The sequence below is a fragment of the Frankia sp. Allo2 genome (genome assembly GCF_000733325.1).
GTDB classification, from domain to species: Bacteria; Actinomycetota; Actinomycetes; order Frankiales; family Frankiaceae; genus Frankia; species Frankia casuarinae.
Genome location: NZ_JPHT01000001.1, coordinates 212,888 through 328,230 on the forward strand (window position 1 = coordinate 212,888; position 115,343 = coordinate 328,230).

Annotated in this window: 100 protein-coding genes, 1 tRNA gene and 3 pseudogenes (1 of these 104 cut by a window edge); 53 read left to right on the forward strand and 51 right to left on the reverse strand. The window is 70.5% G+C overall.

The genetic code is table 11. The features are described 5' to 3' along the window. The 5 genes and pseudogenes from fxsT to ALLO2_RS00895 form a co-directional block, all read right to left on the reverse strand. A pseudogene (fxsT, locus tag ALLO2_RS27910) lies at nucleotides 1-1,959 on the reverse strand (FxSxx-COOH system tetratricopeptide repeat protein); the annotation flags it as partial. A 586-nt stretch (nucleotides 1,960-2,545) separates the two neighbouring features. Further along, nucleotides 2,546-2,908, reverse strand: a pseudogene (locus ALLO2_RS23800) (zinc ribbon domain-containing protein); the annotation flags it as partial. Nucleotides 2,909-2,958: 50 nt separating this feature from the next. Beyond that, the gene (locus tag ALLO2_RS00885; RefSeq protein WP_023839993.1) at nucleotides 2,959-3,261 is read right to left on the reverse strand and encodes a DUF6342 family protein; all 303 of its coding nucleotides are present in this window, start codon (nucleotides 3,259-3,261) and stop codon (nucleotides 2,959-2,961) included. A 465-nt stretch (nucleotides 3,262-3,726) separates the two neighbouring features. Next, nucleotides 3,727-6,156 carry a UvrD-helicase domain-containing protein gene (locus ALLO2_RS00890; protein ID WP_035729049.1) on the reverse strand — a complete coding sequence of 810 codons (2,430 nt, stop codon included), beginning with the start codon at nucleotides 6,154-6,156 and terminating at the stop codon, nucleotides 3,727-3,729. Nucleotides 6,157-6,375: 219 nt separating this feature from the next. Then, nucleotides 6,376-6,969: a DoxX family protein gene (locus ALLO2_RS00895; protein ID WP_035729052.1), complete on the reverse strand. Its 594-nt coding sequence runs from the start codon at nucleotides 6,967-6,969 to the stop codon at nucleotides 6,376-6,378. A 632-nt stretch (nucleotides 6,970-7,601) separates the two neighbouring features. On the opposite strand from ALLO2_RS00895, the gene ALLO2_RS00900 reads away from it, so the two are divergent. After that, the gene (locus tag ALLO2_RS00900) at nucleotides 7,602-8,312 is read left to right on the forward strand and encodes a DUF1918 domain-containing protein (RefSeq protein ID WP_011438856.1); all 711 of its coding nucleotides are present in this window, start codon (nucleotides 7,602-7,604) and stop codon (nucleotides 8,310-8,312) included. Between the two features lie 54 nt (nucleotides 8,313-8,366). On the opposite strand, the gene ALLO2_RS00905 is transcribed toward ALLO2_RS00900, so the two are convergent. Beyond that, nucleotides 8,367-9,299, reverse strand: coding sequence for an NUDIX hydrolase (locus ALLO2_RS00905; protein ID WP_023839996.1), 933 nt, complete (start codon nucleotides 9,297-9,299; stop codon nucleotides 8,367-8,369). A 243-nt stretch (nucleotides 9,300-9,542) separates the two neighbouring features. Between ALLO2_RS00905 and ALLO2_RS00910 the strand changes: the two genes are divergently transcribed. Genes ALLO2_RS00910 through ALLO2_RS00935 form a run of 6 tightly spaced genes read left to right on the forward strand, consistent with a single transcriptional unit; the run spans nucleotide 9,543 to nucleotide 14,721 of the window. After that, a complete protein-coding gene (locus ALLO2_RS00910; RefSeq protein ID WP_035729325.1) occupies nucleotides 9,543-10,730 on the forward strand; it encodes a 4Fe-4S dicluster domain-containing protein in 1,188 nt (395 codons plus the stop codon). Continuing rightward, complete coding sequence (locus ALLO2_RS00915) at nucleotides 10,717-11,184, forward strand: cyclic nucleotide-binding domain-containing protein (RefSeq protein WP_011438853.1); 468 nt, start codon at nucleotides 10,717-10,719, stop codon at nucleotides 11,182-11,184. Before ALLO2_RS00910 ends, ALLO2_RS00915 begins: the two co-directional genes overlap by 14 nt. Then, nucleotides 11,156-12,115: an FAD/NAD(P)-binding protein gene (locus ALLO2_RS00920; RefSeq protein WP_023839998.1), complete on the forward strand. Its 960-nt coding sequence runs from the start codon at nucleotides 11,156-11,158 to the stop codon at nucleotides 12,113-12,115. The genes ALLO2_RS00915 and ALLO2_RS00920 overlap by 29 nt, the downstream gene beginning before the upstream one ends. 11 nt (nucleotides 12,116-12,126) lie before the next feature. Beyond that, nucleotides 12,127-12,951: an oxidoreductase gene (locus tag ALLO2_RS00925; protein ID WP_049761148.1), complete on the forward strand. Its 825-nt coding sequence runs from the start codon at nucleotides 12,127-12,129 to the stop codon at nucleotides 12,949-12,951. Continuing rightward, on the forward strand, nucleotides 12,938-14,230 hold the full coding sequence (locus tag ALLO2_RS00930) for a Ni/Fe hydrogenase subunit alpha (protein WP_023839999.1): 1,293 nt from the start codon (nucleotides 12,938-12,940) through the stop codon (nucleotides 14,228-14,230). Before ALLO2_RS00925 ends, ALLO2_RS00930 begins: the two co-directional genes overlap by 14 nt. Next, nucleotides 14,188-14,721, forward strand: coding sequence for a hydrogenase maturation protease (locus ALLO2_RS00935; protein ID WP_011438849.1), 534 nt, complete (start codon nucleotides 14,188-14,190; stop codon nucleotides 14,719-14,721). Before ALLO2_RS00930 ends, ALLO2_RS00935 begins: the two co-directional genes overlap by 43 nt. 49 nt (nucleotides 14,722-14,770) lie before the next feature. Here ALLO2_RS00935 and ALLO2_RS00940 read toward each other — a convergent pair whose 3' ends face one another. Together ALLO2_RS00940 and ALLO2_RS00945 are read right to left on the reverse strand one after the other, a co-directional pair. Continuing rightward, a complete protein-coding gene (locus ALLO2_RS00940) occupies nucleotides 14,771-15,916 on the reverse strand; it encodes a site-2 protease family protein (RefSeq protein WP_023840000.1) in 1,146 nt (381 codons plus the stop codon). A 78-nt stretch (nucleotides 15,917-15,994) separates the two neighbouring features. Next, nucleotides 15,995-16,417: a molybdopterin-binding protein gene (locus ALLO2_RS00945; protein ID WP_011438847.1), complete on the reverse strand. Its 423-nt coding sequence runs from the start codon at nucleotides 16,415-16,417 to the stop codon at nucleotides 15,995-15,997. A gap of 2,345 nt (nucleotides 16,418-18,762) precedes the next feature. Between ALLO2_RS00945 and ALLO2_RS25265 the strand changes: the two genes are divergently transcribed. After that, nucleotides 18,763-18,990, forward strand: a complete 228-nt coding sequence (locus tag ALLO2_RS25265) for a hypothetical protein (protein WP_041258067.1) — start codon at nucleotides 18,763-18,765, stop codon at nucleotides 18,988-18,990. Nucleotides 18,991-19,118: 128 nt separating this feature from the next. On the opposite strand, the gene ALLO2_RS00950 is transcribed toward ALLO2_RS25265, so the two are convergent. After that, on the reverse strand, nucleotides 19,119-19,556 hold the full coding sequence (locus ALLO2_RS00950; RefSeq protein ID WP_011438844.1) for a hypothetical protein: 438 nt from the start codon (nucleotides 19,554-19,556) through the stop codon (nucleotides 19,119-19,121). A 742-nt stretch (nucleotides 19,557-20,298) separates the two neighbouring features. Here ALLO2_RS00950 and nifV point away from each other — a divergent pair. From nifV to ALLO2_RS01035, 17 genes are all read left to right on the forward strand, one after another. After that, nucleotides 20,299-21,504, forward strand: coding sequence for a homocitrate synthase (nifV, locus tag ALLO2_RS00955; protein WP_035729057.1), 1,206 nt, complete (start codon nucleotides 20,299-20,301; stop codon nucleotides 21,502-21,504). A gap of 201 nt (nucleotides 21,505-21,705) precedes the next feature. After that, nucleotides 21,706-22,569: a nitrogenase iron protein gene (gene nifH / locus ALLO2_RS00960; protein WP_011438842.1), complete on the forward strand. Its 864-nt coding sequence runs from the start codon at nucleotides 21,706-21,708 to the stop codon at nucleotides 22,567-22,569. Between the two features lie 43 nt (nucleotides 22,570-22,612). Continuing rightward, nucleotides 22,613-24,073: a nitrogenase molybdenum-iron protein alpha chain gene (gene nifD / locus ALLO2_RS00965; RefSeq protein WP_011438841.1), complete on the forward strand. Its 1,461-nt coding sequence runs from the start codon at nucleotides 22,613-22,615 to the stop codon at nucleotides 24,071-24,073. 67 nt (nucleotides 24,074-24,140) lie between these two features. Beyond that, on the forward strand, nucleotides 24,141-25,697 hold the full coding sequence (gene nifK, locus ALLO2_RS00970; protein WP_035729059.1) for a nitrogenase molybdenum-iron protein subunit beta: 1,557 nt from the start codon (nucleotides 24,141-24,143) through the stop codon (nucleotides 25,695-25,697). 208 nt (nucleotides 25,698-25,905) lie between these two features. After that, nucleotides 25,906-27,276 (forward strand): nitrogenase iron-molybdenum cofactor biosynthesis protein NifE, encoded by a 1,371-nt coding sequence (gene nifE, locus ALLO2_RS00975; protein ID WP_035729060.1) that lies wholly within the window; start codon nucleotides 25,906-25,908, stop codon nucleotides 27,274-27,276. After that, nucleotides 27,276-29,003: a nitrogenase component 1 gene (locus tag ALLO2_RS00980; RefSeq protein ID WP_023840003.1), complete on the forward strand. Its 1,728-nt coding sequence runs from the start codon at nucleotides 27,276-27,278 to the stop codon at nucleotides 29,001-29,003. The genes nifE and ALLO2_RS00980 overlap by 1 nt, the downstream gene beginning before the upstream one ends. Continuing rightward, complete coding sequence (gene nifX, locus ALLO2_RS00985) at nucleotides 28,997-29,431, forward strand: nitrogen fixation protein NifX (protein ID WP_011438837.1); 435 nt, start codon at nucleotides 28,997-28,999, stop codon at nucleotides 29,429-29,431. Before ALLO2_RS00980 ends, nifX begins: the two co-directional genes overlap by 7 nt. Next, nucleotides 29,428-29,871: a NifX-associated nitrogen fixation protein gene (locus tag ALLO2_RS00990; RefSeq protein ID WP_035729061.1), complete on the forward strand. Its 444-nt coding sequence runs from the start codon at nucleotides 29,428-29,430 to the stop codon at nucleotides 29,869-29,871. The genes nifX and ALLO2_RS00990 overlap by 4 nt, the downstream gene beginning before the upstream one ends. After that, nucleotides 29,861-30,097: a CCE_0567 family metalloprotein gene (locus ALLO2_RS00995; protein ID WP_035729062.1), complete on the forward strand. Its 237-nt coding sequence runs from the start codon at nucleotides 29,861-29,863 to the stop codon at nucleotides 30,095-30,097. Before ALLO2_RS00990 ends, ALLO2_RS00995 begins: the two co-directional genes overlap by 11 nt. Continuing rightward, nucleotides 30,094-30,549, forward strand: a complete 456-nt coding sequence (nifW, locus tag ALLO2_RS01000) for a nitrogenase-stabilizing/protective protein NifW (RefSeq protein ID WP_011438834.1) — start codon at nucleotides 30,094-30,096, stop codon at nucleotides 30,547-30,549. The genes ALLO2_RS00995 and nifW overlap by 4 nt, the downstream gene beginning before the upstream one ends. Next, nucleotides 30,546-30,905, forward strand: a complete 360-nt coding sequence (locus ALLO2_RS01005) for a nitrogen fixation protein NifZ (RefSeq protein ID WP_035729063.1) — start codon at nucleotides 30,546-30,548, stop codon at nucleotides 30,903-30,905. The genes nifW and ALLO2_RS01005 overlap by 4 nt, the downstream gene beginning before the upstream one ends. Nucleotides 30,906-30,955: 50 nt before the next feature. Beyond that, a complete protein-coding gene (gene nifB, locus ALLO2_RS01010; RefSeq protein WP_369808114.1) occupies nucleotides 30,956-32,485 on the forward strand; it encodes a nitrogenase cofactor biosynthesis protein NifB in 1,530 nt (509 codons plus the stop codon). Further along, the gene (locus ALLO2_RS01015) at nucleotides 32,482-33,102 is read left to right on the forward strand and encodes an iron-sulfur cluster assembly accessory protein (protein WP_035729064.1); all 621 of its coding nucleotides are present in this window, start codon (nucleotides 32,482-32,484) and stop codon (nucleotides 33,100-33,102) included. The genes nifB and ALLO2_RS01015 overlap by 4 nt, the downstream gene beginning before the upstream one ends. Before the next feature lie 47 nt (nucleotides 33,103-33,149). Next, entirely contained in the window at nucleotides 33,150-33,986 is an 837-nt protein-coding gene (locus ALLO2_RS01020) for a HesA/MoeB/ThiF family protein (RefSeq protein WP_011438830.1), read from the forward strand. Continuing rightward, nucleotides 33,983-35,335: a cysteine desulfurase family protein gene (locus tag ALLO2_RS01025; RefSeq protein ID WP_011438829.1), complete on the forward strand. Its 1,353-nt coding sequence runs from the start codon at nucleotides 33,983-33,985 to the stop codon at nucleotides 35,333-35,335. Before ALLO2_RS01020 ends, ALLO2_RS01025 begins: the two co-directional genes overlap by 4 nt. A gap of 114 nt (nucleotides 35,336-35,449) precedes the next feature. Next, on the forward strand, nucleotides 35,450-37,453 hold the full coding sequence (locus ALLO2_RS01030) for a 2-oxoacid:acceptor oxidoreductase subunit alpha (RefSeq protein WP_035729065.1): 2,004 nt from the start codon (nucleotides 35,450-35,452) through the stop codon (nucleotides 37,451-37,453). Beyond that, on the forward strand, nucleotides 37,450-38,529 hold the full coding sequence (locus ALLO2_RS01035) for a 2-oxoacid:ferredoxin oxidoreductase subunit beta (protein WP_011438827.1): 1,080 nt from the start codon (nucleotides 37,450-37,452) through the stop codon (nucleotides 38,527-38,529). The genes ALLO2_RS01030 and ALLO2_RS01035 overlap by 4 nt, the downstream gene beginning before the upstream one ends. Before the next feature lie 487 nt (nucleotides 38,530-39,016). Here the strand turns inward: ALLO2_RS01035 and fdxA are convergent, their stop codons facing one another. Continuing rightward, a complete protein-coding gene (gene fdxA, locus ALLO2_RS01040) occupies nucleotides 39,017-39,352 on the reverse strand; it encodes a ferredoxin (protein WP_011438826.1) in 336 nt (111 codons plus the stop codon). Between the two features lie 320 nt (nucleotides 39,353-39,672). Next, the gene (locus ALLO2_RS01045; RefSeq protein ID WP_011438825.1) at nucleotides 39,673-40,122 is read right to left on the reverse strand and encodes a carboxymuconolactone decarboxylase family protein; all 450 of its coding nucleotides are present in this window, start codon (nucleotides 40,120-40,122) and stop codon (nucleotides 39,673-39,675) included. A 456-nt stretch (nucleotides 40,123-40,578) separates the two neighbouring features. Here ALLO2_RS01045 and ALLO2_RS01050 point away from each other — a divergent pair, with 456 nt between their 5' ends. Then, nucleotides 40,579-41,025: a response regulator gene (locus ALLO2_RS01050; protein WP_035729066.1), complete on the forward strand. Its 447-nt coding sequence runs from the start codon at nucleotides 40,579-40,581 to the stop codon at nucleotides 41,023-41,025. A 175-nt stretch (nucleotides 41,026-41,200) separates the two neighbouring features. Here ALLO2_RS01050 and ALLO2_RS01055 read toward each other — a convergent pair whose 3' ends face one another. The 3 genes from ALLO2_RS01055 to ALLO2_RS01065 form a co-directional block, all read right to left on the reverse strand. Beyond that, nucleotides 41,201-41,404, reverse strand: a complete 204-nt coding sequence (locus ALLO2_RS01055; protein WP_011438823.1) for a cold-shock protein — start codon at nucleotides 41,402-41,404, stop codon at nucleotides 41,201-41,203. 480 nt (nucleotides 41,405-41,884) lie between these two features. Then, nucleotides 41,885-43,087 (reverse strand): methyltransferase, FxLD system, encoded by a 1,203-nt coding sequence (gene fxlM, locus ALLO2_RS01060; protein ID WP_035729338.1) that lies wholly within the window; start codon nucleotides 43,085-43,087, stop codon nucleotides 41,885-41,887. A gap of 5 nt (nucleotides 43,088-43,092) precedes the next feature. After that, nucleotides 43,093-43,875, reverse strand: a complete 783-nt coding sequence (locus tag ALLO2_RS01065) for a thiopeptide-type bacteriocin biosynthesis protein (protein ID WP_011438820.1) — start codon at nucleotides 43,873-43,875, stop codon at nucleotides 43,093-43,095. A 314-nt stretch (nucleotides 43,876-44,189) separates the two neighbouring features. On the opposite strand from ALLO2_RS01065, the gene ALLO2_RS01070 reads away from it, so the two are divergent. Further along, nucleotides 44,190-44,906 carry an OsmC family protein gene (locus tag ALLO2_RS01070; protein WP_232234833.1) on the forward strand — a complete coding sequence of 239 codons (717 nt, stop codon included), beginning with the start codon at nucleotides 44,190-44,192 and terminating at the stop codon, nucleotides 44,904-44,906. Nucleotides 44,907-44,915: 9 nt separating this feature from the next. Here ALLO2_RS01070 and ALLO2_RS01075 read toward each other — a convergent pair whose 3' ends face one another. The 5 genes and pseudogenes from ALLO2_RS01075 to ALLO2_RS28005 form a co-directional block, all read right to left on the reverse strand. Next, nucleotides 44,916-46,400, reverse strand: a complete 1,485-nt coding sequence (locus tag ALLO2_RS01075) for a cytochrome P450 (protein WP_023840007.1) — start codon at nucleotides 46,398-46,400, stop codon at nucleotides 44,916-44,918. A 93-nt stretch (nucleotides 46,401-46,493) separates the two neighbouring features. Further along, nucleotides 46,494-47,042, reverse strand: a complete 549-nt coding sequence (locus tag ALLO2_RS01080; protein ID WP_023840008.1) for a hypothetical protein — start codon at nucleotides 47,040-47,042, stop codon at nucleotides 46,494-46,496. Nucleotides 47,043-47,078: 36 nt separating this feature from the next. After that, nucleotides 47,079-47,651: a hypothetical protein gene (locus ALLO2_RS01085; RefSeq protein ID WP_035729068.1), complete on the reverse strand. Its 573-nt coding sequence runs from the start codon at nucleotides 47,649-47,651 to the stop codon at nucleotides 47,079-47,081. 266 nt (nucleotides 47,652-47,917) lie between these two features. Beyond that, nucleotides 47,918-48,064, reverse strand: a complete 147-nt coding sequence (locus ALLO2_RS25270) for an ATP-binding protein (protein WP_023840010.1) — start codon at nucleotides 48,062-48,064, stop codon at nucleotides 47,918-47,920. A gap of 41 nt (nucleotides 48,065-48,105) precedes the next feature. Further along, nucleotides 48,106-48,339 (reverse strand): annotated as a pseudogene (locus ALLO2_RS28005) (HAMP domain-containing protein); the annotation flags it as partial. Nucleotides 48,340-48,732: 393 nt separating this feature from the next. Here ALLO2_RS28005 and ALLO2_RS01090 point away from each other — a divergent pair. From ALLO2_RS01090 to ALLO2_RS01105, 4 genes are all read left to right on the forward strand, one after another. Continuing rightward, the gene (locus ALLO2_RS01090; protein WP_035729069.1) at nucleotides 48,733-49,701 is read left to right on the forward strand and encodes a PHB depolymerase family esterase; all 969 of its coding nucleotides are present in this window, start codon (nucleotides 48,733-48,735) and stop codon (nucleotides 49,699-49,701) included. 255 nt (nucleotides 49,702-49,956) lie between these two features. After that, nucleotides 49,957-50,793: an undecaprenyl-diphosphate phosphatase gene (locus ALLO2_RS01095; RefSeq protein ID WP_035729072.1), complete on the forward strand. Its 837-nt coding sequence runs from the start codon at nucleotides 49,957-49,959 to the stop codon at nucleotides 50,791-50,793. A gap of 148 nt (nucleotides 50,794-50,941) precedes the next feature. Continuing rightward, nucleotides 50,942-51,943, forward strand: coding sequence for an adenosine deaminase (gene add, locus ALLO2_RS01100; protein ID WP_011438812.1), 1,002 nt, complete (start codon nucleotides 50,942-50,944; stop codon nucleotides 51,941-51,943). Between the two features lie 43 nt (nucleotides 51,944-51,986). Beyond that, nucleotides 51,987-53,114, forward strand: a complete 1,128-nt coding sequence (locus tag ALLO2_RS01105) for a glycerate kinase (RefSeq protein WP_011438811.1) — start codon at nucleotides 51,987-51,989, stop codon at nucleotides 53,112-53,114. A gap of 45 nt (nucleotides 53,115-53,159) precedes the next feature. Here ALLO2_RS01105 and ALLO2_RS01110 read toward each other — a convergent pair whose 3' ends face one another. After that, a complete protein-coding gene (locus ALLO2_RS01110) occupies nucleotides 53,160-53,960 on the reverse strand; it encodes an N-acetylmuramoyl-L-alanine amidase (protein WP_035729075.1) in 801 nt (266 codons plus the stop codon). Nucleotides 53,961-54,645: 685 nt separating this feature from the next. Here ALLO2_RS01110 and ALLO2_RS01115 point away from each other — a divergent pair. Beyond that, nucleotides 54,646-55,083, forward strand: a complete 438-nt coding sequence (locus ALLO2_RS01115; protein WP_232234815.1) for a hypothetical protein — start codon at nucleotides 54,646-54,648, stop codon at nucleotides 55,081-55,083. A gap of 100 nt (nucleotides 55,084-55,183) precedes the next feature. Here ALLO2_RS01115 and ahcY read toward each other — a convergent pair whose 3' ends face one another. The 4 genes from ahcY to ALLO2_RS01135 form a co-directional block, all read right to left on the reverse strand. Continuing rightward, nucleotides 55,184-56,620, reverse strand: coding sequence for an adenosylhomocysteinase (ahcY, locus tag ALLO2_RS01120; protein WP_023840013.1), 1,437 nt, complete (start codon nucleotides 56,618-56,620; stop codon nucleotides 55,184-55,186). A gap of 34 nt (nucleotides 56,621-56,654) precedes the next feature. Beyond that, complete coding sequence (locus ALLO2_RS01125) at nucleotides 56,655-59,180, reverse strand: RND family transporter (protein ID WP_108913675.1); 2,526 nt, start codon at nucleotides 59,178-59,180, stop codon at nucleotides 56,655-56,657. A gap of 367 nt (nucleotides 59,181-59,547) precedes the next feature. Continuing rightward, on the reverse strand, nucleotides 59,548-59,754 hold the full coding sequence (locus tag ALLO2_RS01130; protein ID WP_035729341.1) for a DUF1918 domain-containing protein: 207 nt from the start codon (nucleotides 59,752-59,754) through the stop codon (nucleotides 59,548-59,550). Nucleotides 59,755-59,898: 144 nt separating this feature from the next. Then, a complete protein-coding gene (locus ALLO2_RS01135) occupies nucleotides 59,899-61,119 on the reverse strand; it encodes an acetyl-CoA C-acetyltransferase (protein ID WP_011438805.1) in 1,221 nt (406 codons plus the stop codon). A 214-nt stretch (nucleotides 61,120-61,333) separates the two neighbouring features. On the opposite strand from ALLO2_RS01135, the gene ALLO2_RS01145 reads away from it, so the two are divergent. Then, nucleotides 61,334-63,283 (forward strand): C2 family cysteine protease, encoded by a 1,950-nt coding sequence (locus ALLO2_RS01145; RefSeq protein ID WP_023840015.1) that lies wholly within the window; start codon nucleotides 61,334-61,336, stop codon nucleotides 63,281-63,283. 21 nt (nucleotides 63,284-63,304) lie between these two features. On the opposite strand, the gene ALLO2_RS01150 is transcribed toward ALLO2_RS01145, so the two are convergent. Further along, on the reverse strand, nucleotides 63,305-64,222 hold the full coding sequence (locus ALLO2_RS01150) for a universal stress protein (RefSeq protein WP_023840016.1): 918 nt from the start codon (nucleotides 64,220-64,222) through the stop codon (nucleotides 63,305-63,307). A 1,120-nt stretch (nucleotides 64,223-65,342) separates the two neighbouring features. Between ALLO2_RS01150 and ALLO2_RS25280 the strand changes: the two genes are divergently transcribed. Together ALLO2_RS25280 and ALLO2_RS01160 are read left to right on the forward strand one after the other, a co-directional pair. Further along, complete coding sequence (locus ALLO2_RS25280; RefSeq protein WP_035729079.1) at nucleotides 65,343-66,833, forward strand: hypothetical protein; 1,491 nt, start codon at nucleotides 65,343-65,345, stop codon at nucleotides 66,831-66,833. A 142-nt stretch (nucleotides 66,834-66,975) separates the two neighbouring features. Further along, nucleotides 66,976-68,727 (forward strand): FAD-dependent oxidoreductase, encoded by a 1,752-nt coding sequence (locus tag ALLO2_RS01160; protein ID WP_035729084.1) that lies wholly within the window; start codon nucleotides 66,976-66,978, stop codon nucleotides 68,725-68,727. Between the two features lie 106 nt (nucleotides 68,728-68,833). Here ALLO2_RS01160 and ALLO2_RS26145 read toward each other — a convergent pair whose 3' ends face one another. After that, nucleotides 68,834-69,691: a hypothetical protein gene (locus ALLO2_RS26145; protein WP_035729085.1), complete on the reverse strand. Its 858-nt coding sequence runs from the start codon at nucleotides 69,689-69,691 to the stop codon at nucleotides 68,834-68,836. Nucleotides 69,692-70,000: 309 nt separating this feature from the next. Between ALLO2_RS26145 and ALLO2_RS01170 the strand changes: the two genes are divergently transcribed. The 4 genes from ALLO2_RS01170 (at nucleotide 70,001) to ALLO2_RS01185 (ending at nucleotide 74,268) form a co-directional block, all read left to right on the forward strand. Next, nucleotides 70,001-70,528, forward strand: coding sequence for a peptidylprolyl isomerase (locus tag ALLO2_RS01170; RefSeq protein WP_011438798.1), 528 nt, complete (start codon nucleotides 70,001-70,003; stop codon nucleotides 70,526-70,528). A 156-nt stretch (nucleotides 70,529-70,684) separates the two neighbouring features. After that, complete coding sequence (locus tag ALLO2_RS01175; protein ID WP_232234816.1) at nucleotides 70,685-71,749, forward strand: rhomboid family intramembrane serine protease; 1,065 nt, start codon at nucleotides 70,685-70,687, stop codon at nucleotides 71,747-71,749. Nucleotides 71,750-71,922: 173 nt separating this feature from the next. Continuing rightward, on the forward strand, nucleotides 71,923-73,830 hold the full coding sequence (locus tag ALLO2_RS01180) for a glycoside hydrolase family 15 protein (RefSeq protein WP_035729344.1): 1,908 nt from the start codon (nucleotides 71,923-71,925) through the stop codon (nucleotides 73,828-73,830). Between the two features lie 78 nt (nucleotides 73,831-73,908). Further along, entirely contained in the window at nucleotides 73,909-74,268 is a 360-nt protein-coding gene (locus tag ALLO2_RS01185) for a hypothetical protein (protein ID WP_023840019.1), read from the forward strand. Between the two features lie 36 nt (nucleotides 74,269-74,304). Here ALLO2_RS01185 and ALLO2_RS01190 read toward each other — a convergent pair whose 3' ends face one another. Continuing rightward, on the reverse strand, nucleotides 74,305-74,721 hold the full coding sequence (locus ALLO2_RS01190; protein ID WP_023840020.1) for a RidA family protein: 417 nt from the start codon (nucleotides 74,719-74,721) through the stop codon (nucleotides 74,305-74,307). A gap of 135 nt (nucleotides 74,722-74,856) precedes the next feature. Further along, the gene (locus tag ALLO2_RS01195) at nucleotides 74,857-75,120 is read right to left on the reverse strand and encodes a cell division protein CrgA (protein WP_011438793.1); all 264 of its coding nucleotides are present in this window, start codon (nucleotides 75,118-75,120) and stop codon (nucleotides 74,857-74,859) included. A 368-nt stretch (nucleotides 75,121-75,488) separates the two neighbouring features. Between ALLO2_RS01195 and ALLO2_RS01200 the strand changes: the two genes are divergently transcribed. Then, a complete protein-coding gene (locus ALLO2_RS01200) occupies nucleotides 75,489-76,313 on the forward strand; it encodes a DUF881 domain-containing protein (protein WP_369808111.1) in 825 nt (274 codons plus the stop codon). Here the strand turns inward: ALLO2_RS01200 and ALLO2_RS01205 are convergent. The 8 genes from ALLO2_RS01205 to ALLO2_RS01240 form a co-directional block, all read right to left on the reverse strand. Further along, complete coding sequence (locus ALLO2_RS01205; RefSeq protein WP_035729089.1) at nucleotides 76,310-76,960, reverse strand: aminodeoxychorismate/anthranilate synthase component II; 651 nt, start codon at nucleotides 76,958-76,960, stop codon at nucleotides 76,310-76,312. The two genes, ALLO2_RS01200 and ALLO2_RS01205, sit on opposite strands and share 4 nt — an antisense overlap. Nucleotides 76,961-77,058: 98 nt before the next feature. Next, nucleotides 77,059-79,104: a Stk1 family PASTA domain-containing Ser/Thr kinase gene (gene pknB / locus ALLO2_RS01210; RefSeq protein WP_035729092.1), complete on the reverse strand. Its 2,046-nt coding sequence runs from the start codon at nucleotides 79,102-79,104 to the stop codon at nucleotides 77,059-77,061. Beyond that, nucleotides 79,101-80,729 (reverse strand): serine/threonine-protein kinase, encoded by a 1,629-nt coding sequence (locus tag ALLO2_RS01215; protein ID WP_035729094.1) that lies wholly within the window; start codon nucleotides 80,727-80,729, stop codon nucleotides 79,101-79,103. The genes pknB and ALLO2_RS01215 overlap by 4 nt, the downstream gene beginning before the upstream one ends. Continuing rightward, on the reverse strand, nucleotides 80,726-82,168 hold the full coding sequence (locus ALLO2_RS01220) for a penicillin-binding protein 2 (RefSeq protein ID WP_023840023.1): 1,443 nt from the start codon (nucleotides 82,166-82,168) through the stop codon (nucleotides 80,726-80,728). Before ALLO2_RS01220 ends, ALLO2_RS01215 begins: the two co-directional genes overlap by 4 nt. Then, entirely contained in the window at nucleotides 82,165-83,661 is a 1,497-nt protein-coding gene (locus ALLO2_RS01225) for an FtsW/RodA/SpoVE family cell cycle protein (protein WP_035729096.1), read from the reverse strand. The genes ALLO2_RS01220 and ALLO2_RS01225 overlap by 4 nt, the downstream gene beginning before the upstream one ends. Before the next feature lie 13 nt (nucleotides 83,662-83,674). Further along, nucleotides 83,675-85,096, reverse strand: coding sequence for a PP2C family serine/threonine-protein phosphatase (locus ALLO2_RS01230; protein WP_035729101.1), 1,422 nt, complete (start codon nucleotides 85,094-85,096; stop codon nucleotides 83,675-83,677). Then, nucleotides 85,093-85,590, reverse strand: coding sequence for an FHA domain-containing protein (locus ALLO2_RS01235; RefSeq protein WP_011438785.1), 498 nt, complete (start codon nucleotides 85,588-85,590; stop codon nucleotides 85,093-85,095). The genes ALLO2_RS01230 and ALLO2_RS01235 overlap by 4 nt, the downstream gene beginning before the upstream one ends. A 6-nt stretch (nucleotides 85,591-85,596) precedes the next feature. Further along, nucleotides 85,597-86,919 carry a DUF3662 and FHA domain-containing protein gene (locus ALLO2_RS01240; protein WP_035729102.1) on the reverse strand — a complete coding sequence of 441 codons (1,323 nt, stop codon included), beginning with the start codon at nucleotides 86,917-86,919 and terminating at the stop codon, nucleotides 85,597-85,599. A gap of 159 nt (nucleotides 86,920-87,078) precedes the next feature. Between ALLO2_RS01240 and ALLO2_RS01245 the strand changes: the two genes are divergently transcribed. Further along, nucleotides 87,079-87,161: transfer RNA gene (locus ALLO2_RS01245), tRNA-Leu, on the forward strand. Nucleotides 87,162-87,291: 130 nt separating this feature from the next. On the opposite strand, the gene purS is transcribed toward ALLO2_RS01245, so the two are convergent. Further along, the gene (gene purS / locus ALLO2_RS01250; protein WP_011438783.1) at nucleotides 87,292-87,576 is read right to left on the reverse strand and encodes a phosphoribosylformylglycinamidine synthase subunit PurS; all 285 of its coding nucleotides are present in this window, start codon (nucleotides 87,574-87,576) and stop codon (nucleotides 87,292-87,294) included. A gap of 134 nt (nucleotides 87,577-87,710) precedes the next feature. Between purS and ALLO2_RS01255 the strand changes: the two genes are divergently transcribed. Continuing rightward, entirely contained in the window at nucleotides 87,711-88,352 is a 642-nt protein-coding gene (locus ALLO2_RS01255) for an HAD family hydrolase (protein ID WP_011438782.1), read from the forward strand. A gap of 57 nt (nucleotides 88,353-88,409) precedes the next feature. Here the strand turns inward: ALLO2_RS01255 and ALLO2_RS01260 are convergent, their stop codons facing one another. Next, the gene (locus ALLO2_RS01260) at nucleotides 88,410-88,847 is read right to left on the reverse strand and encodes a hypothetical protein (protein WP_023840636.1); all 438 of its coding nucleotides are present in this window, start codon (nucleotides 88,845-88,847) and stop codon (nucleotides 88,410-88,412) included. 180 nt (nucleotides 88,848-89,027) lie between these two features. Between ALLO2_RS01260 and ALLO2_RS01265 the strand changes: the two genes are divergently transcribed. Continuing rightward, complete coding sequence (locus ALLO2_RS01265; RefSeq protein WP_011438780.1) at nucleotides 89,028-89,423, forward strand: cold-shock protein; 396 nt, start codon at nucleotides 89,028-89,030, stop codon at nucleotides 89,421-89,423. A 172-nt stretch (nucleotides 89,424-89,595) separates the two neighbouring features. On the opposite strand, the gene ALLO2_RS25290 is transcribed toward ALLO2_RS01265, so the two are convergent. Next, the gene (locus tag ALLO2_RS25290; protein ID WP_023840638.1) at nucleotides 89,596-89,763 is read right to left on the reverse strand and encodes a hypothetical protein; all 168 of its coding nucleotides are present in this window, start codon (nucleotides 89,761-89,763) and stop codon (nucleotides 89,596-89,598) included. Nucleotides 89,764-90,118: 355 nt separating this feature from the next. Here ALLO2_RS25290 and ALLO2_RS01275 point away from each other — a divergent pair, with 355 nt between their 5' ends. Beyond that, complete coding sequence (locus ALLO2_RS01275; RefSeq protein WP_051874795.1) at nucleotides 90,119-91,900, forward strand: DUF4352 domain-containing protein; 1,782 nt, start codon at nucleotides 90,119-90,121, stop codon at nucleotides 91,898-91,900. Nucleotides 91,901-92,016: 116 nt separating this feature from the next. Continuing rightward, a complete protein-coding gene (locus ALLO2_RS01280) occupies nucleotides 92,017-92,775 on the forward strand; it encodes an HNH endonuclease family protein (RefSeq protein ID WP_084588320.1) in 759 nt (252 codons plus the stop codon). An 86-nt stretch (nucleotides 92,776-92,861) separates the two neighbouring features. On the opposite strand, the gene ALLO2_RS01285 is transcribed toward ALLO2_RS01280, so the two are convergent. The 5 genes from ALLO2_RS01285 to ALLO2_RS01305 form a co-directional block, all read right to left on the reverse strand. Further along, nucleotides 92,862-93,212: a rhodanese-like domain-containing protein gene (locus ALLO2_RS01285; RefSeq protein WP_011438777.1), complete on the reverse strand. Its 351-nt coding sequence runs from the start codon at nucleotides 93,210-93,212 to the stop codon at nucleotides 92,862-92,864. Between the two features lie 42 nt (nucleotides 93,213-93,254). Further along, nucleotides 93,255-94,100: a 1,4-dihydroxy-6-naphthoate synthase gene (locus ALLO2_RS01290; protein ID WP_011438776.1), complete on the reverse strand. Its 846-nt coding sequence runs from the start codon at nucleotides 94,098-94,100 to the stop codon at nucleotides 93,255-93,257. A 1-nt stretch (nucleotide 94,101) separates the two neighbouring features. Continuing rightward, on the reverse strand, nucleotides 94,102-95,115 hold the full coding sequence (gene mqnB, locus ALLO2_RS01295) for a futalosine hydrolase (protein ID WP_023840640.1): 1,014 nt from the start codon (nucleotides 95,113-95,115) through the stop codon (nucleotides 94,102-94,104). 291 nt (nucleotides 95,116-95,406) lie between these two features. After that, nucleotides 95,407-95,856, reverse strand: coding sequence for a hypothetical protein (locus ALLO2_RS01300; protein ID WP_011438774.1), 450 nt, complete (start codon nucleotides 95,854-95,856; stop codon nucleotides 95,407-95,409). 105 nt (nucleotides 95,857-95,961) lie between these two features. After that, complete coding sequence (locus ALLO2_RS01305) at nucleotides 95,962-97,527, reverse strand: MFS transporter (RefSeq protein WP_035729109.1); 1,566 nt, start codon at nucleotides 97,525-97,527, stop codon at nucleotides 95,962-95,964. A gap of 8 nt (nucleotides 97,528-97,535) precedes the next feature. Between ALLO2_RS01305 and ALLO2_RS01310 the strand changes: the two genes are divergently transcribed. After that, nucleotides 97,536-98,525 (forward strand): DUF3027 domain-containing protein, encoded by a 990-nt coding sequence (locus ALLO2_RS01310; protein ID WP_023840643.1) that lies wholly within the window; start codon nucleotides 97,536-97,538, stop codon nucleotides 98,523-98,525. A 50-nt stretch (nucleotides 98,526-98,575) separates the two neighbouring features. Here the strand turns inward: ALLO2_RS01310 and purL are convergent, their stop codons facing one another. From purL to ALLO2_RS01330, 4 genes are all read right to left on the reverse strand, one after another. After that, nucleotides 98,576-100,861 (reverse strand): phosphoribosylformylglycinamidine synthase subunit PurL, encoded by a 2,286-nt coding sequence (gene purL / locus ALLO2_RS01315; RefSeq protein ID WP_035729110.1) that lies wholly within the window; start codon nucleotides 100,859-100,861, stop codon nucleotides 98,576-98,578. Nucleotides 100,862-100,939: 78 nt separating this feature from the next. Beyond that, the gene (purQ, locus tag ALLO2_RS01320) at nucleotides 100,940-101,653 is read right to left on the reverse strand and encodes a phosphoribosylformylglycinamidine synthase subunit PurQ (protein ID WP_011438770.1); all 714 of its coding nucleotides are present in this window, start codon (nucleotides 101,651-101,653) and stop codon (nucleotides 100,940-100,942) included. Between the two features lie 139 nt (nucleotides 101,654-101,792). Then, complete coding sequence (locus ALLO2_RS01325) at nucleotides 101,793-102,320, reverse strand: ATP-binding protein (protein ID WP_011438769.1); 528 nt, start codon at nucleotides 102,318-102,320, stop codon at nucleotides 101,793-101,795. A gap of 120 nt (nucleotides 102,321-102,440) precedes the next feature. Next, complete coding sequence (locus tag ALLO2_RS01330; protein WP_035729111.1) at nucleotides 102,441-103,400, reverse strand: NAD(P)/FAD-dependent oxidoreductase; 960 nt, start codon at nucleotides 103,398-103,400, stop codon at nucleotides 102,441-102,443. Nucleotides 103,401-103,909: 509 nt separating this feature from the next. Here ALLO2_RS01330 and ALLO2_RS01335 point away from each other — a divergent pair. Then, on the forward strand, nucleotides 103,910-105,082 hold the full coding sequence (locus ALLO2_RS01335) for a DUF5926 family protein (protein WP_035729112.1): 1,173 nt from the start codon (nucleotides 103,910-103,912) through the stop codon (nucleotides 105,080-105,082). A 113-nt stretch (nucleotides 105,083-105,195) separates the two neighbouring features. Beyond that, the gene (locus ALLO2_RS01340; protein ID WP_035729114.1) at nucleotides 105,196-106,476 is read left to right on the forward strand and encodes a geranylgeranyl reductase family protein; all 1,281 of its coding nucleotides are present in this window, start codon (nucleotides 105,196-105,198) and stop codon (nucleotides 106,474-106,476) included. A gap of 71 nt (nucleotides 106,477-106,547) precedes the next feature. Here ALLO2_RS01340 and ALLO2_RS23830 read toward each other — a convergent pair whose 3' ends face one another. The 3 genes from ALLO2_RS23830 to ALLO2_RS01355 form a co-directional block, all read right to left on the reverse strand. Beyond that, nucleotides 106,548-108,812 carry a MinD/ParA family protein gene (locus tag ALLO2_RS23830; protein WP_035729116.1) on the reverse strand — a complete coding sequence of 755 codons (2,265 nt, stop codon included), beginning with the start codon at nucleotides 108,810-108,812 and terminating at the stop codon, nucleotides 106,548-106,550. 357 nt (nucleotides 108,813-109,169) lie between these two features. Continuing rightward, a complete protein-coding gene (locus tag ALLO2_RS01350) occupies nucleotides 109,170-110,114 on the reverse strand; it encodes an aminoglycoside phosphotransferase family protein (protein ID WP_035729347.1) in 945 nt (314 codons plus the stop codon). Between the two features lie 35 nt (nucleotides 110,115-110,149). Continuing rightward, on the reverse strand, nucleotides 110,150-111,571 hold the full coding sequence (locus tag ALLO2_RS01355) for a hypothetical protein (protein ID WP_035729349.1): 1,422 nt from the start codon (nucleotides 111,569-111,571) through the stop codon (nucleotides 110,150-110,152). A gap of 845 nt (nucleotides 111,572-112,416) precedes the next feature. Here ALLO2_RS01355 and ALLO2_RS01360 point away from each other — a divergent pair. The 5 genes from ALLO2_RS01360 to ALLO2_RS01380 all read left to right on the forward strand — a co-directional run. Beyond that, nucleotides 112,417-113,283, forward strand: a complete 867-nt coding sequence (locus ALLO2_RS01360; protein WP_035729351.1) for a GNAT family N-acetyltransferase — start codon at nucleotides 112,417-112,419, stop codon at nucleotides 113,281-113,283. Then, nucleotides 113,280-114,215 carry a dihydropteroate synthase gene (gene folP / locus ALLO2_RS01365; RefSeq protein ID WP_011438761.1) on the forward strand — a complete coding sequence of 312 codons (936 nt, stop codon included), beginning with the start codon at nucleotides 113,280-113,282 and terminating at the stop codon, nucleotides 114,213-114,215. Before ALLO2_RS01360 ends, folP begins: the two co-directional genes overlap by 4 nt. Then, complete coding sequence (gene folB, locus ALLO2_RS01370; protein WP_023840653.1) at nucleotides 114,200-114,694, forward strand: dihydroneopterin aldolase; 495 nt, start codon at nucleotides 114,200-114,202, stop codon at nucleotides 114,692-114,694. Before folP ends, folB begins: the two co-directional genes overlap by 16 nt. Nucleotides 114,695-114,698: 4 nt before the next feature. Continuing rightward, on the forward strand, nucleotides 114,699-115,289 hold the full coding sequence (folK, locus tag ALLO2_RS01375) for a 2-amino-4-hydroxy-6-hydroxymethyldihydropteridine diphosphokinase (protein WP_369808112.1): 591 nt from the start codon (nucleotides 114,699-114,701) through the stop codon (nucleotides 115,287-115,289). Beyond that, a protein-coding gene (locus ALLO2_RS01380; protein WP_011438758.1) for a DUF3180 domain-containing protein crosses the window boundary here: on the forward strand, nucleotides 115,286-115,343 show its beginning. It continues 380 nt past the right edge of the window; the window shows 58 of its 438 coding nt (coding positions 1-58); its start codon is at nucleotides 115,286-115,288; its stop codon lies beyond the right edge, outside the window. The genes folK and ALLO2_RS01380 overlap by 4 nt, the downstream gene beginning before the upstream one ends.

Consider the following 115,343-nt stretch of genomic DNA (forward strand, 5'->3'; position numbering starts at 1 on the left):
CCGTTGGAACATCGGCAGTGCTTCCCCGGCCTGGCCGTGTTCCTGAAGGTAGGTCGCGGCCCGGTCACACAACCACACTAGATCAACGATCTCCATAGGCGCCGCGCTCTCAGGGCCGCGCGACGTTTCGCCCGGATCGGGCACCCGACTGACGACCGTGCGGACGTGCAGGAGTAGTTCCCGCCACCGGGGCCAGTTCTGCGGAGAACGCACGATGTCACCGGGCAGGTCGGCGCGCAGCAGCCGCAGCAACGTCGCGAGGACCACCGGTCGTCGATCGTCCGAGGTGCGCCGACGGGTTGTGGCCTGCACCAGCCGGTGCACCGACACCGCGTCCACGTCCCGGCTGGCCAGCCCATAGCCGACCAGCGCACCCACTACCCGGGTCCACGCCAAACGGTCCGCCACCGCCACCGCCAGCGAACCGTCACCCAGCAACTCCGACCGGCCCGCGAACAGATCCAGCGGAAGCACTTCGGGACCGCAGAACCCCAGCAGTTCCAACAGCTCCACCGCGGCCGGCATCTCCACGGCGAGCCGGGTGACCGACACCTCCCACAAGGTCGCCACCGTCACCCTGGCCCGTTCCGCCACCTCTCCCAGCTCAACAACCTCCTCCAACCGCTCCTCCAACAGCTCGGCGAACTCCCCGGCCGGGGTACCGGTCTGCTCACAGAACGCCGCCGCCTGCTCCACCGCCAACGCCAGATCTCCCAACAGCTCGGCGATCCGATCCGCCGTCACCGCATCCACCCGCGGAACACGACCCGACAGCAGCGTCACCGACTCCGACCGGGACAGCGTCGGGACCTCCACCACCGCACCCACCGCGCGCCAGCCCGCGCGCCGCGACGTCACCACCACCCGACCTCGCCCATCCGACGGACGAAACGGCGCCACCGCGCCGATCTGTTCGGCGTTGTCGAACNCCAGCANCCNCCNCCNCCCCCGCCGTCGCAACTCACCGAACACCCCCGCCGGCTCCACCCCCACCGGCAACCCCAACGCCTCCCCAAACGCCCCGATCTGCTCCGCCACCGTGTCCGACTGCTCCGCCTCCACCCACCACACCGCATCGAAATCCGACGCATGCCGATGCACGTATTCCACCGCCAACGACGTCTTTCCCACCCCGCCCATACCGGCCAGCGCCACCACCGACGAGCCCCGCAGCGCCTCCGCCAGTTCCTCCAACTGCCCCGACCGGCCGACGAATTGCCCCAGCCGTGCCGGCACGTTCCACACCCCCGGCACCCCACCCGGGAACGTCGCCCGCCCTGGCACCGCCCGCAGATCCGGCGGGAACGGCGGAGCTACCTCCGGCTTGTTCCGCCCCCCCGACACCGCCAACCGTGCCGCGCTCACCAACTCCGCCCGCGCCGCCTGCTCCGCACAGCCGAACAGATCGACGCCCACCACCTGCCCCAACAACCCCGGACGATCACAATCCGCGACCCGGAACACCAGCAGCTTGCGCTTCTCGCCCTTCGGATCCGCGGCCCACGCCGCCTGCCACTCCGCAGCCCCAAACACCGACCGGGTATACGCCTCTGACAGGATCGCCACCGTCCGCTGAGCCCGCCGCACCCCCTCATCCATCCCCGCCACCCAGTTCGTGCCCGGCACCAGGTCCCACGCCTGCACCAGAACCCGGAACCCCACCTCCTCCAACGCCCACGCCACCCACACCGCCCACGGCCGGTCCACAACCGTGTACGACACGAAGAAATCCCACCCGCCGTCGTCATCCACGACGCCCCCGCCCGTCACGCCGACAGTGTCCACCCCCACCCGGGCACACAGACCATCGCGGTACGACATCAGACAATCGCTCTCACGCACACCGGCGAGCCGGCCAGCGACGACAGCCCGTCCACCGGGCAGCGACTCGTGTAGCCAACCGTGTAGCCCAGCCGGCAGACCGGGGCGGACCACGGTGGACGCCAGTGGAACCGACACCGGCTCTGGGCCGCACCAGCGGACATCCATGGACGCCCGTGGACGAACCGGACCGACTTTGCAAGGCAGGGGTTAGGGGTTCGAGTCCCCTCGTCTCCACGCGCCGGCTTCGGCTGCTTGCCGATCTTTGATCGGCTGCGCCATCGGCCGTTATGCCTGCCCGGGGGGCGACCCCCGGACCCCCGAGTGTCGGGCTTCGCCCGACCTGGCGGGGGCTGGGTTGTTCGTTATGTAGCCACAGACGGACGGAGCATAATGATCTTGCCGGTTATGCTTCTGGATGAGCACCGCCACCTGGCTGGCCGATGGGCGGCGGGGCCGCGTCAGACGCGGAAGGGCCTCCTATCCGCCAGTCCCGGTGCTGGCGGGGCCGCCTCCTCGGTGCCCGGGGGCAGTCCTACCAGGTGTTCGGCCGTGTGTGGAGGCCGGACAACGCGGCCGACTCGACGAGCACGCGCCCTCACAGCATCGCGTCGGACCGGGACATCGCGGCGTGGACACAGGGGAGGGGACACAGGGGAGGGGACATAGGGGAGTGACGTGGGGATCGGAGTAACCGTTGCATAAGAGCGCCCGATAGCGGCGCTCATGCCGCCTCACCTTGCGGTGAGGCACTCCCGGTCTGACCGGCCGGAGCCGTNCCGGGTTCCCGTTTCCCAGCCGCCCGCCCCGCGGACGGGGTCTTACGGTCGGCTCCACGGGCGTTTACNGTCTCCGANGTACTGGCGGCGACGAGGTTGGACAGGTTGACCGCGGCGTTCAGGTCGCGGTCGCCTACCAGCCCGCAGGACTGGCAGGTGAACGTGCGTTCGGACAGTGTCAGGCTTGCGTGCGGCCGGGCGCACAGCGACGTCAGGATCTCGGTGACGTCGCGCACCAGGTCGTCGTCGACCTCGGCCGGGTCGACGACCAGCAGCCGCCGGCCCAGCGGGGCGAGCATGGCAGCGACGTCCGTGCCGGGGTGGGCGCGGCGGTGCCGGCCCACCCCGAGCTGTCGGGCTACTCGTAGGACAGGTTCGACTGCCCTTCGATCACGCGGCCAGCGATGTAGAGGTCTCCGTTGGAGTCCAGTACTGCGATGATCTTTTTCTGGTTGCCGTGGTGGGTCGTGAAGAAGATCTTGTCGGCTTCCTGGGAGGTGGAGTAGTTTGTGTTGACCGAGAGTTCGATGCTCACCGGTGAGCTGATGAGCACATCCTTCTTGGGCGAGTTCGGGTACTTCTGGTTCTGCCTCAACCTGATTCGGCCGTGGGTGTCGCCCTCATCCCAGTCCGTGGCCAATCCGAGATCAATTTCCGCCATGGTCTGCTCCATTCTGGCTTGCGCGGGAAACCTCTCCTGGCTGGAGTAGGTTCGTATGGTTTCGAGAAAAACCCGGCCATCGGCAAACAGGAGTTAGCAGGAGGCATCTCTGCGTGCGCCGGCGTGGAGAGAACACCGCACGTTCCGGCCGGAATTTTCTCGACTGCCGGCTGCGCTCCTGGNCAATTTTTCTACCCGATCGGACCAGTAAACGGGTGCGTGGAAGTCTCAATAGACAGGAACGATCGCTTCCTTGATCTCCGTATTCCCTGTTCCGGATGGGGCCGTTCAACCATCCGAGTCACAGGCATGAGGGCCACAACACCTCTCCCCCCAGAGCTAGTGATGGAAGCGTATCTCGCGTACGTAGCGTCACATGTCGGAGACGGTGGCGCACGGATATTACCTAAATATATCAAACCAGTTAACCACTGTCCGCTTTTGGGGGGAATCGAACCAGAGTTCCTACCTGGAGCTGTGTCCGATCTCGGCGGGGATCGAGTGGTCCGAGTCGGGTACCTCGCGGATACCGGCCCACACGCTGTCTCGTGCCCTCGTGATGGCCACGTACATCTGTCGGCGTTCCAACTGGGTTCGCTCGCGAAACGCGTCGGCCGATTCGGACGGCCGCCGCGGCTTTGGGAAGAGGTTGCGGTCGGGAATACAGACATGGGCGAAGTCGAGGCTCTTGACCCGGTGGTACGTCCCGACCTTGACCGCCTCACAGCTGGTTCCGTCATACTCCTTGAGGGAAACCGCTGGAATGCCCCGCTCGGTGAGGACGCGCAGCCACCGCGCAGCCGCGGCGTTCGTCGGCACGAGCACCGCCATATCGCCGTAACGGACGTTCCGATTGTCATGGAATTCCACGAGGTGCTCGCAGAGCGCCGCATCCTGCGCCACGGTGCCCGACACCGTGACCTCGCGGATCTCGCCTCCCGGCCGGTCGACGTCGACCTCGCGCCGCCCGCGTTCCTGGACGCCGTCGAGGTCGTCGAAGCTGTCGTCGGCGACTACCGCCTGAGCGTAGCGCAGGATCTTCTCGCGATTACGGTAGTTTCTCCCGAGCACGGTGGAGCGTCCGACGACGGCGACGCCGGCCTCGGCGAGGGTGAAACCGCCGGGATAGATGGACTGCTGGCCATCGCCGACCACGAGCAGGCCGTCCGGCTTGTCGCCGACGAAGGCATGCAGCAGTTGCAGACCGACGCACGTCAGGTCCTGTACCTCGTCAACGATCACCGCGTCGTACCGGGTGTCGGAACTCTCGCGCACCAGGTCGCGAGCCAGGAGCAGCACGTCGTCGCGATCGAGGACGCCGCGCTCTGTCCGGAGCTGCTCGTACCGTTCGTACAGCTCCCACACCGCACGTCGGTGGGTCGGTTGCAAGGGAGTGCTGCGCCCGACGCGTGCCAGCTTGGCGTACTGCTCGAAGTCGGTCAGGCCTCGGCCCTTGACGACTGTCGCGATCTCGTCCTTCCAATATCCGGGAGCCAGGCCGAGCCCGGGCAGAACCGAGAACTGCCCGACCTGCCCCCAGGCGCGCCAGAAACAGGTGTCGGCGGCCTCCTGCTGGTGCCGGTCTGCCAAGCCGTGTTCGCGAAGACAANGTGTGGCGACGGCGTGGACGGTGGCGAACTCGATCCGGTCGACGTGCTCGGGGGCCATCCGGGTCAGCAGTGCGCGGTAGACCGGCCCCAGCGTACGCACCAGCGAGGTGAACAACACCCGTTCCCCGCGGGCGGCCAGATACTTGGCGCGGTGCAACGCGACAACCGTCTTGCCGGTACCGGCTGCGCCGCGGACGCGGGCCGGACCCGACCACTGCCGGCCGGCCAGGCGGGCCTGCGTCGGGTGCAGCCAGGTCATCCACGTCTCGATCGGCTCTCGGGCGGCGGCGTCGAGAAGTTCTTGCCACAGCTCCTCGCGGCTCAGCAGCGCATCCTGATCTGGTGGAACCGATTGCTCGGGCGGCGACAGCGGCTCGGAAGAAGTCGGACGCCCGGCCGGAGCCGGACAGTAGGCCTGAGTGGGACGCTCGATAGCGGCTGGGCTTTCGGTCGCGGCCGTACCGTTCGAAGAGGGACCTGCCCGGCGCGCGACCGGACGGCGGACAGACCGTGAGGTCGGCGCCTCGGCGACCGTGACGGTGGTGACGGCGGCGGCGCGGGGCATCGGCGGGCAACCGCGTGCCAGACGGTCCAGTAGTTGTTCAACGAGGTCCGGTGCCAGGCGTGCGCCACGACGCGCCAGGTCGCGGGTCAGGTCCTGCTCGCCGAGCACCGTCACCCGGTCGAGTTGTGCCCGGACGTTTTTCCGCCTGGCCAGAACCAGCAGCGGAACCNCCTCGGTCGGTGGCAGACCTGCCTCTACCAGCACCTCCTCCACCGCTACGGTCTGATCCAGAAGTTTGCGGACGTCGTCGTCCGCGTCGGCGTCGCCACGCCATAACCGGCCGCGTTCGACGGTGATCTCTCGCCAGTTCTTCACGTCTACCACGAAGACTCCGCCAGGCCCCACCACGATCACGTCGATGTTGGCCCGGCGGGTGCCTGGCCACCGTCGGTCCGGCAGCACGTGCCACCCTGCGTCGTCCATACCGACCAGCACTCGGACCACACTCTGCTCGGCCCGGCCACCGGCTTCCCAGTGCTGGCGGTGGCGGCGTAACTGCTTCAGCACGTCGGTCAGGTGCTGGATCTGTCGCTGGACTCCGTCGATCTCCATCCCGAGCAGGACGGCTTGACCGAGGGCCGACGGTTCTGGCAGCGGGTCGGCGTCTCGCGTCGACGAGGCGGTCGTCGACGAGGCGGTCGTCGGCGGATGGGCGGTCGACGTGCCGGCGGTCGACGCAGCGGTGGCGGGGATGCGCGCTGCCGGTCCATCCAAAAGCACGTCACTACTCCCTCACCTTATGTCACAGGTAAGAGTACGGTAATGAGCCATCGTTTGGCTACGTTTACGGGCAACGGTGGTCTGCAGGCCCTAGGGAAGAGCGGTTGTTCTTGTAAAGGTAAGTCCACTTTCGAACGCTGGTTCGAGCGTGCCGACTCGAACTCTTCGAACACTCTGGCCACGGCCGCTTTCGGCAGAGAAAGATCACGTAAGTTCGGTCTAGACCGCCAGCACGATGGCGGCGCTGATGCCGCCGAGGCCGAGGGCGAAGGCCGCCTCGGGCAGCCCGCCGTCGCGCCGCCGGAAGAGGCGGTCGAGCGCCAGCCGCCCGGCACCGACCGCAGCCACCGTGATCGCGACCACCGCGACGCACAGCGGGTACTCCATGCCGCCGTCGGTTTCCCACAGTCCGTTTGGTGCGGTCACGATCATTGCGTTGATCATCACACCGATCACGGCCGCGGCCGCCAACGGAGTCAGCAGGCCCACCGCCAGGCCGAGGCCGCCGAGGAACTCGGACGCGCCGGCCAGCCCGGCGAAGAAGGTGCCGGGATGGTAACCCAGCTGGGCGAATCCCTTGCCGGTCGCGGTGAGGCCGTGGCCGCCGAACATGCCGAAGAGCTTCTGCGCACCGTGCCCGGCGAGCAGCAGACCGAAGGTCATCCGAAGCAGCAGCAGCCCGAGGTCGGCTGCGGACACGGCCGTGCGGGACGGGCCCGTGCGGGACGGGCCCGGGTGGGAGGCGTCGGGCGGTGCGGGGGTGGCGGGTGCCAGGTGGAGGGATGCCCGGTGCCGCGTAGCGAGCAGTTTCATGTCGAAACCCTGATCCAGGCGAAAGCATACGGTGAAGCTTTGGTCACTACTGTGCCTGCCCGCTCTGCCGGGCAGATACCACCTCGGTCCTCCCCACGCCCGTGGGGGTGATCCGACCGGGGGCAGCGCGCACCTGAGCGGATAGATGGCGATCATCGGCGTCCTGCCGAGATGGAGCGGCCGGGGCGAGCTAGCCCGTCGTGGGCCTGGATCTGGCCGGTCTGTGGTTCGGGCGAGCCAGGCGTGGGTAGAGACTGAAAGTGGTCAGAATGGACACGCTGGGTGATGATCTGCATTCTTCTAGGGAGAAGAGAAGATTGTGACCTTACCCGCGCGACTCGGCGACCGTCTGGCGACGCTCATCCGGTGGCATCTGGACCCGTCTACAACGGGCCGGCGGCGTCCGGCAGGCGGGCGTGTGTGGCGCCGGCTGGGCCGGGCAGCTGCCTGCCGCCAGGACGGAACAACCAGATGGCGAGCATGGAACGCCAGCGCCCTCGGCGGAACTGGTCCGATCTGTTGGGTCTGCCCAGGTCGCAGGCGCGGACGTCCGCGGCGGGGCTGCTCGGCCGGCGCGGGGCTGGGGCCAGGGGTCACTGCCCGGGGGCGAGCACCTTCCTGGAGGGGNAAGCATGGCCGACATTCGTAGCACGATCGTCCGGCTGCCGGTCACCGTGGAGCGGTCCACCACGGTTCGGGACGCGGCGGCGCAGATGGAACGGCAGGGCGTGGGCGCGCTCCTCGTCATGGAGAACGACCGCCTGGTCGGGATCGTCACCGACCGCGACATCGTGCTACGCGGCGTTGCCCGCGGTATCCCGACGGACAGCCGGATCGACGCCCTCATGACCACCGAGGTCATCACCGTACCGTCCGGCGTTGACCTCGAACGGGCCTACGAAATCTTCCGTGACCACGCGATCCGCCGGCTCCCGGTCGTCGACGGCCGCCGGCTCGTCGGCCTGCTGTCCGTCGACGATCTGCTCATCCGCACCGAGCACGAGATGGCCGAGCTGGTACACCCGCTCGCCGATGAGGTCTTTGCCCCCCACCGCGAGGCCCCACCGCTGGCTACCACCGGCGAGGAGCCCGTCGAGCTGGCGCTCGAACTGCCGCCCCGGCGTAGGGCGATGCGCGCCCATCCCGGCGACACCCTGGTTGTCCACCGTCCCACCGTCACGCAACCGGACCGCCTTGGGGAGATCCTTGAGGTGCGCTCGCCTGCCGGCGACCCACCGTTCACCGTCCGCTGGTCCGACACCGGGCACGTCAGCTTCGTCTACCCGGGACCGGACGCCGAGGTCCGCCACCCTCCCGAGGAGGCCCGCAGCGGCACCGGCTGAAAAGGACGACGGGTTCAACCCTGCATGCGTGACAAACACGCACCGTCAGGCTAATCATGCTACGGGATCGTGACGTTCCGCTGCGACCAGCCTGCCGGGAGGGCAGTGCAGCAGCCAGAAGCCGCCCTCCCGTACCCCGAGCTGGTCCGGGACCGGCCAGCACCAGCCGTCCAGGAGCCGTCGGATCAGGTCGGCAACGATGGTGCGCTGGCTACAGATCGCCGTCGGAGTCCCGGACGCCGCGAGCCCCATCAAGGTAGCGACCACCCTCGCCTCCGATCCGGGATAGCCGGTGTCCGCCAGCGCCGGCTCCGGTTCGACGGCGAGCCCGGCCGCGCGCGCGTACGGGGCGAGCGTGGCGGTGCAGCAGGGCAGGTCGGCGCTGATCAACAGGCGAATCCCCAGGCTGGTCAGCAGCGGCACCAGTGCGTTCGCCTGGGCCCGGCCGCGCTCATCGAGCGGGCGTAGCCGGTCAGGCCCGTCCCAGCGCCGATGGTGGGCGGCCCGAGCGTGGCGGATGACGACGAGTGCGGCCGTCGGCGCCGGCAGCCGACCCGCCGGCAGCCGACCAAACTCGGCGAGGACGTGGCGGTCGGTGTCGTAGCTGACCCGGCGCGCCGCATCCCCCTTCGCCAGCCAGGCAAGCCTGTCCACCTCCCGGGTGGGGACGAACGTGCCGGAACGGGCCTGCATCGCCCAGTACCGGACCGTCTTCACCGTCCTGCCGCCGTCCGTCAGGTAGCGGTACTCGCCGAGCGGGGGCCCGAGCCAGGCCCGGTAACCAGTCTCCTCCTCGACCTCCCGCAACGCACCGAGCAACGGATGTTCCCGCCGACGCAGCTTGCCCTTGGGCAGGGACCAGTCGTCGTACCGCGGCCGGTGCACGACCGCGATCTGCCGCCCGTCCCGCGTGGGCCGCCACAGCACCCCACCGGCGGCACCTACGACCCGTACCGGCCTATCCCAGGGATCAGCCGACGACTTCATGCCGTCCAGTCTTCGGCTCCAGCCGCCGCGGCGCCAGGACGACGGGCACATCCCCGCAAGACCCGGTCCCGCAAGCCTCGGTCGACAACCCGCCGCCGGCGGCGCGGATCGCGGTCGGGCCGTCCGCGGCGTCCATCGCTACCAGGGCGGGGATCCCCACCTGAAGCGCATGTTCCCCGACGGCACCCAGGGGTATGGAACTCGCCACAGAAGGTTACCGCTGTCCGGGGAGTGGAGGGTGAGGTGACGGACGCAGGTGTGGCCGAGCTCGTCGTCGAGCCGGCGGTGCTCGGGACGCTCGTTGACGTGCTGCGTGCACGCGGGTATCAGGTCGTCGGCCCGACGGTGCGGGATGGCGCGATCGTGTACGACAAGATCAGTAGCGCGGCGCAGCTCCCGGTGGGGTGGACCGATGTCCAGGAGGCGGGTCGTTACCGGCTCGAGCGTCGTCGCGACGCGGCGCTGTTCGGTTACGCGGTGGGGCCGCATTCGTGGAAGCAGAACCTGCTGCCGCCCCGGCTGCGCCTGCTGACGACCCGCCGCGACGGCGATGGCGGCTTCGGCGATGGCGGCTTCGGGGACGGCGGCTTCGGGGACGGCGGCTTCGAGGTGGCGGAGGAACCGCTACCGCGGGCAGCGGTGGCATTCCTCGGCGTCCGTTCCTGTGAGCTGCAGGCCATCGCGACCCAGGACCGGATCCTGCTCGGGGGGCGCCACGCCGACCGCGACTACGCTGCTCGCCGCAGCGATGTGTTCATCGTCGCGGTGAACTGCCACGAGCCGGGTGGGACCTGCTTCTGCGTGTCGATGAACACGGGCCCGGCGGTGCGGGAGGGCTACGACCTGGTCCTCAGCGAAGTCCTGGCCGGTGACCACCGGCTGCTCGTCGAGGCGGGCACCCCCCGGGGNGTCGAGATACTGGGCGAGCTGGCGGGGCGCCCGGGCGAAGCCGCCGACCGGAGCGCGGCCCAGGCGGCCGTGGATGGGGCGGCCGACCGGATGGGACGCACCGTCGACGCGGCCGACCTGCGTGACCTGCTCGCGGACAACCTCGAACATCCACGGTGGGACGAGGTGGCGCAGCGGTGCCTGAGCTGCGGCAACTGCACGATGGTGTGCCCAACCTGCTTCTGCACCTCGGTGGAGGACGTCAGCGACCTCACCGGAAGTGAGGCGGAGCGCTGGCGCAGCTGGGAGTCCTGCTTCTCGCTGGACCACTCCTACCNCCACGGCGGCAACGTCCGTGCCTCCGGACGCTCCCGCTACCGCCAGTGGTTGACCCACAAGTTCGGCACCTGGCACGACCAGTTCGGAACGTCCGGATGCGTCGGCTGCGGACGGTGCATCACCTGGTGTCCCGTCGGCATCGACGTCACCGAGGAACTGACCGCCATTCGAGCGAACTCCGCGGCCGGCGATGACGTTGGTTGAGGCACCGCTCGGCGAGGTCGGCGTCTTCGCCGGTATGCACCCGGACCACCTCGCCCTCCTCGCCGGGTGTGCCCGGCACGCCATCTTCCGCCCGGGCGACGTACTCCTGCGGGAAGGCGACCCGGCCGACACCCTCTACGTCATCCGGCACGGCACGGTCGCGATCGAAACCTTCGTCCCGACCCGGGGTCTGGTCCCCATCGAGACCGTCGGAGCCGGCAATGTGGTGGGCTGGTCCTGGCTGTTCCCGCCGTACCGGCTCCATTTCGACGCCCGTGCCCTCTCGCTGGTCCGCGCCACCGCCATCGACGGTGCCTGCCTACGCGGGAAGTTCTCCCAGGACCCGGCGCTGGGCTACGACGTGCTGTCCCACCTTGCGCAGGTGCTCATCGAGCGCTTGCAGGCCACCCGGTTGCGGCTGCTCGATGTCTACGCAAACCCGGGCCAGGGCTGACGGCGCGGCCGGGGAGATGACCCCTCGGCCGTTCCGGGTGACCCGCCGCCACCAGGAGACGGGTGACACGTGGACCCTGGAACTCGCGCCGCTCTCCGACGTTCCGATCATCGCCGCACCCGGCCAGTTCACCATGGTCTACGCTTTCGGCGTCGGCGAGGTCCCCCTGTCCGTGACGGGCTGCGACCCGGCGATGGGCGACGACTCCGTGGCGGGCGACGACTCCGTGGCGGGCGACGACTCCGTGGCGGGCGACGAATCCGTGGCGGGCGACGACTCCGTGGCGGCTGGTACCGACAGCCCGCTTGTGCACACCGTCCGAGCGGTCGGCGCGGTGACGGAAGCGATCTGCGCGTCCCGCCCGGGCGACGTCCTCGGGGTGCGTGGCCCGTTCGGGCGAGGCTGGCCGGTAGGCGCCGCAGCCGGGCTGGACGTCGTCGTGGTCGCGGGCGGGCTCGGGCTGGCGCCGCTGCGGCCGGTCGTCCGGCAGATCCTGCGACGGCGCGCCGACTACGGCAACGTGGTCGTGCTCGTCGGCACCCGTACACCCGCGGACATCCTCTACCGCCGGGAGCTGGCCGGTTGGCAGGACCGCACCGACCTCCAAGCCCTGGTGACCGTCGACGGTGCGCGGCCCGGATGGGACGGCCGGGTCGGCGTCGTCACCACCCTCCTCCCGCACGTGCGTTTCGATCCGGCCAGAACCGTCGCGTTCACCTGCGGACCCGAGATCATGATGCGGCTGACCGCACGGGCCCTGGTCGACGCCGGCGTACTCGCCGACCGCATCCACCTGTCCATGGAACGCAACATGCACTGCGGCCTCGGTCACTGCGGCCGCTGCCAGCTCGGCCCGCTGATGCTCTGTCTGGACGGACCGGTCTGCGGCTACGACCGCCTGGAACCGTTGCTCGCCGTCCGGGAGCTGTGATGCCGATGCCGATGTCTACGCCGACGCCGACGCCGACCAGCCCAGCCAGGCCCCGGCTCGCCGTCTGGAAGTTCGCCTCCTGCGACGGCTGCCAGCTCACCCTGCTCGACTGCGAAGATGAGCTGCTCTCGCTCGCCGGCGAGATCGACGTCTCCTACTTCCTGGAGGCATCCAGCGCGACCGTCGACGGTCCCTACGACCTCTCCCTCGTCGAGGGCTCGGTCACCACCGAACAGGACGTGGAACGCATCCACCAGGTCCGGGCCGCGTCCCGGCGTCTGGTCACAATCGGCGCCTGCGCGACCGCCGGCGGCATCCAGGCGCTCCGCAACTTCGCCGACGTCGGTGACTTCCTCGCGGCCGTCTACGCCACCCCGGCGTACGTCTCGACGTTGGCGACCTCCACCCCGATCTCCACGCACGTCCGGGTGGACTTCGAACTCCAGGGCTGCCCGATCAACCCTCGCCAGCTCCTCGAAGTCATCAGCGCGTTCCTCGCTCGCCGACGCCCGAACATCTCCTCGTCCGCCGTCTGCACCGAATGCAAACGGCGGGGGACGGTGTGCGTGATGGTCGCGCACGGCACGCCGTGCCTCGGCCCCGTCACGCATGCCGGATGCGGTGCGATCTGCCCGGCCTATCACCGCGGCTGTTACGGCTGTTTCGGCCCGATGGAGAGCCCCAACACCCCCGCGTTGATCCGCCAGCTACGGGTCCTCGGGATGAACGAGGACAACGTCGACCGAGTGTTCCGGACGTTCAACACCGCCGCGCCGGCATTCCGCGACGCCCCCGGCGAGGGTTCGGGAAGCGGTGAGACCGATGCGCGCGACTAGGACCATCGCACCTCCCCCACTCACCAGGGTCGAGGGCGAAGGAAGGCTGCTAATCAAGATCACCGACGGGCGGGTGGACGAGGCCCACCTGAAGATCTTCGAACCGCCGCGCTTCTTTGAGGCGTTCCTCCGCGGCCGGGCCTACACCGAGCCACCCGACATCACCGCCCGGATCTGCGGCATCTGCCCGGTCGCCTACCAGATGAGCGCGCTGGCGGCCATCGAACAAATCTGCGACGTCACGGTCACCGGCCCACCCGCCGCCCTACGGCGGCTCATCTACTGCGGTGAATGGATCGAGAGTCACGCACTACACGTCTTCCTGCTGCACCTACCGGACTTCCTCGGCTACGACAGCGCACTGCATCTTGCCCAGGACCAGCCCGCCCTGGTCAAGCTGGGACTCACGCTGAAGAAGGCCGGCAACACGCTCATGACGGTCATCGGCGGCCGCGCGATCCACCCCGTCAACGCGCGGGTCGGCGGCTGGTACCGGGCACCACGCCGGCGTGACCTGACCGAGCTTGTCGGGCAACTGGAACAGGCGCGAGACATCGCCCGGGACACGGCCCGATTCACCGCCGCCCTGGACTTCCCCGAAGACGAACTCCACCAGACCTTCGTCGCGCTCCACCAACCTGGCGAATACCCCGTTGAGCGCGGCCGGATCGCCTCCACCGCTGGCCTCGACATCGCCCCGGCCGACTACGACCGGCACTTCACCGAAGAACAGGTGCCCTGGTCGAACGCCCTGCACTCGACCCTGGCCGCGGGCGGCTCCTACCTCACCGGACCGCTGGCTCGCTTCGCGCTGGGCGCGGAGCGGCTGGCGCCCGCCGCCCGCGAGACCGCCGCCGAGATCGGCCTGCGCCCACCGGAGCGCAACCCCTACCGCAGCATCATCGTGCGCTGCATCGAGATGGTCCACGCCGCCGACGAGGCGCTGCGGATCATCGCGGACTACACCGAGCCCGACCCCTCCGCGCTGGAGGCCCCGCCCCGGGCGGGAACCGGATACGGGGTCACGGAGGCACCCCGCGGCCTGCTTTACCACCGCTACACGATCGACCACAACGGCACCATCCTCGACGCAAAGATCGTGCCACCAACCGCCCAGAACCAACGTCCGATCGAAGAAGACCTGCGCGGTGTGGTGGAACGCTTCATGAACCTGCCGGAGCCCGAACTCGCCCTGCGCTGCGAACGGGCCATCCGCAACTACGACCCCTGCATCTCATGTGCGACCCACTTCCTGACTCTCCACATCGAACACGGCTGACCGTCATCGGGATCGGCAATCCCTACCGACACGACGACGCCGTCGGCCTGGCAGTCGCGCGGCAGCTACGCTGCACGCTCCCAGCCGGCGTCGACGTACTCGAAGGCGCCGGCGAGCCGACAGGGCTGTTCGCCGCCTGGGAAGGGGCCGACGCCGTCTGGATCATCGACGCCGCCCATTCCGCGGCCCCGCCCGGAACTGTGCACCGCATACCGGCCAACGAGCGCACACTACCGGCGGATCTCGTCGGGCCATCGACCCACGCACTCGGCCTCGCGGACACCATCGAGATCAGCCGAACACTCGGCTGGCTTCCCCGGCATCTCGTCATCTACGCAATCTGCGGCCATACCTTCTCCGCAGGCCTCGGACTTGACCCCGAGGTCGCGGCGGCGGCCCGAAACGTGGCCGCCGCCATCCGCGCCGAAACAGCGATCTATGCCGCCAGGGAACCTGACGATGCCGCCAGGGAACCCCACGATCTCCGCTGACCGCCGCCAACCGCGGTAGCCGAAGGCCCGCGTTGGCGGTGGGGTTCGGTCACGGGACTTCGCGCGGCCCGGGGGCGGCGTTCATCAGCCACGTCACCGTGCGGCTGATGTCCGACAGGGACAGGATCCCGACGAGTCTGCCTTGATCCATCACCAGGACGCGGTGCTCGGCGCCGGGCTCCATGCGCGGCAGCAGATCCGCCAGCGGGTCGTCGGGACCCGCGATGGTGGTCCGCGACAGTGGCACCATCACCTCGCTTACCGTTACCGTGCCGCTCTTCTCCGGCGGCACCTGCTTGGCGCCGTCCAGGGTCACCAGCCCGACCGGGACTCCGTTCTCGCCGGTCACCGGGAACGCCGAGTGCCGGTACCGGTACAGCGGGCCGGCCAGCAGGTCCGCGACGGTCAGGGCCGCGGGCACCGTGAGCGGTTTCGTCGTCATGGCGTCATGTACCGGGACGCCGGCGAGCACACCGCGCAACTGCGCCTGCCGTCCCTCGGCGGTGGCGGCCGCGATGAGGAACGAGCCGATCAGGGCCAGCCAGAGCCAGCCGAATCCGCCGCCTCTCATGAACACGAGGAGTCCCAGAACGACGAGCAGCCAGCCGAGGACGCGTCCGGCCGCGGTGGCCCCGGCGGTCGCCCGCAGCCGATCTCCCGTACGCCACCACAGGAAGGCGCGCAGCAGCCGCCCACCGTCGAGCGGAGCGGCCGGAAAGGCGTTGAAGACGGCGAGCAGCAGGTTGATGCCCGCCAGCCAGGCCACCACCTCGACCAGGAGTTCGGGCGCGGACGCCAGGGCGAGCAGCCAGGCGCCCAGCACGAGGAGCCCGCCCAGCAAGAGGCTGACGAGTGGGCCGACACCCGCGATCCGCAGCTCCGCTGCCGGGCTCGACGCCTCCGACTTCAGCCGGGCCACCCCGCCCAGCAGCCACAACACGATGTCGTCCACGGCCACCCCGTTGCGCCGGGCCACCACGGCGTGCGCCACCTCGTGGGCGAGCAGCGAGGCGAAGAAAACCACTGCGGCGGCAAGAGCCGCCACCCAGTACACCACCAGGGCATGGCCCGGGTAGGCCTGTGGGAGGCGGCCCTGCGCGAGGCCGAACGCGATGATGCCGAAGATGAGCAGCACGCTCCAGTGGACCCCGATCCGGACTCCAGCGATCCGTCCCACCACGAAGGTCGCCCGCACAGCGTCTCTCCCCTGTTCGAACGTGCCCCGGGACCAAGACCCGGCTCGACTCCGCGGTTAAGCGCGCAGCCGGCCCCGTCAGGCTGTCGCGAGGGCCACCTCCGTCGACTTGACCAGGGCAGTCACCGAGGAACCCGCGGCCAGAGCGAGGTCGGTCGCGGCGGCCAGGGTGATCGCCGCGGTGAGCACGCCGCCNCCGTCGAGGGCGATGTGCACGACGGCCATGGCACCGCCGGTCTCCAGGCTGGATACCGTGCCGCGCAGCCGGTTACGGATGCTCAGACCGTCCACGCCGCCCGTGGCCAGCGCCACCTCGGTGGACTTGATCAGAATCTCGACGGTGGCCCCCACCGAGAGGCCGAGATCCTTGATCGCATCAAGGGTCACCGCGGCGGTGACGGTCTGCCCGCCGGAAAGATCGACGGTCACGGTGCTCATCACCGCACCTTCGGTGATGTCGGTGACGGTTCCGGTCAGTCGGTTGCGGATGCTCAGGCTCATCGGTCCACCTTGTCCTCTCGGGTGCCNCCAGGTGCCGTCAGTCAACTCCTACCCGTCCGTCCGTGCCGCGTACATGCCTCACCTGCAGAAGAGTCGTGCGGAACAGTCGTGCGGAAGGGTCCTGCGGACGAGTGATGTCCGACAGGCGGTCGCGCCTGATCGGTCCGTGCGGGTCGCACCGCCCGCGTCGGGGGGAGCGGGCAGTGCGGTGCCACCGGTTCGCCTACCCCGAACAGGTCGATGTCGACCACCGACCCCGAGAGTCCGGCCTCCCGCACGCAGGCGCCCCGCACCGACAGAACACTGCCTTGACACAACGGATAGGCAGGAAATGTCGCCAGAAGCTCTACTGTTACCCACTGTCATGTCAGACAACACACCTACCTCGCCGCCAGCATGGGCGCCAGGTCACCCGCGCCTGATCCACCCACGTCTGCGACCCAAAGAAANCCCGGCCNCCCTCGGCGGCAGCCCCGCCGATCATCCGACTGGCGTCCACCCCCGCAACAACAGATCATCGTCGTATGACATCGGGCAATCGTGCTGAAGCAACGAAAGCGCACAACATTAAACAACGGCAACTCTCGGCGGACCGTCCGAGCGGCTGCCCCGGGTAGCCGACCGGGTAGCCGAGCCGCGGAGAATCACGATGGCCGATGGCCGATGGCCGGCGGCCGATGGCAACGGCTGCCGACGGTGGAACCGGCGCCTAGGCCGGACTACCCCCAGACTAACCCCCGAGCCAACCTCCGGACTAACCCCGTAGGGGGCTTGCGGAGGGCCTCGTAGGGCTGTTTTCGCTGTACCCGGCTGTCCCCGTCATCCGTATTCCCGACACGCCTGCGGGGAACGGTGTTCNGGGAAGCCGAGAATGTTCCGGGCCATGGCCTACCTCCCGATGAGGGGGCCAGAAGGGGTNCCCCCGCTTCNGGTGTCGGACTNCCTCGTNGGGGTGCGCANCCCTCGCGCTGGAACCGCCGCTGGAGTGCTCCGGAACGGGCGTCGGTCAACGACGTTGAGGGGACCGTTCCTCCTCGGCACCGCGTTCATGGTCGGCCGGATGTCTGGATGTGCGGCTGGCTGTGCATTGTGATCGGTGCGGCGCGGTCGCCCGATCCGCTCGTCGCGCGGCGGTGGTATCACTGGACCGGTCCGACGAGACGGACTGACCTTCGATAAGCCGGACGAGAAGTGGTCGAGCGGTGATTGCCGTGCTAGCTGATACGCTTTCAACAGTTAGCGCCCGCCTGCTAGCTCGGCTGCCGGCTGGAGTTAGCGCAAGTGCGCGCTCACTCATCACTTGCTATAGCGGCACGCCTGCGCCGGTCGCGGCGCTTGGTCGGTTGGGGGCATGGTTGCGGTATGGAAAAAGGCTTCTCGGTTTCCTGCGGAGCCTTTCACGTACGCGTGGTGTTGGCGGCGTTGCGTCGCGCGACCATCGATCCGGGGTTCGGAGCGTTCCTGTGGGTGGTGCCGCGGACCCCCGTCAGCAGTCGTCGGCTCTCGGCCGGCGATCCGCGGCGGCCGACATCTCTCGGCTGATCGGGGTCAGCCAATCGGGACCTGCGTCGAAGCCCGTGACGGGGCCCGTGACGGGACCTGCGTCGAAGCCCGTGACGGGGCCCGTGACGGGACCTGCGTCGAAGCCCGTGACGGGGCCCGTGACGGGGCCTACGTCGAAGCCCGTGACGGGGCCCGTGACGGGGCCTACGTCGAAGCCCGTGACGAGGCCCGTGACGCGGCCTACGTCGAAGCCTGTGACGCGGTCTGGGCCGAATCCTGCGGCTCCCAGCGGGTGCTCGGATACGCCCGACGCAGTTCGGGGGGCGACGCAGTTCGGGGGGCGACGTCGGCGGCGAACCACTCAAGCTGCTCGCGCTGCCAGTCCACCGGCAGTGAGTCGACGCCGATACCGGTGAGCTGCTGGCCGTACAGTTCCCGGTAGTGGTCATCGATAACAGTCGAACCACCGGATTGCCGGCGTCGAATCCCGCCCGCCTGCCTCCGTCGACGGGGCCGGCCGGAACAACCGGCACCGCGGCCTGACTCCACCCCTGACGCCACGGATACGGGACGCCGGACCGGGCGGCCACCGAAGGCATCCACGTCTGTTCCGGGCGCTCAATGCAAGTGCAGCGGCGTCCGGCGAATGCGAGTGCAGCGGCGTCCGGCGAATGCGAGTGCAGCGGCGTCCGGCGAATGCGAGTGCTCAACAACAATGCGGGGCGCCGGGTAAATACGGGGGCAGGCCGACAGCGCAGGTGCGTTCCGGCAAATGCAAGTGCGCTCCGCGAATGCGGGGGCCGTCCCGGCGATGCGGGATTCGATCGACGGTGCATTGTCTCATGGCGTTCAACGCCAAGCTCAACGGCGAGTTCAATGCCGAAGACGGCGGGTGGCGTTGGAAAACGCCGCCCGCCGTCCCGGTCCGTGCCGCCAACCATGACGGTCAGCCACGATATGGCCACTTCCACTGGGCGATGGCGTGGGCGGAGCGGGACAGCGCCGTCGCCACGATGACGCTTTGTCGCCGTCGTTCCCACGCCGTGGTTCGCGGCCATGATCAAACATAGGCGTGACGAACACGAAGCTGCCGGATTTCCCCCGGTTGACCTGGCGGTCCACCGCCTCCGGCAGCCACGACCAGACACCTCCGTCGCCGACCGTCAGGCCGGCGACGGAGGTGACGGCCACCGGTCGCTTAATGCAGCGGGCGCATGCAGTCCCGGCAGCGGTCGTTCAGAATCGAGAGGAGCTCGACAGCCTTGAGTGAGGCGTCGCGCACCTTCGCGATGTCCTGCGAGGAGTTCAGCCTGACCAGCGCGGATTCAGCTCCGTCGGAGGCGCCCTCCCGGACCGCCTCGACGATCTCTGCCGCCGGTGTGCCGAACTGGAAGAGCAGAACCTCTTTGTCCTGGTAGGACGGTAGTTCCGTGGGCAGGTGCCCGAGACCGATGCCGGCGAGGTTCCGGCTCAGGATCTGCCGCACGTTGGTACCCAATCGGCCATAGCCGCCGATCTCCCGCAGTGTCCCCATGTTGATCCGGAAGACACCGTTGTTGCCTACTACGGTCGCACGCAGGTCCTCCCACGTTCCCGGCGGGTCGGACGGCACGCCGACCATCTGCGTGTCCGTCATCTCTACCATCCCGACTGGCAACCCAAGTACTCCACGTATGCGCGAACCGACACGCCCAGCTCCTTCCGCTCTCCATAGGAAAGCACTGCGTGCTGCCAGGTCGGCGTCGCCCGGCGTCGCCCGGCGGAAAATAACTGTTATCCATAAGATAACCGACTCCTCGGGCGAGGTCCACTCACGACGGACCTTGTCGGTTTCGGAAAAGTTAATCCTGGTGATCGGGATCGCGCGGCGGTCGGGAAGCTGCCAACATGAATGTGAGTCATCTTGTTCATCCGCCGTGACCAGCATCGATAGCGCCGACATCTCTACGTAACATGGCAGGTACCTCGCTGAAACTCTTGTTCGAATGTTCCGATAACATCTCATCTGCACGGGGCGTTTGCTACTGTCATCTACATCGCGCCGACGGAGCTGGGGGATCCCCGTAATCGGGCGATCTTCCTGGCGTACCGTGTGCTCCGGACCACTTCGGCGGCGCGCCCGGGGCTATGTGGGCGGCGCCACGGGGGAAAGTTTCCAGGAAAATTTTAATTAAAGATTTTTCCTTGAGAATATCCTTCGAGGTATCTTTCGGGAGAAGCTTCCAGTCATCCCGACGGAATACCTGTTAACGCCGAAGTTACCGGGGCTTGCAGGGCTGAAATAAACGGCTCCTAGTGTTCTTCGTGTCGCCACCGGACAAACGAAGAACCACTGTTCGGGGGCGATCCCATGGCCTTCTGTTCTCGATCGACGGCTGGTGATGACAGTGCCCGGTCCCCGTTTTCCCAGCTCATCCGCGCCTACGGTCGAGCCGGCCGCGCCGGTCAGGTTTTGCGACACCACCCTGCGCGACGGCGAGCAGGCGCCTGGAGTGGCATTCACCGCAGCCGAGAAACTTGCCATCGCCGCTGCTCTGGACGCCATCGGCGTACACCAGATCGAGGCCGGAATACCTGCCATGGGACCCGCCGAACGGGATGTCCTGCGGGAGATCCTCGCGACGCAACCCCAGGCCGGCGTGGTGGCGTGGTGCCGGGCCGACCGCCGCGACATCGATGCCGCGGTGTCCTGCGGAATTGTCACCGCGCACCTCACCATTCCCGTCTCCGACCTGCATCTGAAGAGCAAGCTGGGCCGGGACCGGGGATGGGCGCGGCGCCGCATCCGCGACTGCGTCTTCGACGCGGCCGACCGCGGGCTGCGATTCAGCGTCGGCCTGGAGGACGCCTCCCGCGCGGACGACAACTTCGTCATCGAGCTGGCCGGCGAGCTGCGCGAGTGGGGCGCCACCCGGATCCGCTGGGCCGACACGGTCGGTCTGCTGGACCCGGTCAGCGCCTACACCCGGCTCGGCCGGCTGGTCCAGGCGGTCCCGGGGGAGTGGGAGATCCACGCCCACGACGACTTCGGTCTGGCGACCGCAAACACCCTCGCCGCGGTTCAGGCCGGATTCACCTGGGTTAGCACCACGGTGCTGGGTCTGGGGGAACGGGCCGGCAACGCCCCGCTCGAGGAGGTGGCGATGGCCCTGCGGCACCTGTTGAAGGTGCCGGTGGACTTGGACACCACCTCGTTCCGCAGGCTCGCGCGGATGGTGGCCCGGGCCGCCTGCCGCCCGCTGCCGGTAGGCAAGGCGGTGGTCGGTGAGTCGGTGTTCGCGCACGAGTCGGGGATCCACGTCCACGGCGTGCTGCGACACCCGTCGACCTACGAGCCGTTCGACCCCGCCGAAGTCGGCGGGCAACGGCGGCTCGCGTTCGGGAAGCATAGTGGCCGGGCCTCGGTGCGTTACGCGCTGGCCCAGTACGGCATCACCGCCGACGACAGCGAGATCGAGCCGCTGCTTGAGCGGGTCCGGACCACGGCGACCCAGACGAAGCGCGGCCTGCACGGCCGTGACTTCCAGGAGCTTCTCGGGCGGGCCGAAGTGCCGGCCCCCCGAGTGGAGGCCCCGCCGTCCTAGGCCGGGTCCGGCAGGACCCGGACCCGGCTGACAGACGCAACGGGGTAGATCAACAACTAACGGTTGTGCCGATGTCCCGGCCAAACCCGGCCGGCGGCACGACTCCAGCCCAGGGGCTCTCGCGGCCCGACCTGCCCGATCGGCGTGGTCGTGGCACCGGTGCCCCCTGCGCTGGGCAACCGTTCCGAGGAGGAACACCGCATGCGCCAGATCGCATTCTATGGCAAGGGTGGTATCGGCAAGTCCACCACCCAGCAGAACACCATGGCGGCGATGGCCGAGATGGGCAAGAAGGTCATGATCGTCGGCTGCGACCCCAAGGCCGACTCGACCCGGCTCATCCTGCATTCCAAGGCCCAGACCTCCGTCATCCAGCTGGCTGCCGAGAAGGGCTCGGTCGAGGACCTGGAGCTCGACGAGGTCCTGGTAGAGGGCCAGTGGGGCATCAAGTGCGTCGAGTCCGGTGGCCCGGAGCCCGGTGTGGGCTGTGCCGGCCGCGGTGTCATCACTTCCATCAGCTACCTGGAGGAGGCCGGCGCCTACGAGGACCTCGACTTCGTCACCTACGACGTCCTCGGTGACGTCGTCTGCGGCGGGTTCGCGATGCCGATCCGCCAGGGCAAGGCGCAGGAGATCTACATCGTCACCTCCGGCGAGATGATGGCGATGTACGCGGCGAACAACATCGCCCGAGGCATCCTCAAGTACGCGCACTCCGGTGGTGTCCGGCTCGGCGGGCTCATCTGCAACAGCCGCAACACCGACCGCGAGGACGAGCTGATCATTGAGCTCGCCCGCCGGCTCAACACCCAGATGATCCACTTCATCCCGCGCAACAACGTCGTGCAGCACGCCGAGCTGCGCCGGATGACGGTCATCGAGTACGACCCGAAGAACGAGCAGGCCGACCAGTACCGGCAGCTCGCCAAGAAGATCGTCGACAACGACATGAAGACCATCCCGACGCCGATCACCATGGACGAGCTCGAGGAGCTCCTCATCGAGTTCGGGATCATGGAGCAGGAGGACGAGAGCATCATCGGCAAGGCCGCCGCTGTCGCCTGACCCTGTCACCTGCTCCGACTCCGTCGAGGATGAGGTCCCGACCATGACGACGACGCCGGCACCTATCAAGGCCGAGACCGAGGCGATGATCGCCGAGGTGCTGTCTAACTACCCTGCGAAGACGGCCAAGTTCCGGGCCAAGCACCTCAAGGCCAACGACCCCGATGGGTCGAAGGAGTGCGAGGTCAAGTCCAACATCAAATCCCGCCCGGGGGTCATGACGATCCGCGGCTGCGCCTACGCCGGTTCCAAGGGTGTGGTGTGGGGCCCNGTCAAGGACATCGTCAACATCAGCCACGGCCCGGTCGGCTGTGGCCAGTACTCCTGGGCCACCCGGCGCAACTACGCCCGCGGCCCCTGGGGCGTGAATAACTTCGCCGCGATGCAGTTCACGACCGACTTCCAGGAGAAGGACATCGTCTTCGGCGGTGACCCGAAGCTGGAGACGGTCTGCGACGAGATCGTCGAGCTGTTCCCGCTGGCCAAGGGGATCTCGGTCCAGTCCGAGTGCCCGATCGGTCTGATCGGCGATGACATCGAGGCGGTTTCCCGCAAGGCCTCGAAGAAGCTCGAGCTGCCGGTCGTCCCGGTGCGCTGCGAGGGGTTCCGCGGGGTCAGCCAGTCCCTCGGCCACCACATCGCCAACGACGCGGTCCGCGACCACGTGCTGGGTACCGGCGGGAACACCTTCAAGCAGACGCCGTATGACGTCGCGCTCATCGGCGACTACAACATCGGCGGCGACGCCTGGGCCTCCCGGAAGATCCTGGAGGAGATGGGCCTGCGGGTCATCGCCCAGTGGTCCGGTGACGGCACGATCAACGAGATGGCCTCGACGCACCTGTCGAAGCTGAACTTGATCCACTGCTACCGGTCGATGAACTACATCTGCACGACCATGGAGGAGCGCTACGGCACTCCGTGGACCGAGTTCAACTTCTTCGGTCCTACCAAGATCGTCGATTCGATGCGGAAGATCGCGGCTTTCTTCGACGACGAGATCAAGCAGAAGACCGAGGCTGCGATCGCCCGCTACCAGGTCCGGTTCGACGAGATCACGAACGCCTTCCGGCCGCGCCTGGAAGGCAAGCGGGTCATGCTCGCGGTCGGCGGACTGCGGCCCCGGCACACCATCGGTGCCTACGAGGACCTCGGCATGGAGGTCGTCGGCACCGGCTACGAGTTCGCGCACAAGGACGACTACACCCGTACTTACCCCGCTCTCGCGGAGGGCGTGGTCCTCTACGACGACCCGACGGCCTTCGAGCTGGAGGAGTTCGCCAAGCGGCTCAAGCCGGACCTGATGGGCGCGGGCGTCAAGGAGAAGTACGTCTTCCACAAGATGGGCGTCCCCTTCCGCCAGATGCACTCCTGGGACTACTCCGGGCCATACCACGGCGTGGACGGCTTCGCGGTCTTCGCCCGTGACATGGACATCGCGATCAACAGCCCGACCTGGGACCTCATGGAGACCCCCTGGTCGAAGGCCGGAGAGGTGTTCTGACCGGCCGGTCCGGCCCCCGCCGGCGGTAGCCGGCAGTCATCAGCCACGGTAGAAGGGAGGATGTCCGGTGACGACGACTCCGGAAACAAACAGTTCCGTCCCGCTGCGGGTCCTCGACCACAGCGAGCTGTTCAAGGACGAGGTCTACCAGAAGCAGTTCGAGGGCAAGCGCGAGTTCGAGAACGGCAGCGACGCCGCCGAGGTCGCCCGGGTCCTGGAGTGGACCCGCGGCTGGGAGTACCGGGAGAAGAACTTCGCCCGGGAGGCGCTGACCGTCAACCCGGCCAAGGCGTGCCAGCCGCTCGGCGCGGTCCTGGCGGGCCTCGGCTTCGAGGGCACCATGCCCCTGGTGCACGGCTCGCAGGGCTGCGTCGCCTACTTCCGCAGCCACTTCGCCCGGCACTTCAAGGAGCCCGTCCCGGCGGCATCCTCGTCGATGACCGAAGACGCCGCCGTCTTCGGCGGGCTGAACAACCTGGTCGAGGCGCTCGAGAACGCGACCACCCTGTACAAGCCCAAGATGGTCGCGGTCAGCACCACCTGCATGGCCGAGGTGATCGGGGAGGACCTGTTCGCCTACATCGGCGCGGCGCGGGACAAGGGCGCGATCTCCGCCGACTACCCGGTGCCGTACGCGCACACGCCGAGCTTCGTGGGCTCGCACCTCACCGGCTACGACAGCATGCTCAAGGGCATCCTGGAGCTCCTGAGCAGGACAGCGGACGCCGACAAGGTCGAGTCCCCCGGGAAGCCCCGGCTGAACATCGTGCCCGGCTTCGAGACCTACGTCGGCAACCNCCGCGAGTACCGCCGCATCCTCGAGCTGATGGGTGTCGACCCCCTGATCCTGGGCGACCACAGCAGCTCCCTGGACTCGCCGGCGACGGGTGAGTACGAGCTCTACCCAGGTGGTACCCCGCTCGCCGAGGCCGCCACGGCTCGGTTCAGCCGCGCTACCGTGATGCTTCAGGAGACCACCACCCGCAAGACGACGGAGTTCGTCCGGGACGGGTGGAAGCAGGAGACGGTGGTGCTCGAGACCCCTATCGGGGTGAAGAACACCGACCGCTTCCTGACTGAGGTGGCCCGCCTGGCGGAGGTCGAGATCCCGGCCGAGCTCACCGCCGAGCGTGGCCGCCTGGTGGACGCGCTCACCGACTCGCATGCCTATCTGCACGGCAAGCGGGTCGCCATCGCGGGTGACCCTGACCTCGTCATCGCGATGACCGGCTTCGCCCTCGAACTCGGGATGATCCCGGTCCACCTGCTGAGCACGAACGCCGACAACTCCTTCGCGCCCAGGCTGGAGAAGGTCCTCTCGACTAGCAAGTTCGGCGAGGCGGCGACCGTCTGGCCGGGCAAGGACCTCTGGCACCTGCGGTCGCTGGTCTTCACCGAGCCGGTCGACCTGCTCATTGGGAGCTCGTACCTGAAGTACATCTCCCGGGAGGCGAACGTGCCGCTGGTCCGGGTCGGTTTCCCGATCTTCGACCGGCACCACCTGCACCGCTTCCCGATCGTCGGCTACACCGGCGGTCTGCACCTGCTCACCCAGCTCGTCAACACGGTGCTCGACGAGTTGGACCGCACCAGCCCCGACCACAGCTTCGACGTCGTCCGCTGAGCGTCCGACCGGGCACAGCTGTGGCCGGTCCGGCTCCCGGCCGGATCTGAACGTGGTCGGCCGGCCGCNCCCNCCGCGCTCCCTGCGNCCGNCCGNCCNCCCCGCCGTGGGGTCGATCGATCACCTCCCGGATCGATCGACCCCTCGCCCCCGTCTCACCTCTTTCAAGAACCGTGCCCGTAGAACCGCGTCCTTCCGAGGATGGCCCATGGCAGCCACAGAACGCGTCGCGCTGTTCACCGAACCGGCCTGTAACCACAACAACGCCAAGAGCACCAAGGCCCGCAAGGCGGGTTGTCCCAAACCCAAGCCCGGGGGCACTTCCGGAGGCTGCGCCTTCGACGGAGCCATGATCACCCTCGTCCCGATCGCCGACTGCGCTCATGTGGTCCACGGCCCGATCGGCTGCGCGGGCAACTCGTGGGACGGCCGAGGCAGCCTGTCGTCCGGGCCGGTGCTCTACCGGCACGGCTTCACCACCGACATGGCCGAGAACGACGTGGTGCTCGGGGGGGAACAGCGCCTGTTCGACACCATCCTGGAGGTCGTCGAGCGGCACTCGCCGCCAGCGGTCTTCGTCTATTCGACCTGCGTCACCGCGATGATCGGAGACGATCTCGACGCGGTGTGCGCGGCTGCCGCCGCCGAGTCCGGGGTGCCGGTGATCCCGATCCACTCGCCCGGGTTCGTCGGCAGCAAGAACCTCGGCAACCGGCTCGCCGGCCAGGCCCTGCTCGACCACGTGATCGGCACCGTTGAGCCGGAGCTCACCACCGACCGGGACGTCAACCTGATCGGTGAGTACAACATCGCCGGGGAGTTGTGGGACGTCCTGCCGCTGCTGTCCCGGCTGGGCCTTCGGGTGCAGGCGTGCATCAGCGGTGATGCCCGCTACCGTGACGTCGCCGCGGCCCATCGGGCCAGGGCGACGATGGTGGTCTGCTCGCGCGCGCTGCTCGGACTCGCCCGTGGCCTGCAGGAACGCTACGGGATCCCGTGGTTCGAGGGCAGCTTCTACGGCACCCGGGCGATGGGCGACNCCCTGCGCGGNTTCGCCCGCCTGCTCGAGGACGACGAGCTCTCCCGCCGCACGGAGGAGCTCATCGCTGTCGAGGAGGCGGCCGTCGCCGTCGCACTTGAGCCGTACCGGCGCAGGCTCGCCGGGCGTAAGGCGGTGCTATACACCGGCGGGGTCAAGAGCTGGTCGATCGTGTCCGCGCTGCAGGACCTCGGCATCGAGGTGGTCGGCAGCGGCATTACCAAGAGCTCCGACGGCGACGTGGACAAGATCCGCGAGCTGCTCGGCGACGCAAAAATGATCAAAGAGGGCAGTCCGCGCGAGCTGCTGCGGGTCGCCGAACAGACCGGGGCGGACATCCTCGTCGCCGGCGGCCGCAACCAGTACACCGCGCTGAAGGGCCGGCTGCCGTTCCTCGATATCAACCAGGAGCGGCACATCCCTTACGCCGGCTACACCGGGATGGTCGAGCTCGCCCGGCGCCTCGACCTGGCGATCGCGAGCCCGGTCTGGGAGCAGGTCAGCCGGCCCGCTCCCTGGGACCTGGTCGGAGCCCGCTGATGGCCGAGATCGTGACCGGAGAGCGGCAGGCGACGATCGACCCGCTCAAGCACAGCCAGCCGCTCGGGGGTGCGCTGGTCTTCCTGGGCCTCGCCGGCTCGCTGCCGATCATGCATGGTGCGCAGGGGTGCGCGTCATTCGCCAAGGCCCTGCTCACCCGGCATTTCAACGAGCCGATCCCGCTGCAGACCACCGCGATCACCGAGGTGACCGCGGTCCTCGGCAGTGGTGAGGCGATGGTGGAGACGCTCGATGCCATCCGGAAGAAGCAGCGGCCGGAGATCATCGGCCTGCTCACCACGGGGGTCACCGAGGTCAGCGGCGAGGACGTCGGCGGCCAGCTGCGCAAGTACCTCTCGGCCTGGAACGAGACCGACTCGAGCGGGCCGGAGGCGGGCGCGAACGGCTCCGCCCCCGGCAGGGCCCCGCTGATCGTCGGGGTCTCCACCCCGGACTTCATCGGGGGGCTGTCCGACGGCTGGTCGGCCGCGTTGGAGGCGCTGGTCCGAGCGGTGGTGCCGGCAGAGCATTCCGAAACGGAGCCTTCCGAAGCGAGATATTTTACCGGGCGCACCGCCTTCATCGCGGCCAGCGCTCCCGTAACGCATCTCACTACCCCCGGGTCCGCCGAGGCTGCCAGGTCCACCAGGTCCACCAGGTCCACCAGGTCCACCAGGTCCGCCAGGTCCCTGGGGTCCGCCGAGGCTGCCAGGTCCACCAGGTCCGCCAGGTCCCTGGGGTCCGCCGCCCGACGGGTGGCGGCGGCGGACGGTGGTGCTCTGGACCCGCGCCAGCTCGCCGTCCTGGTCGGCCCGTCCCTGACGGCGGCCGACCTCGACGAGCTCGGTGAGTTGATTCGCGCGTTCGGGCTCGACCCGGTACTCGTCCCCGACCTGTCCGGATCGGTGGACGGGCACCTGGCCCCCGCCTGGCAGCCCACGACGACCGGCGGCACCGGGCTCGCGCGGCTGCGGGCGCTCGGTCGGTCGCGGGCCGTGCTCGTCGCGGGTGCGACCGCGGCGGCGGCCGGTGACCTGCTCGCAGCCCGGACCGGCGCCCGGATCCTCCGCCACCGTCATCTCAGCGGGCTGACGGAGATGGACACCTTGGTCACCGAGCTGATCGAACTCACCGGAGCGTCCGCGCCGGCCCGGGTCCGGCAGGCCCGGGCCCGGCTCGCCGACGGTCTGCTCGACACGCACTTCGTCCTCGGTGGCGCCCGGGTCGCGCTGGCAATGGAGCCGGAGACCCTGGTCGCCGTCGGTTCCCTGCTGCACGACGTCGGGGCCGAGGTCGTGGCGGCGGTGTCCCCGACCGCCGCGCCGGTCCTCGCGGACGCGCCCTGGGACGAGGTCGTCGTCGGTGATCTGACCGACCTCGCCGAACGGGCTCGGGCGGGTGGTGCGCACCTCGTCCTCGGTTCCAGCCACGCCCGCGAGGTCGCCGACCGGATTGGCGCCGCGCACCTGCCCGTCGGCTTCCCGATCTTCGATCGGCTCGGCGCGGCGCTGGCCGGTACCGCCGGGTACGCCGGAAGCCTGCGCCTGCTCATCGACGCCGCGAATCGTCTGCTCGATCACGAGCACGTGCACCGCCGTTCCGGGCGGAGGTTCTCCGTGTCCGGCGCGGATGGACAGCCCGCCCACCGGACCGAGATCCCCACCCAACCCGGCTCCGCGGGTGAATCCGATCAACTCGACAACCTGTTCCAGGAGTCTCCGTGTTGAAGATCGCCTTCGCGACCAGCGACGGCACCGCTGTGGATCAGCATTTCGGGTGGTGCCAACGGTTCGACGTGTACGAGGTCGGCCCCGAGGGGGCCAGGTTCCTGGAGACCCGCGCGCTCGACGCGGCGCCGACGGACGAACAGGACAAGATCGAATCCAGGCTCGCCGCGGTCTCGGACTGCGCGATTCTCAACATCAGTGATATCGGCGGGACGGCCGCGGCGAAGGTGGTGAAGGCCCGGGTTCACCCGGTGAAGGTGGTCAAGGGCACCGCCATCCCCGAGCTGCTCCGCCGCTACACCTCGACGCTGGCCGGCAATCCTCCGCCCTGGCTGCGCAAGGTGCTGCGGTCCCACGAGCCGCAGCCGGCGGCGACCTGGACCCGCGGCGGTGCTACGGCTCTGAAGCCCAAGGGGGACGCGGCATGACCGCGAAGACCGGTTTCCTCGGCGACCTGGTCGACCAGCTGCGCGCCGGGGACACCTACGGCCAACTGGAACGGTTCTCCGACGAGGACCTGCTCCGCCCGTTCATCGTCACGCGGGAGCAGCGCCGCGAGATCGCGGTGAACTGCGACATCGACGCCGCCGTAGAGGGCCGGGTGCGCTCCTTTTACNAGGCGGNCGCGGCGGCCACCGAGAAGGCGACCGGGGCGTTCACCACCACCGTGCTCGACCTCAGCCACGAGGGGTTCGGGCGCGTGATCATTTGTGCCGGGCGGCTCGTCGTCCTCTCCGACGCGCTGCGGGACGTGCAGCGGTTCGGCTTCGGCTCCATGGACGAGCTCTCCGCCCGGGGCGAGTCGCTGGTGACCGGCGCGACCAAGCAGATCGAACGATGGAACGAGGTGGCCCGCGATGACTCCTGACGCCCAAGCCGCCGACACCCCGGCAGGGGGCGCCCCGGCCGACACCGAGCTGCGGCTGCGCAAGCTTCGCAGCCGGGCCTCCCAGCTCAAGCTCGACCTGCACGNCCTCGCCGAGGNCCNCCCGATCGGCNGGGAGGGCCTGCTCGACGCCGCCCGCCGCACCTACGACGCCTATGCGGAGATCGCCCTCCTCGAGGGCCTGCTCAAGAAGGAGACATCGCGATGAGCGTGAGCATGGCCGCCGGCCAGCTGGCGGACTTCCGCCGCTGTTCCACCGCCGAGGAGTACTTCATCCTGCTGGACGTCGACTACGACCCGCGAGTCCTGGCCGTCAACCGGCTGCACATCCTCCGGTACTTCGCCAACCAGCTGGTCGAGCTGCACGACACTCGGACCGAGGCCGGGAACCCGGTGGAGCTGCTGCGGGAGTATCGCGACGCGCTCATCCGCTCCTATGAGGCCTTCACCACCGCCTCCGCCCTGGACCACCGCCTGTTCAAGGTGCTGCAGGACCGCGCTCCGCAGTCGTCGTTCGTGCCCGCGTCGTCGATCACCGTCGAGCGGCTGACCCCGACGGTGCCCCAGCCGTCGGCGCCGTCCGACCCGGTGGAGCCGTCCCAGTCCGCCTGGCCGCACCACGCCGCCGCGTCCGCCGACTACCTGGGTGGAACCCGATGAACAGCACCTACGACGTCGGCGANATCGTGGTCGCCGTCAAGGCATTGCGTAACGACGGCACGTATCCGGACCCGGCGATCGCCGTCGGTGAGGTTCTCGTCGAGGCCGGCACCCGTGGCCAGGTCATCAACGTCGGCCTCTACCTGCAGGAACACATCGTGTACGCGGTGGCTTTCGACCACGGCCGCATCGTCGGCGCGCTGGAACGTGAGCTCGTCTCCCCCGAGCAGTGGCAGCAGGCCGCGGCTGTCGCCGCCGGTACCGCCGCACCCGCCGCGACGACCACCGCGACCTCCTCGGCGACCGCTCCGGCCACCGGCACGGCGACCGCCGGGGGGAAGGAAGGGCGGTCGTGAAGGCAACCCCCGTCAGCCTGCCGATGCTGCCCACCGACCCGGCAGGCGAGATGCCCCGGCAGGCCACCGGGCCGGCGCCCGACACCGCCGCCGGCTGCGCGAGCAAGTCCAGCTGTGGCACCAGCGCTCCGGTGCGGGACCCGGAGATCGCGGAGAAGATCGCCAATCATCCCTGTTACAGCGCCGAGGCCCACCAGTACTACGCCCGGATGCACGTGGCGGTCGCCCCAGGTTGCAACATCCAGTGCAACTACTGCAACCGCAAGTTCGACTGCGCCAACGAGAGCCGTCCCGGCGTCACCAGCACCCTGCTGTCCCCCGAGGACGCCCTCGCCAAGGTCAAGCTGGTGGCCAGCGAGATCAAGCAGATGAGCGTGCTGGGGATCGCCGGCCCCGGCGACCCGCTGGCGAACCCGAAGCCGACCTTCCGGACGATGGAACTGGTGGCCCGGGACTGCCCGGACATCAAGCTCTGCCTGTCTACCAACGGGCTGACCCTGCCGGACCACGTCGACCGCATCGCCGAACTGAACGTCGACCACGTCACCATCACGATCAACATGATCGACCCCGAGGTCGGGGAGCGGATCTACCCGTGGATCGCCTTCCGCGGTAAGCGGTACACCGGCCGGGAGGCGTCCCGGATCCTCTCCGAGCGTCAGCTCGAGGGCCTGGCGATGCTCACCGAGCGGAAGATTCTCTGCAAGGTCAACTCGGTGATGATCCCCGGGATCAACGATGACCACCTCGTCGAGGTCTCCCGGAAGGTCAAGGAGCTCGGCGCCTTCCTGCACAACGTGATGCCGCTGGTGTCGGCGCCCGAGCACGGCACCCACTTCGGCCTGACCGGGCAGCGCGGCCCCACCCCACAGGAGCTNAAGGCGCTGCAGGACCGCTGCGAGCAGGACGACGGCGCCGAGATGAACATGATGCGGCACTGCCGGCAGTGCCGCGCCGACGCCGTCGGCCTGCTCGGTGAGGACCGGGGTGAGGAGTTCACTCCCGAGGCGTTCCGTGGCCGTGAGATCGAATACGACCTCGAAGGCCGCCGGCAGACGCATAGCGAGATCGAACGGTGGCGCTCCGAGGTGGCTGCCACCCGGGGAGCGCTGAACATCTCGACCGGCGCGGTCATTCCCTCTGGCCCGGGCGCATCCCCCGATGAGGGCACCCCGGCCGGGGCCCGCCCGGGGAACGCCCGCCCGGAGAACGTCGTGCTCGTCGCTGTAGCGACCAAGGGCAGCGGCGTGGTGAACCAGCACTTCGGTCACGCGACCGAGTTCTGGATCTACGAGGGGGGTCCGGGCTGGGCCCGGCTCGTGCAGACCCGCGACGTGGACCGCTACTGCAACGGCCCGTCGGACTGCGACGAGGACGCCTCCAAGCTCGACAAGACGGTCGCGATGCTGTCCGACTGCGCGGCGGTGTTGTGCAGCAAGATCGGCCTCGGGCCGCGCGAGGCGCTCGAGAATGCCGGGATCGAACCGGTGGAGCTCTACGACCTGATCGAGAAGGCGGTGGCCGAGGTCGGCTCCCGCCTTGTCGCACATCGTGCCGAAGCGGAGGTTGCCGTCCGATGAGCGCCACCACCCCCACCGTCGAACTGACCGACCGGGCCGTGAAGCAGGTCCGTCACCTGCTCGCCTCGACCCCCGGCACGGGCGGGTTCAGCCTGCGGATCGGCGTCGACCCCGGTGGCTGCGCCGGCTTCACCTACAACCTGGCGCTCGTCCCCGGTGCCGAGGCCGAGGACGTCGTCATCGGCCAGGACGGCTTTGACGTCGTCGTCCACTCGTCGATGGTTCACCTGCTGCGCGGGCTGCGCGTGGACTACACCGAGACGCTGACCTCCTCCGGGTTCACCTTCCAGAACCCGAACGCGACCAGCTCCTGCGGCTGCGGGACGTCCTTCGGTGCCTCGGACTCCACCGAGCGCACCGCCGCGGACGCCCGCCTGCGCGAGCAGGTCGAGGAGATCATGGAGGAGATCCGGCCCTTCCTGCGGGGAGACGGCGGGGACGCCGAGGTCGTCGCGACTCTCGCCGGCAACGGCGAGCCCGGGACGGCGGAGGTGCACCTGCGCCTTACCGGAGCCTGCGGCGGGNGNTCCNGCGCCNCCNCGACCCTGACCGGCGTCATTGAGAGCCGGTTGAAGGAGGCCCTGCCCGAGATCGGCCGGGTCGCGCTGGTGTCCTGACAACGCACTACTTGATCACCTGTTCGGCCTAACCCGGGGAGCGCCCGATGGTCACCGCCCGATTCCGTTCCCACCCGCGTCTGCTGGGGTCCATCTGTGCCGGGCCGCCGGCACCGTACCCATCCCGTCGGCAGGCGCCGTCCGTCTTCGACCCGAATCGACGGTACGAGCGGCAGTTGGGTATTCCGGGCTTCGGAGTGTCCGCTCAGCGGCGGCTCAGCGGCGCGACCGTCCTGGTGGCGGGGGTGGGCGGGGTCGGCGGAGCGGCGGCGACCTACCTGGCCGCCGCCGGCATCGGCCGGCTGATCCTGGTCCATCCGGGCGTTCTGGAGGAGCCGGACCTCAACCGGCAGACCCTGATGCGGCCCGACCGGGTGGGCGACGCCCGGGTGGAGTGCGCGGCCGACACCCTGCGCGCACACCACCCGGACGTCGAGATCGTCGCCCTGGACCGGGATCTGACCGATCCCAGCCTGCCCCGTCTGATCGCCGAGGCGGACGTGGTGGTCGACGCTCGGCACAACTTCCCCGAGCGGTATCTGCTCAACCGGCTGTGCCTGGCGACGCAGATCCCCCTGGTCGTCGCCGCGATGAACGCCACCGAGGCGTATCTGCTGGTGGTCCGGTCGGGTTCGCCCTGCCTGCGGTGTGTGTTCCCGGAGGGGGACCCGTCCTGGGAGCCCCTCGGTTTCCCGGTGCTCGGCGCGGTCGCCGGAACGGTGGGCTGCCTGGCGGCGACCGAGGCGCTGAAGATCGCCGGTGGATTCGCCGAGCCGGCGGTCGGCCGGCTGATCCACCTCGACCTGTGGGACACGGACCTGCGTACGCCGCGGACGCGGCGCGATCCCGCCTGCGTGGACTGCGGCTCTGGAGGCGCACCGTGATCTATCTTGACCACAACGCGACGACCCCGGTCGACCCGGAGGTTGTCCGGGCGATGCTGCCGCTGCTGCGGGACCACTTCGCGAATCCGGCCAGCTCGCACCCGGCGGGGCAGGCCGTCGCCCGGCTCGTCGAAGGAGCCCGGCGGGACGTGGCGAACCTCGCCGGCGCCCAGCCGCGTGACGTCATCTTCACCAGCGGGGCGACCGAGGCGGCCAACCTGGCGATCGCCGGGGTCCTGGCCACCGCCCCGCCGTCCTGCCGCCGCGTACTCGTCGGAGCGACCGAGCATCGGGCGGTCCTCGCCGCGGCGGAGGCCGCGGCGCGGGTGCACGGGGCGATCGTGCAGACCATCCGGGTTCATCCCGACGGCACGATCGACCTCAATCATCTGCGCGCGCTGCTGCAACCGGTATGGGACGGTTCCGCCGTCGCGGGGAACGGGGGGGTTCTCGGGGCCTCCGTCTCGAAGGTCGCCCTGGTGGCGGTGATGACGGCGAACAACGAGACCGGGACGCTGAACGACCCGCGGCCCATCGCCGAGCTCGCCCACGGGGCGGGGGCGTTCTACCTCGCCGACATCACCCAGACACTGGGCCGGATGCCGGTCTCGGTCGCGGACGCCGGCATCGACCTCGCCCTCGCGTCCGCGCACAAGCTCTACGGGCCCAAGGGCACCGGCGCGCTGATCGCCGGCCGACACGCCCGGTCGCAGCTGGCACCGCTGATCCACGGCGGTGGGCAGGAACGGGGCCTGCGCGCCGGCACGGTCAACACCGCCGGGGTGGTCGGCTTCGGCGCCGCGGCGCGGATCGCCGCCGCGGTGATGGACGACGAGGCCCCGCGGCAGCGGGCCCAGACCGAGCTGCTGCACGATCTGCTCGTCGAGTGGCTCGGCGTCGATGCCGTCGAGCTCAACGGGCCGAGTGAGCGCGGCGGGAGCCGCGAATGCCGGCTGCCGAACACCATCAACCTGCGGTTCGTCGGTGCCGACGCCGACGCCGTCCAGGCCTGTCTGCCGGACGTGGCGGTGTCCGCGGGCTCCGCCTGTCACGGGGGCGGCGCCGAGCCGTCCCATGTGCTCACCGCGATGGGCCGGTCGACCACGGCGGCCATGGAGAGCCTGCGGTTCAGCGTGGGCCGGTTCACCAGCGTCGACCAGATCCACGCCGCCGCCGCCGCGGTGGCTCGCGCGGTGCTGCGCGTGCGTGCCCTGGAGCAGAACCGGTCGAACGATCTTTTCGACGGCCCCACCACCGAGTTCCGGGCGCAGGAGATCCCCACCGACCGGGTGTTCTCGCGGGCCCTGCGCATGCCCGAGGTGCCCGCCCCCCGATCCGCCTATCCCTGACCCGTTCCCCCCACGCTTCCCTGACCCCGCTTCCGTGCTGTCAGCGTTGCCACGCGCGGTTCCGCTCGCCCGGCGCGGGCGTGCGTAGCTGAGAAGTTGAGATGAGGTTTCGCCATGCCAACCGAACAGTTGTCCGAACGACCAGATCCGGGGGTCACGCAACTGGAACACGTGGTGATCCGTTTTGCCGGTGACTCCGGCGACGGGATGCAGCTCACCGGTGACCGGTTCGGCGCCCAGGCCGCCGCGGGCGGCAACGACGTGGCAACGTTGCCGAACTACCCGGCGGAGATCCGGGCGCCAGCCGGAACCGTGGCCGGGGTGTCGAGCTACCAACTCCACATCGCTGACCACGACATCAGGACCCCGGGCGACCGGCCCGACGTTCTGGTCGCCATGAACCCCGCGGCGCTCAGGGCGAACATCGCCGAGCTGCGTCCCGGCGGGGTCCTGATCGTGGACACCGACGCGTTCACGGTGATGGGCCTGGAAAAGGCCGGTTACGAGGCCGATCCCCTGACCAACGGGTCGCTGGACGCCTACCACGTGCACGCGATCAACCTCACCGGTCTCGCCGCCACGGCCGTCGCCGAGTTCAACCTGAAGCGCAAGGACGCCGCCCGGACGAAGAACATGTTCGCGCTCGGCCTGGTGTCCTGGATGTTCAGTCAGCCCATCGAGGACACGATCGCCTACCTGCAGAAGCGGTTCGCCGCGAAGCCGGACGTGCAGGCCGCGAACATCGCCGCGCTGCGGGCCGGGTGGATCTACGGCGACACCACCGAGGCCTTCGCGCTCTCCTACGAGGTGAAGCCGGCCAAGCTGCCCGCCGGCACCTACCGGCACATGAAGGGCAACAAGGCGATCGCCTACGGCCTGGTCGCCGCCGCGCAGCAGGCCGGGATGCCGCTGTTCCTCGGCGCCTACCCGATCACTCCCGCCTCCGACATTCTGCACGAGCTGAGCGCGCTCGCCTCCTTCGACGTGCGCTCCTTCCAGGCCGAGGACGAGATCGCCGCCATCGGTTCCGCGATCGGCGCGTCCTTCGCCGGGATGCTCGGCGTGACCGTCACCTCCGGTCCCGGGATGGCCCTGAAGACCGAGGCTCTCGGCCTTGCGGTGATCATGGAGCTGCCGCTCGTTGTCGTCAACGTGCAGCGCGGCGGGCCGTCGACCGGTCTGCCGACCAAGACCGAGCAGTCCGACCTGCTCCAGGCCCTGTACGGCCGGCACGGCGAGGCGCCGCTGCCGGTGATCGCGGCGCGTTCGCCCGCGGACGGCTTCGACGCCGCGCTGGAGGCAGCCCGGATCGCGCTGGCCTACCGCACCCCGGTCATCCTGCTGTCCGACGCCTACGTCGCCAACGGCAGCGAGCCGTGGCGGGTGCCCGAGACGGCGGAGCTGCCCACCATCGGGATCGATCTCGCCACCGGCCCGAACGGGGNGGACGAGGCCGGTAACCCGATCTTCCTGCCGTACGTGCGGGACCCGATCACGTTGGCCCGCCCGCTGGCGATCCCGGGTACCCCGGGGCTCACGCACCGCATCGGCGGTCTGGAGAAGGCCGACTTGACCGGTGCGGTCTCCTACGACCCCGACAACCATGACCTGCTGGTCCGCACCCGACAGTCCAAGATCGATAACATCGACGTGCCGCTCCTGGAGGTCGATGATCCCAGCGGGCCCCCCGGATCCGGCGCCGATGTGCTGGTGATCGGATGGGGCTCGACGTGGGGGCCGATCGGTGAAGCCTGCCGCCAGGTGCGGCGCGACGGCATGAAGGTCGCCCAGGCGCACCTGCGCCATCTCGCCCCGCTGCCGGCGAACCTGGCCTCGGTGCTGTCGGAGTACCACACCGTGCTCGTCCCCGAGANGAACCTCGGGCAGCTCGCCGGACTCCTGCGCCGGGAATGCCTGATCGACACCGTCGGCTACAACCAGACCCGCGGCATGCCGTTCCGGGTCGCCGAGCTTACCTCCGTCATCAGCCGGATCATCCAGGGCATCGACGAGGAGCCGTCGGCGGATGCGGCCTCGAAGCCGGTCGGGGACGTGAGCGCCCGGTTGAACGTACACCTTGGTTCGAAGCTCGGCACGGCCGGGGAGGCAGGACGATGATCTCGCTGAATGGTGGATCCGGAGAACCGTCGGGTGACTTGGCGGGACGGCCGGCGCTGACCGCGCAGGACTACATGACCGGCAACGAGGTCCGCTGGTGCCCCGGCTGCGGGGACCACGCCATCCTCTCGACGATGCGGGGTCTGCTGCCGGCCCTCGGCGTCCCGCCCGAGAACATCGTGATCGTGTCCGGCATCGGGTGCTCCTCGCGGTTCCCCTACTACCTCGACACCTACGGCATCCACTCGATCCACGGCCGGGCGCCGTCCTTCGCGACCGGTGTCTCGATCAACCGGCCGGACCTGGCGGTGTGGGTCGTAACCGGTGACGGCGACGCGCTGTCGATCGGCGGTAACCACCTTATTCACGCGCTGCGTCGCAACGTGAATCTCAAGATCATGTTGTTCAACAACCAGATCTACGGTTTGACGAAGGGTCAGCATTCGCCGACCTCCAGGATCGGCACGATCAGCCCGTCGAGCCCCCACGGGTCGCTCGACAACCCGTTCGACCCGGTTGCGCTCGCGCTCGGCGCCGGCGCGACGTTCGTCGCCCGCACGATCGACTCGGACCGTCGCCACCTCACCGCCACCCTCACCGCCGCCGCGGCGCATCAGGGAGCGGCGCTGGTGGAGATCCGGCAGGGCTGCCCCACGTTCAACGCGATCCCCCGTCAGCCGAAGCGGTCCGATGCCGATGCCGATGCCGGCGCCGCCGGGGCGAAGGGCGAGCAGGGGCCGATCCGGCTCTCGCCCGGTATGCCGGTGGTTTTCGGCGTGGACGAGCAGTACGCCGTGATCCGCGACCCGGCCACCGGGGAGCTGGCGGTCGGGCACAGCGGTGACCCCCGCGTCGTGGTGCACGATCCGACGGTGGAGAACTCGACCTATGCCTACGCCCTGGCCCAGTTGGCGCAGGCGGAGTTTCCGGAGCCGCCGATCGGCGTCTACCGGTCGGTCTCGCATCCCGTGTTCGACCAGCTGTTCCAGGAGCGGCTGGCGACCGCCCGGCCCGGCGGCCTGGGCGATCTGCGGACGTTGCTCCAGGGCGCCGACTCCTGGACGGTGGCCGGGTAGGTCGCAGCCGGGTGACCTACGGCCGGGATGAGACCTACGGCTGAGGCGAACCGGACCGATGGACGGTCGTCGGATGGATGCTCGGGGGGCGGGGGATCAGGCCTGTCGGGGCTGGCCTGATCCCCTCAGGGGGTCCGTTACGGTGCCCGCCCCGGCCTCGGCCCGGAGTGATTTCGGTTCCGGCCCCACGTGGTTTCCGTCATGTTCTCCGGTCGCCTGGCGATGACGTCTGCATGCCGTTTTCCGGGATTTTTGTCACGCCGCCTTCTCGTCAATCGACATTCCGCGGCGCGTCATCTGGTCGACGGCACGACCGGTCGACATCACCCGTTGGGAAACCCGCAACTCTGCTTCGGTCTCGGCCCCTGTTTCGCCCCCGAAATGTAGAGGGCCGGTGCCCGGACGGGGTGGGTCCTGAGCACCGGCCGTGGGCCGGCGGTCTCGCTGACGCCGTGGCCGCGTCAGCCTTCGCCGGCGGCTTGTCTCGTCAGCGTCTGTAGGACGCGACGAAAGCGGTGTCCGCTCCGATCGGGCCGATCTTGCCGGCGCCGCCCGGATTACCGATCGGAGCATCCCGACCAGGCAGGATGTCGGTGAAGAACCGGGCCTCGTCCGCGATGAACTCGGCCTCGCTCGCCGGCACGATCCGGGTACTCTTGATCGCGTCGACCGGACAGACCGACGCGCAGGCTCCGCAGTCGATGCACTCGTCCGGGTTGATGTACAGCTTGCGGCTGCCCTCGTAGATGCAGTCGACCGGGCACTCCTCCACGCAGGCGGTGTCCTTGACATCAATGCAGGGCGACAGGACGACAAACGTCATCGGAGCCTTCTTCCCCGTTCGCCTGCGGTCACGGGAAAATCGTAACAGGATGCCGCCGGCCGGGGTGGGTGGAACTGTAAAGGACAGGTAAACAACTCGTCCGTAGGGCAACGAATTTCGATGGCCCGAAACGGGGGACGAGGAAATCTCCAGGGATATTTTTAACCATGAGATTTTCCTTGCCTGTAGCCGGGCCGTCCGGGCCCGTCCGCCGGAGGGCGGTGGCACCCGCGCCGGCGTGTCCTCAGCCGGTCTTGACGACGGTCTGCGGGCACCACCGTCCGTTGGGCCGCCGGCGCGGCGGGTCCTCTGTCGCCGGTTCAGACGTCGGTGTTGCCGGGGGGCTGAACCTGGGCGGTTGATGGAGCGTGTCCCGGCGAGGCCGGGGTTACGTGCCCGAGCGGCGCCGTACCGTCCCCCGCCTCGTGCCGCTCGGCGCGGAAACGCCTGAAGGCGGCGAACGCGCGCGGGCCGTAGACCGACGCCGGTCCGCCGTTCATCAGCAGTGCCACCCCGATGGCCTCGGCCGCCTCCTGGCAGGTCGCACCCTGCCGGACGGCGCCGTGAGCGTGTGCCTCGATGCAACCGTCGCACTGGGTGCTCACGGCGAGCGCCAGTGCGATCAGCTCCTTCGTGCGGCTGTCCAGGGCGCCGTCACGGAGAGCCGCGTCGCCCAGGGTGCCGAGCCCCCGGTATACGTCCGGGATCAGCCGACGCAGTTCGCGGGCATGCGGGCGGATCTCGTCTTGGACCGGGCTGCCGGAGCTCATGNCCCCTTNCCTNCCCGCCGGGGACGACCGGGAACCGCCACGCCGGGAACGGCCGAAGCCCGGCCTCGTGCCCGGGCGGTCGGGGTAGCCGGGCGGTCGGGGTAGCCGGGCGGTCGTGGGGTCGTGGGTGCCCGGGCGGTCGCGGCGAGGCCGAAAACGGTGAGCCTCGGCTCGTCCTCGGACTTGTCCCTGTTAGGGGGGCGACAGACCACTTCCATTGGCGTACCGTCAGACATCGCCAAAGTCCGTGCATCGATTCCGGGGTGTCCGGTTACCGTTCCGGGCCGGACGGACTCCGCCCGCGCCTGCTCGCGGCCCCGCTCACGCTCTCGAGGAGCGGCCGTCCCGCGCCGTAGGCGCTGATTGTCCTGTCCGCCCTGGCCCCGCTTTACATCCCCTACCCCCGCTTCTCGTCCGGCTGCCATGCCATGGCGGCCTCTACTTCGAGGTATCCAGATGACGGCGAGTGTCCNTACGGACCCGTTCGACGTACTGCTGGTTGAGGACGACCCGGGGGATGTCCTCATGACCCGCGAAGCGTTCGCGGATGATCGGATCAACGGCAGGCTGCATGTCGTGAACGACGGCATCCAAGCCATGGCGTTCCTTCGCCGGGAGGAGCCCTTCACACAGGCCCCGGCGGCCGACCTGATCCTGCTGGACCTCAACCTGCCGCGCCGGGGCGGCATCGAGGTGCTGGCCGAGGTCAAGGCCGACACCGACCTGCGACGCATCCCCGTCGTGGTGCTCTCCACCTCGGGCGCTGCCGAGGACATCCTGCGCAGCTACAACCTGCACGCCAACGCCTACGTGACGAAGGCGGTCGATTTCGACCGGTTCGTCGACGACGTGCGGTTCATCGACGACTTCTTCATCACCGTGGTTCGGTTGCCCGGGCGCTGATCTGGTCGCTCGTCAGGTGCACATGGCCCATGATCGAGCGGTGCCCGCCGACGGCGTCGGTCAACTACTGCGGTGAGACTACCGGCCTGCCAACACAACATCGGCCAACGCAACATCGGCGCGCGGCTCCCACGGGAGCCGCGCGCCGACGCGTAAGGCTGGGGGTGGTACGGCCTCAGACGGGCTGGACGTTGTCCGCCTGCGGTCCCTTCTGGCCCTGCACGATCTCGAACTGGACGCTCTGGCCCTCATCCAGGGACTTGTAGCCGTCCGCCACGATCGAGGAGTAGTGGACGAACACGTCCGGGCCGCCACCGTCGACGGAGATGAATCCGAAGCCCTTCTCCGCGTTGAACCACTTGACGGTACCCTGCGCCACGATTATTTCTCCTTGCCGCGCTCCCGGTAAGCGTCCTTCGCGTACCGGCCTCGCCCCAGACCCCGGCCGGTGCCGTGGTCCAGTCGTGCCGTTCTCTGCGTAGGTCACGCACGGAAGAACAAGCAACACCTACAGCCTACCCCTCCACCGACGTGGTGTGCCCGCTTGGCTCTTGTCCCGTCGGACTCGATGCGAAGCAGCTGGCGAAACGTCGGTTATCGGCACCCAGCGAGTGTAGTAGCCGGGGGCCGGCGCTCGCGTGCCGCTGCATCTCGGCGTCGGCGATGATGACCCGGGACCTGCCATCCGGGTGGCGCCGCGGGTGGCGCCGCGGGTGATCCACCCCGGTAGATCCGGGCGTCGAGGGCTGGGCAGGATGGCCGGTCACGGGGGACGAGGGGAAACCGTGGTGCGACGAGAGCGAACGTCGTGGGTGCCGCATCTGTCGATGTGGTGAAGGCCATCGGGTCCCGCCTCTTCTCAGGGCTGCCAGCGGACGGTGAGTCGGCTGTTCGGCCGATCGACGCGGTGTCCGGCGACGGTCTGGTCCTCCAGGGTGTCCGCGGCATGGGCCGTTACGACAGGTTCGGCGGGGCCTTCTTTGCGCCACTGGTGCAGCAGATCGGNGAGGNGCGCGGNGAGGGTGGCCGCGTGGGGTCCGTGGGCGGTGACGCCGAGTTCGTCGGTGTCGGATGCGAGGGGACGCAGGGTGACGTAGGCGATGGTGGTGCCGTCGTGGATGGTGGCCCCGGCCCAGCGCCGTGTCGGAGTGAGCTGGCTGTCAGGGCGGACGGTGGTGTCGACGGCGAGGCGGCCGAAGCGGGCGCCCATGGTGACGAGCCACAGGTCGAGGTGCGCGGTCGGTTCGTCGTCGTGGATCGTCAGCCCCGTCCACAGGTTGTGGGGTGGGCTGGCCGCCGCGGCGCGCAGCGCCGGCTCGTCGGCGGGGTCGTGGTCGTCGACGTGCAGGGCGACACCGTCTGCGAGGGCGAGGGTACGGCCGGTGTGGGCGTCGGCGCCACGTAGGGGGACGAATCCGCAGACGAGCGCCGAGCGGCTGACGAGCCGGCCCGGCTCAACGGCGTCGAGCGGGAGGGAGCGGGTCAGGCCGCTTCCGTGGAGACGGAGAGGCACGACGATACGACCGGCGGGGGCGAGCTGGTTCCACCAGCCCTTGGCCAGGTCCCAGGCCCCGGCCGTGATGACGATCCGATCGTAGGGCGCTCCGCCCGGGTGGCCCGCCGCACCATCGGCGTGGACAACGTCCACGCGTTCGTAACCGGCCTTGACCAGTGCGGTGCGCGCGCCTGCGGCGAGCTCCTCGTCGATCTCGATGGTGGTGACCTGGCCGGTCGGGCCGGTGAGTTCGGCGAGGAGTGCTGCGTTGATGCCGGTGGCGGTGCCGATCTCCAGGACGCGGTGGCCGGGGTGGACGCCGGCCTGTTCGAGCATGGCGGCGACGAGGCTGGGTTGGGATGCTGAGGACAGCGCGGTGCCGTCGGGGGCGCGGCGGGTGACGACGACCTGGGGGGCGTAGGCGGNTTNCAGGNCGACGTCGGGCAGGAACAGGTGTCGCGGGACCGTGCGGAACGCGGCTTCGACCTGGGCGGTTCGGAATGTGCCCCAGCGGTGGATGTCGGCGACCAGGTTGTCGCGGAGCTGTTCGGGGGTGCGGGTGGTCATCGTGGTCACCGTTCGTCAGGGATCGGGCCGGGGTCATCGAAGATGATGGCGGCGGTGGTGTGGGCGAGCTGCGCCTGGTCGGCGGCGGGGAAGCCGAGCCGGTTCCAGGCGAACAGGATGTGATGGGCAAGAACGGCGCGGAGGCCGCGGGTGAGCTGGCCCTGGTTGGCGAGGTTCGCGAGTGACCGACCCGCGTGCCGGAACGCTGCCGGCCACGCCGGTAGCGCTTTGAGGGGCTGCACGGTGCGGGCGGCGAGAAGTTGCCGGACGGCGTTTCGGGTAGCCGCCGTGGCGGCGGGCTGCCGCGCACTGGCCTGGCGGGTGCGGCGGTGACTGGCGACGCGGGTCCAGACGTCACCCTGTTCGTAGTAGTCCTGGCCAGCTGACCTCAGCAGCGCCGCGGCCAGCACGAGTCCGACCTCGGCCCGATGCTCGGGGCGGGCTCGGTCGAGGTGGGCGAGGACGTTGCGGCTGTCGTGGTGGAAGAGCTGATGCGCGACGTCCATGCCGGCGGGGCCACCGAAGGCGTGGATCTCAGGCTCGTAGACGGCGGGTGCCCAGCGGTGGACCGCGTCGCCGTTGAGCACGGCGCGGAGCCTGCCGTCGCCGGACTCCGCGGGGTTGCGCCCGTCCCGATTTGGGCCTGGGCGCCAGCGGATCCGCCAGGAGGCTGCCTTCCTGGTGAACCACCACAGGCTGATCCCGTCCGTCTGCTCAGCTGAGGTCAGCAGTGGTGCCAGCTGGGTAACCCCCAGATGTTCGGCGGCACGCCAGTCTTGGCACCACACCGTAGCGCTCTGTGGCGGTCTATGATGGTCACGCGAGCCTTAAGGAGTGGGCCGAGTCGCAGGCCGTGGCGTACGTGACCGCGCGCCGTTGGTACGCGGCCGGTGTGCTCCCGGTTCCGGCGCGCAAGGTCGGTGGGCTGATCCTCGTCGGCGGACATGCGGCAGGGCCGGTCCGCGCCACGCCGTTCAAAGGACCTCATCCCCAGCGCGGTGGGCGTCCATCTGGCCCCGCTGGCCGGGACCGATGGCCCCTGATCAATACCGTTCATCGTCCTAACCTCGGCATGGCAGGTACAAGACGTCAGGGGGGCGTGATGAACGGACCGAGAACGAAGTCAGCCGATGCGCTCGCGCGCGACGTGATCCGGACCGCCCATGGGCAGGACATGATCATCGGACGGCTTCCCCTGGATGGGGAGGGCCAGGGCGCCAGCCAGATCATTCTGAACGTCGGCTGCCAACGGCACGACCGCGGCGAGGAGTGGGCGCACCTGACCGTGCCCGAGGCGCGGCAGCTGGCCGGACGGCTGCTGGCGCAGGCCGCGGCAGCCGAACGCGACCGCGAGGATGCCGTCGGGACAGCAGACTCGGCGCTTGACCGCGGGCGGGACACGGCTGGGTCCGGAGACGGTCACCCGGGCCGGATCGATGTGGCCTACCTTGCGGGTGAGTCGTACGCGATCGGGGTCCGTGGACACGAGATGCTGGTTGACCAGCCGCTGCGGCACGGTGGTGACGACATCGCGGCGACGCCGACAGAGTTGTTCGTCGCCTCACTCGCATCCTGCGTCGCCTTCTACGCCGGCCGGTACCTCACCCGCCATGGCGTGTGCCGGGACGGTCTGCGGGTTGCTGCCGAGTTCGACATGGCGACTGACCGNCCCGCCNGGGNGGCGGNGGTGCGGCTGCNAATCGCCGTTCCCGCCAGTCTGCCGGAACGGCGCCGGCCCGGCCTCGTAGCGGTGGCCTCGCACTGCACCGTCCACAACTCGCTGCACCAGCCGCCCGACGTCGGCATAGAGATCGCCTGATAAAGGCCGCTACCGGTTCGGGTACCTACCGTGGGCGATCATGGGTAGGCCGTCCTTCGGTCGCAGGGTGACCAGGGGTTGCGGTGTGACGGGCAGGCCGGGTACGGGGGTGAAGGACCAGCGGCGGGCGATAGCGGCCAGGGCGAGCACGCCTTCGGTGATGGCGAAGGTGTTGCCGATGCACTGGCGGGGGCCGGCGCCGAACGGGAAGTAGGCGAAGCGAGGCCGCATCTTCGGCCCGGCGTCGGCCGGCTCATCGGCGGTGTCGGGCCCGGTCCAGCGGATGGGGTCGAAGAGTTCCGGTCGCGGCCACCAGCGCTCGTCGCGGTGCACCACCCATTGGCTGAAGACCAGGGTGGAGCCGGCGGGCAGGCGGTAGCCGGCGACGTCGCGGTCTTCGACGAGGTGGCGGCCCATGGCCCAGACGGGCGGGTACAGCCGCATCGCCTCGCTGATGACCGCGTTGGTGTAGGGCAACTGGGGCAGGTCGTCGATCGTCGGCCGCCGCTCGCCGAGCACCCGGTCGAGTTCGGCCTGCAGAGTCGCCAGTACTTCCGGATCCCGGCCGAGTAGGTGGAACGTCCAGGTCAGTGCGTTAGCGGTGGTCTCGTGGCCGGCGAGCAGGAGGGTGAGCGCCTCGTCGCGGACCTGGGAGTCGTCCATCGACGCGCCGGTGTCGGCGTCGCGGGCGGTCAGCAGCAGGGACAGCAGGTCGTTACCGGTGGCGCCGGTGGCGCGGCGGTCGGCGATCAGATCGTGGACGACGCGGTCGAGCGCGTTCCGGGCGTCTCGTCGGCGCCGGGGCGCCGGGAGCGGTAGCCGTTCGAGGGTAGTGAAGCCGGGAAGTTGGGCTCGGCGGGCTGCGGGCATGTTCTGGTCGAGAGCGGCCCGAATGACGTCGACGACGTGGCTGTCCAGGTCGACGTCGAACAGGGTCCGGGCGACGATCGCCAGGGTCATCTCGGTCATCTCGGTGTGCACGTCGAGGCGCTGCCCGTCCCGCCAGCCGTCGGCGGTCTTGTCCGCGATGGCCGCGAAGGCGTCGGCGTAGCCGGCGATCCGCTGCTTGTGGAACAGCGGCTGCAGCAGCCGGCGCTGCTGGCGGTGGGTGTCCCCGGCGCTGGTCAGCAGGCCCTGGCCCAGCAGCAGTGCCAGCGGCTGCACCACCGTTCGCCGGGAACCGGCGCCGCGGCGTACGGCACCTTTGGCGTAGGCCCGGTGTCCGCTGACCAGGGCGTCAGCGATCGCGTCCGGGTCGGTGACGAGGAAGGCCGACACCGGCCAGCTCGCCAGGCGCACCACCGGCCCATGGGCGCGGGCCAGCTCGTTGAGCCGGGTGAGCGGGTCGGCACGCAGCCGCCGGATCGCCTCGACCGGCCCCTCTCCCGAGCCGGGCACCCTGTCGGAGGTCTTGATGTCGGAGGTCTTGATGTCGGAGGTCTTGGCTGTGGATGGTGGCGCGGCGACGGAGCGGACGTGGGGAGCGCGGCTCATCACGACTTCCTTTCGGGCGGAGATGGGAGCGAGTGGGGTGGACGCAGGGGAAGCGGGCGCGCGGTGCTGAGGGCGCGCGGTGCTAATAGCCGATTAGCTGACGAGCACCACCGCGACGAGAAGGCCGATCTTCACGGCGAGGGCGACGTCGGCGGTCCGGCCGGTGGCGTGCGGCAGGCCGACCGCCGTCAGCAGGGTTACGGCGGCGCGCCGGACCGCCGGCCACAGCAGGACGGCCAGGCTCGCGCCGCACCCCGCGACGGCCAGTCGAAGGCCCACCGGGCCGGCAGCGACGACGCCGGCGATGGTCGACGCCGCGATAAGGGCGAATGCCTTGACAGCCGCGAAGGCCGTGACCGTCCGGCGAGCGCGGAGCAGAAGGGCGGACACGGCCGCGGACACGGCGACCATGACCAGAGCGGTCAGCGGGGTCAGCGGCTCGGGCCCAGTCTCGGCCAGGCGGGTGACATGCAGGTGCGGCAGCGGCTGTTCGAGCCGCAGTGCCGCTGCCGTCAGCACGGTGAGCGCAGCGACGCCGGCTTGCACACCGCGCAGGACCGCCACGGCCGCGACCACCAGGAGCAGACGGCGCAGACGTCTCCGGGCCGGCGTGCCCCCGTGGCCGACGAGCGGCCTGGTCACCGAATGTTCTCCTAAAGTCACTGGTCGCATGTGCGCCTACGCGGAGCAGGCCCACGCGATCGAACCGGCGAGCGTTCGGCCGCCGGTGCTCGTCGCCGAGAAGGAGACGTCGCCACCAGTAGCGGTGACCTGCGCGGTGGCCGGTACGGCGGTGACCGCGTAGTGGGCATCCGGGCCGGNCATCGACACGGTCACCGAAGCCTGGTAGCTCCCTGGCCCGTGGTAACCGGCCACCCGCACGACGTCCGAGACGGCGTAGCCGTGGACCGAGCCGCTCGCCGACGCCACGTAGCGGGCGCCCGCGGTCTGGCAGCTCACCACCGTGTCGACGTGGCCGGAGACCGCCACCGGGGAGGTGATGGCCACGGTCAGGGAGCCCGGCCCGCCGGCACCCTTCCCGACCGCATCCGTGGATGTCGCGGCAGCCGACGTCGCCGCCGACACCGGTGTCGTTGAGGTTGGCTGGTCGGCTGCCTGCTCGGCGGTCGCCGTCGCCGGCGCGGCGGTCACTACCCGGGTGCCAGGCTGGCAGGCCGCGATGGTAAGCAGCGCCGCGCCGGCAACGGTAGCCGTTGCGAGACCTCGACGGACCGGAGCCTGAAGGTTCATGGGAACGGGACACCTGCCTTCGGGAGATCGGAGATGGTCAGGTGGCCCCGACGGGTGACCGTGGGAGCCAGCCGGCTGGGTGCCACGGTTTCCGTGGACCGGCTGTGCCCGTGTCCCCTGCCAGCAAGGCAAGAACATCAGCCTGGAATGAGAACCCTTTCCCGGCAAGATGTGAGGCACATTCGGATCCGCAGTTTTCTTGCTATGACCGGGCAACCCGCGGAGGCGGTGAACGCGGCGTCACTGGTCGAAACGGGCCGGCCCGGTCAGAGGAGGTTGACGGGCCGGACCGCGGCCAATTCCTCCCCTGTACCGGCGGGGAGGACGATGCGGACGGTGGTGCCGGCGCCGGGGGCGCTGTCGAGGGTGGCGGTGCCGCCGTGGGCGGCGGCGATGGCGGCGACGATCGCCATTCCGAGGTCGCTGCCGGTCCGGCCACCGCCGCGGCTGCCGGCCGCCGACGGTCCTCGAAGGCCGCCTGAATCTGGCCGAGCATGGTGTTGAGCGCCGCCGCGAGCTGACCGGTCTCGGTGCGCGGACGCCCCGGCGGGACCCGCCGAGCCAGGTCGCCGCCGGCGATGGCGGCCGCCGTACGGGTGATGTCCCGCAGCGGGCGTAGCCCCCGGCCGAGCAACAGCCAAGCCGCCGTACCGGTCAGCGTGAGTACGGCCGCACCAGCGGCGGCCTCGTCCAGGGNCACATCGGCGAACGTGAGCACCGGCGCCGGCGGCACCCTGGCCGGGTCTCCCGCACTCATCCCCACCTCTTCCCGCATCCCCACCTCTTTCCGCCGCCCTTCAGCCCTCGCCAGCCCGGCCGGCGGGCTCCACCCCCGGCCACTACGAGGTCAGCGGCTCGTCGCACCCCGCATTCCATACAAGAAAGATGTGAATTCCGTACGAAAGCGGGTGGTGAGACGTAGTGGCGTAGGTGGCTGTCGAACTCGTACTCGGCGCGGTCGGCACCACGCCGCCCGCTCCCGGCACGCTATGGCGCGAGCAGATCAAAATCATGGTTGGGCGGGTATGCCAGGCTGTGGGCATTCCCTTGCCCGCTTATGGGCGCCGACCAGAGGGGTTCGATGATCATCCGCTTCCCCCGCACGTCTTGGTTGCTCGCCGTGTTCGTCGCTGGCGCGGTCGCCCTCACCGGCTGCTCGGGGCCGCTTCGGCGCTCCGCGGCAGGCCCGGCAGAGCCCGCCAGCACCGCGACGGCTTCTACGCCGGCCGCTGTCCCGGTCGGATCGTCGGTACGGTCGATCAACGTCGGCGGCGCCACCCGCGCCTACCGGCTGTACCGGCCGCCGACTCTGCCCGCGCGGGCGCCGCTCGTCGTCATGATCCACGGCGGTTTCGGTGGCGCGGAGCAGGCCGAGAACTCCTACGGCTGGGACGCCGAGGCCGACCGCGGCCATTTTCTCGTCGCCTATCCCGAAGGGCAGAACCATGCCTGGTCCGTCGGCGGCGGTTGTTGCGGAAAGCCCGGTGCGACCGGCGTGGATGATGTCGCCTTCATCACTGGCATGGTAGCCGCCATCCAAGCCGCCGTACCGGTCGACACCGCCCGTATCTACGCCACCGGAATCTCCAACGGCGGCATGATGGACTACCGGTTGGCCTGCGACACCACCATTTTCGCCGCGATCGGACCCGATTCGGCGACCCTGCTCGGCACCTGCCCCGCACCGCGGCCAATCTCCGTCATCGCCATTCACGGCACCGCGGACCACACCGTACGCTACTACGGCGGCGAGGGTGACGGGGTCGCAAAAATCAACGGACCGGCCGTCCCGTTCGTGAACGCGATGTGGCGTACCGCCGATCATTGTGCCACCCCGGCCACAACCACTACGGAAAGCGTCACCACCTTTATCGCCACCTGCCCGCAGGGACGGGCCGTGGAACTGGTCACCATTGCCGGCGCGGGCCACCAGTGGCCCGGCGGTGCCCNCCNCCCGACGGCCGAGCGAATCCTGCATCTCGACCCGCCGTCAACCGCCCTGAATGCCACCGCGACCATCTGGGCCTTCTTCACCCATCAGGCAAGGTGAACCGCACGCCGGCGGGACTCTCGTTCTCCTCGTCCGCGGCGCTGCTGTGGCGGGCGGGCCCTGACCCGGCTGGATCTGCCCGTCGTGACCCGCACCGAGGCGGCCGTCGCCCGGGCGACGGCTCGATGTGCGCTGACCCGGGCGCTGGCCGCCTGACGGCCGCGTGGCCCGCCCCACCGGGAGCAGATGATCCTCGTCGTCATACACTGCCCTGCGCGATCAGCAGGTGGCGTGTACCGGTGCGGAAGGGTCCATGTGAACGTCCTGGAAGCGGTGTTTCTCGGCGCGGTCGAGGGGCTGACGGAATTTCTGCCGGTGTCCAGCACCGGACATCTGACAATTTTGGAGAAGCTGCTCGGCCACGACATCGACGACCCGGACATCACCGCTTTCACCGCGATCATCCAGGTCGGTGCGGTCTTCGCCACCCTGCTTTACTTCCGGCATGATTTCCGGCGCCTTCTGGCGGCGTGGGGCCGCGGTGTGCGCGATCCCGCCTGGCGGGAGCATCCGGATTACCGGTTCGGCTGGGCCGTCATTCTCGGATCGATTCCCATCGGCCTGGTCGGGGTGGCCTTCAAGGATCAGATCGAGACCACGCTACGCAGCCTGTGGTTCGTCGGCGGTGCGCTGATCCTCTGGAGCGGGGTGATGGGGTACGCGGACCACGTCGGTACCCAGAAACGTCACGAGGAGGACGTGACGTGGAAGGACACCCTGGTGATCGGCATCGTGCAGTGCATGGCGCTGATCCCGGGTATCTCGCGATCCGGGGCGACCATGTCGGCGGGGTTGCTGCGTGGCCTGGACCGGGNGGCGGTGACCCGGCTGTCCTTCTTCCTGTCCATCCCGGCCCTGATGGCGGCCGCGGCGCTGCAGGTCCTCACGAAGTCCGACGACATCGCCGACGGGGTGGGCTGGCCGGCGACGATCATCGCGACCGTGGTCAGCTTTGCCGTCGCCTACGTCGCGATCGCCTGGCTGTTGAAGTTCATTGCCAGACACAGCTACAGCGTTTTCATCGGTTACCGGCTGGCGCTCGGTGCCACCGTGCTCTTCCTCGTGGCCACTGGGATCGTCTCGGCGACCTGAGCCGGCGACCTGAGCCGGCGACCATCTTCGTCCGGCTCCCGCGGGGCGGCTCGACCACGTAAGTTTCAATCCACCGTCTTGCGGGTTCGTGGTTGTCCCCACGGGATGGGGAGACCGCCGGCCGCGCGGCCACGGAGGAAGGACTGTGATGCGGGATCTGCGTTCGCTGCCCAAGGGCCATCTGCATCTGCATTTCGAGCTGGGGATGCGGCCGTCGACACTGGCCGACCTGGCCGCCGCNGCGGGCGTTCCGACTCCCCGCACCACGGGGTTTACCGAGTTCGGGGGCTTCAGCGAAGTGATCGCCGGCATCCTGCCGGTCTTCCGCCGGCCCGAGGACTTCGAACGTCTCGTCGACGAAATGATCATCGATGCCGCGGATGAGGGCGTCACCTACCTCGAACCCAGCTTCTGGCCGTACGTTCATCTAGGCGTCTTCGGGAGCGCGGAGGCCGCCTGGGAGACGGTGCTGGCCCGATCGGATCAGGTCGGCGCGCGGTACGGGGTGACCGTCCGCTGGATGGCGGCCGTCGACCGGGTCTTCGACTCCCCCGAACAGGCCGTCTCCGTGGCCCGGTTGGCCCTGCGTTACGCCGATCGGGGCATCGTCGGCCTAGGGCTGCACAACGACGAGAACGGCTGGCCGCCGGAGCCGTTCATGGCGGCGTTCCGGATTGCGCGCGACGGCGGGTTGCTCTCGACCCCCCACGCCGGGGAACTCGACGGTCCCGCGTCGGTGCGTGGCGCCATCGAGACCCTGGATGCCGATCGTCTCCAGCACGGTATCCGCGCCATGGAGGATCCCCGACTCGTCGACACCCTCCTCGAACGAGGGACCTGCCTCGATGTCTGCCCGACGTCCAACCTGCTGCTCTCGGTCGTCCCGTCGATGGCCGAACATCCGCTTCCGGCCCTGCTGCGGGCCGGGGTGCGATGCTCGATCAACGCCGACGACCCGCTGCTGTTCGGGCCCACCTGTCTGGAGGAGTACGAGCTGTGCCGATCGGCGCTGGGCCTGACCGACGAGGAACTGGCCGCCTGCGCCCGCAGCTCGGTGGAATCCGGAGCCGCGCCGATCGAGGTGCGGACGGCGGCCCTCGCCGGCATCGATGCGTGGCTCGCCGACGCGGGATGTCTCGACGGCCGGTGACGCTCCGACGGCCGGTGACGCTCCGACGGCCGGTGACGCTCCGATGACGGGGGTACCGTCCCCCCACCGGCCCGCGCGGGTGGTCCTCGCACCCGACTCGTTCAAGGGATCGGCGACCGCGGCCGAGGTGGTCGCGGCGCTGGGCGCGGGCTGGCGCTCCGAGCGGCCCCGCGATCAGGTCGTGGGAGTACCGATCGCCGACGGTGGCGAGGGCACCCTCGACGTCTTCGCCGTCGGCGTACCCGGGTCGGAGCGGCACCCGGCACGGGTGACTGGTCCGGACGGGCGGGGCCACGACGCCGAATGGCTGTCGCTGCCCGATGGCACCGCAGTGATCGAACTGGCGAGGGCGAGCGGGTTGCCGCTGATGCGGGAACTCGATCCGTTGGGCGCGCAGACCGTGGGCCTCGGCGAGTTGGTCGCCGCCGCGATCGACGCCGGAGTCGACCGCGTTCTCATCACTTTGGGCGGTTCCGCCTCGACCGACGGTGGTACCGGTGCCCTCGCCGCGTTGGGTGCCCGGTTCCTCGACGCGGCCGGCCGGCCGTTGGCCGTCGGCGGCGGCGCCCTCACGTCGCTCGCGCACATCGATCTGACCGGGTTGCGGCCGGCGCCGGCCGGGGGAGCGTACTGTCTCGTCGACGTCGACGCGCCCCTGCTGGGCCCTGCCGGCGCCGCCGCCGTATTCGGGCCGCAGAAGGGTGCCGGACCCGCGGACATCACCCGGCTGGAGGAGGGGCTGCGCAGGCTCGCCCACCTGTTGGGTGGTGCTCCCGACGCCGCGGGAGCCGGGGCTGCCGGCGGCACCGCCTACGGCCTCGCCGCGGCCTGGGGAGCCGAGGTGGTCCCCGGCCTGCCGACGATCATCCAGGCGGCGGGCCTGCCGGCGGCCCTTGCCGGCGCCGACTGGGTGGTGACCGGCGAGGGCAGGTTCGACCGCACCTCGTTGTCCGGCAAGGTGGTCGGCGGAGTCCTCGCGCTGGCGCGGGACGCCGAGGTGCCCGTGCTCCTGGTGGCTGGGCGGGTTGACGCCCCCCGACCGGAGGGGGTCCGGGCCGAGATCGCCCTCGTCGATCTCGCCGGGGGGCCGGCCATGGCGATGGCCGAGCCGCTCCGGTGGCTGCGGAGGGCCGGCGCCGAGCTGGCCCGCCGGGTCACGACCGCCCGGTGAGCGGGAGCGCCCGGTGCGGGGGAGCGGCCGGGCCCGGTCTGTGGGTCAGACCCGGCGGTTCATCCCGGTGAGGAGGTAACCGATCTTACGCCAGGTGTTGGGCCCGCAGACCCCGTCGTCCGGGATGCGGCCGAACCACGGCGCGGCGTAGCGCTGTAGGGAGGCCACCCGGGCAGTGGTCCGTGGCCCGTACACGCCATCCGGCGTTATCCGGTTGGGATCACCGGTGGGGGCCTCATGGCCAAAGATGATGTTCAGGGCGTTCTGGAGCTCCACGACGTCCGGACCACGCGATCCCTCCCGCAGGGTCGGACGGTCGTCGTAACGGTGCCGGGGATCGGCGGCTGCGCCGACTCCGTTATGCCGCGCGGCGGCGAGGATGTCCCGGCGTCGGTTGGCCCGGATGTCACCCGGGCAATTGTGGCCCCCCCACGCCTGGCCGCCCATCCGGTGGGTACCGATACCGTAACCGGCGGGAGAGTCGGTGATCTCTTCCTGCCATCCGAACTCCCGCATCCCCCACTGAAAGAGCTCGCCGAGCCGGATGATTTGTAGGGGTGTGTAGTCCTCGGTCTCGTACCCTTCGCATTCGCAGGAGATCCAGTATGGATTTCCTGCCGCCTGGGCCCAGGCCCTCCGGTCGAAAGGAACGTACTGCTCGAAGTCGCCGCTCCTCGACAGCCACAGGTGTGAGCTGACCTGGCTGGCGGGGTTGTCGAACCAGCCGAACAGGGAGCCGCCGCCCACCTGGACGTGCGGGATGAGGCCTCGGGTGGGTTGGATCATCACTCCGGTCGTGTTCCGCACCGGACGGAAGCGGGCCGGCGGGTACAAGGNCGGNGCCATCGCTACCGGCTCTCCTTCCCACGTGTGTCGCCGCGACAGATCCTCGTCTGGGAAATCACGATTCCGGGCCGCTTCCTGTTCATGGGGTCATCAGGTCGGTTGACCGCTACAGTCATAGTTTCCAGCCGGAGTACCAGCATGGCCATAGTGCCGGGCTGCTGCGGAGAGGTCCGCATCGGGGCGGTATGCCCGGACATATGGTGAGTGGAAACCCTCCCGCTGGATCCCTGACAGGGGCCCGACCCGGTTCGGTGGTGCGCCCCAGGCACGGACAGCCGACGCCGCCGCGAGCCGCCATCCCTTCGACGCCTCGTCAACCCTCGGTATCGAGGGGCATACTGACTGTTTTTTGCGGATGTTTGCGGGAACCGCGGACCGGGCGGCGGAGCCCGTGTTTCGATGCCGCCTATATGGTTCTACCGCCTGTATCGTTCTAGCGCCTGTATCCTTCTACCGCATGATCGACCCGCAGCCGGGCTCGAGAAGGAGGCATTCAATGCGGTATGCCGTATCTTCCCCGCGACGAGTCGGACGGCCGTTATCCTCCGGAGCGCCGGGAGCACCGGAAGCGGCTGCGTCCGGAGGGTGTCGTCCCGCGCGGCGCGGTTCCCGGCGGGCGGGCCGGCGCGGCGGCGCGACCCGGACCACCCTGGCCACTCTGACCACCGCCGGGGCGACCCTCGCGGTGAGCGGCATCCTGGCTCTGGTGAACGCGGGCGCCGCGCAGGCCGGTGGAGCGACCTGGGCGAGCTGCCCGGGCGGGCAGGCGACGGAGGTCGGTGTGCCGGCGGCGGCCGGAGAGCCGAACAGACCCGCGACGTATCTCGACGCCGGTTTCTACGTCCATGTCGCCTCGTTGTGGCCGCCGGCCACGGCATCGCTGTGCCGGACCGGTCCCGGCCGGGGTGAGGAGGCCGGCGAGCCGATCTTCAGGTTCGGGCACCTGAGCTGCCCCGGCGGCGACGCGACCTTCGGTGTGCGCAGGCCCGCGGTACCGGACCGGGCGAGCGCCGACGTCCCGTCGGCGACCTGGGGGACCTACCTGCCGGCCGGCTGGTACAGCCTGGACGACCTGAGCGACCCGTCGTGGACGTCGGTTTGCTGGTCGTCCAGGAGACGCTGACCGATCCCGGCCGGCGAAGCGCCGATTCAGGTCGAAGCGCCGAATCCGGTGGATCGGATTAATCGGATTAACCGGAATCGGCGCGAGAGGACCGGACCGATCAGTAGCGGTAGTGGTCGGCCTTGTACGGACCCTCGACGGGCACGCCGATGTAGTCCGCCTGCTGCTTGGTCAGCTGGGTGAGCCTCACGCCCAGCGCGTCGAGGTGCAGCCGGGCGACCTTCTCGTCGAGGTGCTTGGGCAGCACGTATACCCCGACGGGGTAGTTTTCGGTCTTCGTGAACAGCTCGATCTGCGCGATCACCTGGTTGGTGAAGCTGTTCGACATCACGAAGCTCGGATGTCCGGTGGCGCAACCGAGGTTCATCAGCCGGCCCTCGGCCAACACGATGATCGAGTGGCCGTCCGGGAACACCCACTCGTCGACCTGCGGCTTGATGTTGATCTTCTCGATGCCGGGGGTCCTGGCCAGGCCGGCCATGTCGATCTCGTTGTCGAAGTGCCCGATGTTCGACACGATCGCCTGGTGCTTCATCGCAGCCATGTGCTCGGCATGGATGATGTTGAAGTTGCCGGTCGTGGTGACGAAGATGTCCGCCGTCGCGACGACGTCCTCCAGGGTGGTGACCTGGAAACCGTCCATCGCGGCCTGCAGGGCGCAGATCGGGTCGATCTCGGTGACGATCACCCGGGCTCCCTGGCCGCGCAGCGCGTCCGCACAGCCCTTGCCGACGTCACCGTAGCCGCACACCACGGCGACCTTGCCGCCGATGAGCACGTCGGTGGCGCGGTTGAGACCGTCGATGACGGAGTGGCGGCAGCCGTACTTGTTGTCGAACTTCGACTTCGTCACCGAGTCGTTGACGTTGATCGCCGGGAATGCCAGCGTGCCGGCCTTCGCCATCTCATAGAGACGGTGCACGCCGGTCGTGGTCTCCTCGGTGACGCCCTTGATGTTCTTCGCGGTCTCGGTCCACCGACCCGGCTTCTGCGCGATGGTGCGGCGCAGGGTCTCCAGGACGATCGCGTACTCCTCGCCGTCCGCGGCGTCCGTCGCGGGGACCGCGCCGGCCGCCTCGAACTGGGCGCCCTTGTGGACGAGCAGGGTCGCGTCGCCGCCGTCGTCGAGGATCATGTTCGGGGTGCCGCCGTCCGGCCAGGCCAGCGCCTGGTCCGTGCACCACCAGTACTCCTCGAGGGTCTCGCCCTTCCAGGCGAAGACCGGCACGCCCCGCGGGTCGTCCTTGCTGCCGTTCGGCCCGACGACGACGGCGGCGGCCGCGTGGTCCTGGGTGGAGAAGATGTTGCAGGAGACCCAACGGACGTCGGCGCCGAGCGCTACCAAGGTCTCGATCAGCACCGCGGTCTGAATTGTCATGTGCAGGGAGCCCATGATGCGGGCGCCCCTGAGGGGCTGGCTGGCCGCGTATTCCGCCCGGGTGGCCATGAGGCCGGGCATCTCGTGCTCGGCAAGCCGGATCTCCTTGCGGCCGAACTCGGCCAGTGCGAGATCCGCGACCTTGAACTCGAAACTCATGCCCTCTCCTTCGACGCTCGGGCGGCTGCCGAGCCTATACGGCGGATGTCTCGTCCCGGTTTCCACCCGCCATCGGCCGCGGCCGTGATGCGCCGGCCTTGGAACGGGTTTCTTGAGCGTCCCACATGTCGCCGTGTTGACGAAGACCCGGTCCGGTTCTGTCGACCGCCGGGCCCGGGTCGTCCTGGCGCGGCTGGTGCACCCAGCCGCGTTCGTCCGCCCAGATCAACAGGGGTGGGAGGACGACCAGCGCGGACAGCAGGGCGATGGCGACGTTGAGGGCGACCAGCAGACCGAAGTCACGCAGCAGCGGTAGGGAGCTGAAGGCCAGGACGGCGACCCCGATCACGGCGGCGAGCGCGGAGACCACGAAGGCGCGTCCGGTGCGGGCCGCGGTCTGGTCGACGGCCTCCTTCGGCGTCAGGCCGCGTCGACGCTCTTCCAGGTGGCGAAGCACGAGCAGGGTGGTGAACTCGCTGCCCAGCGCGATGACGAGCGGGCCGCCGACCGCGGTGAGCGGGCTGAGATCGACGCCGACCAGCCAGGCGATCATGGAGCTGAGCCCGACCGCGATCAGCACCGGCACCAGCGACAGGACCGCCCGGACGATGCTGCGGTGCCAGACCAGCAGCATGAGCAGGACGCCGACCAGCGCGAAGTAGGTCAGCTGGGTCCGGTTCTTCGTGAAGTTCTCCAGCAGCCCGGTGCCGACCACGACGAGGCCCGACGGGGTGGCGCGTACCCCTTGCGGCGGATGGACCGTGTCCCGGATGTCGTCGACGATTGCGGCCTGCCGTTCCAACGAGCCCGATCCGGTACGGAAGACGAGGTTGAGCGCGTTGTGGGCCAGGTTCACCGTGGCGCGCTGGAGGTCGGGCGGTGCCGCGGCGTAGCCGAGCCGGACGTCCTGACCCGTCGGCAGGACGACCGTCGTGTTCGGCACCTCCATCATGAAGCTGATGGTCGTGACGAGGCTCGACGCGGTCAGCAGGTCGGCCGGGTCCTTCGCGAGCCGGGTGTTCGCGAACTCGGCGAGGAAGGCGACGGTGGCGTCGTCGAAGACGTTCGGTGACTGGACGTAGATGCCCAGCTCGCTGGCGGATCCGGTGCTCGCGCGCAGCGTGTTGATGTTCTTGATGACCTGACCCTGCTGGTCGACCCATTTCTCCGGATCGGTCTGGATCTTCAGTGTGCCGTCGGTGACGATCCCGACGGCGAAGACCGCGACGGACACGGCGACGAGCGGGAGCGCGGTGATCCGTGGCAGGGACCCCAGGGTGATCACCGTCCGACCCAGCGGGCCGTGGGTGTAGTCCTTCGGGGGGGTCGGCCGGCGACGTTCCCGCAGGCCCAACGAGGCGGTGAGGAACAGGATCGTGGCGATGACGATCACCGGCAGGCCCAGGGCGAGCAGCGTGCCGAAGTCCCGGATCATCGGGACGTCGCTGAACTCCAGCGCGAGGAAGGACAGCACCGCGGCGACGGTGGCGACACTCAGCGCGGGCAGCAGCCCGGCCAGGGCCGCGGTGACGGGATGGCCGGCCCGGGCCAGTTGGGCCTCCTCCTCCACCCGGCTGTGGAGCTGGACGGCGAAGTCGATGCCGACGCCGAGCAGCACCGGCAGACCGGAGATGGTCACCACCGACAGCGGGACACCCGCGTAGCCGGCGAGGCCGAACGCCCAGATGAGGCCGACGGCGACGACGCCGAGCGGGAGCAGCCGCCAGCGCACCGCGAAGGCGACGAGCAGCAGGCCGGCCATCAGTGCCAGGGAGATGCCCCCGAGGGTGACGAACCCGCCGCGCAGGTAGTCGTTGAGGTCGCGCAGCAGCGCGGGCGCCCCGGTCGACATCGTTGTCGCATTATCGAACATGCGTTCGGACGCGGCCTTCTCGGCCAGGGTCGCGGCCTGGCCCTCGGTCGTGAGGGAGGCGTTGCCCCGCAGTCGGGTGACCATCTGGCTGGTGGATTCGGTCGGGAAGAACGGCTTGATCGACTTACGGATGGCACCCGTGTTGTCGCGGAGCAGGAAGGAGACCCAGGCCGGGTTGTCGTAGACCCGCTCGGCCACCGGGATCGCCTGCATCCGCCGCAGTGTCGTGACGGAGTCGGCGAGGCGCCGCTGGGCGGAGACCGGATCCGGATCGCGGCGCTGGGCACCGAGCAGGATCTTCCCGGCGGGGCTGTTGACGGGATTGCCGTCCGGGCTCGTGACCAGGTTGTTCGTGAACTCCAGCGCCGTGAGCGGGGTGATCACCGATTCGATCCGGTCATCGGCGTCGAGGCTGGCCTGCAACTCCCGGAACTGGCTGATGTTGCGCTTGGTGAATAGGTCCTCGAGTCGTTCGCCCTTGTCCAGGGTGAACAGCGTGACCATCGCCTGGCCGCCGAAGAGGGACTGGTAGGCGACGTTGTCCCGGGCGACCTGGGAGTCGGGGTTCAGATAGTTGTCCTGGCCGGTGGTGAATTCCAGCCGGGTGGTTCCGAACCCCAGGGCGGCGGTGACGAGCAGCGCCACGACGGCGACGATGCCCGAGCGCCGACTGACCGTACTGACCATACGGGCGAGTGCCGCCGATGGCCCGGACCGGCGGTCCGGGCCCGACCCGTGCTCCGGTTCCGAGGTGCGGCCTGGCTCCGACCGGTGTTCGGGCCGGCCGGGATGATCGGCTGGATCGTCGGTGGAGGGGGAAGGCGTCGACATCGGTCACGCTCCGGAGTTATCCGCGTTGCCTCCGGATCGACGCGCGTTACCTGTCGGTCCGACGGCTGTGTCCCTGCTGTATAGCGCAGCAGGTCACACCGCCTGAAGGCCCCGGGGCAGCCGATTTCGCCGGAAAATGTTTCAGGCGATCAACACGCCCCGGGCCTGGCTCCCCGGGCTCGGCTACCGTCGCCATCCTCTCCGGGGTCGGACGTGCCCGGGGTCAGACGCCCGCGGACTCCCGTGACGGTCGGAGTTCGACGAGCGAGTCGTAGCTCGGGAAGAAGAGTCCCTCGTGCCCGTCATCCCAACGCACGACGAACGGCGGGCCTCCGTCCTCGCCGCGTACCTCGACCACGGTCCCGTGTCGTTCCGGGCTGCCCACCGTGCGGCCGTGGACGACGAACCTCTCTCCGACGGATGCGAACATCATGATGGTCGACCTCCCTGCCGGGCGATCCGGTCTGCTCTGCCTGGATGCTCCGGTGACCGATCGCATGCGCGTGCTCTTTCTGCCTAGCACGGAGCGTCGGTCGCGGCAGACCCGAAGCCCGAAAGGTCGCGAACTCCCGGTTCAGGACAGCCGCTCGACGACCAGCGCCATGCCCTGCCCGCCGCCGACGCACATTGTCTCCAGGCCGATGGTCGTGTCGGTGGTGCGTAGTCCGTTCAGCAGGGTGGTGAGTAGCCGGGCGCCGGTCATCCCGAACGGGTGACCGAGCGCGATCGCGCCACCGTGCACATTCAGCTTCGCGACGTCGAGCCCGAGCGCCCGGTAGGTCGGGATGACCTGCGCCGCGAACGCCTCGTTCAGCTCTACCAGGTCGACGTCGTCGATCGTCATCCCCGCCCGGGCCAGGGCCCGCCGGGACGCCTCNACCGGGGCCAGGCCCATGATCTCCGGTGACAGTGCGCTGACGCCGGTGGAGACGATCCGGGCCAGCGGGGTGATGCCGAGCTCGCGGGCCCTGGTGTCGCTCATGACGATGACCGCGGCGGCTCCGTCGTTGAGCGGGCAGGCGTTGCCGGCCGTGACGGTACCGTCCGGGCGGAACACCGGCCTGAGAGCGGCCAGCGCCCGCATCGTGGTTCCCGGCCGGGGACTGTCGTCGCTGTCGATCACCCCGCCGTCGGGCAGCGGCACCGGAATGATCTCCCGCTTGAAGAAGCCGTCCGCGACGGCCCGCTCCGTCAGGTTCTGCGAGCGGCAGGCGTACTCGTCCTGTTCGAGGCGGCTCACACCCGCGAGCTGGGCCACGTTCTCGGCGGTCTGCCCCATGGCGATGTAGACGTCGGGCAGCTCGCCGGCCGCCCGGGGATTCGTCCAGGGCGCGGACCCCGCCTGGGCACGGGCCGCCGTACGGGCCTGGGCCTCGCAGTAGCGCGGGTTCTGGGTGTCCGGCAGGCTGTCGCTGTTGCCCCTGACGAAGCCGCTGACGACCTCCACCCCGGCGGCGATGAACGCGTCACCCTCTCCCGCGCGCACGGCGTGCGCAGCCATCCGCAGAGCCTGCAGGGAGGATGCGCAGTACCGGGAGACCGTCGTGCCGGGAACGGTGTCGAACCCGAGGCTGACGGCGACGACGCGGCTGATGTTGTGTCCCTGTTCGCCTCCGGGTAGCCCGCAACCGAGGATGAGATCGTCGATGTCGGCCGGGTTGAGGGCCGGAACCTGGTCCAGGGCTGCCCGGACGATGATGGCCGCGAGGTCGTCGGCCCGCATCCCCCGCAGCGAACCCTTGAACGCCCGCCCGATCGGTGATCGGGTTGCGGCGACGACAACGGCCTCGGTCACATGCCCTCCCAGTTCTCGGTGTTCTTGGTGTTCTTGGCGTTCTCGGTGTTCTTGGCGGCAGGGTCGCGGAGGCCGTGGTCCCTGCGGCCAAATGATCAAAACCCTAACGCGGACGAGCGCCCGCGGTCGCGGGTGGCCGAGCCGACGCGGCGAGGGGGACCCGTCGGGTTACGCTTTGATCATCCCGTCGCCAGCGAGCCGGATGGCGTGCCCGATGCGAGCAGACCTTGGTACACCCCGTGATGTCGCGGCCCTCGCCGCGGCCGCGGGCGAGCTGCGCGAGTGCGCCGCCCGGCTGCGCCGACTCGTCCCGGAGGTGGCCGGGGTGCTGGCCGGTGCGCGTGCCGCCGACACCCCGCGGGCATGGCGGTCACCGTGGCGGATCCGGTGCGCCGCCCGGCTGGACGACTGGCAGCGGGCGCTTGACGTCGGCGCCGGGGTGCTGCGCGATCGGGCCGGGCTGCTCGACTGGCTCGCCGAGCGGTACGACGAGCGTGCCCACGCCTTGCGCCTCGGTCTAGGCGCGGCTGCCGTGGTATCCGCCGACGAGCTCGCCCGGCTGCGCCGGTTCGACGCGTCCGGCGGCGTCGGGAACGACCCACGGGTGTGGATGCTGGCGCACGGACTGGCCACCGGTGGCGTCGAGGGCGATGCCGGGGGGAGGGAGGACCTGCCCGGGGCTATCGGAGGCTCCGGCGATGCCGGCGACGCTGGGGGCAGGCCCGCCGTGAAGGTCCCGATTGACGAAACCGTTCTGTTCGATCCGGTCCTGCTGGGCGTCCTGTCCGACCGCCTGCGGGCGGCGGGCGACCGGTCGGCCGCCCTGGCCCGAGCCGTCGCCGCGGACGGGGGACGGTTGAGCCGGCTGCCCGATCCGTTCGGCGGCGTGGACTGGTCCGATCCGCACTGCCTGTTCGGGGAGCGCAAACCGTCCGCTCCGGCTGGCCTGCTCGGTCTGGCTGGCTCGTCCGGACGGGACGACCCCGTCGGGTTCGGACTGCACGCGGTCGCTGTCGGAGCGCCGGCCATGGCGCGCGGCATCGACCGGCGGATGGCGCGTTTCGCCGCGGCCGAGCTGGTCGCCCGCATCGGCACGGATCCGGCGACGGTGACCGTCAATGATCTGACGGCGATCAGCGTTCGGCTGGCTGGCCTGTCCGCGGCGATGCGCCAGGCGGTCATCTCCCGGCTGCGCGGCCGGCCTCTGGCGGTCCTTGCCGCGGTGGCCGCCCGGGTGATCGAAAATCCGAGCCCCGGCATCCTTGGTTACCTGCCGGCGCTGGCCGACCTCACCGACGCCCTGATCGCCGGGGCCTCCTCGGCCATGATCGGAGACGTCCTGCTGGCCTTCCCATGGCTCGAACCCGGCTACCCTGTCGTCCGCGGACGCCCCGGCGAGGTCGTGGCGGTCGACCGCACCGGCGACCCGACGGTGCGTGACGGGATCAGCCCGAGCGATGTGGGGCAGGGCGGCGTCGCCGACTGCTACCTCGTCGCGGCGCTGATCGGCATCGCCCGCCAGGATCCCGGACTACTCGCGGAGCGGCTGCGGGCCAACCCCAACGGTACTGTCACGATCATCATGCACCCCCGCGGACCGGCCGGCGCCGGCGTGGGCGTCACCGTCACGGCCAGCCTGCCCGCTCGTCGGGTCCAGCCGCCGTACGGGCGATCGGAGGACGAGGCACCCGGGCCGCGGGCGCCGGGCACCTCCCGGTCGCGTGCGGCTGGGTACGAGGAGGTCGCGATGGACGGCGACGACGCGGCGGGACGGCCGGAGCTGTGGCCGGCGCTGTACGAGAAGGCCTACGCCCGGCTGCACGGCGGCTATCCCGCCATCGAATTCGGAAATGCGGCGACGGCCCTGCGGACGCTCACCGGGCGATCGGCGCACGTGTTCGCCGCCCACGAGGCGACCGTTCCCGCCCTCGGGGAGCTCCTCGCCGACGGCGAGGTGGTGATCGTGACCACCCGGCGTCGAACCCGGCCCGGCGGACTCGTCGCGGCGCACGCCTACACCCTGCTCGCCGTGGACGTGGCGCGCCGGCGGGTGCTGCTGCGTAATCCGTGGGATCCGGCGCCCGGGCAGAACAACGAGCGGTGGTACGCCTGGGACGGGATCCTCCCGGATACGCATGCGGTCGTGCACGGCCCGACCCGTTAACGGTCGGTGGCTGCCGCCCCGCTACCGCTGCCGAATGATCGCCACCGGGGTGGGGCAGTGAAGCATGCACTGGTGGCTGACCGATCCCAGCAGCAGCTCGGCGAAGCCGCCGTGACCGCGGGCGCCGACGACGACGAGATCGCACTCGCGACCCTTGACGATCAAGGCCTGGGTGGCCGAGGCGGGCAGCACCACGGCCCGTAGGTCTAGTCCGGCCGGCAGCTGGCCGCGGTCGCGGACGCCCGCGATGGACTCGTCGAGCACGGCCCGGGCCTGGTCCTCCAGGGCCTGGGTGATCTCCCCCGGTGCCTCGGCGAACGGCAACGGGATCGCCGCGAGCCAGGCGTGCACGGCGATCAGCGGAACCCCGCGCAGTGCGGCCTCCCCGGCGGCCCAGGCGAGGGCCGACAGTGCGTTGGGGGAGCCGTCCACACCCACGGCGATCGGTCGGGACGGTCGGGACGGTCGGGACGGTGCGCCGGCCGGGGTCGTGCCTTCGGCGGCGGTCGCGCCCGAGCCGGCGGTCGCGGCCTCGACGTCACCGCGGGCGATCACGATCGGAACCGTGGCGTGTACGGCGACGGAGGCACTGACCGACCCGATCCGCAGCCGGTGCAGCAGCCCCTGCCCCCGGGCGCCGACCACGATCATGCGGGCGTCGCGGCCGACCGTCAGCAGGGCCTCCGCACCCGGCAGGTCCACGGCCTGCTCCGTTACGGAGACGATCGATCCCGGTGGCGTGACCGCCGTCACGGTTTCGTGCAGCGTCCGCTCGGCCGCCTGCGCCAGGCCGGCACGCATCCCGGGCTGGGCCGGACCACGGGCGAAGCCGATCACGGCTTGGATGCCGCNCCCCTGCCACTCCGCCTCGGTGAACGCCCAGCGCAGCGCCGTGTGGGAGCCCTCGGAACCATCGACCCCGACCACGATGTCGGCCATCGTCCGCCTCCTTCGAAGCCCGGTCCGGGATACCCGGCTGGTCGGCCGGGAACCCCGTCCGCCCGCGGGGGAGGCCAACGCGGGGGAGGCCAACGTGGAGTGGAGCTGCCCGCCGATCAACAGCTTCCGGTGTTGTTTTCGTGTGTTCGGGCCAGGTGAACCCTACGTTGGACCATCCTTCCCACCCGTCGGCGTGATCCATGGTGAGAAGTGGTGAATGGTTGGGTCACCGGTCCCCGGTAACCCCGTCGTCGGACCGGAAGCCACTGGGCGCCAGCCGCTCCCCTGCCGTGATCGATCGATAAGACGACGAGGTACGACAATGGAGGTCCACGATCTCTGTTGTCGGTGACGGTGGTTGGCGTCCGTTGTGTGGCGGCGGGTCGATCGGGCGAGGTGGCTGTTCCCGTCCGGCCTCGCCGGGCAAGGACGAAGAATGCCGTGACCGGGCGGTCCGGTTTCTCCCGGTGTTCCGGTTCCCGGCGATTTTTCTTGTGCGCCGAGTCCCGTCGTAGTTNCGGATACCGGTGGGCCGGTTCAACCGGTGAGCGCGCCCGGACTTTCCTCCGCACGTGCCGTGGGCAGGATGTACTCGGGCGCGGTCACCGTGGCGGCCATCCCTCCGGCCATCCCTCCGGCGAGGTGCGGGGGGATCCTCCACGCCGCCGAGTCCTCCTCCCCGGGGATGCAGTCCCGCCGGGTGACGCGGTAATAAGGAATTGAATATGACGGATTAAAAATCGATTTCTGGTGTCACCCGATGAGGTTGAAGGCAGGGAGAAGAACTGCTCGGGAGGTCTTTCCGGATGGCCCGGTGTGGCCTTTTCGTGGCCGCCGGCCCCATCTTTTGCTTTGCGTCAGTCGCGCGATGTTTGATGCGTCTGTCGCACCACGAGTCCCCAACGAGGGTGATGAAGTCATGTCCTCTTCATGTGAATGTGGTGGCCCTCCCCAGGAGCCTCCCCTCCAGGCACGGAGTACCGTGCCTGGACAGACGTTGACCGGTCCCCGACCCACCGAACCCGTTCAGGTCGGCATGATCCCCGGGCANCCCGCCCCGGTCCGCTCGGGCGGGCGCAGTCCGTCAGCTTCGAGTGACCCCGCCGAGGAAGGGAGGCATGTGGCGTCGGCCGTGACCCAGCTTGCCCTCCCCGGTGCTCTGGTTCTGGTCCGTGCGCAGGAGCCGGGCACGCTGGTGTCCGATCGCGGGGGATGGCAGCGGGCGGTGCTGCGGGCGGCCCTGCCGTCGGCGGCGAAGCTGGTCGCGTTGACGCTGGCGAGCCACGTCGCCGAGGTNCCGCNGGCGGCGCCCGCCGGTGCCGCGGTGAGCGCCCCCGGCCTGGTCACCCTGGTCGCGGAGACCGGTTACAGCCGGACCCACGTGCAGCGCCAGATCACCAGGCTGCGCAACCAGGGCTGGTTGGCGACGGTGGCCCGGCCTGCGGCTGGCAGGACGACGCGGTTAGCCCTGAGCATCCCCGAGGCCGCCGTACGGGCAGGCGAGGTCCGCCTGGTCGAGGCCGACGTCGCATCCTCGCCGGCGGCTCCGGCGTCCGCGGCTCCGGCGTCCGCGGCTCCGGCGTCCGCGGAGGCCGGCTCGGCAACCGCCGCCTCGGCCGCGCCCGCTCGTCGGCGCCGCGGCGGTCGCCGTGGCCGGATCGGCCTGCGGACGGCGTCTGCGGTCGGCCGTCGTCCCCGGGCGATGGCGTCCGTGGCGGGCGATGGCTCGCCTGGTGCCGCCAGCCCGGCGGTCAACCTCGCCCCCTCGAGGGGCGCCGACCGCCCGGACAGCGCCGGTTCGGATGATCCGGACACCGCCGGTTCGGATGATCCGGACACCGCCCGTTCGGATGATCCGGACACCGCCCGTTCAGACCAGCCGGAGCCGGGTGACGCCCGAGCGGACGGCGACCCCCAACCGGCTCCGGCCGTGGGCACCGTCGATCCCGCCACCCGCGGGGCCGTGACGGACGAGCCACACGTCCTGACGGACGAGACCGCTGGGGCAGCGGACGCGTCGACTCCCGAACCGGAGCGGGGCGCCCCGACAGTCCCGTTGCCCCCTCCGCCGCCCGAGCCGATGACCCTGGCCGCCAGCCAGGTGATCACGGTCCTCGCGAACGCGATGCGGCGCCCGACGTCCGACTACCTGGCTATCTACCAGAAACTGCGGGTGATCCTGGAGGAGGACAGCTGGGAACCGGTTGAACTGGCCCTGCATCTAGTGCACATCATCACGACCGGTGTCCTGGTCGGGGATGGCGACGAGATCGACAATCTGTCCTGGCGACTCGATCGCCTGCCCAGGGCGTCCGCCGACTGCAACTGCCGCGCCTGCCTGGAGAACCGGGGGATCAGGACCGGACCGACGCCGGGTTCCACCGTCCCGAACCAGGGGCGCGGGCGCTACACCCGCACCGCGAAGGAGAGGGGACCCGCGCCCGGACGCCCAGGATGGGAGGCCTACGGGTCCCGAGCCGCCCGCCCGGAATCCGAGGCGCCGCCCGTGTCGATCCCGCGGCCACCGCTGGAGGCTATCGAGGAGGCCGCTCGCGCGGGACGTGCGCATGCCCAGATGGCGAGCCAGTCGGCGGCTGACGGCGCGGCCTGAGCCGGTCGACCTGTGGTCCGGGTCGCTCGCCGCGGCGAGCGGCGGCGGGCCGCGGATGGTGACGGTCAGTGGCGGATGGTGTTGCATAGTCCCAGCGACAGCCCATCATGGGAAGTCATGGTGACTTCGGTGGACGACACCCGTGGCTGATTCCGGGTCGGACGGCGGCTATGACGCCGACGTGATCGTGATCGGGAGCGGGTTCGGCGGCAGCGTCAGCGCGCTACGGCTCGCGGAGAAGGGCCATCGTGTCCTCGTGCTGGAGGCCGGTCGCCGGTTCACCCCGGACACGCTGCCGAAGAACAGCTGGCACGTTCGCCGGTATCTGTGGATGCCGCGGTTGGGCTGCCACGGTATCCAGAAGATCACCTGGTTGGGTCGGGTCGTGGTGCTGTCCGGAACGGCGGTCGGTGGCGGCTCGGTCGTCTACGCGAACACGCTGTACCGCCCGCTCGACGCCTTCTATACCGACCCGCAGTGGCGGGACATCACCNACTGGCGCCGTGAGCTGGAGCCGTTCTTCGACCAGGCCGAACGCATGCTCGGGGNGAATCCCAACCCGACGACGACGTACTCCGACGAGGTGTTCCGCACGGTCGCCGAGGAGATGCGGGTCGGGTCCACCTTCGCGGCGGCGCCGGTCGGTGTCTTCTTCGGCCGCGACGGCAGCCGGGAACCCGGCGTGCGTGTCCCTGACCCGTACTTCGGCGGCGCCGGCCCGGCTCGGACGGGATGCGTAGAGTGCGGGGAGTGCATGAGCGGCTGCCGTCGAGGGGCCAAGAACACCCTCGACTGTAACTACCTGTACCTGGCCGAGCGGGCCGGTGTGCGGGTAGTCCCGGACACCACGGTCACGGCTGTCCGGCCACGCTCGACCGGCGGGTATGAGCTCGACATGGTCCGGACGGGGGGNCTCGTCCGGCGTCGGCGACGTACCCTCACCGCGGAGCAGGTCGTGTTCGCCGCCGGCACCCTGGGCACCCAGCGGCTGCTGCTGGCGATGAAACAGAGCGGTGACCTGCCGGCGTTGTCCGACCGGCTCGGTCATCTCACCCGGACGAACTCCGAGGCGATCCTGGGCGCATCCAGGCTGCGCCCCGATCAGCGGATCGCCCGGGGAGTCGCGATCACCTCGTCCTTCCACCCCGACGAGCACACCCACATCGAACCCGTGCGCTACGGCCGGGGGAGCANCCTGATGGCACTGATCAGCGCGTCGATGACCGACGGCGGCGGGCGGGTGCCGCGCTGGCTGAAATACCTGCGTCAGGTCGTGCTCCACCCACATCAGGCGCTGGCGTCGTCACTGCCCTGGCGATGGTCCGAGCGGACCATCATTGCGCTGGTCATGCAGTCGTGGGACAACTCGTTGATCGTCTCCCTGCGCCGTGGGCCGTTCGGTCTCGGCTGGCTGACGAGTCGGCAGGGACACGGTGAGCCGAACCCCTCCTGGATCCCGGAGGGCAACGATGCCGCCCGCCGGATCGCGGCCAGGATGGGCGGCTACCCCGGCGGGTCGATCGGCGAGATCGCCAACATCCCGCTGACCGCGCACATCCTCGGCGGGGCCCCCATCGGCACGGATCCCACCACCGGAGTGATCGATCCCTACCACCGGGTCTTCGGATACGAGGGGCTGCACGTCGTCGACGGCGCCGCGGTCTCGGCGAACCTCGGCGCGAACCCGTCGTTGACCATCACTGCGCAGGCCGAACGGGCGATGTCCTTCTGGCCGAACAAGGGGGAACCCGACCCGCGCCCACCTCTCGGGGCGGCCTACCGGCCGGTTGCGCCGAGAGCACCGGCGCACCCCGCCGTCCCAGCCGGCGCTCCCGGGACCTACCGCGTGGTCGGCCCGGTCGGCCCGGTCGGCCCGGTCGCGGGGACGAGGTGACCGGTTGCCGGATGCTGGCCACGAGCTGCCGGGATGCGGGTGCGTCCGGCAGCCACGCTTTGCCCGGCACGTCGATCGCCGGCACGTCGATCGCCGGCACGTGATCTCAGCGCCGCCGGCTGGGCGCACCGCGCGACGGGTCGACGCCGGGCAACTCCTCGAAGTCAGGGGTCGCCGAGGCGGACAGGCCTTCGTCGAAGGCGCCCCGGGTATCAGTGCCGGCGGGGGATGCGGTGGTGCCGGCGGGGGATGCGGTGGTGCCGGCGGGGGATGCGGTGGTGCCGGCGGGGGATGCGGTGGTGCCGGCGGGGGATGCGGTGGCGGTGGTGTCAAGCGGCACGGGTTCGGCGGTGGTGGCCGGGCTTTCCTCCGCCTGGGCCAGGTACCGCCGCACCGCGGCGGTCCCCGCCGCACCCGCGCCGACGAGGGCGAGCGTGAGGAACTCCCGCCGCCGACGGCGGTGCACCCTCGCGAGCTTGGACTCGGCCTTCGCCAGCCGCTTTTCCAGGATCTCCTGGGCTTTGTCGGCCTGCAGGCGCGCCTTGGCCTCGCGCTGCACCGCGCGCCGGGAGCGATGCTTCTCCGCCCGCAGTTCGGCGGCGGCCCGGGCGCGTTCGGCGGCGAGCTCGGCATGCGCCCGGGCCTTCTCGATCCGCCTGGCGGTCCGACCGGACACGGCGGTGGCTTTGCCGACGGCCCGGCCCGCGGCCTTCCCGGCCGCCTTCTGGGCCGACGCACCGGTCTTGGTGGCCGTGCTGGAGGCGTCGNAGATCCGGTGCGCCACGCTGGCGCCCACATCCCTGGTGGCCGACGCGGCCGAGCCGGCCGTACCCCCGGCCTTGCTCGCCGCCTTGTGAGCGACCGTGCCGGCGCGGTCGGCGGCGCTCTTCGCGGTGTCGGACAGCCCGCTAACCGGCACCGTGTCGGCGACATGTGACAGTCTGTCCTTCAATATCGTACTCATGGTGCCCTCTCGTTGAGCCGATGGTCGAGGCGTCCGACCATCGAACTGGTGGTGTGCCCAGGTATCGGTGTGGTCAAGATCTGTGAAGTGTGCCGTACCCCGTCGGCGGGCTTCTCCAACGCGTTAACCCTCCGTAGCGTGTCACTAATACTTGGGTGACATGTCTGGGCTGTGCCCTTGGGAAGGNGTACCCGGTGCGAACCTCGGTGATGGAATTCCCCCGCGGCGCCCGGCGCATACGATCGAGACCCATCCGGACGCCGGCTGACCAGACACCCGCAGAGATCGATCTGAAGAGAAGAGAGGCTCATGGCCGAGGAGCTGTACGCGACGCTGCGGACGACTCAGGGGGACATCGAGATCCGCTTGTTCCCCGACCACGCTCCCAAGACGGTGCGGAACTTCGTCGGCCTCGCGACCGGCACGCAGGAGTGGACGGACCCGGAGACCGGTGCCAAGAAGACCGGCACGCCGCTGTACAGCGGAACGATCTTTCATCGGGTCATTCCGAACTTCATGATCCAGGGCGGTGACCCGCTGGGCTCCGGTCGAGGTGGTCCGGGCTACCGGTTCGCCGACGAGTTCCATCCGGACCTGACCTTCAACCGGCCGTACCTGCTCGCGATGGCGAACGCCGGACCGGGGACCAACGGCTCGCAGTTCTTCGTCACGGTCGCGCCCACCGACTGGCTCAACCGCAAGCACACCATCTTCGGTGAGGTCACGCGGGGAACCGACGTGGTGGATGCGATCGCCAAGGCGCCGACCGGGGCGCAGGACCGGCCGAAGTCCGACATCGTCATCCAGGAGATCGTGATCGACCGCCGGTCCGCCTGACCGGCCGGTCACCGCCTCGAACCCGGGAGTACGGCGCATGAGAGCTCCAGCCGCGCGGCGTGCGCGGTCGTCGGCCGCCGCGTGCGTACGGGCGGCCGGACGTGTTCACGTCAGCCGTACCCCTCCGGCGGCGACGCTGGCCTCCGGGGCGGCGCGGTGACGGCGAACCCGCCCGTCGAACCGCCCACGGATGACCAGCCGGGCGGCCCGGAGCAGCGCCCGGCCGGATCGGGGCACCCGGTGGCCGAGCCGGGGTGGCGACCCACGGTCGGCCCGGCGCCCGGCTGGTCGGGGTGGACTCCNCCTTCCGGTTCCGGCGGTCCCCCGCCGCCCGCGGGCGGTTTTCCCGCGGGTGGTCCTCCCGCCGGCCGGCCGCAGCCACCCGGCGCCGCGATGATCCCGCACTGCTACCGTCATCCGGACCGGGAGACCTACGTCTCCTGCCAGCGCTGCGGCCGGCCGATCTGCCCCGACTGCATGCGCCCGGCGGCGGTCGGCTTCCACTGCCCGGAGGAGGGCGACCGCTCCACGCCGCAGCGCCGAACGCGGACCACACTCGGCGGCCCGGCTCAGGTCGCCCGGCAGGGGCTGGTCACCCAGATCCTCATCGGCCTGTGCGTCGCCGCCTACATCCTGCAGGGCGCGCCCGGGCTGACCGGCCGCGGCACCTTCAACCGCTTCACCGGCGACTTCGCCATGATCGGAATCCGGATCGCGGCGGACGACCAGTACTATCGGCTGCTGACCGCGGCCTTCCTGCACGCCGGCGTGCTCCACATCCTGTTCAATATGTACGCGCTGTATCTGCTCGGGTTTCAGCTCGAGGCGATCCTCGGGCGGGCTCGGTACCTCGCGCTGTTCGTGGCGGGGGCGCTCGGTGGGAACACCCTGAGTTACGTGCTCGGTGACGGGTTCACCGTGTCGGTCGGCGCGTCCACCGCGATCTTCGCGTTCTTTGCCGCCTACTACATCATCGCCCGCCGCCTGCGGGTGGACTCCCGGCAGATCCTCATCGTGCTCGGGATCAACCTCGCCATCACCTTCTCGTTCAGCAACATCGACAAATGGGGGCATCTCGGTGGGCTGGCTGTCGGTGCCATCATCGGTCTGATCTACGCCTACGTCCCGCCCNGCCGGGTGCTGCTCCAGGCGGGCGGGGTCGCCGCCGTGCTCGCGTTGCTGTTCGCCGCCGCGATCATCAAGTCGTCGACACTGGTGTAGCCCGGCAGTTGTAGCCCGACAGCCCTGGTCGCGGGGGTGAGGACGGCCGCGACGCTTGCACGCCGCCGAGTAGCGGCTACCATTCGCTTTCTTGTCAATACTCATAGTAGCGATCTACGTGTGGTGGCGATAGCGTGATGGATGCCGTGGCACGGCGCGGGCAGGGGGATCAGATGGCACATTCACCGGTGCGGCGCAGCGGGGGCAGTCCCTTCCCGCCGATCGCCGAGTACGGATTCCTGTCCGACTGTGAGACGTCCTGTCTCGTTGCCCCCAGCGGCAACGTCGAGTGGATGTGTGTGCCCCGGCCCGATGCCCCGAGTGTCTTCGGGTCGGTGCTGGACCGGTCGGCCGGGGGCTTCCGTTTCGGTCCCGAGCGTACGCAGATCCCGGCCGGCCGGCGCTACCTCCCCGGGACGAACATTCTCGAGACCACCTGGCAGACGCCGAACGGCTGGCTCATCGTCACCGATTGCCTGGTGGTCGGGCGCTGGCATCGCACCCACAAGCGTTCGAACACGCACCGTCGGACGCCGAGCGACTGGGACGCCGACCACGTGCTGCTCCGGCTGGCTCGCTGTGAGCACGGCTCGGTGGATCTCAGCCTGGTGTGCGAGCCGAACTTCGACTACGGCCGTGAGCCCGAGTCCTGGCAGTACGAGGGAGAGGATTACTCCTCCGGCGTGATCAGCCATGCGGGCACCAACGTCACGCTGCGGCTGCGTACCGACCTGCGGCTCGGTTTCGACGGCCGGCGGGCACTGGCTCGCACCACGCTGCGGGAGGGGGACACCGCGTTCGTCGCGCTCACCTGGCGCCCGGAGGAGCCCCTGCTTCCGGACACCTACCTGCAGGCGTGCGTCGCCGTCGACCGGACAACGGAGTTCTGGCGCCAGTGGCTGTCGCGGGGAATGTTTCCCGACCATCCCTGGCGGCGCCATCTGCAGCGCAGCGCCCTCGCGCTGAAAGGACTGACCTACGCGCCGACCGGTGCTCTGCTCGCCGCCTCGACCACCTCGTTGCCGGAGACCCCGCGCGGCGAACGGAACTGGGACTACCGATACAGCTGGATCCGCGATTCCACCTTCGCGCTGTGGGGCCTGTACACCCTCGGGCTGGACTACGAGGCCAACGATTTCTTCTCGTTCATCGCCGACGTCGCCGAGAACGATGACGACGACATCCAGGTGATGTACCGGGTGAGCGGCGAGCCGAAGATCGACGAGGAGGTCCTCGGTCACCTGTCCGGCTACGAGGGAGCCTACCCGGTACGGATCGGCAACGCAGCGGCACTGCAACGTCAACACGACGTCTGGGGTGTCGTTCTCGACTCCGTGTACCTGCACACCAAGTCCCGTGACTACCTCTCCGAACGGCTCTGGCCGGTGCTCGTGCGCCTCGTCGAGGCGGCGGCCACGCACTGGCGGGAGCCGGACCGCGGGNTGTGGGNGGNGCGCGGGGCGCCGCAGCACTTCACCGTGTCCAAGATGATGTGCTGGGTTGCCCTGGACCGGGGTCGGCGGCTGGCGCAGATGCGGGGGGACGCCAAGACGGCGGCGCGCTGGCGGGCCGTGGCGGAGGAGATCCACGCCGAGGTGTGCGAGAAGGGTGTGGATCATCGCGGTGTGTTTACCCAGTACTACGGATCGAAGGCGCTCGACGCCTCACTGCTCCTGATTCCGCTGCTCGGGTTCCTGCCGGCGGCCGACGAACGCGTGAAGGCCACCGTGCTCGCGATCGCCGACGAGCTGACCGTTGACGGGCTGGTCCTGCGCTACCGCACGGAGGAGACCGACGACGGGGTCTCCGGCACCGAGGGCGCCTTCCTGATCTGCTCGTTCTGGCTGGTCTCCGCCCTGGTGGAGATCGGCGAGCTGACCCGTGCCCGGCAGCTGTGTGAACGGCTGCTGAGCCTCGCCAGCCCGCTGGATCTCTATGCCGAGGAGATCGATCCGGTCAGTGGCCGCCATCTCGGAAACTTCCCCCAGGCGTTCACCCATCTGGCCCTGATCAACGCGGTGATGTACGTGATCAGGGCCGAGGACGCCGAGGCCTACGCCCGGCCGTCCCNCTCGACCTGATCGTGCAGGCCGGTCCCGGGACAGGTGGCCACGGCGATCAGGCGAACCCGAGCGGGTCGTGGCATTAACGTGGGAGCTGTGGCCAGCCTGGAGGTTGTGGACAAGCGGGTCGAGGTCGTCCTGCGCGGGCTTGAACGGATCGGCGCGGTGCGTGGGGACGTCTCCGTGCGGCTCGACGAGGTACTCGACGTACGCCTGGCGGCGGATGCGTTCGCGGAAGTGCACGGATGGCGGGCGCCCGGGACCGGACTGCCGCGCGTCATGGCCCTCGGGACCTGGCGGTCGCGGGGCGGCAAGGAGTTTGTCGCTGTCTACCGCGGCCGGCCCGCGGTCGTGGTGGAGGTCCGCCCGGGTGGCGAGTTCCGGCGCCTGATCGTCACAACCGGCGACGCCGAACGCGCCGTGGCGCGTCTGCGCAGGGCGGTCATCGCGCGCTGACGGTCCCGGATCCGGACCCGGCGTCAGGGCCGGCCGTCAGTCGGACCCGGACCCGGACCCAGCCCCGGACCCAAGGATCGCCTCGGCTTCCACTTCGACGACCCAACGCTCGTCGAGTAGTCCCGCAACGACGACCATCGTGGCGGCTGGGCGGATCGCGGCGAACAGCTCGCCGTGGACGGCGCCGACGGCCGGAGCGTGGGCGGGATCGGTGATGAACATCCGGGTACGGGTGACGTCACCGAGATCGGTGCCCGCCTCGCGCAGTGCGGTGCGGATGATCTCGAAGCACCGCCGGGTCTGCAGCTCAGCGTCCGGTGGAACCGTGTCGTCCGGCCACACCGGCCCAGTCCCACTGACGAACACGCGTTCGCCCACGCGGAGCGCCCGGGAGAACCCGATCGTGGCTTCGTAGGGTGAGGAGCCGGAAATCTTCTGACGTTCAGGATGCAACAGGATTCCCTGGGTAATCGGTGATCAAGGTGGAGGTATCCACACTTGTGGACAACGGTTGTGGATGAATAACACGGCTGGAAGCTCTGGTGGTTGTGCCGGGCGTGGCCATCAGGCGTCTGGCGTGCGGGCCGGCTATCGCCACTGGGTCGACACGGCCAGTCCGACGACGACAAAACCAAACCCGATAAGGATGTTCCAGCCGCCCAGCCCCTCCATCCCCAGGACGCCGCCGTTGGAGAAGTAGTAGACGAGCAGGTAGGCGATCCCGAGCAGGAAGAACGCGAGGATCAGACCGCCGAACCAGGGCGGGGACGGCGGCTTCCGCCTGCGTGCCGACGCGCCCGCGGTGGTGGTCGGGGTTGGCTTCTTGGGCTTGCGGCGTCGTGACTCGGGCACTGCGGAACTCCTCGATGGCCGTGCGTGGACGAGAGCGGCGACCGTCGTCGCCGTCCTCGTCCGGCCATCGGCGGTCTCGCGCTGGGTACCAGCGTAGACAGGGCGTCCGTGGAAACGCCGTTGCGTACCGGCCGGCGGGATTCACCTCCGGTCGGGGCCCGGGCGACGCCGACGTCGCGGCCGGTGCCGGGGCGATCAGACCCATGTGGCATCGAGAGCGCCATCGGCCGCGTAGCCTGCGCGGGAGGCGATACCTCCGACGCGGCGGACGGATCGCCCGGCCGGGCTGGTTGTGGCATGGTCGCGTGCCGCCCCCGGCGATTCATCGGCATGCATGGGTGAACCGTTCAGCGGGGCACCGAGGGAGATTGGGGACGACGGTGCACGGCGGGCTACGGCCCTGGCCCTGGCCGGGGGGCCGGTCGCGGCGGGNGATCTGGGCGGNGTCGCTGTTCTGGGCCGGCGTGCTGTCCGGCGTCGTGGTGCTGGACGGCGGCCCGTTCGATCGGGCCGGCCCGCGGGACACTGCCGCTTGGGCGGCCCAGGAGCGGGCGGGAGTCGCGCAGGTTGTAGACGAGGAGGCGGGCCGGGTGGCCGACCGCCGCGCCGGGCTGGACGCCGAGTCGCGGCGGCGCGCGACCACGGCGCAGGCCGTCCCGTCGGGGGCACCGGGCTTCGCGCTCGGGACCGATGCCGCCGCCCGGTCCCTGGTCGAGTCGCTGGCCGGTCCCGCGGGGTTGGCCCCGGTGCGCGGGCCGGCGCTGACCGTCGAGCTGGACGACGCCCCGCGGGAGGGCCGGGGTGGCCCGTACGCCCCCGGCGTGCCCGCCCCGAGGCCCGACGATCTCATCGTGCACCAGCAGGATGTCCAGGCGGTCGTGAACGCGCTGTGGGCCGGCGGCGCCGAGGCGATGAGCATCATGGACCGCCGGGTGACGGCACTGACGGCGGTCCGCTGCGTCGGGAACACTCTTCTGCTGCACGGCGAGNTCTNCNCCCCGCCGTTCCGGATCACGGCGATCGGGGAGGTCGCCGCGCTGCGCTCCAGCCTGCAGGCCAATCCGCAGGTCACGATCTACCGGCAGTACGTCGACGCCTACCGGCTGGGATACCGCGTCGAGGAGGCCGCCGACAGCCGGCTACCCGGCTACGACGGGCCGATCGACCCGTCCGGCATCGCCAGGCGCGGCTAGGAGAACGCCGCCGTCCGCAGGGTCTCGACCTCGGCGGACAGCCCCGGTGCGAGCCTGCGCGCCGCGCCGCCGTCGCCGCACTGGTCCAGCCAACGGGCGAGGATCAGGTGGCCGCCCTGGGTGAGGACGGACTCCGGGTGGAACTGCACGCCCTCGAGCGGGAGGCGTCGATGGCGCAGCGACATCACCACGCCGCTTTCGGNCCGGCCGGTCACCTCGATTTCCTCGGGAAGGGTGTCCTCCTCGACGGCCAGCGAGTGGTAGCGGGTCGCGACGAACGGCGACGGCAGGTCCGTGAGAACGCCGGTCCGGTCATGGCGGACGACCGAGGTCTTGCCATGCAGCAACTCCGGGGCGCGGTCGACGGTAGCGCCGAACGCGACCGCGATCGCCTGATGGCCCAGGCACACCCCGAGCAGCGGCATGCCGCCCGACGCGCAGGCTCGCACCATGGGAATGCTCACGCCGGCCGCCTCGGGCGTACCCGGTCCCGGGGAGAGCAGGACCCCGTCGACGCCGAGCGCGGCGAGGTCGGCCGGCGTCATCTCGTCGTTGCGGCGCACGATGCATTCGGTCTCGAGCTGGCCCAGGTACTGGACAAGGTTGAAGACGAACGAATCGTAGTTGTCGATCACCAGGATGCGCATCAGATCGTGACCTCCCGCGGCATCAGGCACCCTGCCGTGGGCGGCCGCAGTCCCATACTGCCTGAGCAGCCACGACCGCCTCCGTCGGCGCGACGACCTCAGGTGCCGCCACCGCCGGAACCGCCACCGCCGTTGCGGCCGCCCAGCAGCCCCCCCAGGCCGCCCGGCTTCGTCGTGGCCGGTGTCCCAGGGGTGGGATTACCCGTCGGGCTCGGCGAAGTGCTGGTCGGCTCCGTGGTCGGGGTGGGCCCGGTTGGCGTCTCGGTTGGAGTCGGCGGCGCGGTGGTCTGGATCTGCTGGGCGACGGACAGCGTGATGGTCGAACCCCGAGGGACGTTGCCGCCGGACGGGCTCTGGTCCACAACCGTCCCCGGCGCCACGTTGTTGTTCGCGACGGGCTGCTGGGCCGCCCTCAGCCCGTAGCGGCCGAGTTCGGCGGCGGCATTGTCGTACGTGCGGTTGCGCACGTCGGGAACGTTGACGTTCGGGCTGACCACGTTGAGCGTGACCGTGCTGCCGCGCTTGACGGCCGAACCCGCCTGCGGATCGGTGCTGTCCACCGTGCCGACCTTCTGGCTGGTCGGGTTGCCGTAGGCCATCGGGTTCGGGACCAGCCCCAACGCCCGCAGGGCCGCCTCGGCCTCGGCCTGGGTCTTCCCGATCAGGTCGGCGGGGATCTGGACGTCGTCGGCGGCCTTGCCGATCGACAGGGTGATCACCCCCTTGGCGGCGACCTCCTTGCCTTCGGCCGGGTCGACCGCCGTGACCCGACCGGCCAGGTCCGGTGAATCGACCAGCTTCGTGACCACCTCCCCCCCGAAGCCGGCGCTCTGCAGCCGGGCGCGGGCCTGCTGCTCGTTCTGCCCGACGAGGCCGGTCGGGACGAGGATCTTCTTCGTGGAGGCGGTGTTGTCACCGGTGCTGAGGAAGGTCGTGGCGAGCAGGACGACGGCGACGAAGACGATGACGATTCCGAGACCCGCGAGGATGTACTTCCACGCCTGGGAACGCTCCTGATTGGGAACGGCCCGCCGGTCGATGGCCCCGGTCACGTCGTAGCGGTCGAACGGACCGGTGCCGAACCGGCCGTCGTCGTAGGGGACGTCGCGGTAAGTGGTCTGGTCGTCGTTGCGGTAGTCGTCGTCGCGGTAGCGGTCCCGGGTGGGATAACCCGCTCGGTCACCGCGGCTGAGGATCGCCGTGCCGGGCGCGGCCGGGCCGAGGGTGGTGGCGGCCCCGCCCGCGCCACCACCTCCCATCATGGCGTGCACGCGCCGTCCGGCCAGCGCCCGTTCCAGATCGTCGCGCATCTCACCCGCAGTGCCGTAGCGGTCGTCGGCGTCCTTCTCCATCGCCTTGAGGACGATCGCGTCGGCCTCGGGGGAGATGTCGCGATCGTGAGCGGACGGCGGCAGCGGGTCCTCCCGCACGTGCTGGTAGGCCACGGCCACCGGGTNGTCCCCGCGGAACGGCGGCGACCCGGTGAGCAGTTCGTAGAGCAGCACCCCGGTGGTGTAGACGTCGCTGCGGGCGTCAACGCGGGCTCCTCGGGCCTGCTCCGGGGACAGGTACTGAGCGGTGCCGATCACCGCCGCCGTCGCGGTCATGGTCGAGGAGGTCGCGGTGGTGGCGCGGGCGATGCCAAAGTCCATGACCTTGACCGAGCCGTCCGGGCTGAGCATCACGTTCGCCGGCTTGATGTCGCGGTGGATGATCCCCATCCGGTGGCTGTAGTCCAGGGCGGCACAGACGTCGGAGGTGATCTCCATAGCGCGGCGTTCGGTGAACCGGCCCTCGGTCTGCAGCGCGTCGCGCAGGGTCCGTCCCTCGATGAACTCCATCACGATGTAGGGGATCTGCGCCCCGTTGATGAGGTCCTCGCCCGTGTCGTACACCGAGACGATCGCGGGGTGGTTCAGCGCGGCCGAGGACTGCGCCTCTCGGCGGAACCGGGCGAGAAAGGTGGGATCACGGGCGAGGTCCGGGCGCAGCGTCTTGACGGCGACCTCACGGCCGAGCCTGATGTCACGACCGCGGAAGNCCTCCGCCATGCCGCCATAGCCGATGCCCTCGCCCAGCTCGTAACGCCCGCCGATGATCTGCGGCCCAGCCCCCGGGGCATACATCTCCGTCACGTCGGTCACGAATACTCCCCTGCCGTCGCCCCTCCCGCGCCGGAAATCGCCGACCCGGCGTTACCGCTGACGATTTCATCACCGATTGCGGTTGGGTAGACCACCCTCGGTGGTGTGGTCGCGGAGTTCGATGCGGAATTGCTGCCGGAGAACAACCTGTTGGTCGCGAATGCGACGATCACCACGGTGAGGATCAGCAGAATGATCAGAAGTGGCAGTGGCAGGGCGGGACGGGAGGCCGCCTTCGGCCGGTGCCGTCGAGCGGCTCGCCCCTCCCAGCCCGGCCGCAGATCATCCGGGCTGTCCGGGCCGGACGGACCTGGGGGGCCGCCGGGGGTACGGGCCCACGGCGGCGGACCCGGGTGGTAGGCGGTGCCGGGATCGCGGGGGCCGCCACGGTCCGACGTCCCGTAGGCCGAGCCGCCGTACGCCGACTCGGGGCCACCGTACGCCGTGTCGGGGCCGCCGAAGGGCGGGCTGTGCAGGGCCGTTGCAGGTACGTCGGGTCCGCCGAGCATGGCTTCCGGGCCATCGGGAACCGCCTGGGCGTTGTCCGGCGAAGCGCCGGTGCGCCCCGGTCCACTGGTGTGACCGGACGGTGGCGGTGCGGCCACCCAGGACGGTGGCCGGGTGCGCGAGGTGGATCGGGGCGGGCGAGCGGCGGCACCGGCGGGCGGGAGGACGGCGCCCNGCCCCGGATGGCGGGCGGNCGCGTCCGGTGCGCCGGGCCAGCGCGCCGGCTCCGGGCTCCACAGACTGCGCCGGATCCCGGCCGCCGAACGCGCGAATGCCCCCGCCGAACTGGGCCTGCGCGCGGGGTCCTTGGCCATCGCCGAGTCCACCAGGGCCCGTACCTGGTAGGGGATGTCGGTCGGCAGCGGGGGCGGGGTGTCCTGCTGGTGGGCCATCACGACCACGATGGGGTTGCGGTCGTCGAAGGGGCGGCGACCGGCGAGGCACTCGTACGCGACGACGCCGAGCGAGTAGACGTCGCTCGCCGGTGTCACCGGACGCCCGGACGCCTGCTCGGGGGACACGTAGTAGGCCGTCCCCATCATGATGCCGGTGGCGGTGAGCGGCGCGGCGTCGACCGCGCGGGCGATCCCGAAGTCGGTGACCTTCACCGCGCCGTCCGGGCGCAGCAGCAGGTTGCCGGGCTTGACGTCGCGATGGACCACGCCGAGGGCGTGCGCGGCCTGCAACGCGTCGGCCGCCTGCCCGAGGATGTCCAGCGTGCGTTCCGGGGACAACCGCTTCTCCCGGTGCAGCGCGGCGGAGAGGGGCTCCCCCTCCACCAGCTCCATGACCAGGTAGGCGGTCGGGTAGTCGTCGGCGGTCGCGACCTCGCCGTAGTCATAGACCGAGGCGACGCCCGGGTGTGACAGCCGGGCGGCATGGCGGGCCTCGCCGCGGAACCGCACCAGGAACGACTCGTCGCTGGCGTACTCCGGGCGCAGCAGTTTCACCGCGACGGGGCGGCCGAGGGTCAGGTCCAGGCCACGCCAGACCTCACCCATGCCGCCGGCGGCGATCCGCCCGTTCAGGCGGTACCGGTTGTCGAGGACGGTGTTCGGCGACGCGGCGCCGGCGAAGGGCTGCGACGGGGAGATGGGATTGCCCGGGGAGTTGTTCATGGCTTGTCCAATGCGGCCTGTATGACCTGTTTCGCGACGGGGGCGGCGACGGCACCACCGGTACCCAGCTCGCCGCCGCCGTCCTCGACGATGACGGCAACCGCGATCTTCGGAGCGTCCGCCGGGGCGAACCCCACGAACCAGGCGTGCGGCAGGCTGGTGCCGTGCTCGGCGGTCCCCGTCTTCCCGGCGACGGTGACGCCGCCGATCTGCGCCCGCCGACCGGTCCCCGACGTCACCACGCTTTCCATCATGGTCGTGAGCTGGGCGGCCACCTCGCTGCTCACCGGTTCACCGAGTTTCTTCGGCTCGGTTTTGCTGATCCTCTTGAGGTCCGGGCTGCGTAGTTCGGACACGATATAGGGCTTCATCTCCGTGCCGTCGTTGGCGATCGCCGCGACCACCTCCGCCATCTGTAGGGGCGTGACCCGGACGTCGTACTGGCCGATCGCCGACTGCGCGGTCTGCGCGGCGTCGAGCTTGGCGGGGAAGACGCTACGGGCCTGCTGCAAGGGGAAGTCGGGGAAGGTCGCGTTCAGGCCGAAGGCCTCGGCCTGCCGGCGCAGGGTGTCGGCACCGAGATCGATACCGAGCTGTGCGAACGCGGTGTTGCAGGAGATGGCGAGCGCGTGAATGAGGGTGTCGGTCTCGCCGTCGCCGCAGCGTTCGCCGCCGAAGTTCGGCAGCCGCACGGTGCTCAGTGGGAGCGGTAGCTCATCGGGTGCCGCGACACGAGTGTCCGGCGTCCTGCCTTGTGACAGCGCGGCGGCGGCGGTGATGAGCTTGAAGGTCGAACCGGGCGGATAGGTCTGCTGGGCTGCCCGGTTCAGCAGCGGTTGATCTGGATTGCCCGACAGCAGCCCATAGGCATTGGCCGCGGCCTTCTCATCATGGGCCGCCAGCGCGTTCGCGTCGTAGGAAGGGTTGGTGACCATCGCCAGGATCGCGCCGGTCGACGGCTCGATGGCGACCACCGCGCCCTTGCGGTTGCCGAGCGCCTCCGCCGCCGCCTTCTGGACGGCGGGGTTGATCGTGGTGACCACGGAACCGCCGCGCCGCTCCGCGCCGGTGAACAGGCCGGTCACCCGGCTTGCGAGCAGTCGGTCGTCGTCTCCGGACAGGAAGACGTCCTCGGACCGCTCCAGGCCGGCCGCCGTGAACAGCGTGTAGTAGCCGGTAACGTTGGAGTAGAGCTGCCCGGCCGGATACTGCCGCTGGTACTTGTACTGGTCGTTCGACGGCACCGAACGTGCGATCTCCACGTCACCGGCGACGATCGCGCCCCGCTGTCGTTCCAGGCGCTCGGTGATCTGACGCCCGTTCGTCGGCTGGGACTTGAGGCTGCCCGCCTCGCCCACCTGGAGCCAGTTCGCGTTCACCAGGAGCGCGGCGAAGAGGACCATGCAGGCGACGGCGACCTTGCGCACCGTGCGGTTCATGTCGTCTTCACCACCTGGGTGGGACTCTCTGCAACCGCGCCCGGGTCGAACAGGGGGGCATCCGGCACCGGTTCGGGTGCGCGGCGGGCGGCGTCGCTGACCCGCAGCAGCAACGCGATGATCGCGGCGTTGGCCACGATGGACGACCNGCCGTAGGAGACGAACGGCAGCGTGAGCCCGGTCAGCGGGATGAGCCGCATGACCCCGCCCACCTGCACGAACACCTGCAGCGCCAGGGTGAAGGACAGCCCGGCCGCCAGCAGTTTGCCGAACGGGTCCTTCGCGCCGAGGGCCGCGCGCATCCCGCGCAGCACGACCAGGGCGTACATCATCAGGATGGCCATGACGCCGGTGAGACCGAGCTCCTCACCGAGGCTCGCCATGATGAAGTCGGTGTTCGCGAACGGCACCTTCTGCGGGTGCCCCTCCCCGAGCCCCGTACCGGTGATGCCACCGGCGGCGAAGCCGTAGAGGCCCTGCACGAGCTGGTACGACGTGCTCGACGGGTTGTCACCGTCGAAGGCGTGCAGCCAGCCGTCCACCCGGACCTGGACATGGCTGAACATGCTGTGCGCGATCACGGCACCGAACAGAAACAGCACGAAGCCGACCAAGAGCCACGATACCCGCTCGGTGGCGACGTAGAGGACGACCATGAACATTCCGAAGAACAGCAGGGACGAGCCGAGGTCCTTCTGCACGATCAGGATGCCCAGGCTCGCCAGCCACGCCACCAGTACCGGCCCGAGGTCGCGGGCGCGCGGGATCCCCATCCCGAGAAAGGAGCGGGAGGCCACCGAGAGGACCTCGCGTTTGTTGACCAGATAGCCGGCGAAGAAGATCAGAAGAATGATCTTCGAGACTTCGCTCGGCTGGAAGGAGAACGGNCCGATCCGCAGCCAGAGGCGCGCGCCGTTGATGGTCGCGCCGATGCCCGGCGCGATCGGCAGCACCAGACCGACCAGACCGACCAGGCCGGCCGTGTAGGCGTACCGGGCGAGCGAGAGATGATCGCGTACCAGCGCCAGCACCAGGATGAAGACGATGACCGCCAGCAGGGTCCAGACGAGCTGCGTCTGCGCGGCACCGGGCGGAATGTGGGTTCCCGCCCGCTCGGCGGCATCCGCCTTGGCGAGGTCGAGCCGATAGATCATGACCAGGCCCAGGCCGTTGAGCGCGACGACGACCGGGAGCAGCACCGGGTCGGCGGCCGGCGCGAACCTGCGTACCGCCAGGTGGGCCAGCGCCCACAGGCAGAAGAAGCCGAGACCGATGGAGAAGATCCCGAGCGAGACCTGGCCGATGTCGGCGAAGGTCAACGCGGCGAGCGCGCTGGTCGCGAGCACGCCGGCGAAGATCATCAGGATGAGCTCCCGGCGCCGGTACGGCGGGAGGNTGGTGCCGGTGGGCAGCGGGAAACCGGCGAAGGTCGCGGTGAGGTCCGCCGACCTCGGCCTGCGTAGCGGAGGTAGGGGGATCGGCGGGCGGGNCATCGCTGGCCTGAGATCACGGTGAGGGGGNGGGGNCGGGNGTGGTCGGGCATCCCGGGACCGTGACGCCGGCACCGGTCGCCGGCTGGCACAGGGCGGTGGACAGGAGGGAGGAGCCCGAGGTGCCCGACGGCACCTTGGAACGGTCGGTCGGACTCGGACTCGGACTCGGACTCGGGCGTACGGAGGGCGTGGCCGGGGTCCGTAGGCGCGAGATGATCTTTTCCGCATCGTCGCGGCTGCCGGCGCGGATGCCTCGTCGGAGCTCCGCCTGATCGGGCTCCGCAACCTCCGACAGTGGCTGACGGCGGGGGAGTACCACCGAGGACAGCGGAATGCCCTTCACTCCCTGGAAGAGGGCGACGTGTTCGTCGTCGACGCCGACATAGTACTGCCCGCGCACGTAGGTCCACCCGGCCGCGGCACCGGCCGCGATGAGCACGAACACCACGGTGGAGACGAACAGGACCCGCCGCCCGGAGCGCCGTCCCCCGGATCCTTCCGGGTCGGAGTCGTCGCCGTCGTCGTCGCCCCGATCGCTGGCCTGCGCCTGGCGGTCCCGCCGGTGGAAGCCCGGCCGACCGATACGGGCCGCCTTCGCCGCCGCGGACTCGTGGTCGGGGTACTGGGGATTCGGCCCGCTGCGGGCCGGCGACGCGCCGGNAACCGCCCGCTTCTCGGCCGCCGCGCCGGCTACGAGGGGATAGGGCTCCGCCTCGCCGTGGTCCTCCTCGATGTCGGCGACCACGACGGTGATGTTGTCCGGGCCGCCGCCCTTGAGGGCCAGGTCGACCAGCTGGTCGACCGCCTCCTGCGGGGTGGGCAGCAGCAGCGTCTCGAGGATTGTCTCCTCGCTCACCACCCCCGACAGGCCGTCGGTGCACAGCAAGTAGCGGTCTCCCGCGATCGCCTGGCGCACGGAGAGATCGGGCTCGACCTCCCGACCGTCGAGCGCCCGCATCAGCAGCGAGCGCTGCGGATGGGTGTTCGCCTGCTCGGGGGTGATCCGACCCTGGTCCACGAGATCCTGCACCAGGGTGTGATCGTGGGTGACCTGGCTGAGGACGCCGTCGCGCAGCAGGTAGGCCCGGGAATCGCCGACGTGCAGCACCCCGAGCATGTCACCGGAGGAGAGCACGGCGGTCACCGTGGTGCCCATGCCGTCCAGCGCGCTGTTCTCCAGCGACATCTCGCGCAGCTGCCGATTGGCGTCCCGGACGGCCTCGTTCAGCTCCGTCACGAGATCGTCGCTGTCGATCGCGTCGTCGAGATCCGCCAGGCGGGAGATCACCGTTGAGCTGGCGACCTCCCCCGCGGCATGACCACCCATGCCGTCGGCCACCGCCAGCAGGCGGAGCCCGGCATAGGCTGAATCTTCGTTTCCTTCCCGTACGTGCCCGACATCCGAGCGGACGGCGAAGTGAAGCCTGAGGCTCACCGGTGGAGCTCCAGGACCGTCTTCCCGATCCTGACCGGCGCGCCGAGAGGTACCGGCATGGGACTGGTCACCTTCGTACGGTTGAGGAATGTGCCATTGGTCGAGCCCAGGTCCTCCACGAACCACTGCCCGTCGTGGGGCACGAGTCTCGCATGCCGCCCGGATGCGAAGTCATCCTCGAGGACCAGAGTCGAGTCCTGTGCCCGTCCGATGGTGACAGGTGCCGTTCCTAGCGGGATCGTTGTGCCGGTCAAGGGGCCTTTGGTCACCACGAGTTTGCTAGGTGTCTGTGGCTTGCGTGGAGGTTGGGGTGGAGTGCGCGGCGGCGTCGGCCGGACCAGGGGGGGCGGCTCGCGCCGCTGCTGACGCTTGGTGGGGCCGAACATGTCCAGCCGGACGGCGCGCACGGCGACCAGAACGAATCCCCAGAGGAGGGCAAGGAATCCGATCTTGACAACCAGCAGTACGAGTTCGCTGGGTTCAGTGGGGTCCATCGGGCGCTACCAGCCTCGAGCCGATCTGGGCCGGCCACGTCGACCATCCCCGCCGGGAGGCTCCGCGGCGGCGCGGCCGGGGAGCTCCGTGTCGGCGTCGTACACGTCGTCGAGGGGTTCGAGCCCATCGGGCGGCGAACCGGAGCCGGGCCGGCGGCCGGGGTTGCTCGGCTCGCGGTAGGGGTCGGCTCGCCGAGGAGCGTCGGCTCGCCGAGGAGCGTCGGTTCGCCGAGGAGCGTCGGCTCGCCGAGGAGCGTCGGCTCGTCCCTCACGCCCGTCACTGGGGTCACGGTGATAGGGGTCACGACCACCGTGGTCGCGCGGCTGGTCGTAGCCGTGATCCCGTTCCGGTGTCCGGTCCCGGTACGGGTCCCTCCGGTTCTGGTATGAATCGTCCCGGTACCCCGGCCCACCGCGCCGATCACGATCGGCGTACGGGTCGACACGGCCGGCGTGTGGCGACGAGCCGCGCCGGTACGGGTCGTCCGGCGCGGGCGTGGGACGGCGGTCCGGCGGGATGGTCTCCCGGCCCCCGGCCTGGGCCGGCGGAGGTGTTCCACGGGCGCCCACGCGCGCCGGACCATTCCCCCGCCCGTCCTCGCGACGGAAGACGATCGTCGCGGTACCGAGCTCGATCTTGTCCCCGTTGACCAACTTGACCTGCGTCGCCGCGCGACCGTTGACCAGGCTGCCGTTGGTGGACCCGGCGTCGACGTAGAGGAACTGCCCGTCGGGAAGCCGGCGTATCTCGCCGTGGCGACGAGACACACCGGTGTCGTTCAGGCGGATGTCGCACTCGACGCTGCGGCCGATCACGGTCGTCTCGGCGTCCAAGGGATACTCCCGTTCCCCTCCGCCCGCGGGCCCTCCCGGGGCCTTCGTGGTAATGACGAGGTGCGGGGTGCCGGGAGCGCCCGGTCGGGGAGGGCGTGCGCGCCGTTCAGTCACCGCTCCCGGGTCCGCGGCGGCCACGCTGCTGCGGACCCGGAAGACGCCGACATCGAGATCGGTGGCCTCGGACATCCGCACGGACACCGGGCCGACGAAGGTGTAACGCTGCTCGGCCGCATGCTCGCGAACCATCTCGGCGAGCTCGTCGCACAGCGCCCGGTCGTAGGGGGCGAGCCGGGCGAAGTCGCCGCCGGCGAGCTCGACGGCGAACTCGTTGGGCACCAGCACCCGGTTCGAACTGACCGCCCGCCGATCGTCGGTTTCCCGGGCCAACGCGCTGGCGATCTCGACGGGCTCGACTCCGCCCTTGAACACCTTCGCGAACGCACCCTCGACGAGGCCGCCCAGGCGCCGTTCGAAGCGTTGTAGCACGCCCATGCTCGACCTCCCTTCTCCCGGTCTGTGAGATCGTATGCCCCCGGGCGCGGACGTCCCACGGCTCGGCAGCTTGACATGTTCGCGACGGGCCCGACCCCCCTCCGTGAAGGACATCTCCGGCGTGGTAGCGTGTCGTCTGGTCAAGAGATAGTCCCACTCGGGCGAGTGGCGGAATGGCAGACGCGCACGGTTCAGGTCCGTGTGTCCTAGCGGACGTGGGGGTTCAACTCCCCCCTCGCCCACGCAAGCCCCTGGCGGCGCGTGCTGCGCCGTCAGGGGCTTTCGTCATGCTGGCCGGGGGGGCCGAGCCGCCCCGAGCCCCCCGCGTTGCGCCTTCGGCGCTGCCTTGGTTGGCTGGCTGCGCGGAGAGGCTCAGCCGGCGGGGCTGCCCACCGACGGCGTGGAGACGTCCTCGATGCGCACCGCGTAGTCCTCGATCACCGGATTGGCCAGCAGGGTCGAGGCCAGGTGCTCGACCCGGGCCAGGACCGCGCCGTCGAGGTCCGTGCCCTCCTCCAGCTCCAGCTCGAAACGCTTGCCCTGGCGGACCCCGACGATCCCACTCACGCCGAGGCGCGGCAGCGCGGCGAGCACCGCCTGCCCCTGAGGGTCGAGAATCTCCGGCTTGAGCATCACATCCACCACAACCCTGGTCACACCCGCGGACACTACCGGTCGAGCGGCGTAGTGAGCCGGATCTCGCCCGCCCGGGGCGTACAGATCGTACAGATCCGGTAGGCGATCTTGGATAATGCGGGCTTCCCGGGAACATCGGCCCTTAAGCTCGGCTGGTGTCGTTCTGGCGGGCATCCGTCCCGGTCGTCGGGTTCGATCTCGATCTGACCCTGTTGGATGCCCGGCACGGCATCCGGGCGACCTTCGCCGTCCTGTCCGCCGAGACCGGGGTGGCGGTGGACGCCGAGACGGTCGTCGCCCGGCTCGGCCCGCCGCTGGAGACGGAGCTCGCCCACTGGTTCCCGCTGGCCGAGGTCGCGGCCGTGGCGGCCCGCTACCGCGAGCTCTACGCGGTCCACGCGCTGCCGGCGTCGCTGCCGATGCCGGCAGCGGTGGCCGCGGTGGCCGCGGTGCGGCGGCTAGCCGGCCGGGTAGTGGTCGTCACCGCGAAGAGCACGGCGCTGGCCCGCGCGAGTCTGGACCGGATCGGCATCACCGCCGACGTGGTGGAGGGAGCCCGGTTCGCGCAGACGAAGGGCGAGGCCCTGCGNGCCCACCGCGTGGACGTCTTCGTCGGTGACCACGTCGGCGACATGGTCGGCGCCCGCGACGGCGGTGCTCTCGCCGTCGGGGTCGCCACCGGGCCCTGCTCGGCCGCCGATCTGCTCTCCGCCGGCGCCGACGTCGTCCTCCCCCGGCTGGCCGACTTCCCGCCCTGGCTGGTCGACGAGGCCCGGCGCCGACGACAGCCGGGCTGACGCCGCGACGCGGTGGGCCCGGCGGGGGTCCGCACCCCCGGCCGTGAGATCAAGGAACTACCGGGAACGGGTGACAGGATCTGCCCGCGAACCGGTGCCGTCCCCGGGGTGGTCGGCGTCCCCGGGACGATCGGCCTCCCTGCGGGCCCCGTGGTCGGGCGGATGTGGGTTGTTCACGTAGAGATCGGGATCGCTCTCCTCGGGAATCCGGGATCGGGCGGCGGCGAGCACCCCCACCAGCGCCACGGCGAACCCGATGGTCAGTCCGCCGCCGGCGACGGCGTTCAGCCAGGTCGGCAGATTCTCGGCGCCCAGGAAGAAGGGGATCACCGCCGCCGCCGTGGCGACCAGACCGGTTCCGAAGAGCACGGCCCCGATCCGGACCAGCCGATCCGCCCAGGTCACCGGCGGCGGGGTTGCGACCGGAGCCATGACCTCGCTTACCGCACCGCCGGCCACGGGTCCGACCTGCCGGGACGAGGGTTTCGCCGACACGTGCGACAGCCTACGAGGATGTGTGCCGAACGCGGGCCGGGCCACTGTCACGGGAGGGAGATGGGCGCACCCGACAGCCGATCGCTACCGAAGACGCACGCGACGTGCGGCCGACGGATAGCCTGGGAATCACTCATCTTCCGTTGCGTTGTCCTGCCGTTACACAGAACGAGGTCGCCCGTGCCCACCGGCAAAGTCAAGTGGTTCGACGTCGACAAGGGCTTCGGCTTTCTCAGCCGGGACGACGGCGGCGACGTCTTCGTGCACAAGGCCGCCCTGCCCGCCGGGGTCGACCGGCTGAAACCCGGCGACCGGGTCGAGTTCGGCGTCGCCGCCGGGCGGCGTGGCGACCAGGCACTGTCGGTCCGGCTGCTGACCGCCCCGCCGTCGGTCGCCAAGGCGGCCGCCCAGGCCGCGCGGCGCAGTCCGGACGAGCTGCACAGCATGGTCGAAGACATGATCAAGGTGCTGGACGACGTGCAGCGGGACCTTCGTCGCGGCCGGTATCCCGACCGGCGGACCGCCCAGCGGGTCGCCAAGGTCGTGCACGCCGTAGCCAACGAGTTGGAGGTCTAGACCGGCGGCAGGAAACCGACCCGTCGGCCGCACCCGGTGCACACCGCGACCTGGGCGCCCGGTTCCTCGTCGGACGCCGCCAGGTGGGTCAGTGGCACCGGGCCACCGCACCAGGGGCAGAGCAGCCAGGGGCCGTCCACCCCGCGTGGCCCGGGCTCGGACGGACCGGATGTCACGTTTCCGCCAGCACAACGGTCACCCTAGCCGCATCCATCGAATCCGCTGTCGAATCCGCTGTTCCCATCAGATCAGCGACACCGGCCGAGCCAGCCACATCAATCGGGATCCGGGCATGAGCCGAGATCGAGCCCTTCATCAGATTGGCCACACTGGTACGCATCGGTTCACGANGCCTCCTCGGTTAGGGCCTCATCCGCCGCGGCCTGCGCGCCGTGGCGGCAACACATTGTCGGGGAGCCGACCGGTCCCGTCGGCGGGGAGCCCGCGTGCGACTGGAAGCGTTGGCAGTGCGGCAGACTGCGAACGTAGACCAGACCGAACCATGAGCAGCCCCGCAGCCGGCCGCGGTGGCATCGCCGAGGGCCGTCCCACCTCCGCTGATCGGCGGAGGGCACGGATCGGCGGTCGGAACGAGGCGTCGGATCGGGATTCGAGAGGCATTCGTGTGACAAGCAGTGGACAGCGGTCGTGATCACAGCCGTGCGGTGCTGACCGTGGCCGACAACGCCGCACGCATGGGTCCCGGCCGCTCCGAACCAGGTGATCCGCTCAATCCACACGAGCCCCGGTCGGTCGGCCCCTACGTTCTGCTCAGCCGGCTCGGGGTCGGCGGCATGGGCACGGTCTACCTGGCGAGGAACCGGGCCGGACGGCGGGTTGCCATCAAGGTCATCAGACCGGACCTGGCCGCCGACGAGGAGTTCCGCCGCCGGTTCCGGGCCGAGGTCGAAGCGGCACGCAAGGTTGCTCCCTTCTGCACCGCCGAAGTCCTGGACGCGGATCCGAATGCGCCCGCGCCGTACCTCGTCACCGAGTTCATCGACGGCGTCCGGCTGGACATGCAGGTCGACAAGGGCCCGCTGACCTCGTCGACCCTGACCGGACTGGCCGTGGGGGTCGCGACGGCGCTCACCGCGATCCACAGCGCCGGCCTCGTCCATCGGGATCTCAAGCCCAGCAACGTGATGCTCTCACTGTCCGGGCCACGCGTGATCGATTTCGGGATCGCGCAGGCCCTCGAGGGCGCGAAGGCGAAGCCCACGGCATGGGGCTTCGGCTCCGCCGGGTGGATGGCGCCCGAGCAGGTGCACGGCCAGCCCATCGGTCCGGAGGCGGACGTCTTCGCCTGGGGCATCCTCATTGCCTACGCTGGTACCGGCCGCCACCCGTTCGGCGACGGTACGGACATCGACCTCGGCATGCGCATCGTCGGGTCCGCCCCGGACCTGCGCGGTCTGCCGCAGCCACTGGTCGGCCTGGTCAGCGCGGCCCTGGCCAAGCATCCCGACGACCGGCCGAGCGCCCGGGACCTGCTGCTGCGGCTCATCGCGCAGCCACCCTCCCGCGGTACCGGTGCCATCGGCGAGGCGATGGGTCAGGCCGAGGAGCTCCTGAGCAGAACCGGCGAGGTGCCCCGCGCCGCCCCGACCCGGATCGGCCCGGCGACCTCGGCTCCCGCGCGTCAGGTCCACTGGAACGCGGGCGCTCCCGNCGCCCGGGCGGGCCAGGGACCGGGACAACCACGCCAGGCACCACCGGGGCAGTCCGGTGCGCACAGCCCGAGGGGACGCCCCGGCCCGCGGCCCGCCCAGCTGGGCGAGCGGATGGGTGGGCAGGTCCCCGGCGCGCCGCCGGGGCCGTGGTCCGGCCAGGCTCCCGATCGGCACGGGCCGGTACCGGGCGAGCCCGGCGCGCCGTACCCGTCCTTCGCCCAGCCGCCGCCGGCCCGCGGGCTCGATCGCAGGCGACTCGTCTGGATCGCCGTCATCGTCCTGGGCGCGCTGATCGCCATCGCGGTCGTGGTCAGCCTGCCCGGAAAGAGCGGCCAAAATGGTTCCGCGGAACAGTCGGCGGCCACGACCGCCCCGTCGCGCTCCACCGGTCCGAGCACGGCACCGGGTCCGGCCAGCGGCCTGAACCGCCCCGTCACGGATGGCCAGCTCGAGTTCATCGTGGATTCCTTCCGATGCGGGCAGACCAAACTCGGTGACGGACTGCTCGCTCGGCACACGGACGGCCAGTTCTGCCTGGCCCACGTGACCGTGCGCAACATCGGCGACTCCACCCGCACGCTGGTGACCTCATCCCAGTTTCTGTGGGACGGCGGCGGCGGCCGGCACAGCGCCGATTTCCTCGCCCGCTTCCAGCTGAGTAACGAGGATCTGTGGGATTCGATCAACCCGGGTGACCTCAGAGCGGGCACCATGGTCTTCGACATCCCACGGGACGCCACGGCCCAGGAGTTGGAGCTGCACGACAATCCGGTGAGCGCGGGAGCCCGCGTTCCCGTCCCCTGACGGTGGCCGACCAACCCGGCGGGCCGATCTCCAGTTAATGTCACCCTCGATCCGAACGGACCCGAAGCGGGGCGAGCACTTCCCACGGGTTCCGAACCGTCGAGGTGGGGAGTCCGGTGCGAAGAAGCGGTGTCGGTCCAGATCGTCACGGACCCGGTCGGCCCGGTCGACCCGGCGGAGCCGCGGCCCTCGCCGTCCTCGCCGTTTTCGTCCTCGTCGGCGGCCTGACCGGTTGCAGTGACCTTTCCGACCAGACCGGANCGTCCAACCAGGTTGGTGCCCCGACCGCCAGCGGCTCGGCGCTGAAGCTGCTCGCCACCCTTCCGATCAAAGCGGAGGACAACTCTCCCAGGTACCGCCGGGACGAGTTCGGGCCCGCCTGGTCGGACATCGACGACAACGGGTGTGACACCCGTAACGACATTCTGCGGCGAGATCTGCGCAGCACCACCATCCGCAGATCGGACGGCTGCACGGTGCTGACCGGCGAGCTCCGGGATCCGTACACCACCAGAATCATCCGTTTCGACCGTGGACGGAACTCCGCCAGCGTGCAGATCGACCACGTCGTCCCCTTGGCGGATGCGTGGCGGACCGGCGCGCTCAACTGGACCGCTCGGGAACGGCTCCAGTTCGCCAACGATCCGGAGAACCTGCTGGCTGTCGACGGTCCCACGAATCAGCGCAAGAGCGATCACGACGCCGCCGAATGGTTGCCGCCGAGCCCGGGGGAGCAGTGCCCNTACGTCGCGCGCCAGGTGGGATTGAAGGCCCGTTACCGCCTGTGGGTCGTCCAGGCGGAGGCGGACGCGATGCGCGCCGTTCTCCAGAAGTGCCCGAACCAGCCGGCACTGGGGCTGACCCCGAGCGGCTGACCGGAAGCCCGCGGCGCTGAATCATCCGAGAAATGCGGAGCAGCCGGCGGGGTCGGCCCGGACCCGGCGGGGTCGGCCGGCGGTTCTCAGCGGACGGTGGGCGCGGCGCCGCTCTCGCTCACCATCGGGCGGCCGTGCGCCTGCCAGGAGAGCATCCCGTCAGTCAGGTTGCGGACCTGCCAGCCGCCCTGCCTGAGGTAGTTGGTGACGGCGGCGGACCTACCGCCCGAGCGGCACACCACGACGACCTCGCGTTCCCGGGGAACCTCGTCGAGCCGGGCGACCAGTTCACTCATCGGGATGTGCAGCGCGCCGGCGATGTGACCGGCGGACCACTCGTCGGGCTCCCGCACGTCCACCATCAGCGGGGCACCGTCCGCGGAAAGCTCGACCGGTAGCTCCGCGACGCCGACAGCCGGTATCTGATCGGTACTCACGTCTCCATCCTGCCATCAGGACCCTCCGAGGGGGCTCGCGGTTCAGCGCAGCGGCCGCGGAAGCACGGGGACGAGGTCGGCGTCGGCGGCGCGGGAGAGCAGGGCCTCGACGGCGGCGAACCCTTCGTCGCCGAGGTCGAGGCTGAACTCGTTGACGTACAGCTGGATGTGGGCGTCGACGACGTCGGGCGTCATCTCCTGGGCGTGGGCGAGGACGTAGTCGGCGCTGGCGGCGGGATCGGCGAAGGCCGCGGCGACGCTCGCCCGCACCGCGGCGGACAGCACCGGACCGTCCAGCCCCCGGCGGGCGAGGATCGCGCCGAGCGGAATGGGCAGCGAGGTCTGGCCCTCCCACCAGTCGCCAAGGTCGACGAGCGCCGTCAGTCCATAGGACGGGTAGGTGAAGCGGGACTCGTGGATGACGAGCCCCGCGTCATACGCGCCATCGCGGACGGCGGGCATGATCTTCTCGAAGGGAAGCACGTCGACGTTCGTCACGCCCTCGTCGGCCGCCCACAGCCGGAACAGCAGGTAGGCCGTGGTGCGGGTGCCGGGGATGGCGACCCGGGCACCGCGCAGGTCCGACCGCCCGGCGGTGAGGACGAGTGGGCCGCAGCCGCGGCCCAGGGCCCCGCCCGCCGTCAGCAGCTGATACCCGGTGAGCAGCCACGGCAGGGCGGCGTAGGACACCTTGACGAGGTCGTCCCGCCCGTCGGCGGCCCGGGTGTTGAGGACGTCGATGTCGGCGAAGGTCACCGACACCTCGGGTGCTCCCGGGACGAGTCCGTGCGCGAGGGCGTGGAAGGCGAACGTGTCGTTGGGGCAGGGCGAGATGGCGAGCGAGAGCGGACCCGGAAGGTTCGAGGTGGTCGCCCGGCCAGCACCCATCTCAGTGCTCTCCCGTCCCGTGGTGGCCGCTGTTCCCGTGGTGGCCGCGGGCACCCGGGTGCCCGGCCGGGATCGTGGTGGAGACGTCGTTCGCGGTGGCCACCGGTGCGGCCGTCACCAGGCCGTCCGGGTGGGTGACGAGTGCCGCGGCGGCCGTGCGGAGGCTGGCCAGCGCGACCGGCAGGTTCCAGCCGGACCGGTCCCGGCGCCCGACCGTGTTGCTGATGGTACGGATCTCCACCACCGGGACGCCGAAGGCCCGGGCGGCCACCCCGACGGCGTACCCCTCCATCGACTCCGCCACCGGGTCCAGCCGCTCGGTCAGCGCCGTGGCCCGACGCTCGGTGCCCGTCACCGTCGACACGCTGATCACGCTACCCGTGACGATCCGCCGACCGGTGACGTCGAGCACCGTGCCCAGGCGGTGGACGAGGTCCGGATCCGGGACCACCGTGGACGAACCGAGCCCGAGATCCTCCAGGCTCAGGAACGACCCCGCGGGGTTCGACGAGTGGGCGAGGCCGCCGCGGGGTGCCGGCGCGCCGTTGCTGTGGAACCCGAGATTGCGGTCCATCTCGCTGATGCGGCCGATCGGCGGAGCGGGCGGTTCCTCGTCAAGGCCGGACTCCGCGCCGAGGTCGGCGGCGACGATGCGATCGGCGAGGACGATGTCCCCGATCTCCGCCCAGCCGCGGAACCCACCGCCGATCCCCATCGCCACCACCAGGCTGAACGGCTGCCCCGCCGCGCTCGCCACCGACAATGCCACCGCGGTGCCCGCCGCCGCGGCCGGGCCGCCGGTGCCCGCCGCGAGCACCGTCACCGGTCCGCGTCGCCGGCCCACGTAGGGGCCCAGGGTGGAGGTGGTGAGAAGCTGGCGGTCCCATTCGGGGGACACCAGGCTGCCCGGTCCGACGGGGGTTCTGGTCCGACCGCTCGACCAGCTGCCCATCAGGCCGGCACACACCGCGTCCGCTTCGGCGGTCACCGCGGTCACGATCAGGGTACGGCTCACGATCAGGTCCGGATCATGATCTGGGGACGTCCTCGTCTGTTGTCGCATGCTGTCGGTCGATTCACCCGAACACCACCGCACCGGACGGCTGGGTAACAGCGCGGGATTTTCGATGGGGTGCAAATCGGACTTGTTGCCGGACCTTAGCATCGCGGACGACGCTGCGTGGTCCCGGTGGGGAGGTGTGGCACGCTGCGCGCACGGTGTATCCCCGTTCGGGGGCTGGTGTGCGCGGGTCGTTGGTTCCGGTCCGGCGGCGGAGTGGCCGGCGGCGGAGTGGCCGGCGGCGGGTCAGGGCTTGAAGGTGACCAGGAACGGCCAGCTTCCCGACGCCTGGTCGCTGGAGCTGCCCGCCTCGGGAAGCGCGAACACCACGAGCAGGGCAGGCGTGTTCTTGGCGGGAACGTACCGGTAGTGCGTCTCGCTGATCTTGTCGGTCACCCGCTCCCTGCCCAGGACGAGGAAGTAGCCGCGGTCGGCGACCGACGTCGGCACGTCGATGTTGATGGCGCTTCCGGGCCTGACCGTGATGTGCGGCGGTGATACCGATTTCTGGATCACCGTTCCGTCCCGCTCGTACTGCGCGGCGTTCGTCCGCACGAAGTGTCCCCCGGACTCCATGGTCACCAGGGGAGTCGGTCGCTCGCAGCCGCTCAGGCCGAGGCCGACGACGACCGCGGCGGCGAGAGCCGCGGCGAGCCGCCGGAACGGGAGACGGCGGAGGAGGTGGGGCGTGCGCACGGTCGGAGGGTATCGCCGCCCGTGCGGTGGCGTCGCTCGCCGTCAGGGCCTTCAGCCGCTGGCCGGTGGGCACGGTGGCCCGGGTCACGTCGCTGGCGTGCCGGATCAGTTCCGGCGCCGCCATCGGAGGCCGCGGGCCGTTCGTCGGCGGTCAGGCCGGGTCGGACCGGTCGGATCCTGGAGCGTCGCCGGAATGGGGAGTGGGGCCTGCCGCCACGGGTCGGCCGGTGGCAGCGGCGTTGACGCGGTCGCGTGGGCCGACGGGGGCATGGGTGTCGGTGTGGGCATCGGTATCGGCGGGGGNATGGGTGCCTGCGGGGGAACCCCTGGGTGACCGAGTGGTTTCGTTGTGTCCGGATCGTTGTGGGCGGGTGGGCGGTTGCGGGTGTCCGCGCGGAACTGGGTGCGGGCGGCCAGCCGGGACCGACGCAGCGCGCCGGCCTCCACGAACAACGTGATCCCCATCGCCGCCGCGGCCACCGCGAAGCCGACCGTCCCGGGCATCTCGATCAGTCCGAGGCCCCCGCCGGCGACCCAGGCCAGCTGCAGACCGGTCTCAGAGCGGGCGAACGCGGAGTTGCGGGTGGTCTCCGGGATGTCCCGCTGGATGATCGCGTCCAGCGCCAGCTTCCCCATCGACCCCGCCATGGACGCCAGCAGCGCGGCGACCAGCGAGGTGAACTTGGTGTAGGTGATCGCCGCACCGAGGCATCCCCCTGCCGCCAACACCAGCGCGAGCATGAGGATGCCCTCGGGACGGCGCCGGCCGAGCCGGCCGCCGATGAAGACTCCCAGGCCGCTGCCGGCGCCCGCGCAGACCGCGAGCCCGCCCAGCCACAGGTTGTTCCCGCCGTTGGTGCGCAGGAGGAACGCCAGATAGAACGTCAGGAAGCCGACCAGACTGCGTAGCACCAGGGCGGCGCGCAGCGCCACCGGCAGCGTGCCGAGGAACGCCCGGATCCGCGCCCCGACGCCGCGCCGGGCCACGCTTGAGGGAAGCGGGCCGCGCAGCGGCTGCTCACCGGCGGCGGAGTCGACGTGCCCGGGCAGGTTGAACGCCAGTAGGACCCCGGCCATGTAGACGAGGGCACAGATTCGCAACACCCAGGGATAGCCGACGAAAGGGATGTTGGCGATGCCCAGCCCGACGGGTGCCACGACCGCCCCGGCGACGATGTTTACCAGCGAGATCCGTGAGTTGATCGTGACGAGCGTGAGTTCCGCCGGGGCCACCCGGGGAATGACGGCGCTGCGCGCGACGCCGAACCCGCGGGAGAGCACGAGCAGGCCGAGCGCGAGGGGGTAGACGGCCAGCCCGTCGAGTGCCCCCGCGAGCTGCCACGCCAGCAGCCCGCGGCCCAGGCAGATGGCGGCGAGCGCCGTCCGCCGACCGTAGGCCACCCGGTCCAGCAGTGGACCGATGACCGGCGCCAGCAGGGCGAACGGCACCATGGTGACCAGTAGGTAGAGGGCGACCTTCGACCGGGCCTCGCCGGACGGGACGGCGAAGAACAGCGAACCCGCCAACGCGACGGTCACCAGCGCGTCCCCGGCGGCGTTGACGAACGACAGCTCCGTCAGCGACGACAGCCCCGACCGGTCGGCGTCATTGCCGCGCACACTCGCCCGCAGCCGGCGCAGGCTGTTCACCACTGTGCTGCCCAGGTTCACCCTGCCCAGTGTCCTCGTCCTGGACCGGCGCCGTCCTGGACCGGCGCGGCGCCGTCCTGGACCTGCGCCACTACGACCACGTCGGGCGGTGGATGGGTTCGTGGGTGAGAATACTTCCCGTGGATGCTCCCGATGTTCGTAGGACGGTCCGGTCCGGGCGGGAACCCGTGGCCGATCCGACCTGTGCGGCCGCCGTCGACCTGGCCCGGCAGGCGGCCGTCGAGGAGGCGGGGTCCGCGGCGGAGGTCGGTGCGCATCTCGGCGTCGAGAGCGAGGGGGACCGCCTCGTCCTGCACCGGTTCGCCTGCCTGGCGCGGGCCTATCCCGGCTGGGTCTGGACAGTGATCGTTACCCGGGCCGCGCGGGTGCGCAAGGCGACGGTCGACGACGTCGTGTTGATGCCCGGGGACGGGGCCATGCTGGCGCCCCCGTGGGTCCCCTGGTCGGAGCGGCTGCGGCCGGGCGACGTCGGGATCGGGGACCTGCTGCCGACCGCCATCGACGATCCTCGGCTCGCGCTGCGCACAGAGGACGCCGAGGAGTTCGTCGACACCGACGTCTTCCTTGAGCTCGGTCTGGGGCGGGCCCGGGTGCTGTCCGTGACCGGGCGGGAGGAGGCGGTCGAACGCTGGTACGCGGGTCCCGCCGGCCCGGACGCATCCATCGCGAAGGTGGCGCCCGCATCCTGCCTGACCTGCGGATTCCACGTGCGGCTCGCGGGTGCGCTCGGCCGGATGTTCGGCGTCTGCGCCAACGAGCTCGCACCGGACGACGGCCGGGTCACGTCGATCGACCACGGCTGTGGGGCGCACTCGGAGGCACTGGTGGCTCCTTCGGCGCATCCCGAACCCGTCCTGTTCGACGAGGACCCCTCCGACCTGGAGCCGATCGACGTCGAGCTGGTGGGTGTGGCCGCCCATCCGCCGGGTTCGGTGGACGACAACGGGGCGGGCGAGACCGCGGACGGCCCGGGACCGGAGCCCTACGGCCACTCCTGACCGGCCTCGCCCGCCGGGACTTACTCGGATTTATCCGGACGTACTCGTGTCTAGGTGAGCCGGCCGAACAGTGCCGGCAGCGTTCCCTNGTGCGCCGCGCGCAGCTCGTCGAGGCCGACGGTGAAGGCGTCCTGTACGTCGAGGGTGTCCCCGTCGACGACACCGACACGCCGCCACGGCAGGCCCCGCACCTCGCACATGTCGGTGAAGCGCAGTTCCTCCGCGCGGGGCACCGCGACGACGGCGCGGCCGGCCGACTCGCTGAACAGCTCGACGAACGGGTCCGATCCGGCCGGCAGGATGATCCGGGCGCCGTGCCCGCCGCGCAGGCACGACTCGACGAGCGCCTGGGCGAGCCCACCGTCGGAGAGGTCGTGCGCGGCGGTGAGCATGCCGTCGCGGGAACCGGCGACGAGGATCTCGCCGAGTAGCTTCTCCCGGGCGAAGTCGACGGCCGGCGGCTCGCCGCCGAGATGGCGATGCGTCACCCACGCCCACTCCGAGCCGCCGAATTCGTCGGCGGTCTCGCCGAGCAGGATCAGGACGTCCCCCTCCTCGGCGAAGCCGATGGGCGTCCGGCGCGTGACGTCGTCGAACAGGCCGAGCACCCCGATCACCGGGGTCGGATGGATCGGCGTCGAGCCGGTCTGGTTGTAGAACGAGACGTTGCCGCCCGTCACCGGGAGGCCGAGCCGCCGGCAGCCCTCGGCGAGGCCCGCGCACGCCTGGGCGAACTGCCACATCACCTCGGGGTCCTCTGGGGAGCCGAAGTTCAGGCAGTTCGTCACCGCGATCGGCACCGATCCGGCGACGGCCACGTTGCGGCACGCCTCCGCCAGGGCGAGCTGGGTGCCGGCGAACGGGTCGAGCCGTGCGTACCGTCCGTTGCCGTCGGTGGCGAGCGCGATCCCCAGGCCGGTGGCCGCCGACAGCCGAAGCACGCCCGCATCTTCCGGCTGGGCGAGCACGGTGCCCGCCTGCACGTACCGGTCGTACTGGTCGGTCACCCAGGCCCGCGAGCACAGGTTCGGGGAGGCGACCAGCCGCAGCAGGGTCTCCCGCAGCTCCGGCCCGGTCCGTGGCCGGGCGAGCCGGGCGGGCGTGGGTGCGTCCGCCCGGACCAGGTCGAAGTCGACCGGGCGGCGCAGGGGGCGCTCGTAGACCGGGCCATCGTCGGCGAGTGATCCGGGCGGAACGTCGACGACGACCTCGCCGTGCCAGCGTACGGTCAGCCGACCGCTGTTGGTGACGGTGCCGATCCTGGTCGCGAGCACACCCCAGCGCTCGGCGAGGGCGAGAACCTCGGGCAGCGCCTCGGGCGTGACGATCGCCAGCATGCGCTCCTGGGACTCGCTCGCGAGGACCTCGTGCGCCGCCATCGACGCCTCGCGCAGGGGCACGAGGTCGAGGTCGACCTCCATGCCGCCGGGCTGGCCGGTGGCGATGCCCGCGGCGGTGGTCTCGGTCAGCGCGCAGGTCAGCCCGGCGCCGCCGAGATCCTGGATGCCGGTGACGAGCTTGCGGTCGAACAGCTCCAGGCAGGTCTCGATCAGGATCTTCTCGGTGAACGGGTCGCCGACCTGCACCGAGGGTCGCCGGGCCGGGCCGCCGCCCTCGTCGAAGGTTGCCGACGCCAGTATCGAGACGCCGCCGATGCCGTCCCGGCCGGTCTTGGCGCCGAGCAGGACGACGGCGTTGCCGACCCCGGTCGCCGCCGACGTCTGCACCCGATCGACCGGCATGACCCCGACGCACAGGGCGTTGACCAGCGGGTTACCCGCGTAGGTCGGGTCGAAGACGACCTCGCCGCCGATGGTGGGCAGGCCGAGGCAGTTGCCGTAGCCACCGATGCCGGCGACGACCCCGGGCAGGACCCGGGCGGTGTCCGCCGCGTCGGCCTCGCCGAAGCGCAGCGGGTCGAGCACGCCGATCGGGCGGGCCCCCATGGTCAGGATGTCACGGACGATGCCGCCTACACCCGTCGCGGCCCCCTGGTACGGCTCGACGAAGCTGGGGTGGTTGTGCGACTCGATCTTGAAGGTGACCGCCAGCCCCTCGCCGACGTCGACGACGCCCGCGTTCTCCCCCATGCCCACCAGCAGCCGGTCCGTCAACGGGGTGTCCCGGAACTGCCGCAGATGCACCTTGGAGGACTTGTAGGAGCAGTGCTCGCTCCACATCACCGAGTACATCGCGAGTTCGGCGTCGCTGGGCCGGCGACCGAGGGTCGCGATGATCCGGGCGTACTCGTCGTCGGTGAGCCCCAGCTCCTGGTAGGGCTGCTCGGCGGGGGGACTCACGGAGGTGGCCGCGGGGGCGGCGGGGTTGCCGGTCACCCTCCCATCCTCGCCGATATCCCCTGGTCCGGGCGCCCGGGTGGGCCAGGAGACCCCTTCGTAACCAAAAATCCTTCTTTAAGAGGAAAAAGCCGACAAAAAGCCGGACAGCACCGAGGTGAACATGCGAAGCCCGTCGACCCCGGGGCCGGTGAGGTCGTCGACAGCATGCTCGGGATGCGGCATCAGGCCCACGATCGTCCGGCTCTCGTTACAGATCCCGGCGATGTCGGCCGCCGACCCGTTGGGATTCCCGCCGACGTAGCGCACCACAACCCGCCCGGCCGCCTCGAGTTCGGCGAGCACGTCCGGGGCCGCAACATAGCGGCCATCCCCGTGCTTCACCGGGATGACGATCTCCTCGCCGTCCTGGTAGCCGCGGGTCCAGGCAGTGCCCGGCGCCTCGACCCGCAACCGCTGGTCGCGGCAGACGAAGTGCAGTCCCACGTTGCGGGTCAGTGCCCCGGGGAGCAGGCCGGCCTCGCAGAGCACCTGAAACCCGTTGCAGATGCCGAGAATCGGCAGGCCCGCGCGGGCCGCCGGGACGAGGGCCGCCACCATGGGCGAGAACCGGGCTATCGCACCGGCACGCAGGTAGTCACCGTAGGAGAATCCGCCGGGCAGGATGACGGCGTCAACGCCGGCGAGATCGCTGTCGCCATGCCAGAGGGAGACCGGTTCGGCACCGGCGGCCCGCACCGCGAGCGCCGTGTCCTGGTCATCGAGGGAGCCGGGGAAGGTGACGATCCCGATCCGGGCCGGCGAGTCCGCCTCAGTCATTACCACACCCATCGCGATACCCGCCCAGATTCCTCGGAGTCCACTCCCGTCAGCGTAGCCGGTCGAATCGTGGGGCGGCCGATCGACGAAGGGAGCGGCGGGGGNCGGCGGGNGACGGNGGNCGGCGGGAGATGGTGGACGGCGGGAGACGTCAGACCGGATGGATGCCCTCGGCCACCTCCGGGCGGGAAGCGGGCCGGAGCCCCGTCCGCGCCCGGCTCAGCCGCGCCCCGGGAGCGCTCTCCTCCCAGGTGAGAGTCTTTTCCAGATGCACGCGGGTGCCCCGATGGGGGCTGTCCACCTGGTGGAACTGCACCCGGTCCATCAGAGCGCGCATGAGAAAGATGCCGCGGCCTTGCTCGGGAACATTATCCGGCCTGGGGGAATCGCCATTCTGGCGGGCTGTCCGATCGAGCTCATCCGCGCTGTCGAAACCGTCGCCGCGATCGCTCACCTCGATGACAGCGACTTCGTTGTCCACTCCCACAAAAACCTCGTACTCGTCGCCGGCATGAGCATGTAGAAGAACGTTGTCGCACGCTTCGGTCAAGGCGATTTCAACATCGTCAATGCATTCTTTATTGACGCCCAGGACTTTCAGGGACTGCGTACAGATACGTCGAATCACGGGTATGGAGATCTCATCGTGGGGCAACGACAGGCTTACTTTGATCTCCATGTCGGAGGGTGTACCCGCGTCACGCATCGTCAACCGAACGACCTACGCCGACACAGGCTCGATCCGGTCACATGTCATCGGTCATCGTAATCGGTTATTGCGATAGGTTGTCGCAATCGGTTATCTCAATCGGGCGGCAAGGGCCCGGCCCAGCTCGGTGCCCGAGCGCCAGGCACTCTCGATCTTCGGTGTTCCCCAGCCGTCGCCGGCGAGCCCGATCCCACTGCTGGACAGGTAGTACGGCTGTTCGTGCGGACGGTCCGGGCGAGCGAAGGTCCACTTTTGCACATACGTCCAACTGGGTTGCATCGTGATGGTGAGCAGGCGCCGTAGCGCCGCGACGAGATCGGGCCCGGCCGCCGCGGGGTCGGCCAGCCGCGGCCGCGCGAAATCCGGCGTCGAGTGGGCGACCAGGACGGCGGCATTGTCACCCCGGCGACGACCGTCGTCGGCGATCCAGGCAATCGTATCGTCGTCGTGGACGAAGGCTCCGTCGATCGGTGCCCAGCACCGGTAGGGCCAGCCGGCGAGCAGCGCCAGCACCGGCGACCAGGGTCGGCCGGCGAGCTGCGCCCGCTCCTCGGTGCAGGCCGGGTCGAGATGGCGCAGCGCCTGCGGGTCGGGCATCGCGAGGACCACCGCGTCGGCGGCCTCGTCGTCAACGCGGGGACCCGGGGTGACCCGGCGGATCGGTGTGGACTGCGTGACCTGCACCCCGGCTCGGGAGGCGAGGTCGGCGACCAGGGAACGCAGCCCGCGCGGGGCGGCGTACCGCAGCGGGCCGGAACGCGGCTCGGCCAGGGTGGCGGTCGGCCCACTGATTACCGACATTCGGTGCGTCCAGGGGCGTACCAGGCCACGGATGAACCAATCGTCCACGACTTCGCGGAACTCCGGCGAGGTGGCGGTGAAGTACGACGCGCCGGAGTCCACGATGCGCCCGTCTATCCNCCGTGAGGCCATCCGTCCGCCGATCACGCGGCCCCGGTCACGGACATCCACGGTGATTCCCTCGGCTAGCAGTGCGCTGGCGCAGGCGATCCCAGCAATGCCCCNGCCGGCGACGACGACCTTCGCCACCGATCCCCCTATATCGAGATGAATGCCGCGGGCGCCGCATGCCGATTGGCCTTTCACCGGTTCCCGCGGCGTCGCCCTCCTGGATGTGTCGCCACGGTGACGGTGGCTTGCGGACGAGCGTTGATGATGCTCGCCATCAGTCCCGCCAGTGCCCGTCCGCCGAACGGCTGTGTTCATCGTGCCCATTGAGGAGGGGTCCGCGTGCGGTATCCGTGGTGATGCTTTCGCAGCGACGGGATAGTCCCTGCCGCGGAAGAGGGTTATCCCTGAACGGGCGCCCGAGATACCGGGGATGCATCTGTCGTTGACCGGGTCTGTCGTCGACCGGGTCTGTCGTTGACCGGATCTGTCGGCTGTCGGCCCTCCGTCAGCCCGCTCCCGCGACGGGATCGGTGGTGTTTGCCACGGCCACGGCCGCCACCCGGTACCCTCGTCATCCGCCGAGCATGGCTTAGCCTTACCCGCAGGAAGTCCATGACCGCGCGTGACGGTCTCTACCTCAGGAGGTCGTGATCGCTCGCCGACCCGCACCCCAGCGTCCCGGCACCCGCCCGGCACGAGTCGCCACGCCCGGCTCTGGCGGGGGAGCCGCACGGAGCCGTCGCCGCCCGTCCGTCCACGGATCCGATGGTGCCATCCCCGCCGTCGGACCGCGGGAACCCTGTCCCTGCGGGTCGGGCCGTCGTTACAAGGCGTGCCACGGCGAGCGGAACCGGCCGGCTCCCGTGCTGCGCCCGTTCGCGGGCCGCCGCGACGAGCCGGACCTGGTCGCCCTGCGGGAGCTGGTGCCCAGCGCCACCGCGCCGCTGGCCCTGGCGGCGGCCTACCTCGCCGACCATCCCGAGCACGCCGACCGGCGCATCACGCTCTGCACGATGCTGCCGCAGGCCGCCCCCGCCCTGGTACGCGAGGACGGCGAAATCCTGGTCGCCCTGCAGATCGCCCTTCCGGGTCTGGACGTATCGCGGGACGTCGCCGGTGCCCTGCTCGCCGCACTCGCCGCCGAGCCGGGGAGTGTGATCGNCATCCCGCCCGCCTCCGCGCCGCGCCTCGTGGAACAACTGCCCGCGGGACTCGCCGGGTTGCCCCGGCTCACCGACCTGCTGGACCCGGCGCCCCTGGACATCACCGTTCATTCCGGATTCGGATGGTGGCTGCCACCGTCCGACGAGGAGAGCGGTCCGAACCCGGAGGTGGCGGTGATGCTGGAGCGCGCCAACGCCACCGTGGTGCCCACCGTACGGCTCACCTCGGTGCCGGCCGCCTACTGGTGCCATCCCGGTGACCGCTGGCACCTGCGGTGGGCGCTTCCGCTGGCCTGGCCGGGTGCGGCGGGTGCTGCGGCGGGCACCGACTCCGAGGCCGAGGCGGTCGCTCCCATCGGCGCGGGCGCCGACGTCGCCCCCACCGAGGAGGCGTTGCTGGATGCGCTGGCTCGCCTGGCCGCGGCCGAACGTCTCACGGTGGGGGAGGGCTCCAGGTTCATCGGGTTCTTCCGCGCCGCCGGGCTCGTCGTGCCCGTCTGGGATCTCGCGCCCGGAAGCGAGGCGGGTAGCTGTGAGGAGCCGGCCGCCGCGCTGCGGGNGGCCTACCAGAGGGCACTGGCCGACACCACGGCACTGACCGCGCACGAACGCCGGGTGCGGGCGGGTCTTGTTGGACGCAGCCTCACCCTGCGCTGACGGCATCGGCGCAGACCGCGCTGCCTGGGCGGGGTGCGCTGCCTGGGCGGGGTGCGCTGCCTGGGCGGGGTGCGCTGCCTGGGCGGGGTGCGGTGTCGGGAGGATGGAGCGCTGTGAGCAGGGTTGACGACCCGGAGAACACCTTTGACGTCATTGTCGTCGGGGCGGGTCCGGCCGGTGGCAGCGCGGCGCGGGCGGCGGCGAACGCCGGGGCCCGGGTGTGCGTGCTCGAACGCTCGGCGGTACCTCGTTACAAGACCTGCGGTGGCGGCCTGGTCGGCCTTTCGGCGGATCATCTCGGCATCGAACTGGCCGGTCTGGTTCGAGCCAGCGTCAGCTCCCTGACGATGACCTGGGACGGCCGCTTCGAGGTCACCCGCGGCCGGTCCGGCGGCCGTCCCTGGATGTCGATGGTGATGCGATCCGATCTGGACGCCGCTCTCCTGGCCGCGGCGGCCGCGGCCGGCGCGACCGTGCGGACCGGTGCGCACGTGGTGGGGCTGACCGAGAGCGGGCCGGGCGGGACCGGGATCGCCGAGGACGCCGGGGATCAGGACGACGGTTGGGTGACCGTGCGTCTGCGTGCGGGGGCGGACCTGCGCGCTCGGGTGGTGGTGGGTGCGGACGGCACCTCGGGTCGTTGCGGCACCTATGTCGGTGTCCGCTGTGACCAGGTCGACGTCGGCCTGGAGGGCGAGTTTGTCGCCGACCCGGCGCGTGCCGCGCGATGGGCCGGACGCATGCTCATCGACTGGGGGCCGGTGCCGGGTTCCTACGGGTGGGTGTTCCCCAAGGGACGGGTGCTCACGGTCGGCGTGATCGGTGATCGTGCCGAGGGCGCCGCGCTGCGCGCCTATTACACCCGGTTCGTCGACCGTCTCGGGCTCACCGACCTGCCGCGCCAGCATGACTCCGGACATCTCACCCGGGTGCGGGCCGTCGCCTCCCCGCTGCGGCGGGGCCGGGNGTTGGTCGCGGGGGACGCGGCCGGGCTCCTGGATCCGTGGACACGCGAAGGCATCTCGTTCGCATTACGGTCGGGTCGGCTCGCCGGGGAGGCGGCCGCCGCGGCGAGTGTGGGCGTCGGTCGCGCGAGGGCGGGCGTGACCCGGGCCGGGGGGGTAACGGATACAAGGCCCACTGGCCCGGGCGCCACGGCGCTCGACGCCTTGGCGGCCTATCCCGCGCGCGTCGAGGCGATCCTGGGCCCCGAGATGGCGGCGGGACGAGAGGTCCTGGCCGCGTTCACCCGCCGGCCGGGCGCGATGCACACGGTCATGGCGGCTCCGGGCACCTTCGGGCTGTTCACCCGGCTCATCGAGGGACGGACCACCATCGCCCGGCAACTGCGTCGTCCCGGCGTGCGGGCGGCGGTGGCGGCACTGAGCCACTGAGGCACTGAGGCACTGAGGCACTGAGCCACTGAGGCACTGAGCTGCTGAGGCAGCCGGCGGTGTCAGCGGCGTCAGCCGCCCGGGTAGCCGCGGCGTTCCTCGCCGAAGCGTTCGGCTACCGCGCCGGCGATCNCCCGATAGGCCGCCCGCGTCTCCCGTTTCAGGTTCGACAGCACGATCCGTCCCCCGTCGGCCAGATGCGGGTCGAACGGGACCCGGACCACCCGTCGCGTCCGGGCTTCAAAATGCCGTTCCAGCGTGTCGACGTCGACCCGCTCGCCCTGGACGGGGAACATCGAGATCACGGCGACCGCCTCGCGGACATGGTCGGAGTAGCCGTGCGCGTCCAACCAGTCGAGGGTGGCGCTCGCGCTGGACCCGCCGTCGGCGCTGGCGCTGCTCACGATCACCAGCGTGTCGGCTAGCTCCAGCACCCCNTGCATCGCACTGTGCAGGATGCCCGTCCCACAATCGGTCAACAGGATCGAGTAGTGCCGTTGCAGCAGATCGTCGGCTGCCCGGTAGTCGGCGTCCCCGAAGGTGTCCGACAGCTCCGGATCGTTGGCCGACGCCAGCACCTCCAGCCTCGAGTCGGCCTGTGACAGGTACCTGCGGACGTCCACGTACCGGTGCAGACGCGGAGCGTCCTCCAGCAGTTCGCGCACCGTGTGGGCGGAGGTGCGTGGCACCCTGGAACCCAAGGTGCCACGGTCCGGATTCGCGTCGATCGCCACCACCCGGTCATCGCGCAGGCTGGCCAGCGTGGAACCGACCGCCACCGTCGTCGTGGTCTTGCCGACGCCGCCCTTGAGGGACATCACCGCGATGCGGTGACAGTCGTGCAGCGGGTTCCGGATGCGCGCGAGGAGCCGGCGGTCGCGAACCTCGTCGGGGGACGGNCNGGGGTTCNCCGCGCCCGCCGAGACCTGGTAAACGAGCCTGCGCCAGCCGCGGGACGCCGTCTCCGGGGGAGCGGGCAGCAGTGCGCTGGTGGCGAGCCCCGCCCGGCCGTTTCCCGTCTCCCGGGAACCCGTCTCCCGGGAACCCGGTCCCACCGGGCCACCGGCCCGACGCCGGCCGGCCGCGGCCGATGGGTCGTGCTCCGTCCGGAACGATTCGTCGTGGGCCCGGCCGTCGTGGGCCCGGCCGTCGTGGGCCCGGCCGTCGTGGGCCTGATCGCCGCGGTTCGGATCGCGGTGCCGCCCGGTCCCGGCCGGTCCGCCGGGCGACCCGGCCGGCTCGGGATCGCGTAGCCAGGAGGGGATGCGGCCGGCTTCGGTGGGCGTGCGGGCCGGGCCGGTGTACGGGCCGCCGGCCGCCTTACTTCCGGTTCTCGACCGGTCGGGCGGCGGCGGCGCGGGATACTCGGTTGACGGTCGATAGGTCTCGTATCGCCCATCCATCTCGCCGTACGGCCGGGGAGCGGCGGAGTCGAAGTCCGCTCGTCTCATCGCGGCGGTCTCCTCCAGCGCGGACGAGTTCGCCGCCGCCACCGGCGGCGTGCTCCGCCACGGATCATGGCGCTCGTCCCGCGGGGCCGGTGGCGGGGACTGGGCGTACGGGTCGGACGGTGGCGGGTTCAGCGGCGGGGCCGGTGGCGGGGACTGGGCGTACGGGTCGGACGGTGGCGGGTTCAGCGGCGGGCCCGGTGGCGGGGACTGGGCGTACGGGTCGGACGGTGGCGGGTTCAGCGGTGGCGGGTTCAGCGGATCGCCCCGCCAGGCCCGGGTCTCCCCCGGCGGGGGCGGCGGGTACGCCTGACCGAACGCTCCGCCCGGATTCGGTGGGAACTGGTCGAGCAGCGGATCGAAGGTGCGGGTCTCGATCGGCAGCATCCTGCCGTTGCCGTTGGCACTCTCCGTGCCTCGACGGTTCATGGCCGCGGACCCGGGCGTGCCCCGATCGGTCCAGCCAGCCGGGCCAGCCGGGTAGGAACCCGCTGCCTCGGAGCCCGTGGCCGACATCGGATCAACGCGGCGCATCGACGGCCAGGTGTCGGAGACGGCAGGGGACGCCGCCGGGGCGGCGGTGCTCGGCCGGAAGACGGATGCCGCCGGCTCGGGGCGGTAGGGGCCGTCGACCGTCCAACCGGCGGCACCGGCGGAGCGCGGCTGCGCCGGACCGGTCTGCCAGTGATCCGGGTCGGCTCGGTCGGGGGACGACCGGTCGGTGTCCGTCACTGCCGGCAGTCGGCTCGCCGAACGGGACGGCTGCTCGGTGGTCGGCGGCGGGGACCCGACGCGCCCGCCACGCTCCCGCGGCCCGGGATTCGCGGGGTCCCGATCTCCGGCATCGCCGACCCGGATGGCGCCGATCTCCCGGGGATCATCGTTCATGATTGTTCTCCGGGCAGCACACCACTTGGTTGATCCCCGGGGCGGGCATTCCCTCCGTCGTGTTCAAGGGCCTCCCCTCCGTTTGGGCGACCCAAGCCATGAGGCCGGGGTGATCTGACGACCACGCCCAGGACAGCGGTCCCCGGTAGCCCGCGTTCGGAGCCGAGCGTCCGGCACGTAGACGTGACCCGCCGGACCGGCCCGACAGGTCTGACCAGAATGACATGTGGTTCCGTGGACCGCACGGCCCGGCCGGTGGAAACGGTGTGCCTCGTGTGGTGCCGGCCCCGGGGGCGTCTCCTCCCCGGGGGCGTCTCCTCCCCNGGGGCCCTGACAGCGAGGGTGATGAGGGAGGCGTCAACGGTAGGGGGACCAGCGGACGCCGGTGTCGCCGGAGCGCAGGCTGTCGATCCTGACCCGGAACTGGGCGGCCACCGTCGCGCTGCTCCCCAGGATCGGCACCACGCTCGTCACCAGCTTCAGTTCCCGGACCGCCCGCAGGACGGCGAACCCGTCCCAGGTGGTGACGTCGAAGTCGTAGCCCCGGGCCAGATCGAGGTGGGCCTGAGGATCATGACCGAAGCGTAGCCGGCCGACCGCCACAGGAATCAGGTCCCATTCCGCCGGCCCCAGNCAGGTGGCGTCGAAGTCGCAGAGCAGCGCGCGGCCGTCCGCGGCCCGCACGAGGTTCGCCAGATGCGCGTCCCCATGTATGACGACCCGCGGCAGCGCGTAGCGGATGGTGGACAGAGCCGCCGCGATCCGGCCGGTCATCTTCTCCAGGAAACGGCGGTCGGGCCCGGGGAGCGCCTCGGCGTCGGATAATCGCCGGCGGACGTCGTCGAGGGGATCCCAGCATGGCAGCGGCGGTTCCGGCGGCGCCAGGGTGTGCAGACCGCGCAGCGCGCCGGCCAGCTCCGCGGTGTCCGGTGCCGGACCGCCGGGCGGGGTGCCGGGTGGCGTCGCGTCGGCCCAGACCGTCGCGAGGAAGCCGGCCGCCGTGACCGGGGCCGGCACGCCGGGGAGCAGCCGGACGGCCGGGACGTGGTTCTCCGCCAGCCAGCGGGCCACCCGGACCACCTTGTTCACCCGATGCGCCATCGCGGCCGATCCGATGATCCGGACAACCGCGCCGGCCCGTGGCAGCCGGTACACCGCGTTCACGGTTCTCTTGATCAGCATGGCATCCGAGTCGTCCAGGCCGGCCTCGGCGCAGATCGCACCGAGGGCGCGGCGGGTCCGCTCCNCGGNGAACCGCGCGTGGTCCGGCGAGCCCGCCGGAGGGTGCCCGCCGTCGGCCACTGCGCCCTCGCACGGTCCTCGTACGGTGGCCGGCGTCAGACCGGCGAGCTCGGCACGGGAACCGCGCGCCCGCCGGGCCGCTGCCGCGCCGCGGAGCGTTGCCACTCCCGGATGAGTACCGCGAGGTCCCGCACCTGGCGCACCTCGCTGTGCGGCCGGGTGGCCGCGAGCAGCTGATCCGCGCGTCCCGAGACGGAGGCCACGGTTCGCCCCCAGGAGATCTGGATCGCCTCGGTGGCCAGGGCGCAGACCTGGTCGAGTTCCAGGCGACCCTGCCGGGCCAGCGCCAGGGCGAGATCGAGGCGGATCACCGACCGGAATCCCGGGGCGTTCATCCCGTCCAGCTTCGGCAGGGCGAGATCCGCGTGTTCCTGGGCGGCCTGTGGTCGGCCGAGTAGACACAGGGCCGTCGTGGCGTTGTAGGGCACCTCGACCGGATTGAACTGGTCGAAACTCGGACCGGGACGGCCCCACTGGTCCGCCGGGATGGCGTCCGCCAGGTCGTACGCCCGGTCCAGGGCCTGGGCCGCGCCCCGCACGTCACCGAGGGCGGCGAGGGCACGCGCCTCCTGGCAGACAAGTCGGGCCCGCACGGCACCGCCACTGACGTGGGTCAGCCCGTCCCGGGCAAGGCGGAGCGCCTCGTCGGGCCGGCCGGCGTAGAACTCGTTGACGGCCGCGACTTCCCGGGCCGAGCCGCGAAGCGCACCCTCACCCACCGAGCGCCCCGCCTGGAACCCGAGCGACGTCAGCGATCGCGCGGTCTCGATGTCACCGAGTTTGAAGGCCGCATCCGCACCCAGCACGGCGACCCGCCCCCGCAGCACGTCGCGCCGGTGGGCGTCGCCGGCGGGGATGGACCGCCGGCTGAGTCGCTCCAGGCCGCGGCGCAACCGCTCGGTCTGGGCCAGGATGTGCGCGGGTGGGGNCGCCTCGTGCGCGTCGAGGAGGTCGTCGAGCAGATCGTCGGCGCGTTCCAGGGCGAGCTGGATCGGACTGGCCGCGAGGACGTCCGAGACCTCCATGATCTGTCCCTCGGCGAGGATCGCGGTCATGACCGCCGCTCCCGCATAGCGATGGAACTGCCTGCGGTCCGAGGCACCGGGGGCCGGGGCGCCGAGGCGTGTGGTGTGGGGGGCCGACGACGGTGTCGGCTGCGCCGGGATCGCTCCGCTCACAGCGCCGAATGGTGCTTCGCTCACAGTGCCGAAGGATGGCGTGCCCGCGGGTGCCGGCGACACATCGGTGGGGCTCGTTGCGGCTTTCGTCATCGAAGGCTGGGGCGGTGGCGCCGGCTCGTAGTCCTCGGGGTGGTCGTCCGGAGGGGTGCGCGCCGGCGGGATGACGATCGACTCGGTGGTCGCCCACCAGGGTGGGAGAGGGGCCGCCCGGCTCGCCGGGACCCAGGCCCCGGGGTCGGGCCCGCGCGTCGGTGAAGATCCGCTCGACTGCGGCATGCCGCGCGTCCTTCCTTCAGACAGCACCACGGTCGTGACCGTGACGACAAGGTAGTGGGGGTAGAGCCCACCGCGAGAAGCGACCGACCGGGGGCGCACAGTGAGACCACGCGCCCGCATCGGTGCCGCGACCGCCATCCTCCCTGACGGCGGTCCGGCCGGATCCAGCGATCAACGGCCGAAGTCTCCCGGCGGTCGTACGACGGCCTCGCTGCCGCCGGCCGGTCGTTCCGGTCGCTCTGGTTGGTCCGACCGGATCTGGCCTGTGTCTCGCTTTGTCAATAGTAGGAGGGAGGCTGCGCCGGAGGGTGATGATTATTGGTGCGCAAAGTTCCTGTCATCGTGGCTCTGCGTGGTGTTACCCGGAGGTTTCCTCTGCCGATCATGTTTGGCGGGCAAGCCGGCGGCGATGCGATGCGGCGGTGGAGCTCGCCGGTCGGCGGNGGCGGGNTGAGGNAGGGGGGCGCTGGCAGGACCGACAGGATCGCGCGGCGCAGGCTTGTGGATCATCGCCCCGGCCCGGGAGGGTCCCGGGCGACGAGCCGAGGGAGGCCGGGATGCGGCCCGCCGCCGGTTCGCTCCAGAACGGGAACGAGGCGGCAATAGCTTTGTAATCATGACACCTTGTCATGATTACCGAAAAGGTGAAGCTGGGGGACCCGATGTTGGTCCGATCGGCGCCGGCGTCCATCCCNGCGCTCGGGTCGTCCATCCCCGCGTTCGGGTCGTCCATCCCCGCGTTCGGATCGGTAGCCTCGGTATCGTGGTCGATGGCCCCCCGACGTGCTTTCCGGCCGGCAGGTCGCGCAGCTGGTGTCGACCAGGCCGGCCGTGGTCGGCGCGCCGTGCCTGATGACCGTGTGGCGCGGTGTCCCGCCGATCCGCTGGTCGGGCCGCGGACGAACCTGCCGTCCGCCGACGCGTCCCTGGCCCGTGAGCTCGATGACCTGGCGCACCGGGCCTGGCCGCCGTTGCGCCAGGTCGAACGGGCCGGGTGGGTGCTGCGCGAGTCCGCCGGGTCGTCCCGGCGAGGCAACTCGGTCTGGGCCCGCGGCGACGTGCCCGACCTCGCCGCGGCGCTTGCCACGGTGCGGGATTTCTACACCGCCGCCGGTCTGCCGCCGACCTTCCAGCTGACACCCTTCTCCCGGCCGACCGGGCTCGGCGCGGTCCTCGACGCCGCCGGGTACGACGACACCGGTCCTACCGACGTCTGCACGGCGCCTCTCGCCGGCCTTGTGAGTGGTGCCGACCGGGCACCGGCGGCTGCCGGCTCGGTGGGGATGACCGTCACCACCACGCCGGCGGATGAGTGGCTGGATGTCGCCGGCCAGGTGCTGACGACGTTCAACGCGCAGCGGCCCGGCACGCTCGCGGTGCTCTCGGCGCTGCGGCTGCCCACCATCTACATCACCCTGACCGTGGACGGCATGCCGGCGGCGGTCGGACGCGGCATCGCGGACGACCGTTGGCTGGGTGTCTACAGCATGGCCACCCTGCCCGTGGCCCGTGGCCGGGGCGCGGCCCGCCGGGTTATCGCGGCACTCGCCGAGTGGGCGGCGGGCAGAGGCGCCACTCATGCGTATCTGCAGGTCGAAGAGGTCAGCGCCGCGGCGCGGGGCCTGTACGCCGATCTTGGTTTCCGGCCGGTCTACCGCTACACCTACCGCCGTGCGCCGCTGGACGCGACGTCCGGTGGAGGTCTCCCATGAGCGGGACCGTCGAGGAACTCCTCCTGCCGGGCGGCCTGACCAGGGTGATGGGCGTCGTCAACGTCACGCCGGACTCGTTCTCGGACGGCGGTACCTACCTCGATCCGCTGGACGCGGTCCGGGCCGGGCTGCGGATGGCCGACGACGGGGCGGATCTCGTCGACGTCGGTGGTGAGTCGACCCGACCGGGCGCGTCTCGGGTCATCGCCGCCGAGGAGATGCGTCGCGTGCTTCCGGTGGTGGCCGAGCTCGCCGCCGCGGGCGTCCGGGTCAGCGTCGACACCAGCCGTGCCGCTGTGGCCGCCGCCGCGGTCGACGCCGGGGCGGTGCTCGTCAACGACGTGTCCGGCGGCGCCGATCCCGATCTGCTCGGTCTCGTCGCCGACCGTGGCGTGCACTACGTGCTGATGCATGGGCGGGGGACCAGTGCGGACATGGCGTCCCGGGCGGTGTACCGCGACGTGGTCGCGGAGGTGGTCGCGGAGCTCGTGGACCGGCTCGGGGCCGTGCTGGCCGCCGGGATCGCCGAGGATCGGGTCATCCTCGACCCCGGCATCGGCTTCGCCAAGACCGCCCGGCACAACTGGACGCTTCTGCGCCACATCGACGCCTTCGTCGCGCTCGGCCGGCCGCTGCTCGTCGGCACGTCCCGCAAGTCGTTTCTCGGCTCGGTACTGGCGGACGCGAACGGCCCGGCCCGGCCGGTCGCCGACCGGGACGACGCCACCCAGGCGACCACCGCGTTGCTGGCCGCGGCCGGGGTGTGGGGCGTGCGGGTGCACGCCGTCCGGCCGGCCGCCGACGCCGTGCGGGTCGTGCGCGCCTGGCGGGACGATAGTGACCGGCGCGGGGACGGACCCGAGGCCGATCCCGGCCGGGCCGTGGATCCCGGCCGCGTGGAAGATCGGGAGGTTCCGTGGGCTCCGCGGTGACGGGCTCCGCGGTGACGGGCTCCGCAGCGGAGGTCGCCTCCCAATCGAGGGCCACGTCGCTCGACCGGATCACCCTGTCGGGGCTGCGGGCTCGCGGCTACCACGGGGTTCTGGCGGCGGAACGGGATCTTGGCCAGGAGTTCGTCGTCGATGCCACGCTGTGGCTCGACCTCTCTTCGGCGGCGTTCCACGACGACGTGACCCGCACCGTGCACTACGGCGAGCTTGCCGAGACCCTTGCCGGGATCGTCACCGGAGAACCCGTGAATCTGATTGAGACCCTCGCCGATCGACTCGTCCGCGCCTGTCTGCGGGACGGTCGGGTGATGCGGGCCGAGGTGACTGTCCACAAGCCCGCGGCCCCGATCGCGGTTCCGTTCGCCGATGTCGCGGTGACGATCGTCCGCAACCGGGTCGACGGCGTCGAGTCGGTGACCGCGCCGGCCGCGGCCGCGGGGGTCGTCACCGATGGCGGGTGACCGGATGATGACCCGGCCGGAGCATGCGGTGCTGTCGCTCGGGTCCAACCTCGGCGATCGTCTGGGCCGGCTGTCCGCCGCCGTCCATCGGCTCGACCGCGCGCTGGGGGNGCTCGCCGGCTCACCGGTGTACGAGACGGCACCCGTCGGTGGACCCGAGCAGGACGACTACCTGAACGCCGTCGTCCTGGTGCGCCCGGCACCCCCGCGTGATCTGCTCGAGGTCGTCCGCGAGGTGGAGGAACGGGCCGCGCGGGTCCGGGCCGTCCGGTGGGGCCCGCGAACGCTCGACGTCGATGTCATCGCGATCGGTGACCTGCGCAGTGACGACCCCGAGATCCTCGTGCCGCATCCCCGAGCACATCTGCGGGCCTTCGTCTGCGTGCCCTGGCTGGACGTTGATCCCGAGGCGACGCTGCCCGGGCACGGGCGGGTCGCCGATCTGGTCGCCCGGATGGCCGCGGGGAAGCACCCGGCCGGTCTGCGCCGGATCCCGTGGTCGCTGTCGGATCCCGTGGTCGAGGCGGATCCGGGGGCCGATGCCGTCACCGATCCCGCCGTCGGCGGCAGTGACGCCGAAGAGGCGGCCAGGTGAGACCGACCCGGGCACGTGATCTCATCGCGGTCGCGGTGGCGTTCGGGGTACTCG

What these genes read in the sequence shown, in the direction of transcription:
- ALLO2_RS00885 (WP_023839993.1), bottom strand. Translation starts at nt 3,261, where the DNA reads ATGGCGGAAATTGATCTCGGATTGGCCACGGACTGGGATGAGGGCGAC.
- ALLO2_RS00895 (WP_035729052.1), bottom strand. Translation starts at nt 6,969, where the DNA reads ATGAAACTGCTCGCTACGCGGCACCGGGCATCCCTCCACCTGGCACCC.
- ALLO2_RS00900 (WP_011438856.1), top strand. Translation starts at nt 7,602, where the DNA reads ATGGCCGACATTCGTAGCACGATCGTCCGGCTGCCGGTCACCGTGGAG.
- ALLO2_RS00905 (WP_023839996.1), bottom strand. Translation starts at nt 9,299, where the DNA reads ATGAAGTCGTCGGCTGATCCCTGGGATAGGCCGGTACGGGTCGTAGGT.
- ALLO2_RS00915 (WP_011438853.1), top strand. Translation starts at nt 10,717, where the DNA reads ATGACGTTGGTTGAGGCACCGCTCGGCGAGGTCGGCGTCTTCGCCGGT.
- ALLO2_RS00920 (WP_023839998.1), top strand. Translation starts at nt 11,156, where the DNA reads ATGTCTACGCAAACCCGGGCCAGGGCTGACGGCGCGGCCGGGGAGATG.
- ALLO2_RS00925 (WP_049761148.1), top strand. Translation starts at nt 12,127, where the DNA reads ATGTCTACGCCGACGCCGACGCCGACCAGCCCAGCCAGGCCCCGGCTC.
- ALLO2_RS00930 (WP_023839999.1), top strand. Translation starts at nt 12,938, where the DNA reads ATGCGCGCGACTAGGACCATCGCACCTCCCCCACTCACCAGGGTCGAG.
- ALLO2_RS00935 (WP_011438849.1), top strand. Translation starts at nt 14,188, where the DNA reads ATGTGCGACCCACTTCCTGACTCTCCACATCGAACACGGCTGACCGTC.
- ALLO2_RS25265 (WP_041258067.1), top strand. Translation starts at nt 18,763, where the DNA reads ATGGCGTTCAACGCCAAGCTCAACGGCGAGTTCAATGCCGAAGACGGC.
- ALLO2_RS00950 (WP_011438844.1), bottom strand. Translation starts at nt 19,556, where the DNA reads ATGACGGACACGCAGATGGTCGGCGTGCCGTCCGACCCGCCGGGAACG.
- nifH (WP_011438842.1), top strand. Translation starts at nt 21,706, where the DNA reads ATGCGCCAGATCGCATTCTATGGCAAGGGTGGTATCGGCAAGTCCACC.
- ALLO2_RS00980 (WP_023840003.1), top strand. Translation starts at nt 27,276, where the DNA reads ATGGCCGAGATCGTGACCGGAGAGCGGCAGGCGACGATCGACCCGCTC.
- nifW (WP_011438834.1), top strand. Translation starts at nt 30,094, where the DNA reads ATGAGCGTGAGCATGGCCGCCGGCCAGCTGGCGGACTTCCGCCGCTGT.
- ALLO2_RS01020 (WP_011438830.1), top strand. Translation starts at nt 33,150, where the DNA reads ATGGTCACCGCCCGATTCCGTTCCCACCCGCGTCTGCTGGGGTCCATC.
- ALLO2_RS01035 (WP_011438827.1), top strand. Translation starts at nt 37,450, where the DNA reads ATGATCTCGCTGAATGGTGGATCCGGAGAACCGTCGGGTGACTTGGCG.
- fdxA (WP_011438826.1), bottom strand. Translation starts at nt 39,352, where the DNA reads ATGACGTTTGTCGTCCTGTCGCCCTGCATTGATGTCAAGGACACCGCC.
- ALLO2_RS01045 (WP_011438825.1), bottom strand. Translation starts at nt 40,122, where the DNA reads ATGAGCTCCGGCAGCCCGGTCCAAGACGAGATCCGCCCGCATGCCCGC.
- ALLO2_RS01075 (WP_023840007.1), bottom strand. Translation starts at nt 46,400, where the DNA reads ATGAGCCGCGCTCCCCACGTCCGCTCCGTCGCCGCGCCACCATCCACA.
- ALLO2_RS25270 (WP_023840010.1), bottom strand. Translation starts at nt 48,064, where the DNA reads ATGGCGATCGTCGCCGCCATCGCCGCCGCCCACGGCGGCACCGCCACC.
- ALLO2_RS01105 (WP_011438811.1), top strand. Translation starts at nt 51,987, where the DNA reads ATGACGGGGGTACCGTCCCCCCACCGGCCCGCGCGGGTGGTCCTCGCA.
- ahcY (WP_023840013.1), bottom strand. Translation starts at nt 56,620, where the DNA reads ATGAGTTTCGAGTTCAAGGTCGCGGATCTCGCACTGGCCGAGTTCGGC.
- ALLO2_RS01125 (WP_108913675.1), bottom strand. Translation starts at nt 59,180, where the DNA reads ATGGTCAGTACGGTCAGTCGGCGCTCGGGCATCGTCGCCGTCGTGGCG.
- ALLO2_RS01130 (WP_035729341.1), bottom strand. Translation starts at nt 59,754, where the DNA reads ATGTTCGCATCCGTCGGAGAGAGGTTCGTCGTCCACGGCCGCACGGTG.
- ALLO2_RS01145 (WP_023840015.1), top strand. Translation starts at nt 61,334, where the DNA reads ATGCGAGCAGACCTTGGTACACCCCGTGATGTCGCGGCCCTCGCCGCG.
- ALLO2_RS01170 (WP_011438798.1), top strand. Translation starts at nt 70,001, where the DNA reads ATGGCCGAGGAGCTGTACGCGACGCTGCGGACGACTCAGGGGGACATC.
- ALLO2_RS01220 (WP_023840023.1), bottom strand. Translation starts at nt 82,168, where the DNA reads ATGAACCGCACGGTGCGCAAGGTCGCCGTCGCCTGCATGGTCCTCTTC.
- ALLO2_RS01235 (WP_011438785.1), bottom strand. Translation starts at nt 85,590, where the DNA reads ATGGACCCCACTGAACCCAGCGAACTCGTACTGCTGGTTGTCAAGATC.
- ALLO2_RS01240 (WP_035729102.1), bottom strand. Translation starts at nt 86,919, where the DNA reads ATGGGCGTGCTACAACGCTTCGAACGGCGCCTGGGCGGCCTCGTCGAG.
- ALLO2_RS25290 (WP_023840638.1), bottom strand. Translation starts at nt 89,763, where the DNA reads ATGCGTACCAGTGTGGCCAATCTGATGAAGGGCTCGATCTCGGCTCAT.
- ALLO2_RS01290 (WP_011438776.1), bottom strand. Translation starts at nt 94,100, where the DNA reads ATGGGTGCTGGCCGGGCGACCACCTCGAACCTTCCGGGTCCGCTCTCG.
- purQ (WP_011438770.1), bottom strand. Translation starts at nt 101,653, where the DNA reads ATGGGTGTGGTAATGACTGAGGCGGACTCGCCGGCCCGGATCGGGATC.
- ALLO2_RS01325 (WP_011438769.1), bottom strand. Translation starts at nt 102,320, where the DNA reads ATGGAGATCAAAGTAAGCCTGTCGTTGCCCCACGATGAGATCTCCATA.
- folP (WP_011438761.1), top strand. Translation starts at nt 113,280, where the DNA reads ATGAGCGGGACCGTCGAGGAACTCCTCCTGCCGGGCGGCCTGACCAGG.